The following is an 88,734-nucleotide window of genomic DNA, read 5'->3' on the forward strand; positions in this document are numbered from 1 at the left end:
CCCCCCCCCCCCCCCCCCCCCCCCCCCCCCGCGCCTGCACTTCATGTTGCCGGGCGACCCTCGCCCGCGACCATGCCTTCGTTGCGCCGAAAATGGCATTGTAGTATAATGCCGTGTAGATTGTATACAAGATTCACCTTTGGCCGGATGCCCGATTGGGGGTGATGTGGCATTGAGCATCGACGCGATCAGTCAGGTCCGAGCAGCGGAGCGCGAGGCTGAGGAGATCGTTCGGGAAGCATCGGAACAGGCGCGAGCCAAGGTCGCTCTGGCGGAGAACTCTGGGCGCAGGGCTCTTTCGGAGGCTGAGCAAACTGCCGCGGTTGAGGCCGCCAAGGTGGCGGAGGCATCCCGGAAGGAGATCGCGCGGAAGGCGGAAGAGACGCGCAAGGCTGTAGCGGCGCGAGAGAAGCAAGTCAAAGACACTGCGAAGGTCAAGTGGGGCATGGCGCTGACGCTCGCGGTTGAGAAGGCAGTGAAATCCGTTGGCAATCTCTGAGATGAGAAGGGTGTCAGTTATTGGGCACGAATCCCGCATCGACGAGGTCGTCCGCGTGCTTCAGCACCTTGGCGCTGTGGAAGTGAGCGAGTACGGCGAGGGCCTCGCGAGCGAGGAGAAGCCCACCATCACGTGTCCATATGATCCAACCGAACGCCTTTCGGAGCTGGACAGCATTCTCGCTGACCTCAAGTACACCATCGATATGATGGGGAAGCACCGACGCATCACAAAGTCGATTCTCGAGAACTTCACGGGTTATCGACTGTATATGACCGAGAGCGAGTGGAAGGCACAGATCAGCGACGGGGCAGACAACGTGCGCCGGCTCTGCGGCAGGGCCCGTGAGATCGAAGAGTCAATGGCGGATCTTTCTGCTCGCCGCACTCGAATTGCCTCCTCGATTGAGTTCCTAGAGCCATGGGAGGGCTTCAAGGGCGACTCCACGCAGCTCGGTCCCGGTCCTTTCGTCACTATCTCCTTGGGAACCGCTGACTCGAAGGGCATCGATTCTCGGATGGAAGCAGCGGCATCATCAGTCCCTGGCATTGCATGGGGCGCCGTCGCTGCAGAGCCCGCCCGGGCATACATGCTGGTCGCCTACCCTACCTCTGTGTCTGAGGAGGCGGCACGAGCTCTATCGGAGGCTGGATTCGCCAGAGTGAGCCTTGACCAGTGCTCCGGGAGCCCGGGTGACGAGATCAGGCGGCTTAGAGAGGAACTCGACGGTATCTCGAAGGCAAGCGATAACCTGGAGCGGGAGATCGACTCGTTAGTGGAGGAGAGGCCGCGCGCCTTCGCCCTCTACGACCACTTCTCCCTGGATCGGGCTCGTTACTACATCACGACCAAATTCGGCGGGACTGCCCGCACCTTCCTTGTGGAGGGATGGGTGCAGCAGAAGGACATGGGCCGCTTCCGTGCAGCTATTCTGCAGATCGCCGATGATATCGTGGTTCAGGACAGGCCGCCTCTAGAGGACGAGATCCCTCCAGTGGAGCTCATTAATGGGAAACTCGCACAGCCATTCGAGGTGATCACGAAGACAATGGGCTACCCAGCGCCAGGGTCCATCGACCCGACCCCGTTCCTTGCCCCTTTCTTCCTCGTGTTCTTCGGGCTGTGCATGACTGATGCCGTGTACGGACTCATCATCGCGGGAGTCGCGCTTCTGCTCATGCGCAAGATGAAAGGAAGAGGAACGCAATTCCTCAACCTGATACTAGCGTGCGGGCTCGCTACCGTCGTAGTGGGCGCGCTGCTCGGAGGCTGGCTCGGCGACCTGCCCACCAGGCTGTTTGGATGGCGTACAGCCATTCTGTTCGACCCGATGCAGTCTCCCACCACATTCCTGATCCTGTCGTTCGGGTTGGGCATAGTGCACATCTTCACCGGGCTTGGCATCAAGGCCTACGACAACGTCCGCAAGGGGCGCTGGCTGTCGGCCATATACGACCAGGGGTTCTGGGTGCTGTTCCTCGTTGGAATAGGGCTCACTCTGGGCGGCGGTTCTCTGGGCCCCGGGTTCTCCAGTGTGGCTGAAAACGCCAAGTATGCTGCCTTGGGCGGTGCGGCGGGGCTCGTGGCCACTCAAGGGAGGCATCACAAGAATCCACTTCAGCGGCTCGGAGGCGGAGTTCTATCGCTGTACGCGACAACTGGCTATATGAGCGACATTATATCCTACGCCAGGCTATTCGGCCTTGGGTTCACCAGCACAGTGCTGGCGTCGGTAATGAATGACCTGATGCTGAGGCCTGCGGGCATTCCCATAATTGGGCCGGTGATCGCAGTCATAGGGCTCGCATTCGGCCATGTGTTCAACATCCTGATCAACATCATCGGGGCGTATGTCCACTCAAGTCGTCTCCAATACGTTGAGTTCTTCGGCAAGTTCTTCGAGGCGGGCGGCCGGCGTTTCATGCCATTCGGCGCCGCTACCAAGTACGTGGATGTGGAAACCACGAAGGGGGTATAGCACATGGAGTACACACTTGGGCTAATTCTGGCGTTCATCGGGGTAGGTCTCGCGGTTATCCCTGCTGGCATCGGTTCGTCCTCGGGAGTCGGCCTTGTGGGCCGCATGGGCGCGGGCGTTATCACCGAAGACCCCGACAAGTTCGGACCGATTCTGCTGCTCCAGGCGATTCCAGGCACGCAGGGCGTATACGGGTTCCTCACGGGCCTGATGATCATGGTTCGCATAGGCGCGCTTGGCGGTGGGCTGAAGGCTCTCACTGTGAACCAGGGATTGCTGTTCCTACTTGCCGCTATCCCAGTTGGCGTCGTCTGCTGGGTGTCCGCGACATTCCAGGGCCAGGTGGCCGCGGCTGGCGTGTCTGTCGTGGCGAAGAGGCCTGAGGAAATGGGCAAGTCAGTTATTCTAGCCGCAATGGTGGAGACCTACGCGGTTCTCTCGCTCCTTGCAAGCCTCTTGCTCGTCTTCTCCATCCAGGTTTGATCGGCTGGGAGTGTGTGATGATATGGAGAACCTTGAGAGGCTGAAGGAACGGATTACCGGGGAAGCACGGGAGCAGGCCGAGAAGATCCAGGCTGATGGGGCGTCACAGGCTGCCAGAATCGCTGCTGAAGCGAAGAGCAGGGCAGACCAGTTGTACGCCCGAGCCCTGGAGAACGCCAGGAAGGCCGCAGCCGAGGAAGAGAGGCGGGCTGAGATTGCCCGCTCGCTCGATGAGCGGAATGCGATATTGCGTGCCAAAGGCGAGATGGTCGACGCGCTGCTGGCGGAGGTCCCCGGCAGGATCCATGCCCTCCCAGATCCGGATTACCTGGCCCTTATAAAGACCATGATGGTGAGGCTCGCGCCTGAAGGCGACGTTGAAGTGGTGGTTGCGACAGCCGACCGCTCCAGGATAACACCTGAACTCCTGAAGCAGGTGGGAGCTGAACTCGCAGCCAGGGGACGCAAGACCTCGCTCAGGCTATCCTCCAAAACGGAGGACATTTCCGGCGGATTCCTGCTCAAAGGCGCCGCCGTCGAGGTGGATTGCTCCCTTGACTCACTGCTGGCCTCATGCCAGGATGACCTCGCTCCGCTGGTCGCGGGGACTCTGTTCGGGAGGTAAGGACTTTGGGCTTCGACGGAAGGTTCGCGTACGCCGTCGGCAGAATCCGGGCCCTGGAGAACCGGATGATCGACCAGGCCCGGTTCAATCGGCTGATCGACTCCGAAAGCCCCGAAGAGCTTGCCCGCATACTCGGAGAGACCGAGTACGGCCAGGCGAGCGATGTGGGTCCGGGGCGCTTCGAGGAGATAATAGATGCCGAGCTGGTGCGCGTTCATGACTTGGTAGCAGGCATGTCGCCTGACCCCTTGCTCACGGGTGTTTTTCGAGCAAGGCACGATTTCCACAATGTGAAGGTGTACCTAAAGGCGCGCCTCGCGGCGCGTGATAGGGGCATAGCTGCGGAGGTAAGCTCGGCTGCTGCATCCCTTGGCTGGTTCTCTCCGGACCAGGTCGGCATCATTGTCGATCAGGTGATAGGCCGGGCAGATGAACTGCAGGAAGGCCATGGCGCGCTATTGGGCGGGGACGCTCCCGCTCGCGGAGTAGGACCTCAGCTTGGGTCTGAGCGTGGTGCTGCCCTCATAGGAAACGAGCGCGCAACGGCGGGAACGGCGCAGCTTTGGGCTGCCCTTGAAGGCTCAGCCGCCATTGCTCTATCTGCCTATAATGAGCACGGCGGCGATCCTCAGCAGATCGACATGGCTTCCGACCGTGAATCGTTCAACTACTTCTACACCGTGGCAAAGTCTCGCAATGCCGCATTCCTTGAGAGTCTGATCGCCGAGATGGCGGACCTCACGAACATACTCATATCAGTGCGGCTCAGGGCAATTGGCAAGACGGCGGAGTTCGCAGCCAACGCGTTTGTGCCCCACGGCTCATTGAGTGTGGAGTGGCTGGCGTCAGCGTATGCCGAGCCGGATGAGAAGTTCGCCATTGCCTTCAGGGCAACTCCGTACGAGAGGCTAGTTGATGAGGGCCTCGGCCAGTGGCGCGCAGGCGGATCCCTCGCGCCGTTTGAGAACCTCGTCGATTCCCACTTAGCGGCAGTGGCAGCGCGCTCGGGAGGAGTGCCAATCGGCTATGAGGTCGTGCTTGGCTATCTGCTGGCTCGTGAGGCGGAAGCCGACACACTGCGGCGCATATTCGTTGGGAAGATGAACAGGATTCCCGCAAGTGTGATCCGTGAGAGGCTGTGTGGTGCTCATGCATAAGATCGCCGTGATAGGGGACGAAGATTCCGTCCTGGGATTCCGCGCCCTTGGGGTCTCGGTGTTCCCAGTGAAAGACAGCACAGAAGCGGAGGCCGCGCTCCGCTCCGCGGCGCGTGAGGGCTTTGCCGTGATATACATTACCGAAGGCCATGCGAGCAGCATCATTGACGTGATAACTGAGTACAGCCGCAAACCGCTTCCGGTCGTTCTCACAATCCCCGATCAGGGCGGGAACAAAGGGGCGGCTCTTGAGAAACTCAGGCGGACGGTGGAGAAAGCGCTCGGCGCCGACATCCTGTTCGGGAAAGAAGGGAATGCCTGACATGGACTCCAGTAGGAACGCAGGAAAGATCATCAAGGTTTCGGGGCCTCTGGTCGTCGCCGATGGGATGGCTGGGGCCAAGATGTACGATGTCGTGCGAGTCTCCGAGAAGCGCTTGATCGGTGAGATCATCGAGATGCGAGGGGACCGCGCATCCATACAGGTCTATGAGGAGACTGCTGGCCTCGGGCCGGGAGAGCCGGTGTTCACCACTGGCGAACCTCTCTCTGTGGAGCTGGGCCCCGGGCTGATCACCTCCATCTACGATGGAATTCAGCGACCGCTTGATAGGATCAGAGAGGCCTCGGGCGACCGCATCACTCGCGGAGTCGAGGCTCCCGGGCTGGATCGCCAGCGAAAGTGGGAGTTTGTGCCAAGAGTGAAGGTCGGCGATGAGGTGGTTCCCGGCGATATCCTCGGCGTTGTGCAGGAGACTCCAGTTGTTGAGCACAGGGTCATGGCGCCTCTGGGAGTGTCGGGAAGAATTGAGTCAATCCACAAGGGGAGTGCGACCGTCACCGATGTGGTTGCCAGGGTCAAGACTGGCGACGCGCTTCACGATATCACGATGATGCAGAAGTGGCCGGTGAGGCGTGGCCGTCCTGTGGTGGAGAAGCTAACACCTGAAGAGCCCCTTATCACGGGACAGAGGGTCATCGACACATTCTTCCCGGTCGCAAAGGGCGGCACTGCATGCATACCTGGGCCTTTCGGCTCAGGCAAGACGGTCATACAGCACCAGCTTGCCAAGTGGGCGGATGCCGACATCATCGTGTACGTTGGATGCGGCGAACGCGGCAACGAGATGACCGACGTTCTCATGGAGTTTCCCGAACTGATCGACCCGAAGAGCGGCGAACCGCTTATGAAGAGGACGGTGCTGATCGCTAATACGTCAGACATGCCTGTGGCGGCCCGCGAGTCCTCGGTTTACACGGGAATCACGATCGCCGAGTACTTCCGGGACATGGGCTACAGCGTTGCCCTGATGGCCGACTCTACATCTCGATGGGCGGAGGCGCTTCGCGAGATGTCCGGACGCCTTGAGGAGATGCCCGGTGAAGAGGGATACCCAGCGTACCTAGGGTCCAGGGCCGCCGAGTTCTATGAGAGGTCAGGCCGGGTTGTGTGTATGGGTTCCGACAAGCGGCAGGGCTCGCTCACCGTCGTAGGCGCAGTTTCGCCGCCAGGCGGCGACCTGTCCGAACCTGTCACTCAGAACACGCTCAGGGTTGTGAAGGTGTTCTGGTCCCTCGATGCCAACCTGGCATATAGCCGGCACTTCCCCGCGATTGATTGGCTCACAAGCTACTCTCTGTATCTCGACAGAATCGATCAGAACTTGCGCGCGAGGCTCGGAGGCGAGTTCATGGAGATGCGGACTGAGGCCATGAAGATCCTGCAGGAGGAGTCGGAGCTGGGAGAGATCGTTAGGCTCGTGGGTGTCGATGCACTCTCAGTCCGCGACAGAATCACAATGGAGACTGCCCGGAGCATCCGCGAGGATTTCCTGCACCAGAATGCATTCGACGAGGTCGACACATACACGTCCCTGGAGAAGCAGGGGGCGATGATTCGTGTGATCCTCGCTTTTGATCACGCGTCCCGCAGGGCCGTGGAGGCCGGCGCTTCCCTTGATGACCTCCTGAAGCTTCCGATACGCAGCAGGGTGGGCCGCATGAAGTATGTCGAGGAGAGCAAGCTCGGCGAGATCCAGGCAATGGTCGAAGAGATCAGGAGTCAGGTAGGCGCCGTGTCCGATCACGGAGGTGAGGGCGTTGCTTAAGGAGTACCTAACCATCAGGGAAGTCGCGGGTCCGCTCATGCTCGTTGATCAGGTGCAGGACGTAAAATACGGCGAGCTGGTTGAGATCCTCATGCCCGCAGGCGAGATCAGGCGCGGCCGCGTTCTGGAGGCGTCGGGCTCTAACGCCTTGGTGCAGCTGTTCGAGGGTTCCGCCGGGCTTGACATTCAGTCAGCCAGAGTGCGATTCCTCGGCCACGGCATCGAGCTTGGTGTCTCCATGGAGATGCTGGGGCGCGTCTTCGACGGCCTGGGTCGCCCGCGCGACAACGGCCCGAAGATAATACCAGAGGCCAGGCTCGATACTAACGGGAGCCCGATCAACCCGTACGCCCGCGACTACCCATCGGAGTTCATACAGACAGGCATATCCGCTATCGACGGCCTGAATACTCTGGTCCGTGGGCAGAAACTCCCGATATTCTCTGCATCAGGCCTTCCACACTCGCGGATCGCGGCGCAGATAGCGAGGCAAGCGAAGGTGCTAGGCACTCAGGAGCAGTTCGCCGTGGTGTTCGGCGCAATGGGCATCACCTTTGAAGAGGCGGACTACTTCATTTCCGACTTCAAGAGGACAGGCGCCATCGAGCGCGCTGTGCTCTTCATGAACCTTGCCAACGACCCCGCCATCGAGCGAATCGCCACTCCGAGGATGGCGCTCACGGCGGCGGAGTATCTGGCATACGAGAAGGGAATGCACGTCCTGGTCATCCTCACCGACATGACCAACTACTGCGAGGCTCTTCGCGAGGTGTCGGCTGCGCGCAAGGAGGTCCCTGGGCGCCGTGGTTACCCGGGCTACCTCTACACCGACCTCGCCACCATATACGAGCGTGCCGGAAGGATCAAGGGCAAGAAGGGGTCAATCACGCAGATCCCAATTCTCACAATGCCAGAGGATGACAAGACTCACCCGATCCCGGACCTTACCGGCTACATCACTGAGGGACAGATCATGGTAAGCCGCGAGCTGCACCGCAAGGGCATATATCCTCCAATAGATGTGTTGCCGTCTCTCTCGCGTCTGAAAGACAAGGGAATCGGCGTCGGGAAGACTCGCGAGGATCATGCACCTACCATGAACCAGCTGTATGCTGCGTATGCTCGGGGTAAGGAAGCGCAGGAACTGGCGGTCATCCTTGGCGAGGCGGCGCTGTCGACGGTGGATAAGATCTTCTCGAAGTTCGCGGCCGAGTTCGAGCGACGCTACGTCGGGCAGGGAGAGAACGAGGATCGGACTATTCTGCAGACGTTGAACATCGGCTGGGATCTGCTGTCAATGCTCCCAGTCGACGAGCTGACGCGCGTGAGGGAGTCCCTCATAGAGAAGTATATGCCGAAGAAAAGCACAGACGACGCTGATTCGGTAGGGGAGTGATCTGGCGCAATGGAGGTCAGAGTCAGCCCGAACCGGATGCAGCTCCTCCGGCTGAAAAAGAGGCTAGTCGTGGCCGCTCGCGGCCACAAGCTCCTCAAGGACAAACTGGATGAGCTGATGAAGCACTTCCTTGAGCTGGTGCGAAGGGATAGGAAACTGAGGGAAGCGGTTGACCAGAAACTTGGAGACGCTTTCCGCGGTTTCCTTATTGCCCGCGGCGCGATGTCATCGAGCGCGGTGAACGCCGCCCTCATGTATCCTAAGGAGATGGTAACCCTTCGGGCTTCGCAGAGGCATGTCCTGAACGTCGAGGTCCCTTGCTTTGAGTGGAGCTTTGCAGGGCAGGAGGATAGGACGAACATCTACCCGTATGGCTTCGCCTACACGTCGCCGGAGCTGGACGCGGCCATCAGGCTGCTATCAGAGGCCATGCCGAGCCTCGTGGAACTGGCGGAAGTAGAGAAGTCGGTGGAACTGCTTGCCGACGAAATCGAGAAGACCAGGCGGCGCGTGAATGCCCTTGAGTATGTGCTCATTCCCCAGCTGGAGCAGTCGATTACGTACATCACGATGAAACTGGACGAGGCCGAGCGAGGGAACCTCACGCGGCTCATGAAGATCAAGGACATGGTCCGGGAGAGAAGCGTCTGAACCGACAGCATGGTCCGGGCGCAACCCGACTGCACGACCGTAGGCAAGCTCATAGAGATACCGACCGTGGATCCTCAGCGGGATGCCCCCGCAAGATCCGCGGTCGGCCTTTTTCGGCCCCTGCGTCGATCGTGCGCGGCTGACGGCCAACGGAGTTTCGCGTATCCTCTTAGCGTCATCGCCAGGTGGGCAGGCCCGGCGCTGGGCTGGGAGGAGCAAGCCTCTCGGTCCGGGCTGAGAGGGGGCAGCCTAGGGTTCCCGCGAATACCTGAGCGTGTTTCCCACAATACGGCATCCCATTCGAAGGGCATCCCTCAAGTGCACCATGCCATCTTTCCCAGTTGGCGGCGCCCATCGGACGAAGCTTCGACGTCACTGCCTAACACATAGCCCATCTTCGGCGCCCTTGACGGGATAGGGGCGGAAGTTCTTCCACTCGAACACGGAGTGACCAGGTTCCTCCCGGATTCGCGCGAGTCGCATACCCAACACGGTATCCAGGTGCAAGCTGGACGCGGAGCGGTCCGAAACCTTAACTCTGGAGAAGACCTCACGGAAACGCGCGCGGGCCGCCTCGGGCTTCCGGGGAGTGCTCAGGTTTGCGGCCGCCGTGTGGCTCGTCGTGATCGCCGCGGGCGTTGCTGCCAGGCCAGAGGCGTGTGCAGTGTTGCGCGCGGGCTGCAGCCGGGAGCTGCATATGGGGGGCTTCATGGCTGCGCGCCCGCGCTGCCTGACGAGGCGCGACCGGCGTGACCGAGCCCTGAGGCGATAATGTCGGCGAATCCAGCAGTGAGACGAGCTCAATGTCGATGGAATCGACGTTGAAACGCGTGTAGTGTCGATAGATCCAGCATTGAGGCCCTCCGAACGTGCGTCCGGACGGGATCGGCGACAGGGAGCGTGAGGAGATGAGATCATGGCATAATGTGGCGCGGCTGACTTGCAGCCAGACGCGTTTTCAGGGATGGGCCGGGTGCGCGATGCAGTTCACGTGTACCTCGACAGCGGGAGCCGGACTGTCAATGTCGACGAAATGGACACTGACCCCATGGTCAATGTCGAATTGAGTGGCATTTAGCTCGCGACGATGCCGGTTTGGTCGGCATTGACCGCCTGCGAGAAGACGTTGAGTTCGATGTGGTGAACGATGAGCCGGTGCATGTGGCTGATGGCGCTCGGACTCTTTCGGAATCAGAGCTGTTCCGGGATAAGATGTTCCGCGCCCTGGGAGTGTCGCCGTCCGTCTATGTTGCGGCCCCACGGAACGTTCGTTTTCCTTGAAAACCGAGCGGTTGAACGCCCAAGGGTGCTGAATATGGGGCATAGGCAAGCGCTGACGCTGGAGGCAAGCGCCGATCGTAGCAAATGTGCGAGTGTGATTTCCGCGGGGCATTGCAGCCCAGTCTACACCACTTGACGAGACGTGACCCTTTGCCGTGGGCTAGTCACCTCCGCGAAGAGCGTTCGGGCCGCGGATTTCGGGTCCAAGTGGCTCAGGGTGTGGACCCTCCAGAACCATGCTACGTACTGAAGAAGATACTTCGTGGCGACGCCGTGGAAATGACGTATCCAGTGCGCAAAGTTGAGGAGAAGCTTCAGGGCGGCTTTGGGAGCGGATTCTGGGTCGTCGGCGTATCGGTCCATCCGGCACTGGCGATTCCTCTGCTGGCTGACCCAGGTAAGCCTGACACTTGAGTCGTTGTTGGCGGGCCATATCCCGAAGCCCCGTGTGACGATGAGGTCAGCGTCGGCTTCTGTGAGACGTCTCATGGCATCTGAGAATCCTCCGTCGTGGTTTGGGGAGAGGACTGCCGCCCTCAGCCTGCCTGTGTCGCTTACTGCAAAGAGAAGTGATGCTCGGCGTGATCGAGGCAGCCGGGAAGTGATGGCCGGCATGTACATCTTCGCGTACTGTGCCTGCTCGACGGTCCACTGTGCATCGGGAGGGACTACTGAACCTTTGAAGGACCTCACGATGTTGCGCTGCCCGAGGCCGACCTGTCCGCGAAGCTCGATCTCGGAGTCTGTCTCGGATAAGACGCGGGTGACCCGATGCCGCCAGGCAAACGCAGTGTTCTTAGAGATTCCAAGCCTTTGGGTGATCTGAACAAGCGTGAGCCCTCTGATCATGAGTATGCAGAAACCCGGCCATAGCTCTCTTCTGTGAAGGCCCTCAAGTATGGTCCCAGTCAACTCGGTGAAGTATCTCCCGCATTCCCTACACCTTAGCCTCTGGGCGCCTGCCCGTCGGCCGCACCGCTTTGCTCGCATGCTTGCGCATTGCGGGCACGGAGGGGTCGTGATGTCCGCAGTCTGCGCTACAGGAGAGCAGGACCCCTCGAGTCGAGAGCCTGCACCGGCCGCTGACGCCATGTGTGCAGAGGTGTCGACTGTCAACGCCCCGGGAGTCTCCGCAGTGGGGTCCACCGTGTCGAGAGAGGAAGTGGGCGACCTCATTCGACGTTCACCTCCGAAGCTGACCTCGCCATGGCCGACACCCATATACTACCAGACAATGGAATGGAATGTCAATTCGACTCGAGACGCCGCATCATGGGAAAGACAGCAGAGGCATTTGAGAACACTCCGATACTCCGGCTGACCGATTCCTCCGCCAGGCAGCGCTGCTGGTTCTCCCGGCTCCAGTTGACGCGGCCTCCGCCCAAGCGCCATGGGGAGGCGCGGGCGAGGCCGCTATGCTCGTGATGGGGTGTGACATGTTGGTGACCTGAGGGACCCGGGGGCTGTGGCTAGGGACCCGGGGCTGTGGCTAATGAGGCCGCCAGCACGTCCGGTGAACCGTGGACTCCCGGAGCACGGATGCGGATGCCGCCTGGTGGTCCTGAGAGCGGCTCTGTGAGCGGCCTTGTGATTGGGGGATGGCTTACTTGCCTGTGGAGGCACTCTCCATCGTTCGTCGGATGACGGCGACTGCCGTCCCGGCGAGGAGCAGTATCGAACCGATCCATAGCAGCGATGCGAATGGCTTGCGACTGACCTCGACACTGATGGCGCCGGACGAATTGCCGTTGCTGTCGCTGGCAGGATTGCTTTGCACATCAGGCTCGGCTGCCTTGTCGCCCATGAGTATGATCTGGATGGTCGCTGCCCCAGCGCTTGCATCTATGCCTGAGAGGCGAAATGCGACTGGCCCGATGGGTGTGGCGATGACCGCATCATGGAAGTCCTTTCCGCTCTCTGTGAAGCCTAGAACGGGAGTCGCTGTGGCGATGGCATCGCCGCCAGGTGATGATATCTCTAGCACGGCGCCGACTGCCATCTTGGCCTCTCCGTGCGCCGTCATGTCGAACTGCATGAACCGGACTGCCAGTCCTGAGTAGGTGACGGACTGGCCTTTGGTGATGGTGAACTCCTGGGCTCTCCCTGTTGGCCGGAGTGCGCTTGGCTCTTCTTCCCCAGTAGGCGAGATGTAAATGTCCTGAACGAGGGTGGAGTGAATCGAAGGGCGCCGGATGACTCCGCTGTCGCTCTGCTGGATGGACGGCCTGGCTTCGAACTCCATGCCTGCCTTGGTCGCAGTGATCGAGTACTCCCGGCGAGGGTGGGCAGGATCTGCGCCAGGCGATGTCTCTGCTCCGGAGTAGTTGAACTCCCATCCAAACGCTGAAGCGGACGCCCCGGGTTTGAGGGTGAGGTGTACGGCCTCGCCATATGCTGACGTGGCGATTATGCCCACGAGGATGAGGGCCGCTCCCACATGGGTGGCGTACCCTCCTAGCTTGGCTATGCCCCCCTTTGCGGCCCGCACCAGTGCCATGAGGTTAGCGGCGAGCGCTAGGAAGGATGCGAACAGGAACAGGAGGAACCATGGCTGCCGAACACCGAGGAACACTGCCGCGAGCGTGAGCATGAGAGCCGCGATGCCCGGCCAGGTCATTGCCTTCTTCAGCTCTGATGTACTCGATCCGCGCCAGGCCAGAAGCGGGCAGATTCCCATAACCAATGCAATCAAGGCGCCCAGCGGCGCGTTCGTGATGTTGTAGAACGACGTGCTCACCGCGGACGGATTTCCGGTTACTCCGGTGATGAGCGGGGCCGACGTGCCAAGCAGTGTAACCCCTGCTGATGCAAGCAACAGGGTTGCCGTGAGGACGAATGCGAAGTCGCGCGAGGCGACATGGTCGAAAGGTTCGGAGTACCCTCGCTTTCTGGTCATGCTCGGCAGGCGGTATACGAACAGCGAGAAAGCCACGGCGGTGTAAAACGCCATCGCCCACACAAGCGCACTGGACAGACCTAAGTCGGAGAAGGAGTGTACCGAGAAGTCCGACAGGACGCCGCTTCTGGTGAGAAATGTGCCGTATACGATGAGAAGAAAGGTGATGAGCGAGAGCGCCACGTTCGTCCGTATCATCTTGCCGCGGGTTCGCTGCATGAGCATGGTATGGAGAAGCGCCATCCCAGTAAGCCATGGAACAAGCGAGGCGTTCTCCACAGGATCCCAGCCCCAGTACCCACCCCAACCCAATACCGCATACGCCCACTTAGCGCCTATCAGGATTCCGGCGCCCAGGAACAGCCATGCTGCAAGAGCCCACGGGAGGGCGTGTTTCACCCAGGAGGAGTAATCGTCCTCTGTGAGGGCAGCCAGCGCCCAAGCGAACGGCGCCGCCCACAGCGCATATCCCACAAATACTATCGGAGGGTGTATCACCATCCATGGGTCCTGCAGAAGTGGATTCAGGCCGACTCCATCGGGAGGCGCTGAGGCCAGCAGCGTGAATGGAGAGGCCTTCACAAGCAGAGCGAGGAGGCCTAGCTGCACCAGTGAGAAGTGCCTCATCACGTATGCCTCATGCTCGCCTGAGGTATAGGCCAGCACGAGGCTGACGATTGCCGATAGCATAGCCCATAGCAGGAATGTGCCTTCCTGCCCAGCCCAGAATCCGGATATCAGGTAGAACGCGGGAAGCTGGCGCGATGAATAGGATGCTACGTATGCCAGGCGGAAGTCGTGGTTCAGAAACGCAGCCATGAGCGCTGCCGATGATGCAAGAAGCAATGCAAGGCCGCCCCAGGCAGCGCCGCGCGCCATCAGTATCCTCGAACGGCGTACTCCGGCTTCAGGGCCACTCGCGCCTCTCCCAGATGCTGTCCAGTACAATACCAGCGTCATGAGGCTCATTATGAGCGAACCCCAGACGGCGATGCCCCATCCACTCACTTCGTCGCACCTCCCTGATACTTCGAAGGGCACTTCACGAGGATCTTCCGAGCCTCGAATACATCGCCTCGGATGAGCCCCACCACGACCACGCTCTCGGCCTGGTCGAAGTTGCTGGGAGGCGCCTCGCGGAACTCAACGCGCATCATTCGGCCATCCCGGTCGGTTAGGCGAAACCGAAAGACCCCGGTCGACACATCCGTTTCCGCACTTCCAGGGTCCACTGTTCCGGATACCTGCACCGCGCCTCCACGTGTTTCTGCCTCTGTGAATGTGACATATGGAGTGAGTGAGGTGCGGAACGCCCCGAAGGCGAAGACGGCGAAAGCGGCAACGATGATCAGTACGAGTATGAGTCGCCTCTTCACCTCTTGCTGGACCTCCCGGTGTCCCGAGTCCCACGGGCTTCTGCGGATCTATCGGGCGATGTGGAGCCTTCACACGATCCACGCTGGGAGTTCAAACGTGATTCAAGCCGCTTCACGGTCGTGTCCACGTGGACCAGGTATCCGAACACCGCGATCCATGTTACTACCGCTACTGCGGCGACAGTGTACAGAGCAGATGTCTCACTCATATGTGGGCCTCCTTGGGTACGGCAAGCCGTGCTGATATGCGCGCTACGCGAAGCCGTAGGCTGAACACCCAGGCTGCGAATCCGGTGAATCCCGCCAACGACGAAAGGAACACAAGGAGCATTCGTGCATCCATGTTGAGTTTCCCACCAGCTGAGATCACGGAGTCAGCAGGGTGGAGGGATTGGACTGCCGGTATGCGAGGCACTACGAATACTAGCACCGGGACGGTGACGAAGGCGAGTATCGAATAGGCTGCTGACAGTGATCCTCGACGCGCCGGGTCATCGACGGATGATCTGAGAGCGAAGTATGCTCCATATATCAGGAGCAGAACGAATATCGACGTCTCTCTTGGGTCCCAGTTCCAGTAAGAGCCCCACGTGGCCTTGGCGAATAGCGATCCGCTTGCAGTGGCTGCCACGCAGAAGAGCAGACCGAGCTCTGCTGCGAAAGAAGCCGCGAGATCGTCGAGGGCTGCGCGCCCCTTCAGATAGCGGACGCTGTAGATGGCGCACACGAGAAAGGCGAGCACCGTTACCCATGCCGTTGGGATATGGAAGAAGATAATGCGCGATATCTGGCCCATATCGACTGAGGCCGGCGCCCACAGGAATGCCGCCAGGATCACGACTATCATCCATACACCCAGAAACAGCCTTGCCGCCATTTTCACACCCCTGTTCTTGATACTGACTAGTCGTTCCAAACGAAATCGAAGAGGAGAAGTGAGGCTGCTATCATCAGCACACTGTAGGCCAGGAGAATTCGAATGTCGCCGGATGCCGCTCCAGCTTGTCCTCCACGCAGCGAGATGGAGGTGGAACGAATGGCAGAGGCCAAGCCTGGCAGTGAAATCGGGAACGCGAGAACCGCAAACAATGCCCCTTTGCTGTTGGCGCGGGAGATCATCGCCGCAATTATGGTGGACGATGAGGCCATGGCGATAGTGCCAAGCGCCACAGACGCGGCGAACAGGCCGGGCTGGGCAGGCCGTATATCCATAAGCAGCAGAAACAGGGGCGCCGCGATTACTCCCGCCGCCGCTTGAATGACTATGTTGAATAGGAGCTTCCCGATGTAAACCGAATCGGAGGAGGCAGCGAGCCTCAGGGCCATTACAGTATGGGACTCTTCCTCCTTTACGAAAGACCTTGACAGGCCCGACATGGCGGAGAAGAACAGCACGATCCAGAGAAACGCCCCCTGAGCATCTGCGTCGAGGGAGTAGGGGCTAACGGAGAAACTCACTACTGCAAGTGAGGTAATGGCGAAGAGCAGCAGCGACGAAATGGCATGTCTGGTCCTGAACTCCGATCGTAGATCCTTCGAGAGGACTGCTAGGGCCTCACGAACCGAGTGAGATGACGAGGTCACCTAGCTGCACCTCCTCAGGCTCGTTGGTCGCGATGGCAATGCATTTCGATGGCCTCAGGGATTCGATGACGCTATGGATCAGCGCAACTCCACGGGCATCCAGATTCGCCGTGGGCTCGTCGAGGAGTAGAAGTGGAGGGTCGTGCAGGAGCGCATAGGCGTACTTGAGCCGCTGCTTCATCCCTGATGAGTATGATCCAACGAGGTCGGCGCCCCTGCCATCGAGCTGAAAGCGGGTGAGTATGCCCGAGATGGCCTCGCGGGAGGCGCCGTGTCCACGGACCTGCGAAAAGAACATGAGATTCTCCTCTGCGGAGAGCTCATCATATAGAGTCAGGTCGGGGGAGACTAGGCCTATGCAGCGCCTCCACGCGCCGGCGTCGATGTTGACCCCGCCAAGCCGGCATGCTGCTTTTCCGCTGGACGGCCTCATTAGCCTGGCGGCGATCTTCACCAGTGTGGACTTGCCCGATCCATTCGGGCCGGAGATCACCATGACCTGACCTGTTCGGGCTGTCGCTGTCACGGCTTCGAGGACGCGGCGCTCCCCGAAAGACCTTGACACAGATGAGAATTCGAGCTCAAACAGGCTCGAGTCGTGCTTGTTCAATACCCCAACCCCCGACAGTTGCAGCCCCGCCTGCTCAGTGCTTGGCATCCGACGAATTCAATTATACCGTTCAGCGGTATACGTGTAAACCTGAGCAAGCTGCTGGAGTGCGGGAAGGATTTTGGGAGGGAACCGAGGAATACTGCGCGCAAAGGCTAGGTGAGGTCGTAGTGATACAGAACATTATGGACAGTGTGAGGAGCAGTATCAGAGGATCAGTTGAGGCGGCAATTGGGCGACTTCGGGAATTGGGCGAACTGCCGCCGGAGGCGGCGCCTAGTGTGCTGCTTGAGGTGCCGAAGGACACGAAATTCGGGGAGTTTGCCACTCCCGTCGCTATGCTTCTGGCCAAACCCGCAAGGAAGGCGCCTCGGGATATTGCAGCCCTAATAGTGCGGGAACTCATGGGTGCGGAGAATCGCGGCTACATCGAGTCGGCCGAGATCGCCGGACCTGGTTTCATAAACTTCACGCTGTCGCGAAGGTGGCTTTCTGAGGCTGTGGAACTCATCAGAACTATGGGCGCCAAGTATGGGGAAAGTGACTATGGTCAGGGTGAGAAGGTGCTTGTGGAGTTCGTGTCAGCCAACCCGGTCGGCCCCCTCAACGTGGTGAACGCGCGTGCTGCTGCTGTTGGCGACAGTTTGGTAAGGCTTCTTCGTGCTGCCGGCTATTCGGCATCAAGCGAGTTCTACGTGAACGACGCAGGCAATCAGGTGGGGGTGCTCACTGAGTCGGTATACGCCAGGTACATGGAACTGACTGGAGTTGACTGCCCATTCCCAGAGGATGGGTACAGAGGCGAGTACGTCCGCGATGTTGCCAGGGCCGCCGCTCGGGAGGCGGGCGCGAGGCTCTCGGCGATGAGCCCGGAGCAGGCCCGTGAATTCCTGAGAGAGTTCGCCCTCTCCTACATGCTTCGCTCGCAGAGCGAAGCCCTTGCCAGATACGGAGTGAGGTTCGATAGATGGTTCTCAGAACGTGAGCTCAGGGCGACTGGAGCAGTGGAGACGATGCTTCAGGAGATGGAGGCGGCGGGCAATACTTACCAGGCAGAGGGGGCCACGTGGTTCCGCTCAAGTGCGTTCGGAGATGACAAAGACCGTGTGCTGGTCAAGAGCGATGGGTTCTACACATATGTTGCGCCGGATCTTGCTTACCATAGAGACAAGATCGCGCGTGGATTCGTCAAGCTTATCGACATACTCGGCCCTGACCATCACGGATACGAAGGGCGGATGCAGGCTGGACTGAAATCATTCGGCTGTCCTGACGGAACCCTCGAAGTCATTATCCTGCAGTTGGTCACGTTGATGCGGGAAGGCCAGCCGGTGAAGATGTCGAAGCGCGCCGGGGAGTTCATCACTATCGATGATTTGCTAGAGGAAGTCCCGTCCGATGCAGCGCGCTACTTCTTCATCATGCGCAACACCTCGTCCCATCTGGAATTCGACCTCGACCTCGCCCGGGCGCAGACGATGGACAACCCGGTGTGGTACATCCAGTACGCGCATGCCAGGGCGTGCAGCATCTTCCGGCAGGCGGAATCCACCGGCATCGAGGACCGCTCGTGGAACGAGGCTGACCTATCCCTGCTCGCATCGCCCCGTGAGGAGGAACTCATTCGCAAGATGGCGGCCTTCCCAGATGAAGTGCTTGGCGCGGCGATTGAGCGTGCCCCCAGCAGAATCGCAAGGTATGCGCTCGAGCTCGCTGGATTGTTTCAGTCGTTCTACACTGATTGCCGGGTGATCGGTGAAGACGACGGGCTCACCAGGTCCCGACTCGCGCTGGTGGATGCGGCCAGGACCGTACTGGCCTCAGTGTTGCATGTAATGGGCGTAGGCGCCCCCGAAAGGATGTAGGCAGGTGCAGAGGTATTCGCCGGCTGGAGCGGTTGCGGTTGTGGGCAGGAGCTTGGCGCTCGCCTACGAGAAGATGGGTGTGGTGATGCTCGCGAGCATCGCTTTGTACTTCGCTGCGCTTGCGACATTCTTTGCAGTCCAATTCAGCGTGTGGGGGTTCGGCCTGGTTGTGGTGCTGGTCGGTCCTCTGTGGGGAGGGCTCATGTACGTTGGCAACCTCCTTGCCCACAAGGAAGACGCAGGGCTCGCGGATTTCGTCCGAGGGTATGCCAGATTCTGGCTCAGATCTGCGGCCATCGCAGGGCTGCAAGTTGCCGTGGGAATCGTCCTGTATGTGGACATCCAGGCAATCATGGCCTCCAAGGTGGAATGGCTGAGGTATCTCGCCGGGGTGTGGGCGTACCTCGCCATCTTCGCTGGGCTTGTGTTCATGTATGCGTGTGGAGTGATGGCGGAGCAAGACGTGGGCCTGCGAAAGGCGATCCGCAGGTCGGTGATTCTCATACTGGACAACCTCGCCTTCACTCTAACGATAGGCGTGTTCGAGGTCGTCATTATTGCTCTGGGCGCACTTCCTACGATCGGGATGATTGCCGGGTTCAAAGCGGCAGGCTACTTCATGATCCTTGGGCTTACTGTTGTGGGGGGCATGAACGCGATATACCTCAACCTCGCGGCCGCCCGTGTGCTCGCACGGTACGATGCCGGGAGAGTGAGTGACCGCGAGAAGCTCGAGCGAGAGCTTCAGGAAGAGCAAAGGAGATGACTGGGTATGGATGAACACATAGACATCACCTGGTTCGGCCACTCCTGCTTCCTCCTTGCTGCCAGTGGAGGCGTGAGGATCCTCATGGATCCGTTCGACGAGGAGGTGGGCTATGCTGTCCCGAGGGTTTCGGCTGACCTGGTTACGGTGAGCCACGACCATTTCGACCACAACAACACGAAGGCAGCTGTGGGCACGCCGAAGGTCCTCCGCGGGGCTGGGGAGTGGAACGTGGGCGGAGTGCGAATCAGGGGAGTGAGCACGCACCATGATGACGTTGGGGGCGCTAAGCGGGGGCCGAATACGGTGTTCGTCATCGAGTCGGACGGACTCGTCGTATGCCACATGGGCGACATAGGGCACGTCCCCTGCGACGACGTGGCTTCGGACATAGGAGAGGTGGATGTGCTGATGGTTCCGGTGGGCGGCACATACACACTGGATGCGGATGGCGCCGCCGCGGCTGCGAAGAAGCTTTCAGCTCGGATCGTGATCCCGATGCATTACTGGACTGCCGGCAGCAGTGTTAAAGTGGCAGGCGTCGAGCCTTTTCTTGCGAAGATGGCCAGCGTTTCCGTGGCCTCCAACCGCGTGCTTCGCGTTACGCCATCGGAACTTCCAGACAAGCAGACTGCAGTTGTTCTCAGCTTCTAACAAAGAGTGTCGACGACTGGCTTGGCGACCCGATTGGCGGTCCAAGGCGGCCGGCAGCCCGGCGGCCCGAGGCGGGTTGTGTTGCGATTATGGTAGTGGTATAATACCAACTCGGTTAGGGGGGTGTCCTCAACCGGGGAGGAAGCTAAGTGGCTAAATACGTGTTTGTCACGGGTGGAGTAGTATCAGGCCTGGGGAAAGGCATCACGGCGGCGTCCATAGGGAGGCTGCTCAAGGCCAGGGGGGTGCGGGTCAAGGTTCTGAAATTCGACCCATACATCAATGTCGACCCAGGCACGATGAGCCCATACCAGCATGGAGAGGTCTTCGTCACTGAAGACGGCGCAGAGACCGACCTAGACCTTGGCCATTACGAGCGGTTCATGGACATCAACGTCACCCGCGATAACAATGTCACCACCGGCACCATCTACTCAGCCGTCCTCGCCAAGGAGAGACATGGCGACTACCTTGGAGGCACCGTCCAAGTCATCCCCCATATCACCAACGAGATCAAGGAACGTGTCATAAAGATTGGACAACACGACGCTGATGTTGTCATTGTTGAAGTGGGAGGCACCGTTGGCGACATCGAGGGCCTCCCATTTCTTGAGGCCGCCCGACAGCTCAGAACAGAGGCTGGCCGCGACAATGTAATGTACGTTCACGTGACGCTGGTTCCATACCTCCCCTCATCAGGTGAATTCAAGACCAAACCGACACAGCACTCTGTGAAGGAACTCCGCAGCATCGGCCTGCAGCCCGACGTGATCGTCGCCAGATCTGACCGTCCTCTCCCGCCAGACATCAAGAGCAAGATTGCGCTATTCTGTGACGTCGCGCCTGAAGCCGTGGTGTTCAATCCAGACGCAAACTCCATCTATGAGGTTCCTCTCATTCTCGAGCAGGAGGGCCTAGATAGGATAGTGATCAATCGGCTCGGGCTGTCTTGCCCGGTGGATGGGCCTGACATGCAGGATTGGCGCGCCATGGTCGCGAAGCTCAAGGGCTCGCGCCGGACGGTGCGAATTGCGATCGTGGGCAAGTACGTGGCACTGCCTGATGCATATCTGAGCGTTGCTGAGGCGCTGCGTCACGCGGGGATCGAGAATGGCGCTCAGATCGCAGTTCAATGGGTTGATTCCGAAACGCTTTGCGATGCGCAGTCTACTGCTTCCGCGCTTTCTTCCGCCGATGGCGTGCTCATTCCGGGCGGATTCGGCCCTCGCGGGGTGAATGGCAAGATCTTTGCCGCGGAGTATGCCAGAGTGAATAGAGTCCCGTTCCTTGGACTTTGCCTGGGAATGCAGTGTGCGGTGATCGAGTTTGCAAGGAATGTTTGTGGGCTAGGTGGGGCGAATAGCACTGAGTTCGATGAAGACACGCCGCATCCGGTCATCCATCTCATGCCGGATCAGCGCGATCTGAAGCGCAAGGGTGGGACTATGAGGCTTGGCCTGTATCCGTGCGCAGTCACGCCTGATTCAGTCGCTTTCGCAGCCTACGGTGAACTCCTGATTCACGAGCGGCACAGACACAGATACGAGATTAACAACGATTACGTCAAGATCATGACTGACCACGGGCTCAGGTTCTCGGGGGCTAATCCTGGCCGTAACCTCGTAGAGATGTGCGAACTACCTAGTCACCCCTGGTTTGTGGGGACGCAGTTCCATCCAGAGTTCAAATCGAGGCCTGGTCGACCCCATCCGCTATTTCGAGAATTCGTCGCCAAGTCTCTGGAATTCGCGAAATCGAGATAACTCCAGCCCAGCGACTGGATGCACTGAGGAATGAAACCGTCGGTCGTGGAAATAATTGTACGGGCGGCCTTTGGGCCAGAGGATTTCCCACGCCGACGGCGAATACCGGTTATGCAGCGTTTCATTATCCCTCGGCTGCGATAGCACTTCAGGCAGCCCTCATCTGATCATGAATGCGCCCAGTCATATGCCTTCACAGTGCGCTTTCGTCGCGACCAGCCTGATACGCGGGTCATTTCTGCGTACATCTGCGCCCATTTGCCCCGAAAGGAAGATGCCTTAGTAATGAACATCGCGGAGCTAGAGAAGAAAACCGTGCCCGAACTGCACGACATCGCCAAGGAATTGGCGATCCCTAACCACTCCCAGTTGCGCAAACAGGAGCTTACCTTCGAGATTGTGAAGATCGCCTCTCAGAAGGAGGGAGCGTTGTGGGCCGACGGGATACTCGAGGTGCTCCCAGAGGGCTTCGGCTTTCTTCGCGTGGGCGGTATGACCCCGAGCTCGGATGACATCTACATATCCCCATCGCAGATACGCAGGTTCGTGCTGCGAAAGGGCGACATGGTCTCCGGGCAGGTGAGGCCGCCCAAGGAGGGCGAGAAGTACTTCGCGCTTCTTCGTGTAGAGGCTGTTAATGGCATGGATCCGGAACTGGCGGCGAGGCGCTCGCACTTCGAGGATCTCGTCCCCGTCTATCCGGATGAGCGGCTGAAGCTGGAGAGCGACCCGAAGGACATCACGACTCGACTCATCGACCTGATTGCCCCCATAGGCAAAGGGCAGAGGGGGCTCATCGTTTCGGCGCCTAAGGCGGGCAAGACCACGATATTGAAGAAGCTCGCCAACGCCATGACTGGGAACCACCCGGAGATCAACCTGTTGGTCCTGCTTGTTGACGAGAGGCCTGAGGAAGTGACCGACATGGAGAGATCGGTGAATGGAATGGTGGTGGCATCCACCTTCGATCAGCCATCGTCGAACCATGTGCGTGTGGCCGATATGGTCCTTGAGCGCGCGAAGCGCCTCACGGAACACGGCAAGGACGTGGTGATCCTGTTGGACTCTATCACCAGACTCGCCCGTGCCTATAACCTTGAGGAACCACCCTCTGGGCGGACGCTTTCCGGCGGAGTGGATCCAGCGGCGCTTCACAACCCCAAGAGATTCTTCGGGGCAGCAAGGAATATTGAAGAGGGCGGAAGCCTTACGATAATAGCGACGGCGCTCATCGACACAGGCAGCCGAATGGACGATGTTATCTTTGAGGAGTTCAAGGGCACTGGCAACATGGAGCTCCACCTCGATAGGAAGCTGTCGGAGCGGCGCATATTCCCGTCGATTGATGTGAACAAGTCGGGAACACGCAAAGACGAGTTGCTCCTTTCCGAGGAGGAGGCGAACTGCATGTGGGTATTGCGGAAGGCAATGGGGAACATGGGATCTGCGGAGATGACCCAGCTGCTCATCGACAGAATTCAGCACACGAAGACCAACGCCGATCTGATCAGTATCATCCTCAAGTCGGAGTTCGCGGAGAACGTAAGGAATTGGCGGACCTCAAACTAGAGACTGCAGGTTGGAGATGGGCTCCGCGAAGAGCATCGAGTGCGGTTGCTCACCAGGGTGGGCGCGTTTTGCAGATTCTGGCGCAAAGATCCGTGGTCGTATTGGATGATCAGTGGTATAATGTACAATCAATGGACCACAGGCTTCGATCTTGAGCATATGGGGGGAGATTGTTGCGACGAAGAGGATTCGTTTCCGCGGTGTGCGCTGTGGCCGTATCGATTTCATCGGCGATGTGCTCGGGGGCGGCAACTGGCGCCCAGGGCAGGTTGTCCTTTACTGAGGCGCATATCCGGCGCACGCCGGCTTTTGGGATCCTGAAGAGCATTGCCGAGAGGAGCTGGACCATATTCCTTGCCACTTTCGGCGCCAGTGTCGAGACAATATCGGCGTGGGAGGGCGGGATCCTGGAACGTCCCGCACCGGCGGCTCGCCCAAGTGATCCTGTGGTTGCTCTGAGAACGCAGAGCGCGAAAGCGATTCCTACCGCCAAGGCCGCATCAATAGCGAGGGCGAGCAGCCCAAGCAGCGGCAAGGCAGAATCGCCTGCACAAGCAGGCATCAGAATAATCACCCACACTGTCGCGAAGGGCGACACACTTTCGTCGATAGCCGAGAGGCACTCTGTCAGCGTTGACACAATCACCTGGGGAAGTGGGCTTTCCAATCCGAACAAGCTCAAGATCGGCCAGGTGCTCAAGTTCCCCTCAATCACAGGGGTCATTCATAGTGTGGCCAAGGGCGAGACGATATGGTCGATCGCCAAGAAATACGGGGTCAGCCGTGATGAGATCGCCCGGGCCAATGCGCTCTCCAACCCAGACCACCTGCAGCTCAAACAATCTTTGGTAATTCCAGATGGAAAGCCGCAGGCATCATCGAAGCAGCCAGTGATGCTCGCATCGAGAGGATCTTCAGGCTCGCGTTCCATCCCCGCAAGTTCGGGGAGCGGAGTCCTATTATGGCCTGTATCGGGGAGAATATCGTCGCCCTTCGGGTGGCGTTGGGGGCGCCTCCATACCGGCATCGACATTGCGGTTCCGATAGGAACATCTGTGGCAGCTGCGGCTGATGGACGCGTCAGCTTCGTAGGCACATGTGCCGGGTATGGGAAGCTCGTCATATTGGATCACGGCAATGGGATGCAGACTTACTACGCACACAACTCCTCCATGGCGGTGAAGGAGGGGGAGCGCGTAGAGGCAGGCGAGCGAATAGCGAAGTCCGGCAACTCCGGGAACTCCCGTGGACCTCATGTGCACTTCGAAGTGAGAGTCGGCGGAAAGCCAGTGAACCCTTCAAAGCATCTCAGGTAGGAGACGAGACTCTGCATGTTGTCTGTTGCCGCATGCGACCATGCTGGGCGCGTATTTCCACACAACAAACGGCTCGCGGTCGGACGTGCGGGAAACGTGTTCTTCGAGCTTTCCGAGGCTGACATGCTCCCTCTTCCAGAGGGAGCAACTCTAATGCGCCTTCCGGGGCGAACGCCAGTCGGGATCAACAGCTCAACCGGCGCGTTCGTCGAGTCCGGCCCAGGTGAACCGCTAGCAGCCATTCTTCCTCAGGGATATACTCGAACTTACCTGCCAGCCTACACACGGCAAGACGGCGCGCCTATCCTGCCGCTTTTCGGCTACTGCGCAGTGGCTCTATCAGGCGATGAACTGATGGTCGCCGCGATGCGCACCGATGAACGCAGCACATGGGATCCAATCAACTACAACCTTCCGGAACTCCCGGCGATGATCCACGCTGCTCTGGCATCTCTGCCGGAGAACAGAATCCTCCGCCATCTGGCCAGGTGCGCCAGGGAGTACGGGTGCTTTACGGCGCAGAATGTGTTCTATAGGCGTTGGGAGGGGGGAATACCAGTATCTCCGACCTGCAATGCCGACTGCGTTGGCTGCATCTCTAAGCAGTCGTCGGAGTGCTGCCCGTCTCCGCAGGAGAGGATTGACTTCGTCCCCACTGTAGACGAGGTGGTGGAGGTTGCCCTTCCGCACCTTCAGGAGGCGCCAGACGCTATCATCAGTTTTGGGCAGGGTTGTGAGGGAGAGCCAACCTGCCAGTATGGCGTGATCGCCGAATCATGCCGACGAATCAGGCAACACACCGGTGAAGGAACAATCAACGTGAACACCAATGCCGGAAACGTGAGGGCGATAGCAGAGATATGCGATGCTGGAGTGGATTCCCTTCGAGTGAGCATGGCGAGCGCCCGACCTCAGTTCTATGTCAGATACCACAGGCCTACCGGATATGGCCTTTCCGATGTTGAGAGATCGATTGTCCATGCGCGCTCGCGCGGGGTGTTCGTTTCCCTCAACTACCTGGCGTTCCCTGGGTTCTCTGATCTCGAACCTGAGGTCAATGCCCTCTCAGCACTGGTGGAACGGTGCGGGGTCCAGATGATCCAGATCCGAAACCTCAACATCGATCCAGATGTCTTCATGCAGACTATGTCAGGCCAGCTCGGCGAAGCCGGAGGAGGCGGACATGAAGCGAGTTCATGGGGCGAGCCTGCTGGGATGGCTCAGGTGATTTCCTACCTTCACAATTCCTTTCCAGACCTTTTCATAGGCAACTTCAGCATGCCTGTACACGGCTAAGCTCTTCTTGACCTTATCTGATCAATGCTCGTGAAACGCCGTGTGATATTGGGATTAGAGGCGAGAAGCCCCTTGCGTTTTCCCCGCGTCTGTGTATCATAATAGTTGTAAGGTCAGAAATGGTCAGATAGGCTGGAGAGCGCAATGAGCAGTCTTTCGGACTACATCGAGAGCTATCTCAAGCTTCTTTTCGATACTGCGCAGGATGAATGGGTGGAGGTTTGTCGCCGCGAACTCGCCGAGAGGTTCAGGTGTGCTCCATCTCAGATCAACTACGTCCTTTCCACCAGGTTTACTTTGGAGCGAGGATACCTTGTGGAAACCAGGCGTGGTGGTGGCGGATATGTGCGGATCTTTCGGCTCGCGAGGCGCCCCAGGTCTGGGGCTGCGGAAATGGTCAGGGATTCGGTGGGAGAAGCTATTGACCGCGAGGCAGCTGAAGGCCTCATCGCGAAGCTTCTGGAGATGGGCGCCTTGGATGTCCAGGATGCGGCGTGCATTCGTGCTGCAGTGTTCGGCCAGGAGCGGGAAAACGAGCTGGAACTTGAGAGGGTAGTGAGAGCGCGTGTACTCCGTGCTACACTGCTCTTTATGTTGACTCAGCCTCCATCGGCGTAACCGATTCACGTATTAGCGGCTGATGGGCCTTGCTCAGAACAGGGAGGTCTGGAAATGCTCTGTCAGATATGCCATCAACGGCAGGCCAACGTGCATGTAACGAAGGTGACGAACAATGTCCGCACTGAGCTGCACATGTGCCAACAGTGCGCGAGAGAGCGTGGGGAGCTGCAGATCTTCGAGGGGCCGAAATTCGCCCTATCGGATATCCTCGCCGGCCTAGTTCAGACCGAGACGAGCTGTGGGGCGCCCATGGGCATCAACGTGGGAGGCAGGCGGACCTGCAATACCTGCGGGCTGGACTACTCTGAGTTCATGAACACTGGTTTCTTGGGGTGCTCTAACTGCTACTCTCAGTTTCAGCCCATACTAAGCCCGCTCATCGGGAGAATCCACGGTCACACCCGCCACACCGGGAAGGCGCCTCGCAGGGCCGGGAAGGCCGTAAGAGCACGGCAGGAACTGGAAGGGCTTCGCAGTACGCTAAGGCAGCTGATCCAGGCTGAGGAATACGAGAAGGCAGCCCTGGTGCGGGATAGGATCCGCGAAATGGAGCGCGTTGCTCATCAGGATCAATTGCAGGCGGAATCCGCAGGCGGCAGCGGGGCGGAAGTAGCGGGCAGCGACACTACGCTATGTACTGACGACAGTGAGAAGCGGCAGGAACAGCCGGGAACGCAGCCGGGAACGCAGCCGGGCACTGGATCTGACGCTTCGGAGGGGAGGTAGGCGCATGGCCTCCAGAAAGTGCGGCGGACACGATTCCGCCCTTTGGATGAACGCGGACGGCCCGGAGTCAGGGGTTGTCGTGTCAAGTCGTGTGAGGCTCGCCCGGAACCTTCAGGCTGTCCCGTTCCCGCATCGTGCATCGGCGGACCAGCTTGCCTCCGTTCTCGGACGCGTGAAGGGAGCGATTGCGGCCACGCCGTCCATCGGTCCAACTGAGCTGTTCGACCTGCCCGACCTATCCGCCACAGATAGGCAGCTCATGGTTGAGGAGCACCTAACATCACCTCAGCATGTGCAGGAACCTGCGAACAGGGCAGTGGTCCTGAACCGGGACAGATCAGTCAGCATCATGGTGAACGAGGAAGATCACATAAGGATACAGGCGATCCTTCCAGGGTTACAGCTGGATGAGGCGTTGAGGCTTGCTTCCGCCACTGACGATGCGATAGAAGAGACCATCGACTACGCGTTCGACGAGGAACTGGGATACCTGTGCGCATGCCCAACCAACGTAGGGACTGGCCTGCGCGCGTCGACCATGCTCCATCTTCCCGCGCTTGGGATGGTGAACATGCTCGGCCAGGTGCTCGGGGCTGTATCCAAAGTCGGTGTGACAGTGCGTGGAATATACGGCGAAGGCACCGATGCTGTGGGCAACCTATTCCAGGTGAGCAACCAGGTGACCATGGGTCGCGCCGATGAGGAGATCGTTGCACATCTCAAGGCAGTGACCAAGCAGATCACTGACAGTGAGAAGAACGCACGGAGCGCGATCGTGAGTGATGCCAAGGAACAGCTGGAGGATAGAGTGTACCGGTCCTATGGAGTGCTCTCGAATGCCAGGATGACCGCTTCTGATGAGGCCCTTAGGCTGCTTTCCGACGTGAAACTTGGCGCCGACCTCGGCATTATCCCAGGTCTGCTTCCGTCGGCGATCACCAGGCTAACAGTGGAGATGATGCCGGCGCACGTCCAGAGCTACGTTGGAAAGGAACTCACGGCGTGGGAGCGGGATTCCAACCGCGCCGCACTCATTCGGAGCAGGCTTGCCGCAGACAGAGAGGAGTCATAGAGGATGTTCGGGTCTTTCACTGAGAGGGCGCAGCGAGTCCTCTATTTATCGCAGGACGAGGCCAAGAAACTCGGGCACAACTTCGTGGGAACTGAGCACATACTGCTCGGCCTGGCCAGGGAGGGTCAGGGTGTTGCAGCCCGTGCCTTGCAGAATCTGGGGATAGAGCCTGATGCCATCCGCGAGGAGGTGGAGGGCATCATTGGAAAGGGCGATGCAGGGGAAATCGAGATGGTAGGGCTGAGCCCGCGGGCAAAGCGGGTTCTCGAACTCGCCATCGATGAGGCGAGGTCAATGGGGCACGGCTACGTTGGCACTGAGCATCTCCTGCTAGGCCTCATACGCGAGGGCGAGGGAGTAGCGGCGCAGGTGCTGCAGAACCTCGGGGCCGATCTGGAGCATGTGAAGACCGAGGTTCTGAACCTGCTAAGCGGAGGCGCATCAGGCCAGGCTCAGCGGCAGGAGAACTCCAGCCAGCCAGGAGGCAGGACGCCCAAGAGGAAGGGCACTCCCACTCTCGAACAATACGGGCGAAACCTCACGGTCATGGCGCGCGACGGGAAACTCGACCCCGTAATAGGAAGAGAACAGGAGATATCCAGAGTCATCCAGGTGCTTTCCCGCAGGACTAAGAACAACCCCGTGCTCATCGGGGACCCTGGTGTCGGAAAGACGGCTATTGTTGAGGGGCTCGCCCAGAAACTCGTGAACGGTGATGTCCCAGAGCTTCTCAAGGACAAGCGTGTGCTCACTCTGGACATGGGATCTCTCGTTGCGGGCACTAAGTATCGGGGCGAATTCGAGGAGAGGCTCAAGAAGGTGATCGACGAGATCATCAGCTCCGGAGATGTGATTCTGTTCATCGATGAGCTTCACACCGTGGTGGGGGCAGGGGCCGCTGAGGGAGCTATCGACGCGGCGAACATACTAAAACCTGCGCTTGCCCGGGGCGAGCTTCAGTGCGTTGGGGCCACTACCCTTAACGAGTACCGCAAGCACATTGAGAAAGATGCGGCGCTGGAGCGGCGGTTCCAGCCGATACAGGTCGGAGAGCCAACGGTGGAACAGACCATCGCGATTCTGGAAGGCCTCCGTGATCGATATGAGGCACATCATAGGGTGAAGATAACTGATGGCGCGCTCCGCGCGGCGGCACTGCTGTCCGACAGGTACATCAGCGACAGGTTCCTCCCAGACAAAGCCATCGACCTGGTTGACGAGGCAGGCTCCAAAGTGCGCCTGGCCGTCCATGTGGCGCCGTCAGACCTGAAGAAACTGGAGGAGGAGCTTGAGCGGGTCCGTTCAGAGAAGGAAGCCGCCATCCAGAATGAGGAGTTCGAGAAGGCTGCTCAGCTGCGCGATACTGAACAGAAGATGAGGGACCGTATAGACGAGGAGCGCAGGGAATGGCACAATCAGCGGTATCTCGAGGGCGCAGTGGTCACCGATGAGGAGATCGCACAGGTGGTGGCGGACTGGACTGGAGTGCCGGTAACGAAGCTTGCGGAGACCGAGGCAGAGCGCCTGCTCAAGCTGGAGGAGATTCTGCACAGGCGGGTCATCGGCCAGGATGAGGCGGTCGCCGCAGTGTCCAAGGCGGTCCGACGCGCCCACGCAGGGCTCAAGGATCCAAAGCGCCCAGTGGGATCGTTCATATTCCTGGGTCCAACTGGAGTGGGCAAGACCGAGCTGGCCCGGGCCCTGGCGGAGTCGTTGTTCGGCGACGAGGACGCGATGATTCGCATCGACATGTCGGAGTACATGGAGAGGCACACCGTCTCTAGGTTGATCGGAGCGCCTCCTGGATACGTGGGCTACGAGGAAGCCGGGCAACTGACTGAGAAGGTTCGCAGACGGCCTTACTCGGTGGTGCTCTTCGATGAGATCGAGAAGGCTCACCCTGAGGTGTTCAACATCCTACTGCAGGTCCTCGAGGATGGCAGGCTCACTGATGGGCAGGGCAGGACGGTGGATTTCCGGAACACGGTGCTGATTATGACGTCCAATGTAGGAGCCACTGAGATTCGCCGGGATACCGTGCTCGGGTTCACAACGACGCAGGATGAGCGTGGCGCGTATGACCGCATGCGCGATAAGGTCCTCGCTGAGCTGAAGCGCACCTTCAGGCCTGAGTTCCTGAACCGCGTAGATGACGTGATAGTCTTCCACGCCCTTGGGCGAGATGAGATGTCGCTCATTGTCGACATGCTCCTCAATAGGGTTCACCAGCATCTGGCGCCCCGCGGTATATCGCTGGTGTTCACCGAGTCGGCCCGCGCCTTGCTCCTGAGAGAGGGGTATGATCCGGAATACGGCGCCAGGCCCCTCAGGAGAGTGATCCAGCGGATGGTGGACGATAGGCTCTCTGATGAGATCCTGGCAGGCAATGTGAAGGATGGCCAGACCCTAGAGGTCGGCGAGGCGGATGGCAGGCTCACGTTCAAAGCGACTGCGGATCCGGTTTCCGGGGCCGCTTCTACGGAGGGTGACGTGTGAGACCGGAAAAGGCGATATTCATATGCCAGGCGTGTGGCTATGAGTCAGCCAAATGGATGGGAAAGTGCCCTGCCTGCGAGGGTTGGAACAGCTTCGTGGAGGAGATTCGGCGCGAACCCGGACCTTCTGGGGCGGGGCGTTCCTCTGGCCGCGGAGGTGCGCGCGCTGTAGGCGCTTGTGAGGGGGGCGGCGTGGCGCGGGCAGGAAGGCATGCCAGCCCCGGCCCTGTTCCTGTTGGAGGGATCGAGATTACCCCTGAGGACCGGGTTCCTACTGGAATAGCGGAATTCGACCGGGTGCTCGGGGGAGGTGTGGTCGCAGGCTCCGTCGTACTCATAGGCGGGGATCCGGGGATTGGCAAATCCACACTGCTCCTGCAGATCTCGGAGAACGTGGCTCGTAGGCGCGGTCCTGTGCTATATGTTACCGGTGAGGAATCGGTGAGGCAGGTCGGGCTGAGGGCCACGCGGCTAGGGGCAGGAGCTGACTCGCTGATGGTCCTTGCCGAGACCGACGTATGGGCCATTGAGGATCGAATTGCGTCGATGCGCCCATCTCTCGTGGTGATCGACTCCATTCAAACTATGGCTGATCCTGGCCTGGAGTCATCCCCCGGCAGTGTCGGGCAGGTGCGCGAGTGTGCCGGAAGGCTTGCGCGGCAAGCGAAGGACCTAGGAGCGCCGGTATTCCTTGTGGGCCATGTCACCAAGTCGGGCTCGATCGCAGGGCCCAAGGTGCTGGAGCACATGGTGGACACTGTGTTGTACTTCGAGGGGGAGTCTCATCATACCCATCGCCTGATCCGGGCTGTGAAGAACAGGTATGGCTCCACCGACGAGGTCGGGATCTTCACCATGACTGATCGTGGTCTCGAAGAGGTGCAGAATCCATCGGAGATGCTGCTTTCGGAGAGGCCCGGCGGAGCGGCAGGTTCTGTTGTGGCGGCAAGTATCGAGGGCAGTAGGCCGCTCCTTGTAGAAATCCAGGCCCTGGTGGCCAGGTCGGTCACGGGAACTCCGCGGAGGACCACTACTGGGGTCGACTACAACCGCACCGCCATAATCGTTGCGGTGCTCGACCGCCGTGTGGGCCTGGGGATCGGCGCTGAGGACATCTACGTGAACGTTGCTGGAGGTCTCTCCATCGCTGAACCAGCGGCTGACCTTGCCATCGCGGCGGCGATAGCATCGAGTTTCCGGGGCGTGCCCGCTGCGCCGAGCACTGTGGTGTTCGGAGAGGTGGGGCTGGCGGGCGAATTGCGGGCCGTGAACCACGCGGAACTCAGGGTGGCTGAGGCGGAGAGGCTCGGGTTCCATCAGTGCGTGCTTCCCAAGCACAATCTGAAGAGTATGACTAGGCGGGCACGGCCCGGAGTGCGGGCCGATGCCGCGGTTCGAATCATTGGCGCCGCTACAGTGGGCGAAGCTCTTGATGCTGCACTTCTGGGGGTGGATCGGTAATGTCGGAGAGGCTGCGTAGGATATTCCATGTGGTCGCGCCAGGCACTGCTCTCAACGAGGGGCTTGAGAATATCCTTCGGGCTCGTACCGGCGGGCTGATAGTGGTTGGCGACACGCCAGAGATGATGCAGGCGGTGAGGGGAGGCTTTCGCCTCGATGCCGAGTTCACGCCTGCGGCCCTCTATGAGCTAGCGAAGATGGACGGCGCTATCATTCTTTCGCCCAATGCGGACAGGATCATGTACGCAAACGTCACACTGGCTACAGATCCAGACATACCGTCCCGCGAGACTGGGCTCCGACACAGCACCGCTGAGAGAATCGCCAAGATGACAGGGCAGCTCGTGATCGCCATATCCCAGAGGCGTTCTGTCATCACTGTGTACGCCGGTCATACTAGGTATGTGCTTCGAGACATCGGCGTGGTGCTTGCCAAGGCAAACCAGGCTCTGCAGACAATGGCCAATTATCGCGACTCTCTGTCGAAGGCGCTCGCCGGCCTCACCGCTCTCGAGTTCGTCGAGGAAGTGACGATAATCGACGTGGTGAGGGTGCTCCAAAGGTACGAACTGATGAGACGAGTGGCGGACGAAGTGTCGGACTACATAGCTGAGCTGGGGCTAGAGGGTCGTTTGGTCAGGATCCAGGCGGATGAGATAGTTGCGGGAACGCTCGAGGAAGTGCTATTTGTCGCCATGGACTACATCCCCGAAGGGGGGCAGGCGGAGGCGGAGAGACTGCTGCACACAGTCGCCGACTGGAGTTTCGACGAGGTGCTCGATCTATCGCTGCTTTCCCGCGCCTTGACGCGGAACCCGTCGATTTCGCTGGAGTCGGGCGCATCACCAAGGGGATACAGAGCGCTTTCGAAGATAGCCCGTCTTCCGGTGTCAGTAGTGCAAAATGTGGTGCAGGGCTTTGGGTCGCTCAAGGTGATAAGGGCGGCGAGTGTGGAGGAGCTCGACGAGGTCGACGGGATCGGCGAGGTGAGAGCCAGGGCGGTCCGGGAGGGCTTGGCCCGTCTGCGAGACCAGGCAGCGCGCAACCTGGTGGTGTGACGCGGCGAGCGCAGCCCTCCGCGTCTACGTAAGGTTGAAAAGGCCCAGCATTCGCAGACGGTCATATTCCTTGACCATGATCTCGCTCATATCCAGACCCATGACAGCACAGAGAGCGGCAGTGTAGAACATGGTCTGACCGATCTCTGCTTCCAGCGCCTCTGCGCAGTCAGGGCAGAGTTCGCCGTACACATGGGAGTCCACCAGCCGGCGCAGGTCAGCCAGGTCCGCATCCTCAGGGAACTTCTGGCGTTTTGCACTGACCTCAAGGCATCCGCATGTTGTGACGGACTTGGCTACTGCCCGGTTCACTCTGGCGCCGGCCTCCTGGAATTTCGACATGACATCGAGGATGCTTCGGTGGCGCACTAGGTACTCCGATACAGCCCCTTGGAACTCGGTGCAGGACAAATCGGCCAACTGGCCTCACCTCCAAATGCCGAATACGCAGGTGATATGGCCGAGCTGAAGTTCACCTTGATTATACGTTTGGGCAGTTGCGTTGTCAATGAGCGCAGGCTGAAGCATTTGACTGCATCCCGGACCGATGGTACAATTTAGGCAAGTGCTCCGAGGAGAGTGATGAAAGACCGTGTTTGCTATCGGCGACCGAGTCGTGTACCCGATGCACGGCGCTGGTATGATCGAGGCGATCGAAGAACGCGAGATCCTCGGGCAGCGGGACCATTACTACATCATGCGTCTACAGGTGGGGGATATGAAGGTCATGATTCCTCGCGGAAGCGCCGCTGATGTAGGTTTGAGGCCAATCATCGGCGCTGCCGAGGTTCCCAAGGTGTACGAGATTCTCAGAGGCGAGAGAACCGCCATGAGTCAGAACTGGAATCGCAGATACCGGGCGAATATGGAGCAGATGAAAACTGGCGACATTTACTCTGTGGCTGAGGTCGTTAGGAACCTAGGCCTGAGGGAGTACGAAAAGGGGCTCTCCACAGGCGAACGCCGCATGCTGGAGAACGCGATACAGATACTCATCAGCGAGCTTGCCATGGTGGAGATGCGCCCCTCCGAGGAGATCATATCCGAGATTAACTCCATTCTCCGGGCCTGAGCCGGGTTGGCGTTCTGCCTGAGAGTGTGGAGTTGCGCCGACATATACCAGCGCCCGTTGGAGACAATATGCTGGAAGGCATGGCGGCCTAGTCGGCCTTCAGCTCGATGGAGGTGAACGCCATAGTGCGTAGTAGAGTGGCGAGAATCCTGATGCTGGGAGCCGGCATGGCGGTTGGATACTTCGTGTATGTCGCGCTTCCAGCTCCAGCGATCGCTACAGGAGCGCCCAAGGCTGGCGTCGGTGTATTGCTAGGCGCCATGACAGGCGGCGGCCTGGCTGGACTTGCAGCGACTCCGCTGCTTTTGCGCCTGTCGGACAGAATCAGGAGCAGCATGGAATCGGGGGTTCGCGGCGCCTCCGGGCACGGCATAGTGGCCGGTGCAATCGGAATTATAGTTGGCTTGATCATCGCCAACCTCTTTGCGGTCCCCGTCGCGTTCATCCCTGGGTATGGAACGTACATCGCGATAGCCCTAAACGCTGCCTTTGGGCTCGCCGGCCTGTTCTTTGGCATTCATAAGCGGGAGGAGATCGTATCGATACTCGCTCCTGCCCAGCGAAGGGGCAGGGAGTTCCGGGGATCCGGGGCGAGAGGGCGCGGGAAGCCCGCCAATGACAAGGCCTTGCCCAAGATACTCGACACCAGCGTGATCATTGATGGGCGAATCGCCGACATCGCCAGGAGCGGCTTCATAGAGGGCACGCTGGTGGTTCCGGGGTTCGTCCTCGAAGAGCTGCAGCACATCGCGGATTCATCTGATGTGCTGAAACGGAACAGGGGGCGCAGGGGCCTCGATATCCTGAACCGCATCCAGAAAGACCGAGACGTAGCCGTACAGGTAGTGAACAAAACCTTCGACGATCAGGAGGTAGATGCCAAACTCATCAAGCTCGCCCGGGTCATGAGCGGTACGATACTCACTAATGACTTCAACCTGAACAAGGTGGCGGAGCTTCAGGGTGTGGCTGTCCTGAACATCAACGAACTGGCCAATGCACTCAAACCCGTGGTCCTCCCTGGCGAGGAGATGACCGTCCATGTCATCAAGGACGGCAAGGAATCGGGGCAGGGTGTAGCATACCTGGACGATGGGACCATGGTCGTCGTGGATGGAGGCAGGCGGCATATCGGCGATTCCGTGGGCGTGTTGGTCACGAGCGTGCTCCAAACCTCAGCGGGGAGAATGATATTCGCGAAGCCCAAGGGGGCGTCTGAGCGCGCCGTGTGAAGGCCGGAGGTGTAGCCTATGGCCGGAAGGCTGGCCACTGCGATCGTAGCAGCGGCGGGATCCGGATCGCGGATGGGAACGGCGCTGCCGAAGCAGTACATATTGGTCAATGGAATTCCCGTAGTGGCCAGGACCATACAGGCCCTGGCCACATCTGCTCTCATCGACGAGGTCGTGGTCGCAGTTCCGCCCGGGCATGAAGAGACGTTCCAGAGGGGCATCATCGAGCGATACGCGCTCTCTTCGCTCTTTCGATCTATCACCGTGGTTCAGGGAGGGCTGAACAGGCAGGCCTCAGTAGGCCTGGCGCTCGATCGAGTGTCCGGTCGGAATGAGATCGTGCTGGTCCATGATGCGGCCCGCCCAATGGTCGAGGCGAGCCAGATAGAGGCGGTTATTGCAGCTGCGAGTGAGTATGGGGCTGCTGCATGCGGGGTCCCGCCGGTGGACACGGTGAAATCCGTGGCGTGCGATGGATTCGTAGAGAACACCCTAGACAGGGATCATCTCGTGATGATACAGACCCCTCAGGCGTTCAAGTTGCCAATATTGCGACAGGCGTACGAAAGTGCGAGGCGGGATGGATTCACGGGCACGGACGATTGCTCGCTAGTTGAGCGCCTTGGCTTGCGTGTGGCGGTCACGCCGGGTTCACGCGGGAATATCAAGATCACGGAAAGGGCTGACCTGCGGATAGCGGAGGCGCTTACCCCAGAGGGCAAGGGAGCGGCATGTACGATGGAGATGATAGAGATGAGGATCGGACAGGGATATGACGTACACAGGCTGGCCGCAGGGAGAGACCTTGTGCTAGGAGGGGTTAGGGTCCCATTCGAAGCGGGGCTGCTCGGCCACTCAGACGGAGACGTGCTTGTCCACGCTGTGTGCGACGCGATACTCGGAGCTATGGCCTTAGGCGACATCGGAACCCACTTCCCGGATACCGATCCTGAGTACCTGGGGTGTTACAGCATTGCTCTTCTTGAGAAGGTTTCGTCGATGGCTGCTGAACGCGGCCTTCGGATCGTCAACGTGGACTCCACAGTGGTAGCTGAACGTCCTAGGATCGCGCCCTACGTTCGGACGATGTGCGAAACCATGGCGAAGGCCATGAACATGCCTGAGTCGTGTGTTAATATAAAGGGAAAGACGACTGAGGGTCTGGGATTCGAGGGAACTGGAGAGGGAATGGCGGCCATGGCCGTTGCACTCCTCAGCGCGATTGGCTAGTGCGCGAGGCCGGAGCATGAGGCTAGGAAACGCGACTGCCAGTGCGCGACTGCCAGTGCGCGACCGCCAGTGCGCGACCGCCAGTGCGCGACTGCATGTGCGTTCTCAAAGGGGGTTCGTTCTTTGGGGATCAGGATATACAACACGCTTTCCAGGCGAAAAGAGGAGTTCATCACCGAGAAGCCCGGCGTTGTCGGGATGTACAGCTGCGGCCCGACTGTGTACGACTACTTTCACATCGGGAACGCCCGCGCATTCGTCGTTCCGGATGTGATTCGAAGGTACCTCGCCTACAGGGGATACAAGGTCACTCTGGTGCAGAATATCACCGACATAGATGACAAGATCATCAAGCGTGCGGCGGAACGCGGGGTCGCGACCCACGATATCGTCGAGGAGTTCACCGAGGCGTACTTCCATGACAGGGAGGCCCTGGGGGTGGGCGCGCCAGATGTTCAGCCCCGAGCCACAGAGCACGTGCCCGACATCATCAGCATGATAGGCCGCCTAATCGAACGGGGATTCGCCTATGAACGCGATGGAGATGTGTACTTCGACGTATCTGCGTTCCCCGGGTATGGCTCTCTCTCAGGGCAGAGTGTGGACGGCCTTAAGGCGGGGGCAAGGGTTGAGGTGGGCGGCGCTAAAGATGACCCCCTGGATTTCACTCTTTGGAAGGCCGCGAAGCCGGGGGAGCCTTTCTGGGAAAGCCCCTGGGGGCCTGGCAGGCCAGGCTGGCACATCGAGTGCAGCGTGATGTCGAGCAAGTATCTTGGAACCACGTTCGACATCCACACAGGCGGCGTGGATCTGGTTTTCCCTCACCATGAGAACGAGGTGGCGCAGAGCACGGGCGCGAATGGAGTAAAGCCCGTGAGATACTGGGTTCACAACGGATACGTGAACATCGATGGGCAGCGGATGGGGAAGTCGCTCGGCAACTTCAAGACCGTCCGGGACATCCTGAAGCTGTATCCCGGCAAGGTAGTACGCTACTTCCTGATCTCCAATCACTACCGGAAGCCCATCAATTTCAGCGACGAGGAGCTTCGCATGTGCGCGAAGGCACTGGGAAGGCTTGAGGGCGCCATCGCGAACTCGCTGGCCTGGGCGGGGCTGCGCCCCGATGATCTCGACTCTATCAGGCCTTGGGGCAAGGCGCCCATGGCCGAGGCGGGTTCGCCTGAGGCTGCGCTGGATAATGCCTGCACCGATGCGCGGGCGAAGTTCGAGGAATCGATGGACGACGACTTCAACTCCGCAGGGGCCATCGGAAGCCTGCACGACCTGGCCACGGCGATCAACAGCTACGCCAATGCGGGAACGGCGTGCAGGGCTGATGACGATGTGACCCGGGGCACTGTGGCGCGCGCGGCGCTCACAATGATCGAGCTTGGGCAGGTGCTCGGCATCGTGGAGCCGGGGGAGATCGGACCTTCCGGGATGGGCTGGGATGCTTCAGGGCAGGATGGGCAGGCGACTGGCGCGACTGGCGCGACTGGCGCGACGAGCGGCTCAGCCTCGGAGCGGGGTGCATCAGTTGACCAGCTCATGGAGCTCATCATGCAGGTGCGCGCCAAGGCGAGGGCTGCGAAGCAGTATGAGCTGTCCGACATGATCAGGGATGGGCTCGGGGATCTGGGAATAGTCATCGAGGACACGCGCGACGGGGCGAGGTGGAAGCTTGGAGCTAAGTGAGAGCGAAGCCAGTGAGATGTCGCCATTGGTCCTTGCCTATGTGGGCGATGCAGTGTGGGAATTGCACATCCGTGCAGGGCTGGTGTCGAGCGGGGGCGTGGCTTCGAGGGTTAGTGATCTCCACCGACGCGCGTCGATGGTAGTGAACGCGGATGCCCAGTCGAGAATGGTGCATGCTCTTTTCGAGAAGCTGTCGCCAGAGGAGCAGGATCTCATAAGACGTGGGAGAAACACCAGGCCAGGCCATGTTCCGAAGGGCGCTGGTCCGTGCGAGTACCGATACGCCACCGGCTTTGAGGCCTTGATTGGGTTCATGTACCTCACCGGTCGCACATCTAGGTTGCAGGAGCTTCTGAGCCTCGCAACCTCAATCGGAGGGGCCTCGAATGGCTGATGAATACGTAATCTGGGGACGCCGGCCTGTGCTCGAGGCGCTCGAGGCTGGAAGCGAGTTCAACAAAATAGTGGTGGCGCGCGGATCGGCGGATCCGCGGATCATCGCTGCCGCCAGGGAACGGCGCATTCCCGTTATCGAAGCCGACAGGGAAGCGCTTGATAGAATCGTGGGGCAGGTGGGTGGGGGTGCGCACCAGGGAGTGGCGGCGTACGTTTCCCCAATCCTATACGTGGAGCTCGACGCAGTTGTGGCGAAGGCTGCGGATCGCGGAGAGAGCCTTTTCGTGGTTCTTCTTGATGGCATTGAGGACCCTCAGAACCTTGGATCTATCATCCGCACTGCTGATGCGGCCGGCGCTCACGGCGTAGTCATCCCTGCCCGGAGGAGCGCGCTGGTCAGCCCTGCCGTGGTGAGAGCGTCTTCAGGCGCTGCGGAGCATACCCTCGTCGCGCGCGTGGCCAACCTATCGCGCGCCATCGATGATCTCAAGAAAGCGGGGGCGTGGGTGGTTGGGACTTCGCCCGACGCTAAGAAGAAGTATTTCGAGGCGGACCTCTCCGGACCCATCGCAGTGGTTGTGGGCAATGAGGGCAGGGGAATGTCTCACCTAGTCAGCACGAGGTGCGATTTCACGGTGTCGATGCCGATGGCCGGGCCAATTGCGTCGTTGAATGCGGGCGCTGCCTGGGCAGTGATCGCGTATGAGGTGGTACGACAGCGGACCGCTGGCTCCGCGAACGCTGACTGATTGCTCCTTCCCGGTCGCCTGAGGCATATCTGGAAGGCGATGACCAGATATAGCTAATATCGATGGCGCCGGGCGCCAGGCGCCGTGCTTGACTGCCTTCTGATGACTGGTGTATAATGGCGTTGTTCTTCGGAACAACCACAACACGTTAGCCTGCCTACACTGGTCTTCCTTCCTTTCTTGAGAAGCGCTCCTGCTTCAGTGTCATACCGGAGGTGATTCTTCAAAGCCAGTCTCGCCGGGAGGCTGATGTCTCTTCAAGCTTGTGGTGTTGGGAGGAGACGCATTTGACCGTAAACCTGCAACGGGAAGCCTATCAGAATTTCGAGGAGCTGGCTGATGAACAGATAGTCGACTTCGCGCGCCACGGCGACCGAGTAGCAGAAGAATACTTGATAAACAAGTACAAGAATTTCGTGCGGGCCAAGGCTCGTTCCTATTTCCTGATCGGTGCTGACCGGGAAGACATCATCCAGGAGGGCATGATCGGGCTCTATAAGGCCATCAGAGATTTCCGCCCCGACAAGCTGGCCTCATTCCGCGCGTTTGCAGAGCTCTGCATAACGCGCCAAATCATAACTGCGATCAAGACTGCAACACGACAGAAACACATTCCACTCAATTCCTACGTGTCACTCAACAAACCAATCTACGACGAGGAATCGGATCGCACTCTTTTGGATGTGCTCTCTGGAAACAAGGTCACCGACCCTGAAGAACTGGTGATCAGCAGTGAGGAGCTCGGCGATATCGAGAGCAAGATGGGTGAGTTTCTCTCAGATCTAGAACGGCAGGTTCTCAATTCATATCTCGACGGGAAGTCGTACCAGGAGATTGCAGTTGAGCTCAAGAGGCACGTGAAATCAATCGACAATGCACTTCAGAGGGTGAAGAGGAAGCTGGAACGCTACATAGAGAAGCGCAACGAATAGCAGTATTGCTTCACTTCTCTGTGAACCGCGAATAGTGTGTGATGTGTTGTTCAACGCCGCGGAACCTGTAGGCATGGCCTGGGTTTCGCGGCGTTTCCGTCTGGTCACGTCTTCAGCGGTGGCAGCATTCCGAATCAGCTGCCTTTGCTGGCAATTGGAAGTCCATTGAAGGAATTTTCGCGGACTTTGGTGAATCATACCCTAATTGCGGATCATCTCATGTCTCAATCGACGATGAGCGAGTGCGCTGAGAGGGGAGCATCGAGCATGCCCGGCCTGTTTCAGTCTACTGTGACCGCACGAGGGCAGGTAACGATTCCGGTTGAGGTTCGTCGGCGCCTGGGGTTGAAGGCTGGCGACACTGTAGTCATTCAGGAGTCAGACACTGGTTACGTCATCAGCTGGAGCCCGAGGGCAACGGGCCAGGCCGGCGCTGGGGCAGTGAGTTCCGCAAGCGGAGGCCTTAGGGGATCAGTTGGAGTACGATTTGACGGAGAACGATCACTCGGCGAGTAGCCAGCGGAATAGGTGGAATGTGAACGACCGTGGGCGCTCAATGTCGATTCCATCGACATTAAGCTCGTCTCACTGCTGGATTCGTCGACATTATCGCCTCAGGGCTCATTCGCGCCTCGGCTGGCGTAGTCCGCACGAAACCCGACTCATTCGGGGCCCTACCCTGGATGGTCTCAATCCCAGTGCGATGAAATTGATGCTTGGCAAACAGGGTTGACTCTGATATGATACCAACCAAAGTCCATATGGCATAAAGGCGATGACTGAAAAGAAGTACGAAATGACGTATCCCAACAGAGAGTTCCCGGTCGGTGCGAGGGGCAGGGATGTCATTTCCGAATACATTTCGGTAGCTGCTCACCGAAAGGCGCGTTAGCGCCCGGTAGATTGAGACGGGTTCACCCGTTACAGCGATAGAGTATAAGCGCAGCGCTGCATTGCAGGCTTTTCGCTGTAAGTGTTGCACCGTACTTGAAAAGGCTGGCATCGTGAGTTGCCGGTGAATTGAGGTGGTACCACGAGATTTGGCGCTCGTCCTCTTGCAGGGGCAGGGGATGAGCGCTTTTTGCTTTCCCAGCGATATGGGCGTACCGGCGCCAAACGGCACGCACCGATGTAAGGAGCGTGTTTTGCATGGCAAACGTACGGTTCTTCACAGGCGAGCATGTACCCCTTGAGATGCACAAGGTGCGCATCGTGCAAAAACTCAGCCTTCCCTGCATCGAGCGCAGGCTCGAAGCGATTACCGAGGCGGGCAACAACACATTTCTGCTTCAGAACTGCGATATCTTCCTGGACATGCTGACCGACAGCGGCGTCAATGCAATGAGCGATCAGCAGATGGCGGCGATGATGGTGGCCGACGACAGTTATGCAGGCTCGGCGACTTTCACAAGACTCGAGAACAAGCTGATTGAGCTGTTTGGTATGCCGCACTTTCTGCCCGCCCATCAAGGGCGCGCCTGTGAGCATATTCTTGCGTCAGCGCTAGTCAAGCCGGGAAATGTCGTGCCGATGAACATCCATTTCACCACGACCAAGGCGCACATCACCAGAAAGGGCGGCAGCGTTGTCGAGCTGGTTATCGACGAGGGCTTGAAGACGACCAGCGAATTCCCGTTCAAGGGCAACTTTGACCTCAATAAGTTGGGGCAGGTCATCGACGCGCAGGGAGCAGACAACGTCCCATTCGTGCGGCTGGAGGCGGGCGCCAATCTGATTGGCGGGCAGCCTTTCTCGCTGCAGAATGCGTGCGAGGTTGCGGCGCTGTGTCGCGCCCATGGTGTCCTGACCGTGCTGGACGCCAGTCTTCTGCAGGATAACCTGTATTTCATCAAGCAACGCGAGGCGGCGTGCAAAGGCATGAGCATCCGAGAGATCACCCGCGCACTGGCCGACGAGATGGATATCATCTACTTCTCCGCCCGCAAGCTGGGCTTTGCCAAGGGCGGCGGAATCTGTGTGCGCGATGATGCCTTGTTCGCAAAGATGCGCGAGCTGGTGCCCCTTTTCGAGGGCTTCTTGACATACGGCGGTATGTCGGTGCGCGAGATGGAGGCGATCGTTGTTGGACTGGACGAGACGATGGACGAGGACGTCATCTCCCAGGGGCCGCAGTTCATCCAGTTCATGACGGACGAGCTTGTCAAGGCGGGCGTGCCGGTTGTCACCCCTGCGGGTGGGCTGGGCTGCCACTTGAACGCAATGGAATTCTTGCCTCACGTGCCGCAGCATCAATACCCCGCCGGCGCGCTGGCGGCGGCTCTTTACATCGCAAGCGGGGTGCGCGGCATGGAGCGCGGCACAATGAGCGAAGCACGTGAGCCCGATGGCAGCGAGGTGTTCTCAAAGATGGAACTGCTGCGCCTGGCTTTGCCCCGACGGGTGTTCACCCTCTCGCAGGTCAAGTACGCCATCGACCGCATCGTCTGGCTATATGGTCGCCGCGACCTTGTCGGCGGGCTGACATTCACCGAAGAACCCGCAGTCCTGCGCTTCTTCTTCGGGAAGCTGAAGCCCACATCAGGCTGGCAGGCTGAGCTGGCGAGGGCCTTTCGCGCGGACTTCGGGGACAGTCTGTAATGCGTGATATCCACACGGCATTCGAGTCGTGTGCAGCATGTGAAGCAGCGGGACGCCCCGCTTGGCTCGCAGGGTGGAGGACATTGGATCAGGCACGTGGAATGGATGTGTCCGGAAGCCATGAGTGTGCGCAACTATCTCTTCTACTGCAAGGTGAAGGCTGTAGCCATTGGAAGCATTGCAGGCAGTATCGGATATCTGTTCTATGCTGTTGCGCCCTCGTGGGGTTGGCTGCTCGTGGGCCATACTGTAGCATCACCGGCTAGGTGCTTTGTGGCCCCTAGTTTCCAGGCGTTCATCGCGGAGCAGTCCGCAGAGGAAACACGGGCCCGCGTGTTCGCGATCAGTGAGTCGGCATTCGCTGTGGTTGGCATTGTGGGTCCGCCCATAGGCGGATTCCTGTCGCAGCGGTACGGGTTCCGCTGGATGTTTGTCGCGGCGTTGCTGTCGCCCGACTACAACTCACTAGTATCAAAGGAGGTTCCCATAAGCATTAGGGGGACTGCCTTCGGATTAGTGTCGACCACCATGGGCATAAGCATCGCTTCCGGCGCCGTATATCGGCGGGTTGATGTGGGCCAGGTTCGGGCCCAAGGCTCCGTTCGCGTTGCCGCTATTGGCCAGCCTGGGCATGGCTGTAATGTTCTGGTTTAAGCTGCCGGGCAAAACGGACAAGGAGGAACAGACCGCAGAGGCGCAGGCATCACCGTCGCGAGCATAGCGACACGGCTGTACCGGTTCGCCGTTGGCGGACGGACCTGGGCAATTGGGCCCCCGGTCCGTCCGCGTTGCTGTTAATGACCGTTCAATGGTGAGGAACAGGAGCGGTATTGGGGGCGTAGGACGCAAACGCTGGATGGCGCGTATCCTGTGTCTTTCCGCCCAGTACATCCCATATTCAGCACCCTTGGGCGTTCAATATCTTGTCCGATTCATTGCCGTCCATAGCCTCGCCGACGAGGGGTATGCCTTCTGCGTTCACCACATCGAACTCAACGTCTTTGTGAAGGGAAACATCCCGCCCGCCGCCCACAGCCGCGGAAACGAATCTACGGTTCCTGAGATTCCGGTCTCGCAGGCGGTCAATGCCGACCAAACCGGCATTGTCGCGAGCTGAATGCCACTCAATTCGACATTGACAATGGGGTCAGTGTCCATTTCGTGGACATTGACGGTCCGGCTCCCGCCATCGAGGTGCACGTGAACTGCATCGCGCGACCGACACATCACTGAAAACGCATCTACCTGCGAGTCAGCCGCGCCACATTATGCCATGCAGTTCGCCGCGAAAGCTCCCCGTCGCGGATTCTGCCGGAGCTGACGTTTGGAGTGCCTCAATGCTGGATTCATCGACATTGCGGGCGTTTCAATGTCGATTCCATCGACGCTGAACCCATTTCACTGCTGGATTCGTCGACATTATCGCCCCGGGCTCGGTCGCGCCTGTCGCCCCGGGCTCGGTCGCGCCTGTCGCGCCGGTCGCGCAGTCGCGCCTCGTCAGGCAGGGCGTGCGTGCAGCCCGCGCGAAACACTGCACACTCCTCTGGCCTGGCAGTCTGGCAACCTGGAGCAACGCCCGCGGCTATCAGGACGAAGCGAGCCACACGAGGGCCGCAAACCTGGGCGCTCCCCGGAGGCCCGAAAGCGCGAAAGCGCGAGGCGGCCTGAGCGCGTTTCCTTGAGGTCTCCCGCGAAGGTGTGCGGATCTGACCCAGGCTATTCCGCAAGGTGGTCGAAATCGGATCGGCTCCGCGTCCAGCTTGCACCTGGATACCGTGTTGGGTATGCGGCGTACGCGAATCCGGGAGGAAACTGGGACTCTGTGTTCGAGTGGAAGAACTTCCGTCCCGATTCCGTCAAGGGCGCCGAAGATGGGCAGGGTGAGTAAGAACCCTGGGTAGAAAGGCCCAACTCCGCAACAGCCATCGGCGGCCGCGGTGCAGAGCAGAACACCCGCCTACGATAACCCCTGGAAGGCGTGGGCCGCGGCGCTCATCATTGCGCGCGCGTCTGCCATTATTTATGATCTCTGCAGGAGTCATGACCCACAGAAGCCAATACTACGCGGCAACAGGATATGCAGGTACATGGGGAGTGTGATCCGCATGAAACGACGTCTGATGCTACTCCGTATGGTTGCTGTAATGCTCCTTGCCGTGATGGCAGGCCTGGGCCCTGCACCGGCGGTTCGGGCTGCAATTCCGCGGGCTGACCTTCCAGCTGACGTCGCTGCGTGGCTGGCGCTCATGCCAGAACTGGCCGCGGCGCCTGCTCCTCCCTGGCTGAAGGCAGGCGCACGGCTCACGTACCACATTATGTCGGCTGCAAGAGAGGGCGATACGACGCCCGCAGGCGAGAGCCTGGTGCAGTATGACGTGGTTTCGTCAGACGGAACGAGCGTGCTCGCCGTAGCCGGAATTCACGTCATCTCCGACGGCATGCTGGCGCCTGTGCGTGACACGGGGTTCATCGTAGGCGCCCCAGGCGTGGGCGAAGTGTGGATGAACCCGGCGGCGTTGTCTGCTGCGGAAAGGCACGCCAATCAGCATATCTCCATCGCACACGTGCCCATGAACGTGGGCGGGGCCACAATAAAGGCAGTGAGGTTCGAATCCGCCGAAGGTGTTTCACGGAACGTGAGCGTGTTCGAAGAGGCAACGGGTGTATTGCTGTACCGAATCCAGGCCCTGGGCAACCTTGACACAGCCAAACAGAACACCGTGATATCGGAGTTCGTGTCGATGAGGCAGATTAACCCGGCATGGGCCGGCGGCTCAACGCCTGCATGGGCGGCAGTAGACGCCATGTTCAAGTATGAAGGCACAACTGCGGTCAACGTGGGCCAAGGGTCGCCCGCCATCCCACTTCCCTTGGCAATGCTGGGGCAAATAGTGTATGCTGCACCGACGTATGCATGTGTAAGGTGGGAAACCTACATGAGCGGCCGCAAGACCGAAGAACGCTACTCTCTGTCGCCGGCGGCTATCCCGTCAGGAGGCATATTCCTGCCGCCGCAGGCCTTGGCGGTGTTGAGGGCAGGACAGGCGCTTGATGCTGATCCCACAACAGGCGTGACCATATCCGTAGCGCAAAGCCCCCTGGTCATGGACGGTAAGCAACTGCTTACACTGGTGCATCAGGGCCGATCATTTCAGCGGTTGTACGGCTACGATTGTCAGTCGGGCATGCTGATCTACTTCGGCGAGTCGGCACAGCAAGGACTTGCCATGGTCCAAACAGAACTGAAGTTGACCGGCGTGTACGGTAGATGATAATGGGAGGAAGGCATGATGAAAAGCCGTCTTGGTCTATTTCGTCCCAACCTATTCTGTGTGACCCTCGCGCTATGTGTAGGGGCTGCGGGATTGGGGTTGCTGGGCCCGGGGGCGGCGGCACGGGGGGCAGTTCAGCCCGCAGATATCCCAAGCGATGTTCCAGCTTGGCTGACGCGCATTCCCGAACTGGCCTCAGCGCCCGCGCCTGCCTGGTTGCGAACGGGCGCGCGGCTCACGTACCACGTCATGTCGACTGCCAAGAAAGAGGATAAGACATCAGGAGGCGAAGCACTGGTTCAGTATGACGTGGCATCATCTGACGGGAAAACCGTTCTCGTCATTCTGGGTATTCACAGCATATCTGGAGGTCCTCTCATGCCGCTGCGCGACGGCGGCTTTATCGTGGGCATTCCGGGTGTAGGCGAGGTGTGGATGAACCCGGCGGTGCTGCCCACTGCAGAAAAACACGGCAATCGAGATTTGGCCATAGGGCACACGTCCATGAACGTGGGCGGTGCTGCGAGGCAGGCAGTGAGGTTTGAGGCCGACGAGGGCATCGGGCGGAATGTGAGCGTATTCGACGAGCAATCCGGAGTGCTGCTCTACCGAATCAACACCCTCGACAAGGCCACGCAAAACACGGTGACATCCCAGTTCATGTCGATGAGGCAGATGAACCTGGCGTGGGTTGGCGGCTCGACGCCTGCATGGGCAGGAGCAGGCACTCAACTAAGGTATGAAGGCACAAGTGAGGTCGGTTTCGGGTATGGGCCGCCTGTAGCGACGCCCACCGTGATGCTGGCGCACATAACGCAAGCAGGCCCAACGTGGGCTATGGTAAAGTGGCAAAGCTACCTGAACGGACAGCTCAACGGAGAACGGTATTCCCTGGCGTCGGCGACTATCGCCTCAGGCGGCGTATTCCTGCCTCAGGCGGCATTGGCGACGCTGAAGGCAGGCCAGGTGCTTGATGCGGATCCCACGACGGGCGTGACAGTGTCGGTTGCGCAGACCCCCTTGAGCATGGACGGCAGGCAACTGCTCACACTGATGTATCAGGGCCAGTCGTTTCAGCGGCTGTGCGGTTACGATTGTCAGTCGGGAATGCTAGTCTACTACTCGTCTTTCTCACAGGAGGGAGTGAGCCAATTCCATACGGAACTCAGGTTGACTGGGGTTTCCGGCAAGTGAGCCGTAGTCGAAGACGTGTGAGGATCTAGCATGTATCGTCTTAAGGGACGGCCGCCGACCTGAGCGCCTCCCGGACGTCTTCAGCGAGGGCGTCGAGCAATCTCTCCTGATAGCCCGCCTTCCGCTCTGCTGCCATCGCGTCTTTGGCGGGGACGAGTTCAGGCGCGGTGACCCCCTGAAGCTTCGCGAGGCGGTTTTCGGGAAGAGGCGTCTCTGACACACAGCCTAGGTAGTCTTGGAGTCCGTAGCGCCACGGCCGGACTGATCCAGGGAACCGGTTCATCAGCCTCTGGGCCATCTGGAGCCCTTCGGGGTCAAAGTCTCCTGAGTAGAAGATGGCAGCTCCGCCGGCCGCAAGCTTGTCCATGAGCATCAAGGCAGCCAGCCTGAATTGCCCATGGGTGCACACCATAGGCGGTCGGCGGGCGTCTCGCGAAGGATCGTCCGATAATCGATCCAGGATAGCTGAGAAGACCCCTGAGTTCTCAACCACAAACACCGCCGGGCCGGCGCCGTGGCCCGCCCCAGGCCCTGCGCAAGCCTCAAGCGGCATGCACGACCGCGCCTTGACAAGCTCCCGGAGGGGGATGTTGAGCACAGCGCCTTCCCGGCAGGCAGCGGCCCACGTTGCCAGAGGCTGGGGAACGCCGGGGCCGTCCGATCCGCCTGATCCGCTGCTTGGTAGGGCAATGGGGATCTCGTCGAACGCCAGGATCCCGATGCAGGTCACGAAGTTTAGGAGATCGTCCCGTATTATCCCGAAGTGCGCCAGGAGTTCAGCGACGTCCTCGGCCCCATGAGGCGGCGCCGTTGCGCCATCTGCCGGGCCATCCACCGGGTTGTTCCTAAGGTTGTCCGCCTGGCCGCCAGCACAGTCGCGGCCTGCCACGGCCGCGCGCACCCAACTGAGCGCGGCGATGAGGTGCTTGCCTTGTTCAGTGTCTATGTCGAAACCATGTGGGTCTCCGGCGAGGCGGCTCGCGAACACTGGGAGCCGTTCATATTGCCCAGTGTCCCGGCGAGCGGGGTCGGTCGGCAGATTCGCGAGGGCCCGGAGGACCTTCTCGAGCTGTGTGCGCAATGTCGCGGGATCGCGGTCGTAGGAGCGATGGATGCCCCGGCTTCCTGGGCCTTTCGCCGCGACATTCTCAATCCATGCCCTGCTGTAGCGCGCCCCGCACACCTCATGTAGGCTCTGGAAGAACGCGCTTTTCGCCGCCTGATACTCCTGCCGCTCTTCCGAGCGGGTAGCGATAGGGTTCCCCTGGTATCCTTCGAGGATCTTGACCAGCTCAACTCCTGCAAACCTGGTGCGCTCAAGCGCCTTCGCTAAGTGAGCGATGGAGACAACTGCCGATTCGCGCGAGGTGTAGTCTTTGCGGAAGAGCTCGGATAGGGCCTTCCTCTCTGCCGCGTCGAGCCCGACGAGCCTTACCGTGCCGCGGATGTCGCCGAGGCGCCTGTACTTCTGGATCACCTGGCCGATTAGGCGATGCAGCCCCTTTTCCTTTTTGAAAAACTCTACCGCCTCCGCTAGCCTCTTGTCCATCCTGCTCCCTCCGAACACCAATTCACTTTCCCGCCGCGGTCACAGCCACCATGTCTCTTGCTGCCCTGGCGTCCCGAAGCGCATCCTCGGCCGCCTCCTCAAGCACTTCTGATTCCCGGACCGATCCGAGCAACTGGCGCGCGTGACCATCCCAGCGGTAGTGCACGCAAGTCACGAAGGATGCATTTCTTGGGCGGACAAGCTCGCAAATGGAGAGAGACGAGACGGTATCGTAGTCTCCCCACAGGCTCGCTGAGTTCATGATGTAATCGAAGCCCAGCTTCTCCAGGAGATCAAACATGTCGCGGATGTTGTTCTCGTCCACTCCGGCAAACGCCTCATCCAGGGAGATGATGTAGGGCGCATCTTCGCGAGCCTCGGAGTACCTGGAGAACGCGGCAGATAGAAGCGGGATGTACATGGCCATGGCTTTCTCGCCCCCGCTGAACTTGTAGAACGCGTTATTGGTAAGCTCCCGCTCCCGCTCGCCCTGGCGGGTGTAGTACAGAGTGAAAGAGAACCACTGCCGGTAATCGAGGACTTCCTTGATGACTCCGTGCAGAGTCTCGCCCTGCCTTCCCTCGGCGAGCAATTCCTTCGCCCGGTCGATCCTGTATCTGAAATGCCTGACCACCATGGTCACATCTTCTTCCTTCAACAGGCTCGGGTTAGCCCGAAGCAGATCGACGAGGTCTTTCGTGTCCATCTCATCCTCGGACTGGGCGGTCCGGGGCCGCAATCGCAGGTCGAACGTAAGGCCGCTTGAGGTATCCCTCTCGGCCATGAGCTCTCGCATCCTCTTCACCCACTGCTCGGCCCGGGTTATCCGCTCCCGGATGATCCTGCCGACACTGTGCATGATGATCTCCTCATAGAGCTCACGGTCCTTTTCGCTGAGCAATCGCTGCTGAAGCTCGATGTCCTGATCTAGCTGGTTGAGGACGAAGTAGGGGCTTACCCGCTTCCCTCCATACTCCATCAACACCTGGAGCCGCCGAGACTTCTGCTTCAGTTGCTCCCACTCGGCATCCTCAGCGTCGCCGTCTTCAGCGGGGGCAGGCAATTCCACTTCGAGCACAGGCTCGATCGCAGGACGGTACTCGACCAGGTTCCCGATCTCCTCATAGAAGGCTTTGTTCAGCCGGCCCGTGACCACCTCCCGATCCAGGTTGGACTTGGCGATCAGGCGCCCGAGTCTCCTGCGGATCACCTTGGCTCTGTCCAGGGCGGGAGCCTCGCCGTCCGCGAAAGCCGCGTCATCGGTCTCGGCCGCCTGTCCCTCGTGCCCCTGTCTCTGCGACGAGTCGTCGAGCCTGACAAGGTCCAGTCGTTCGTCGTCGAGGAACACCCTTCTCCATGCGTCCGCCGCCAACCGAGCGGAGCTGAGATTCCTTGCTTGGTTCGCGATATCGCGCTCGACGGATTCGATTGCCGTGGCCGCGCTCCCGCTCCTGCTTGCAAGCTCTTGGCTTTGATCGGGAATGGCCCTGAGACGGTCCACTACCTGCTCTACCCGGGCCCGGATTTCGTCTACCCCAAGTTCTGCAAGGCGAGCCCGAACCTGCTCCAGCTGGAGCGAGATCCGGTCGAGGTCGGCCCCGAAAGAGCTGATCTCCCTCACAAGCTCGGCTGAGTCTGCTGTGACGCTCTTGAACCTCTCCTTGTATTCACTGTAGAGGGAGAGGTTGTGGACGAGCCCCTTATGCCCGAGCTCGACTTCGTGCAGGTGAAGCATGTAGTCCTTCATGGACTCAATGGCCCAATCGTACGCGTCTTCAGTCCGCTCGAGCCTCAACCCTTCCGCAGCCGCGCGCAGCCGCCCGCGGACCTCCTCGAGGCTGGAGTAGGTCTGTTTCACCTTTCCGTTGCATCGTTCCACCTCGCGTTCGTGCGCCTGAACCTGCAGTTTCGCACCGCCAAGGCGCTCGAACGCTGCAAGCGTATCTGCATCCGCCGGGAAAGCCGCGTGGTCGGCCGCGAGCTGACGCTGCCGCGCTTGAAGGATCTGAAGCCCCGACTCGAGCTTCAGGCGCTCCTCCCGAATCGATGCGAGCTCAGCCTCCAGGCGGACGATTGTTTGCTCACGGAACCTCCGCCGCGCTTCCCTGCCGATGAAAGTCGCCCGCCCGGTTTTGGGAGCGGAACCCGCGATTATGCCGATGCGGTAAGCTCCGCCTTCGGCCAAGGCTGCGGGAGCTGATTCAAGGGCGGCATCGGACGCTGAGTTGGTTACAAGAATGCTTGCCAGGGCGTCTGCGATGTCCCTTTCCGAGATGCCGGAGCCCGGGATCGCTGCTGGGCGAAGGAAGTCCGCGAGCGTGGAGGCGAGGATCTGTGGTTTCGGCCTGATGATCCTGTCGGAATCCAATCCTGTGATGTCGAAGCTCTGGGGAACGATGATCGCGTCGAGCAGGCCCATCTCGGTGATGGCCGACTCTACCCGATCTCGCATATCATCGGGCAGTTCATCGCGAAACTCCACTGCGGCGAAGAATGGCAAGTGCGGTATCCCGGATTCGGCAAGTCTACGCCTTGCAGCGACGGTTTCCGGGCGGCGCAGGGGCTCAGGCTCCTTTCGCGCACGCCATTCGGAGAGTTCGCCTTCCTTCGCGTCGATCTCCTGTTTCTTGACGCCCATGGCGTGTTGGACCTCCAGGATTTCGGCCTGAAGCGCGCGCAGCCGACGGGAATAGGCCTCCTCTTCCGGCGCGCGTGCTTTCGCGTATCTGTACAGCTCATATAGCTGAGAGAGCCGCCTTGAGATCTCCTGGATTTCCTCATTGGCGAGCTCAAGCTCTCCGCATCCCTTTCGCCAATCGTGGACTGCCTCTATGAGCGCATCCTTTGCCTCTTCGAAGCCTCTTCCAAGCTTGTGCTCCTCATTTCGCGCGAGGTCAAGTTCCTTTTGGGCCTCGCCGAGCGTGAATTGTGCTTCCTGGTGCTTCTCTTGTTTTCGGGCGTGTTCTTGAATCACGTTCTTCACGGCCTCAAGCTTGCGCAGATGGTCCCCGGCTTCCTTTCTCCACAGGACGAAGTCGCGCGGGGGCCGGGGATCCTGTTCGAATTCAGAGATGGACACGGCGGATGGCACATAGTGCGCGTCCGCGGCGTCTGTCCTCATGGTCTCAAGAGCCTTCTTGATGCTGCCCTCTGCCTCCGCCGCTTCAGCCTCGCAATGACGTGTCTTTTCCTCGAGATCCGATTCCGTCCGCCGTTTGCTCGACAGCTGACTCTCCTTGTGAGACCTGGCCCGCCAAACGTCGGCGTGCTGCGCCTCCAGGCCTTGCTTCTCCTGTTCGGCCTTGAAGACGTCGTGTTCCTTGAGTCGGGCCTCTTCCTCTTGAAGAACCTCTCTCTCTCGGTTCAGCGCTTCGAGTTCTCGCTCGCATGCGGCTTTTTCGGCTCGGCGCTCCACGAGTGTGGCCTCGAGCTCCCTGCCCAGGTCTTCGAGGCGGTCCCGGCGATTGACGGAGCTTCGGAACCCTTCGGCCTTCTCCGCAAGCACGAACTGGTTATACAGGTCATATTGCTTGCATAGCCGCGATAGAGAGGTCTGGTCGCGCGTTATCTGGTCGAGCTGCTGTTTGATCTGGTCCATGTTCTCGATGGTGTCTGAAAGCGGCCTGAGCTCATCGTCGGAAAGGGCGGGAAGCGACGCGGTCAGGATCTCGTATATCACTGTGGGCTTGAAGTCCTTCGACAGCTTGGGCGTGCGAAGCTGGATGAGAAGTTGGATGAGCTCATCATATACTGCAAGGGACTCGAACCCGAAGATGTACCTGTTGACAAGCTCCATGTAGTCTCTCTGGGTGCGCACCACCCGGCCGCCCGCTCCGAGCTCATCCTCGAGCTGACGCCGGGTCAACGGGATCTTCTGCTCCTCGCCTTCTTCGGCGCTGAACTCGGTCTTGTAGAGCAGAAGGTCGTGGCCGATGCGCCGATTGTCGTGGATCACGAAACCCCAGAAATCCATCTCGGCTCCGCGCCTTGCCCTGAGCCCGATGCCTGTCGTCATGAACTGAGGCTTGTCTGCGCGTTTGTACTCCAGGTAGAGGTATCCGGTGCGCTCCTCTCGATCCACTACGTCCTTTTCACCCAGAAGGTAGTCCTCCATCCTCCGCGCCCGGGAACCGAACGGGTCCAGCCGGTCTGCGCCCTTCCTCCCATCGAGCAGCACCGGGATGAGGCTCTGCATCGTTACGGACTTCCCGGAGCCGTTTGCCCCCCGTAGCAGCAGTTTTCCATTGGAGAACGCGAACTCCTCGTCATCGTAGTACCAGAAGTTCAGGATCCCCGCTCGATGGATCTGCCATCTATCATCGGATCTGCGTCCGTGCAATCCTCACCACTCCTTCGCGGCCCGATCGGCGGCTGTGAGCTTTTCTTCGAATTCGGCTGGATACTCCCCAGTCACCCGCCCGAGCGCGGGCATGAGCAGGATCATCCCGGATTCTGGATCCTTGCGCGCGAACCTCCACTCGATCAGGAACGCTTCAAGCTCCCGGGCTACTTCCGAGAGTTTCGCCTCCCGATGCTGAACGCCCCAGCCAGGTCCGTATCTAGACTTGCAGACCATTACGAGCCGCTCGAAATCTACCGGGGTGAGCCTGATAGTCTCCTCTGGCTGCCTCTGGAGTTCGCCTGCGGAGAGCGCCTCGCGCACAACCGTCGCCAGCTGCAGAGAAATGTCGGAAATGCCCTTGGTGTCGGGATACGCGGTGTATCTAATCTTTCGCTCTGAAAGGACCAGCATCGCGCAGGTTCGGTATAGCTCGAGCCTGAAATCGGTGTGAGCCTCGATATCTTCCCGGATGCGGTTCCGGTAGTTGCGGAGATACAGGATGTCCGGGTCCTGGCTCCCGTGTCCGTACATCACAGGGCATAGAAAAAGCTCCCGGTAGATCCGGCGCCGCCGAGAAGCGGTGCTCTCCCGGTCGCCTTCCGTCTCGCCCCAGGCTGCCGCGAGGAGTTCGCGCATGGTCCTGAACTCCGATAGGTCCTTCGGGTAGGGTCGCATGAAGTATCTGGACACGACAGTCACATCGTAGAGGACCTCAGTATCGGCAGAGAAGCTGAACCGCTCCACGTCTCCCTCGACCGGCTGGATGATGCCTGTTTCCTGGGCGAACGTGAGCACCCTAACCAGGGACTTCCTGTGCTCGTAGTTGACCCAGTCAAGACCTATCTCAGTAGGGCACGTCGCCCTGAGATCCTCGCATACCTCGCTCAGAAGGAACTGCTCCTCGACCGCTCTCCGGTCCAGATAGGCGAGAAGGCAGGCGAAAATGGCATAGTCCCTGGGATGCTTGAAGTCCAGGATGCCCATGGAGGCCTCGGGCTCGGCCGGGATCTTCTCGAGCCTGGCGAAGTATCGGTGCACGACGAGCCTAAAGCCGAGCTTGTCGAGGGCGTAGGCCGCGAGGGCCGTTTCACGATCTCGGACCATCCGGTACTTCTCAGGCTCTCTGTCTCTCAAGATCCACCATTGCTCCATGAGGTCTGTCATAGCTTCTTTGGCAATATCATCGAAAGAGTCGTCAGGCGCCATTCTTACCTCCAGGTCCAGAGGACGCCACCAGGAATTCGTAATTGGGCATCTCCAAGATCCCATCGTCGGATTCAAGGCATATCCTCGTGTTATCCACCAGCCTCAGCTCTACCCTGCGGCCGGTCTCTGTCTTCGCACACAGATCCGAGCTGAGCATGCACCTATCGATCCAGGCCAGGAGGACCCTTCGTATATTCGGGTCCACTCGGCCTAACTCTGCCAGAGCGATCCTGCCGCCAGCGATCATCTCTTCAATCAGACGCCGCTCTGTGGCCCTATCGCGAAGATGCGCTTCAAGCATCTCCTGCTTTTCGCGTTCCTGGCTCACGATCGCGCTCGGCTTTGTCCGTTCGTGATAATGCCTGGTCCTGGGCTTTATCGCAACAACAGACGGGGGCAGGTCCCATATCTCTGCATACATGTCCTCCGAGGCCGGGAAGTCCGAGACGAAGCGCCGGGTATTTGGAACCCCGAAGACGCAGGCTGAAAGCTTGTGCGCCTCTTCTATACTGTCGAGCCCTGCAAACCAGCGAGCCAGATACAGATAATCGTTGTACCGACTGCGGATGCTCTGGCTCCTTTCGCCCAGCCTCTGAGCGAACCTGGTTATCCTGCGGATTGTCTCATTGGTCTCGTTCTGAAGGTAAGACAGGTCGCTTTCACGGCCCCCGGCGCCCAGAAACCAATCCTTCAGCCCTTGCCACTTCCCGAGCAGAGTGGCCTCCAGATCGGATTTGGATGGGCGCGCGTCCAGCCTCGGGATGCTGAGCTGATGGTCGGCGACCTGGCTCGCAAGACGCTTGACGACGTCATCCGGCGTGCTGCGGAGCACTGCATCTATCTTGGCGGAGGTCCGCTGCAAGGAGGACATGAAGTCGCGGAGATACTCAGTGAGCGCATCCTTGTAGACGAGGAACGCCTCGGTCTTCATGAGCCCCTCTACCTTCTCGCTCTTCAGATGCGCGAGATAGTCGGTGGCGTTCTGGGTCAGCCTTTGGAAATGCCCGAAGGTCTCGTCCCAGATCTGGCTGACCTCCTCGCTAGATCGCGTGTTGCTCGGATCCCGCTCGGGCCCAACGAGCATTTCGAGAGATTCCAGCATCCGCTGGACGAGGGTTCTTTCGAGTGATCCCCCGAAGGATTCACCCATCTGTTCGAGACTGCGCACCATCCTCTCGATCTCGACGGTGTAGGGCGCGCATTGATACCTGAACCTTTTCTTCCTGAACTGCTCGATGCTGGCGACCCTGCCCGTCTCCTGACGGGGTATCAGGTTCTTCCACTCCACGAGCTGATCGAGGTCTCGCACGAGCAGGTCTTCAGTATAGCCCTGGAAATGCGGGCTCTCTCTCAGATTGTCCAGCACCTCATCAGGAAGGAGGTAGTACCTGAGCCGTTCATGTTGGATGTAGAAGTAACGGAGAATGGCGCGGTAGCGCCAGGCATTCTCGGTAGTCAGGTAAGTGACCTCAGTGATCGGTTTCAGTAATCTATCGTCCATGAGCATCCGTCCATCCATACATTCAGTGCCCGGGCGCGGCAGTGGCAGGGGGGCGCGGCTGGGGTCGTGACGACCGGCCCTGCGGCGCGGCGAGTTTCGCGCCGATTCTGCACCAGTCAGGCACTCATTAATTCTTCGTCAGCGGATTGTGACTTCCTTCAGGTAATGTGCGAGGATACGGCCAACATGGCGCGATACTGGGAGCGGAGCCCGGGGTTGCAGCGACTCTTTGTATTGTGTCCGAGTGGGGAGGGAGCATGTGGACAGCTCTCAGGGCGGGAATGATGCTCTCGAAGTCCTGCTTGAGGATGTATCCTTTCGCCCCTAGGCGGAGCGCCTTGCTGCACGTGCACTTAGCTCAGAGCCATCTCTAACCTGGTGAAGGTCTTCCGCGAGGAACTCTTGGACAGTCTGTAATGCGTGGTGTCTGCACAAGGTGCTGCGAGGAAGGTAGGCTAGACGGCGCGCCGCGTGCAGGATAAGATGCAGATGGTGACTGAACGACGTGAGCTGCGCCATCCATCGTTTGGAGGCGCCAGAGCGTGGGCTTTCGGATGCCGCGTGCACGAGAGAGAGGAAAGATGCTAGACATTGCTCTTCAGCAGTTTCTAGCTACTCTCCCCGCGACTGATGTGGAGCGAGTGATCCAGTTTGGATCCCATGCCCGCGGCTCGCTACGATCCAGCAGTGATGATGATGCCCTTCGTTGGTTACGACAAGCCGAGCATGATCTCGACGATGCGCATTTCGTCATAACAGGGAATCGACATGGACTCGCTTGTTTCCTAAGCCAGCAATCGGCGGAGAAGGGGGTCAAGGCGTTCCTATTCGCTTGTGGAGCGGAAGCAGTGTGGGGCCATTCTGTAGCTGAACTCTGTAGAGACGCTGCGGAGCTCGACGGGACGTTTGAACCCATAATCCCCCTCGGCGCCAGTCTCGACAAATACTACATTCCTACTCGTTGCCCCGATAGTCTACCAGGAGGCATTCCAGCAGAGGCCTTCGATATCTGGGATGCAGAGAAGGCAGTCAAGACAACTCAGACCATCCTCTCACACGTTCGAAAGCGGATGCGGGATTTGCAGCCGAACGAGCGCGAATAGGATTACCGCCTCCCAATAGGCATCTGTACCGGCGGCGCCCCCACCACGAGTCCACCGTTGGTGCTCGCTTGAGCTTTCGCCGGACCGATGCCAGCAGAACCCGATGCCGAGCCACTGATGTCTGACACCGAGCCATCGGCATCGAATGTGACCTGCGCCCCGAACTTGGCTCCCAGCTTTACGGGGCCTACTCCTACCTTCGGCACGTTCGCATCTTATAGCAGCGCCGGCGCGATGCCTGTACCGCCGCAGTTGCCGCACTCGTGATGGGAAATGGGGAGCGAGGCCAACATGTCGGTAGTGTCGGCCGCGATCTTCCTACCCTGCGTCTCTGAGGTCGCAGCCTGCGCTCGCTGTATGTGCCGCTGCATCATGGAGGCATATCTATCATGTCGGTATCCAGATCGAGATGTTCCGCAGCACGATCCATGGCCTGAATCGCTGTCTTCCAGAAGTGATCCCCTATCAGCTTCAAATGCAACTGCTGTTTGTCAAACACGTGACAGCTCCGATACCGAACCAGCGATCGTCTCGATGCTGCCCCAAGTGCCGAACTGCGGCACATATAGACGGGCTTGGCCCCATGGGGGCGCCAGAGGAACGACCGGAATAAGCGAAGCCAGCGAGTCGCTGTCGTCCCACTCCGGCGGAAGCGGCGGCGCCTTGTCGGACTCGCCGAGATCAGTTCGTCAGTCGACGGCGAAGCGCCGAGGTCGAGCTGGGCCACGGAAGCAGGCAAGAAGGGCGCACTTGTTGAAGTGGCCAGCGTCAAGCTGAGCCGAATTGCGGCCGCACGATATCATGCTAATCAACCCTGCATAGGCAAGTTGGGGGTCACTGGCAATGCGGGGCTCGATTCAGATGATGATAGCCGACAGGAGATGATCCGCCTGTGGCGGTCGTTAGCGCGATTTCCCGTGCCACCAGGATGTCGACGAAAGCATGATCTGATCCGTTTGGCTGACGGGACCGGCATCCTGAACGAGCGGGAGGGAATCAGTGGTTATGCCTCTGAGAACCCGTGAATATCCGGCTGCCTATACCGACGAAGAGAGAGCATTCCTCGACCCTTACATGTCGTCGGCTGTTCACCGCGCATACCTGGATATCAACGAGAGAAGACCGAAGGGAAGGCTTTGCAGTGCGGGCCGCCTGAGGAGCATTTTGAGCTGCTGCGGGGAAGCGATTACGTGGTGTTGGCGCTGGCCGACGACGGTCTGAATGCCGACGTCGACCGGGTGGTAGGTTTCATCACCGCCGTCAGCGATGGGGTTCTGGCTGCCTACATCCCATTGCTTGAGGTGCTTCCCGACTACCGTGGGCAGGGCATAGGGACTGAGCTGGTTAGGCGCCTTCTCCACAAGGTGAGGAACCTCTACATGGTGGACGTAATGTGCGATCCGGATGTGCAGCCGTTCTACGCGCGTTTGGGAATGCAGCCATCGGCGGGGATGATAATAAGGAGAATGGGCTAGCCCATTCGACCTTGCAGTCATCAATCACCTTGCACTGCCTCACGCACCGTTTCGGCGTACATCGCGACCCAGCTTCCAACGAACGAGCTGGCACAACGCCCCCACGTCTTTGTCTTCGTAGAACTTTTCGACATGGTATAGCGCCTTCCGACCCGAGAGGATGCAGATTGCCAGGGCTTCAATCGCCTTTCCAGGCGAGACTCGGCATCTCGTCCGATCCTATTCGCAGCATCTATCAATGATGTCTGCTAGGCCAATCTCCTCCGCCATGGCGGCGATCAGAGAAGTTGCGCCTGCGGCAACCGGCCTCACCGCGCCAAGAGCCTCCAAGATAGTCTCCATATGCAACAGCGTGCACCTCCGGGATCCACATTACCCGGAGCGAACAAACAAGTCTTTAGCTGGTCACCCCCAAAATGCCTGCTTGCCATATGTTACATGCGGAACGTGAGATGCAGACCGACGGCGATAGTGCGATACTCCGAGGGTCCGGAGCATCTTGTCCGGGAACGACTTTGATTCGGAAAGCAGCCGATTGCCATCGGGAAGCTGAACAAAGATGACAGCATCAAACGAATCCAGGATCATCCGTGCTGTAGGCCGTTTTGTTGTCCTTTTGCCCGGGAGCGGCAACTCCTCATCAGTGGCTTCAGCATAACGCCTTGCTCGTCGCTGGAACGATACTGTCGATGAAACCAGCATTGAGACGCCCGCAATGTCGATGAAACCAGCATTGAGATCCTCCAAACGCGCGTTCCGGCGAAATTGGCGACACTGCGCGCGAAAGGGCGGGATCATGGCATAATGTGGCGCGGCTGGCTTGCAGCTAGACGTGTTTTCGGAAATCGCCCGCGCGCGTCATGGAATCTGCGCGAACCTCGACCGCGGGAGTCGGACCATCAATGTCGACCAATTGGACACTGACCCCGTGGTCAATGTCCAATTGAGTGGCATTGAGCGCGCGACAATGCCGGTTTGGCCGACATTAACAGCCTGCGGGACCGGAATCTTGAGAACCACGGAGCCGCATCAGCGGCTGTAGACGGCGCGCGAGACGTTGCCTTCCGCGATGCCAAGGCAATGCCCCAGGTACAGACTATCTAGCGAGCTCAGGGCTGCAGCGAAAACCGAGCGATTGAACGCCCAAGGGTGCTGAACATGGGACGTGATGGCCGAAGCTGTACTTATGCTGCATTACGACGGCCGACGGAGTGAGATCCGATATCATGCGACTTGTCATCAGCCGCTGATTTGCGTTTAGCTTGCGCTCAACTTGCGTTCAGTTTGCACCAATCGCTAAGCAGGCCGAAGAGCACGGAGGGTCGGCTTTCGCTATTGGACTGGGCTCATCAGGCGCACTTGCCTAGGGCTTCTCGGTAGTGTCTGGACTTGCGGGCTCTGTCGCCTCAGGTATCTGTGGAGCCTCAGGTATCTTGTAACCCCAGCGCGTGATGATGTCGGCGTCCAGCCTCGGAAGATCGGGGTTGCTTACGCCCTTGCTGAACATCTCCTCCACGTCTACCAGTACCGTATCGTTCAGCTGAATCAGACTCGCGGTTGGTGCACCGGCACAAACAAGTCCCCGGGTTCGCCGATGAAGCCCACATAGCTTCCTTCCTCTAGTAGGAGTGCCTTCTGGCCGTCCATTAGGCTATCGTAAGTGAGCTCGCCCGCGGGTGAGAACACCAACACTCTGCCTCGGGTCGGAATGTCGGTGTTGAACACGCCTTGCGTCTGGACCTTGCGCCATTCGTTGTAGCTGTCGCTTCCGATGGAGATCTTCTCGCCGGGGTCTAGCGGCGCGGCTTGCGAGGCATCAGAGAACAGACATGCCTGCGTCTCGAGCCACAGCTCTTCGCCGCGCTCGGTTATCTTCGGCTCCATCTGGTCTCTTGCATGTGAGAGAGCCATGGACGCAGTGTGCTCGTCAGTCAGTGCGTAGGGGGCGCCGATGAAGTGGACATAGCCAGGCAGTTCCTTGACTACCCCCGAAACCGCCACTAGCGGCCCAAATTCGTAGCATGTCAGATTGCGTGGAAGCCACGTCTTGTTCTCGAACAGACGACCACTGAAAACCGCATTTCTCTGTGGGATCTCCTGCGCGGCCACCGTGCTTCCGACGAGGTCATCGCGATGGGTCATAATGAACTTCGTCCCGAACGCCTCCGCAAGGCTCAGCTTCTCTGTTTCGTCTATGTGGAAGCACCCGTCTTCAGCATACATGAACTGGGAAACCGGAACGAATTGGCCATTGCAGTATGCCGAGGCCTTCATGACGTTTGCCTCAGTGTCGAATTCCACCTTCATAATCCCACCGGAGGTCCCGTAATAGCCTTCATACTTCAGTAACTCGCTGGGGATTGCTGCGCTTCGAGGTGGGAACCTGACCGATTGCTCATCTGGGTTGAGAATGCCTTTGCCTTCCATCAGCGCCTGCATAATCTGCGTGCATATGCTGGCAGGAGCGGTAGGGTCGGCGAAGATGACGGCCACTGATAGCTTCTCGTCCGGCGCAGCGCAGAGCTGCGAGATGAACTGCTGGGTTCTGCCGTTTTTTACTATGACCTTTTTGCCCTGGCGCGCGAATGCCTCCAGCTCGACACTGTCCCAGCCCAAACCGAACGCGAACTGTGGCGTGCCCTGGGGGACTGTTTTGGGCCCATACTGCGGTTTCGTGAACTCCTCGAGGACTGACGGTTCGAGAAGAGTGTCTGCCCACAGCACCCGCGAGAAACGGCACAGGTCCTCGGCGGTGGAGGCGATTCCGCCCGACCCAAGTAGGTTGACGTATTCCGCTGGCAGCGCTCTGCCGGTCGTGATGTCGTACCGACGCGCTATGTTTGCGTTGCCGTTCTCGAAGTAGCAGCTTGAATGGTTCATGCTGGCCTGAGAGAATATCCTCGTCTCCAGGAAGTCAGCGTAGCTCATCCCTGATACTCTCTCAACGATGGCTTCAGAGACGGTGAAGCCGTCATTGCAGTAGACGCTCACATCACCCGGGTCATGCTTCAGATTGCTGTGCGCGAGTTCGGCCAACGCCTCGGCAACATAGTTGCGGTTCTTCTTGGCGCCAAACCCGGTCTTGATGTATGTACCCGGCATCCCGGAAGAATGATTGAGGAGCATACGAACGGTTATGCCGGCGTATCGCGGATCTTCCATGGTGAACTCGGGTAAGTAGGTGGTGACCGGTTTATCGAGCTCCACCCGACCGTCATCGCACAGAAGCAGAATCGAGGCGGTCGCGAACACCTTGCTGATGGAGCCGATGTTGAACTGGGTGTCAGTATCAACGGGGATCGATTCCTCTCTGCTTCGCATTCCGAAACCTTCGGAGTAGACGATTGTGCTATCGTCCATGATGGCGACGGTGGCGGCCGAAGCGCCATTGGACAGAGCCTTCCAGATCTCCAAGCGTGCCGTGGCGATGGCATTGTCGTACGGAGTTGCTGCACGCGCAGACGCCTGGGGGATTCCTGCGAGCAGTTGAGCGACGATCACCAGCACGGTCAAGACAGCGAGACGTCTCTTCGTGGCAATCCACTCCTCTCTCCTTGATCGGTTGGGCTGGCAATTTGCAGCCAAATCTACAGTACCCTGCAACAACCGAATAATGCAGGGGATATTCCGCATTTCATCCATCAATCCTCCTGTAACGCCGAGTTTCCTCGTTGCGATTCGGCGGTGCGAGCCCCGGAACGCAGGAGCCAGCCAGCGTGGCGAGTTTTCGTGCAGGACACCAGCATCGGGCAGAGAATACCGCTCATGATTATGACGGAGGAAGTAGGGCCTCTTTGCCGACAATCCGTTTGTGATAGATCTGTTTGTCTTTCTATGGCATGGCTTCTACAAGGAACTGAAGGAAATTCACATTTTCAAAGGAGGATACACGATGGGTTATTTCGATGAGAGCCTTCAAGTAATGAACGAACTATACGGGCATGATACGGCAATGACACTCGCTACGGTCAACGGCGAAAAAGCCAATCTAAGAGTCGTAAATGCGTACTATAAAAGCACGGCCTTTTACATCACAACATATGGTCTGAGCAACAAAATGAGGGAGATTGCAGTGAATCCTCATGTAGCAATCAATCACAATTTGTTTGTCGCACATGGTTTGGGCGAGAATCTTGGCAATCCGCTCGACGAAAACAACAAGGATTTACGTGAAGAATTGAGGCGTGTGTTCTCTGCATTTTACGACAAACATGTTGATGAGGAAGACAAAAACACCTGTATTCTGAAAATCAAGTTGCAGGATGCACTGGTATTTGCTCACGATTTCAAATACTTCATTGACTTTGAGAAAAGAACTGCCACAAAGGAAAAATGCGTTGTTGATATAGTGTTTTAGTGTGGATTATGAACAACTAGCAGGGGATATCCTTCAGTGAGTGCGTATTCCGACGCCGTGCGGAACCACCGCATCACCTCCCCGCAGACGAATACGGGACAGCAAGGCAGCCGCCCAACAGACACATGTATCATCAGTGACCGGCGACGCCGCTCAGGGTCAACTATAGTGGCAAGGCGATGGGCAGAAGACGTTCCTCTTAATGCTGACTGAGTTCTACATCGAGGCTCGCTGCCCTGGCGATCGGCTGCAACTGAGCGTGGTCTGCAACCGGAAGTTTGCCGAAACGCTTTTGACCAGCACTGAGGAGATGGTCGAATGGCTCGAGAGCCAGATGAAAGAACCTGCTTGTTAGCGGGGTTCACGTTCTCGCCTGTCTCGAGATCGGAGTATCCGAATCCGCGCGATGTCACGACCTCGCCGTCATTGAGATCGAGGAGATTGTATTCGATGGCGTAGATATCCACGGACGTGAGCGCTGTGACTATGCCCACGAGGTCCCGGAACTTGACAAGGCCTTTTCCTTCGACCTGGCAATCACTGCGTCGGTTCGGGCTATCCCGGCAGTCGAGATCATTGGCGGGTATCGGTATGAAAGTACTAGCGTCGAGCTCGATCCGACGGTCAGCTTTTATGGGGCCTCCGCGTATGCAACAAACGCAAGCGTGTTCCACGTTGGCGCTAGGTGCAGGTTCTAGTGCGTTCTGTGTCACAGGAGCCGGCCGGGGGCTTAACCCGACCGGCTCCTGTGTTCTCCAAGGGAATCCACTCGTTGATGAACCGTTTGAGCATGAGCGGCCCGTTCCTTCGCTCAATCCGCCGGAGTTGCTCGGCTTTGTCTACGGACAGAAAGACTTCCAACTGATAGCAGTCGACCAAGGCGGGATGCTGGCTATATACGCCTTCGATCACGTTCAGCCGCTTGGGGGAGACAGTCACCGGCTGTCCATAGGTTTGACGCCGACAATCATACGGCCGATAGCTGAACTCGCGCCCCGTTTGTAGACCGCCGACCACTTCTTGACGAAAACGCAGATAGTCCACGTTACCGCCCGCCTCCGCCAACCGTTCCTCGGTCTTCAGCTCGGGGGGCAGGGAGAAATCGTCCATATGAAAAATGTTGCAGTTATAGACTTGGCCGAGCAAAGCGGCCAACGTGCTTTTGCCGGCGCCGCTCGGGCCGTCGATGGCAACGCACACAGTGGCTTGCGATTCGAGCAGCCCGTCGATCCGGCAGAAGAGCGCGAAGAAGTCCCGGTGGACTGAGTCGACCACCTGGTATGCCGGTTTGTAGTGGTCGCGGTAGACAACGCTATGGCTGACTGCCGGATAGCCTTGCGCCCGATAGGCAAGCAAAAAAGCCTCCAGGTCAGCTGCTACGTGCGGCAGTTGACCTGTTTGGCAACAATCGCGCAGCAACTCCAGTTTCCGTTCGAAACTGGTGAGATCTCCGCGCCTTGACCGGGCAGTATTGACGAAGAACTGATTGACAGTAGTCAACTGAACGCCGGCGCCGCTTATGGCCGCAAGATCCAGCCGACAGAGGCCGTTGCCGATACTGAGGAAAACGTCGCCCGGCCGTTCACTGCTGCAACTGCCCACGAGTGCCTGGCATTCCGCGCGCAGACGCTGCAAACTGCTTTCGGCGTCGGCGATCATATGCCCACCGGCAAACTCGTTTTGAAATACCAGCTTCACCAGATCCTGAATCTGTAGCTTGGGGTAGCGCCGCTGGTGCAGCAACAGCACATCCCGCAGTTCAGCGCAATCAGCCATTATTATCAATCAACCTCGCGTTGTCAAGGGCGATGATCACAACCGGGATGACAACGAGCTGCAAGATTATGCCGGGCAGCGCGTTGACGAATGCGCCCGCCACAAAGGCCTTCCAGCCAAACGCGCGGTCGGCGAAGCCCAAAATCACGTAACTGGCCGTGCCCCAAACAACCCTACCCAGCAGCATGGACAGGATCAACGTGGGATAAACAAAGACGCTCTTCTTCGGAAACAGGCGCCGGAACCAGCCGGTGGCGAAACCGTACGCCGCTAGCTCAAAGGACATGACCACCGCCGTCGGAAACAGCGGCGGCATGCCGAAGATGAGGCTACGAAACACCGGCGTGATCAAGCCGACAACCAGCCCGAGCGGCCACCCACAAACAAAGCCGCAGATCAAAACGGGCAGGTGCATCGGCAACAGCTTCGACCCCAGGTTAGGAATCTGTCCAGTTAGAAAAGGCATGAGTAGGCCCAGGGCCAGGAACAACGCCGCAAGCACCAGGTTCTTAGTCGCAGATCTGTTCAATTCTCTTACCTCCAAATGGAAAAAATACCATGTCGATACCGTCCTCGTGCGGAGGACAAGTACCTTCATGGCACCGGTGTTGCAGCAATAAACTGGGCGCAATAGAACGAGCTGACTACAGTCAGCGGCTGATAAGAGCTTAACATAGAAAACCTGGCTACTCAAGCCATAAGCCGAGACCTGAGCCGAGCCGGTTAGGCTGAAATCATGCAGTGTCGCGTTCCAACAGCGCGCCGGCATAGGGGTTATCTCGGCGCAGCGAATGGCTGCCGCGCTATCCGCTTCTCGGTATAGCTTATAGACATAGCGTTTGCCCTGCCGCCGCAGAAAGTAAACGGCGCCGATCATGTTGCGATAAAGGTAAAGATCGACCAGCCCTAGATCGTAGCTGTCGTTAAGATACTGCAGTAGACTAAGTTGATCGGGAACCGAGTGTATCACTTTCGAGCAGAACGGCGACAGCCTTGAGAATTGCGTGAGAGAAGCGATCATCTGCGCCATACGCCCCAGAATGGAGAGTACTCAGGCGCTCATCAGCATTGCCCGAAGGCACGGAGCAGTGAGTGTCTCGACTATTGGTTCGTATGCACGCGGTGGTGCGAATCCCGAAAGCGGCCTTGATGTCCCCGGTGCACTCTCCACTTGCCAAACAGAAGACAAATGGGCAGAATGCAGCATAATTGAGATATCGGGAGGGGCGAAGATTGAAGGTCATCTTGCCTAGAAGGAGGGTTGCGGTAGTCAAGTCGGCTCTATTCAGTGCTCGTATGGAAGGGTTTCGGGTACCTAATAGAGTAGTACGGGAAGCTCGGCAGATGCGCAGAGGGAAGAAGACTGCTGACGAGTTAGTTCAGCATTACAAGCGCATATACAGCAGGAACTAGAGCTCGACCCTGCTACACGTGCTGATTTGGCTGCCAAACTACTGCGTAGCCTGGAGGAGTTATCGTATGCAGAAAATGAACGTCTTTGGGCCAAGGAGGCCCAGCGTCGGCCCGATGAGTTTCTCGCAGGGAGGGGAAGTGAGCGGCCAGCCGAGGATGTGTTTCGCGATGCCCGAGCGCACTTGCTCCTCCGTCGCTTTCCTTACAGCATCATGTACTCACTCCTTCCGAACACAATTCGGATACTTGCCATCGCAAATCAGAAACGACGACCTCTTTACTGGTGCGGACGTCAGTGAAAATGCGGAGAAAGCCCAACAGGCGCATCCACCAGGACGGATTGGAAGGCTGGCACATCGGCTGGCACGCGGTCGCTCCGCTGGTGATGCGCAAGATCGTTGGGCCGACTCAATGCTGAAGGGAGGCCCAGTGGAACCCATGGAACCCAAGCAGCGCGCTCGCCAGCGGGCCATCGAGCATGCCCTTGACTGGTGGCCCGCGTATCTGGCGGTCGCTTCGGCGATCGCACTCCGCCTGGCAATCCTGTTCTCGACAGGCCTCGTTCCACAGACGGATGGCGCGTACTACCTTGCGCAGGTAAGGTCGCTTCTGGCCGGCAAGGGCCTGCGCTTCTCGGACACGCCGCTGCTGTTCTGGGTTCAAGCCGCCGTTGCGCGAGCGTTCACTGCGGTCACACCGCTCACCATCGAAGCCGCCACGATTGCAGGCGTGAAGATCGTCGACGCCGTCGTCCCTCCGCTGGCCGTTCTGCCCATCTTCGCTCTGTGGCTACGGTGGACGCCCCGGGAGCGCCGCTCCGCACTCGCGGCCATCACGGTTGCCGCACTGCCGGCGCTTTCCTTTAGCCTCGTGCACATGACCGGCGATCTTCAGAAGAACGCATTCGCCCTGGTGCTGCTGTCGTTCGCGTTCTGGGCGTTCGACACCGCCTCGCGGCGCAATCATGCGCTCGATTGGGCGCTCATGGGTCTGGCGCTGCTCGGCTGCGCGCTGTCGCATGTCGGCGTGTTCGCAGCCGCGATCACCTTCGCAGTGCCGGCCATGCTCTATCGGGTCATGGCCGGCGCCAAGAGCGGACCGGAGCGCGCTCGACGTGCGGCTACGCTCGCGGTGCTCGGCGCCGGCAGTGTGGCGCTCGCATACGTCTTGTCGCTGTTCATCCCGAAGCTTGGCTCGCTCGGGCCAGCAATGCTGTCGCCTCTGTCCCTGTTCTCAGGTGAAACCACGTTCTCACGCTTGGCCGCCGGACTGGGCCCCGGCAGCCTTGCCGATACCATCGAGGTCGTGCTCGCTTACGCGCCCCTTCTTGCTGTCGCTATGCTGTGGCGGAGATGTCGGCCTGATGGTGCGACTGCCGCCATGCTCGCGGGGGTATCGGCTGCGACGGGCGTCCTGGCGTGTCCGTTCCTCGGCGGGATCGACGGCCTGCGCCTGCACCTCATGGCGTACGTTCCGGTCTCTGCCCTGTTCGCCTGGGCTGTCGGGGTAGCGCGACCCAGGTCCGCGAAAGTGGCATGCGTGGCGATGCTGATCGCGAACGCCCTGGCTGTGGCGCCGGTCATTCCGCAGGCGACGATGCCCACGATTGCAGAAGAATCCTACCCGGAGCTGCTCTCCCTCAAGGAACGGATCGATCATTTTGGAAGCATGGTGGTGGTGGCGCGGCACGGGCTTGAGTGGTGGGCCGCCTGGGCGCTCGATGCCGCCGTAGTTCCGACGATCGGCGCCACACCTGATCTCTGGGAACGCTACGACACGGTTCTCCTTCTGCAGGAGACGAAGGTGCGAGACGACTCACCGCGGCCGAGGCGGTCGGGCGAAACCCCGGCGAAGTCGTACGTCGAGGGAACGCCCCCGGTAGACGGCGCTACCATCATGTTCGAAGGGCGCTGGTACCGGCTGTCCCGAGCGGATTCCGTCCTCGACCTCGGAAAGGAGTTCGAAGGCAAGCAGAAGGCGGGAGCAGTGCCGCGACCTGAGCCGGGTAAACTGTAGGCGCTCTCTGGGTACACTGGGAGCTGGCGCAACCACCACATCCAGCAGACGCGGCTCCGCCGCGCAGCTGATGCGCCTGCCGTTGGACCGACAACCTATCGCCGCTGAGGGAGGAAGTGCGACAATGGGATGAACTGGCGTGACGAGGTCTCTGTGTTCATCAGATCATGGCCTAAGGCGGAAGGCAACGAGTCGGATAAGGTTTGGAACAGGCGAGTGATCAAGGAACTGGTAGAGGGGTTTACCGACCATCTCACCGATTTGGTCTACGTGGCCGACTCCGCTGCAGTGACTAAAAGCAACCTCGACCTTATCGCGGATAAGGGCATAAGGTTCATCTCAAGGCTGCCGGCAACGTTCAGACAGGAGCAGGAGGTCAAAGACAAGGCCTTGTCAGAGGGAGGTTGGGTCGACGCCGGGATCTTGCCCCAGAACCCTAAGCGCGATTCGGCGTTTCACAAATGCAAAGAGTACGCCATGGAGATCACTACCAGGACCGCTGCCCGGCCCTACTAAGGTCATCTACAGGGTAGGGGCAGAGGCGGGCAGGCTCAAGGAGCAAACGTCCGTTGAACTGCAATTCAAGGCGATCAAAGAACCCGAGTTCGTGAACGCCATGTTCGTCAAGAAGCCTGAACGGCTGGAGGCCCTTGCCTAATCAAAGCTGTTCCCGGACAAGATGTTCCGCGCGCTGGGAGTGTCGCCGTCCGTCTACGTTACCATCCCGCGCGAAACGCGAGACCCCTAAAACTCAGAAGCTGAATGCGCAAGGGTGCTGAAGACGGGTTGGAACGACATTTCGGTTCAGATTCTCTGGCGGATCACGAAGAGCGGGGATTCGCTGCTTCAGGAAGACCGCGGCGCCGTGCTCTTCGTGCCGCTGACGGCGCCGCGTGGGTTTCGGCGCTGCCTGGATTCGTCCTCCTGATGGAATGTGCGCGTTTCCCACGATAATGGCCATGTCGAGCGTCATTCTGGGCGATTCATCCGATTTTCGGGCATCGAAGAAGGACAGGAATTCCCCGAGTTCCATTGAACTACTACAGCATTGAGCACGAGCTAGACTACAGCCCAGTTGAGGGCGGTTCCGAGACGCTTTAATGGGTCACAAGGAAAGACTTTGGCCATGAGTTGTAGCAAATCCGCCTCGCCTTGGCTGGAGAACTCAACGGCGGTAGGCGAGCCAGGGACACGGTGTGAACCTTGAGTTGCTGTACTGTTTGGAGGTGCACTTGTTGAAAAGGGCCTTCGGTCTAGTGCTGATCGCGCTATGCATCCTGACCACTGGATGCAACCTAACAGCGGGAACCCCATATACAATCTCTGGGCGGATAGTCTGCGCTGATAATAATAGCCAGGGAATCGGAAGTGTCCATATTAGCTTCAGCGGCAGTCGCGGCTCTGGAATCACCGAAACTAACGATGACGGAACGTGGACCAAGAGTGGCCTCAGAGGGTCTGTAACCATAGCCCCCGCAAGTGCAGATTGGGTTTTCGACCCCGGATACCGGCAAGTAAGCGGCGCAGAGCACAATGTGAACTTCACCGGAATCCGCAGAACTGCCAATAGCCTGGGGTTTCGGCAGGTAGCTGCTAGCAAGAACTACGCTCTGTTTCTTAGGACTGACGGCACAGTGTATTTCTGGGGGTCTCGCGGGTCCGTTTACACCTATGGAGCCGCGATGCGGGAGTCGGGCATTGAAGACATCGTAGCGGTCGCAGCCGGCGCGCATCATAGTCTGGCGCTGAAGGCTGATGGCACAGTGTGGGCATGGGGAGCCAATGACCGCGGCCAACTAGGAGATGGGACGTATTCGGATAGCTGCGACAGGCCTGCTCAGGTAGCCGGCTTGAGCGGGATTGTGGCCATAGCTGCCGGAGAATGTCATAGCTTGGCTGTAAAGAATGATGGCACTGTATGGGGATGGGGAGACAACAGCACATATCAGATAGGACGGGACGCGCCGACCACAACGCCGACGCCTGTCATGAAAGTCGGAATGGGCAGCGTTGCGTCTGTTGCCGCCAGTGGATATCGCAGCTTGGCGCTGAAGGCTGATGGCACTGTATGGCAATGGGGGTTTTGGCAGATAGCACTGCCCTGGGGTGACTCAATATACTGGCACAACCGCTACGTAGGAGACGCTGAGTCTGTCGGACTCTCCGGAGTTGTCTCCATGGCGGCCGGCTCTGAACATAGCATGGCTCTGAAGAACGACGGCACTGTGTGGGCATGGGGCGTGAACACCCGTGGCCAACTGGGTAGCGGCGCCAAATGGGACCGCGGCCCCTTAAGAGTGGAAGGCCTCGACGAGGCCGTTGCCATTGCTGCCGGCGGCTGCAACAGTCTGGCAGTGAAGGCCGATGGCTCTTTGTGGGCCTGGGGGGCTGGCGCTCAGAATTACCTGGGAACCGGGACATACTCTGCGATAATTCCACCGACGATGGTGATGGGAATCGCCGGAGCTGCCGGTGTTGCCTCCGGAGAACAAGTAATGGCGGCTGTTGACTGTTTCGGCGACCTGTGGCGTTGGGGCATGAGTTATCCTGGGTCTTCGCCTGCGGTACTCTATCCCATAGGTGGACCCAGGCGCATAACCGTGTTCTAGAGGTCCTCTGTTCCCATTGCAGCTCCTTCACTAGGCATCTGCCGACATGGAGCGGATGCCTATTGGGTGCTTACCCTGAAGGGCATGGCTGAGTCGTCAGGCCTAAGCGAAGATGAAGTGTTGGTTCTCAACGCCGGGATTTGTATGTTGTCAACAGTGGTCCTGGGCGGTGAGCCTCCCAGTGCATGTAGTGGTCTGGCGGTTTGGGATGAGTACACGCCAGATGGCGCCCTCGTGTTCGGGCGGAACTGGGACATCGAAGGAAAGAGCCTGCAACCATACATGAAGTGTCTTTTGGTGGTTGTGTTCAACCCTGATTCCGGTAATGCCTTTATCGTCCAGATTGCCGATGCGAAAGAGTGCGTATCCGTTGAAAGAGCGACCTTCACAGCCCGCGTGAGAAAAACTGAGCAACAGGGCGTTCTAGCTGCGTACAACAGTTTCGTCCCACCATACCCAGATGGATGGACAGGCAAAGTCGCCGATCCGCTCCCGGAAGAGATGGATCCGCGCTACAGCAATCTCATCAAGCTTGCCAACTATTACGGGTTCCGTGGCAAGCTTGATGTTCAGGGCATGAAGGAACTCTTGGATATTGAGGTGCGAGATGGCGGCGCCACACACCGAGAGGCACTGTGGACAGTCGCTGCATAGGTGGTCTGGCGGTTGCCTCATTGACTATTCTCTCGCATGCTGAGATGATCAAACTTGGGTGAGCGTGAGACTAGGAGGCGATGTCAGTGACTGAGGCAACGCAGCAGCTTATTCATGAAATGGCGTGTGTTGTTGCGCGTGAATCTGACCCAGAAGCCATCATCCTCTTTGGATCGCACGCCACTGGCAGTGCGGGGCCCGATTCGGATGTCGACATCCTGGTGGTCAAGTCACGACCTTTCGGCCCAGATGATGACCGCCGGCAGGAGATGATTCGCCTGTGGCGGGCATTAGCACGCTTTCCCGTGCCAAAGGATATCCTTGTCTTCAGTCGCCAGGAGGTGGAGCGCTGGAAGGACTCGCGTAACCATGTCATTGCTAGGGCGCTGAGGGAGGGGATAGTTGTCTATGGCAGACTATGAGGAGGCTCATCTCCTGCTCATGGCAGCCAATCGCGACTTTAGGGCCTTGCAGGGCATGACCGATTCGAGACGCGGTTCAGTATCGCTATGAGGCGTTCGATGACATGTGTAGCCCGGTTGATCGCGCTACGGTGATAAGCAGAGTTCGGGATCTCATCACATTGGTTGGTTCATTAGTTAAGTGTGATTGGTAGATTCTGCTTCTTGGGGCAGGGAGCGCCCGGAGATCGTGTGTGAGATGCTCGCGCGCATGCAGCAGAGCGCAGTGGACAAGATGGAAGGGACGCCTTTCAGCAAGGAGCGGGAATGGGCAGGCACACACGATTTTGGTTCGCACACATTTCGCATAAGCGGGAACGCGGCTGGGGGATAGTCCCAGCCGCGCTGATTGTTACTCCTAAATGGCTATTTGAATGGCGCGTCTGGCAGGAATCGGACCTGCGACTCACGCACTTGAAGCTCGGCTGGAACCGTACCAGCTCATGGCGCCCAGTCCGATTAGTCCTGTATTGTCAAGGCTTAAGGCAACTCACCGTCGCCAATGAGCCTGCTGTCGGCCCTTCGCCGCTCTTGCCGCCGCAAGCCATCTCCCATCACGCACGATTGAGATAGAACACTGCCAATTGTGTGCGGTCGCGCAGCTCGAGCTTCTCCAGAATTACGCTCAGGCAATTACGTACGGTGCCTTCGCTGAGATACAGGGCTTCGGCGATTTCGCGATTGCTCAGCCCTTTTGCCACGAGCTCGATGATGCTCTGTTCTCTCTCGTTGATTCCGAGCTCAGCAAGGTTCGCCCGCCCGCCGTCGTTCAGCAGCTTGGGCAATTTGGTGATGATAGCATTGCCGAATACGCTTTGGCCGGTGTGCACCGCATTCAAGGCGGGGATGATGCTCTCGAAGTCTTGCTTCAGGATATACCCCTTTGCGCCCAGTCGGAGTGCCTGCACGATGTACTCATCGTCTGAGAACGTGGTTAGGAACAGAACGCGCGCATCAGGGAATTGGCTGAGGATGCGCTTGCAGGCTTGGAGCCCCGTCATCTTGTCCATGCGGATATCCATGAGCAACACATCTGGCTGCAGTTGCGTGAACAGCTCCACTGCTTCATGTCCGTCATGACCCATCCCGACCACTTCAACACGGTCATCTGCCTGCAGAATGGTCTTCAGTGATTGGCACACTAGTTGGTCATCATCGACTACTAGCACTTTCATGCAGCTGACTCCTTTTCGGAACTGAAATGAAGAGCCTGAACCCGCCGCTGCGCTCGACTACTAGTTGCCCGCCCAGTGCGCTCACTCGGTCGGCCATACTGCGCATGCCGAGGCCTTCTCCTGCCTCGCCAGTCGCCCCCGACCCGTTATCCTGCAACACTAGTTGGTAAAGCGCCGGGTGCTCAAGCAGCGCCAGCGTAACCTGGGTTGCGTCTGAATGGCGGATGATGTTGTTCAGCCCTTCCTTGGCGATGGCGATGAAACAGTAGGCGATATCCTTCTCGGGCTCGCGTTCTACTCTGTAGTCCAGCCGAATGGGGCAGAACGTGAACTCTTGCACCAGAGACTCAATCTGCATCCTCAGGTCGAGCGACTCATCATGCAGGTCGTGAACGCCGGCGCGTATACTGTCCATGGCTTGCGATAGCGTATCACGAACAACTGACAGGCGCTGCCGCTCGTGTTCATTGCTCCTTGTGACCATGAGTGCACCTACCTGCAGGATCGATCGGGAGAGCAGGTGCCCCACGTGGTCGTGGATCTCCCGTGCGATGCGCCCGCGCTCGTTCAGTGTCGCCAGCCGGATCTCGTAATCTTGCTTCTCAATGAGGTCCTGGTTCTTCTGCCTGAGAAGTGTGGCGAGTTCGTAGCTGTTGTCGCGTAATCGCGTTAATTCGGCTTGACTGTGCTCTACATCGGCGGTGCGCTGCGCCAGCACATAGGTGACGGCCATCAGCGCCGTGATCATGGATGATGTGTCGATGGGAAGGTTCGCGAAACACACCACCAGTGAACCTGCCGCCGCAAATACCCACCAACTTCGCCCGGGCGCAAGGGGGTCTACCAGGGCATCGTAGAATACTAGCGGCAAGAAGAGGCAGAAGCTTGGCCAGACCATAGCCGCCACGGTGTAAAAGGCTATGCCTGCCCTGAGAAGCACGCGTGATTTGAGGTATCCGTCGAGCGCGCTAACTGTCAGTGCGGCTAGCATGGCTACGACGGCAGTAGCGCCGTCCGACTTCCCTAGCAGCAACGTAGAACAACAAACTAACACCAGCAACCTGTCGACAATCCCGTGCATGGCCACGTCTCCTTCGGCAATAAGTCTACCATGCTTGCACTTCACCATCAATTTCCCACTCTGAACAGTGATGACGATTGTCATCGGCGGAACTGATTGCTGGCACTTATGATGTGACGTCCGCTGCCTGTAGAATGAGGGCAGCAAGGAACGAGGAGGAACGGTCATGCTCATTCAAGTGCAGAACCTAGTGAAACGGTATGGAAACCTGCTTGCGCTGGACCATTTTGACCTTCAGGTAAGCGAAGGAGAGATTCTCGGCTTGCTCGGGCCTAATGGGTCGGGCAAGACCACCGCGATCAACTGCATCCTATCGCTCCTGAAATACGACAAGGGCACAATTGAGGTGTTCGGCAAGCCGATGGCGCCTGATGCCTACGATATCAAGCGCAATATCGGTATTGTGATGCAGAACGTGGCCGTCTTCAACGAGCTGCGGGTGGATGAGAACATCGACTATTTCTGCGGCATGTATGTTCAGGATCCAGGCGCCCGCCGCCGGCTGGTTGAAGAGGCCATCGATTTCGTTGGGCTTGGGGAGTTCCGCAAGTTCCACCCCAAGAAGCTCTCGGGAGGGCTATTGCGCCGGTTGAACATCGCCTGCGGTATCGCTCACAAACCGAAGCTTCTCATACTAGACGAACCCACGGTTGCAGTGGATCCGCAGAGTCGGAACAGCATTCTGGAAGGGATTCGGGAGCTCAACCGTGAAGGCGCCACCGTAGTATACACCTCTCATTACATGGAAGAGGTCGAACAGCTGTGCAGCCGCATCGTGATCATGGACAAAGGCAAAACACTGGCTACGGGTACCAAGGAAGAGCTCAAGGCGATGATCAACGACGGAGAGACCATCAGTGTAGAGATGTATGTGCTGCAACCTGACTATTTGGCTCAGATCCGCCAGTTGCCCCACGTGACCCGGGCGCATTACGCCGACAACCGTCTTTCAGTTCATTACGGCGGCGGCCAGCATAACCTGCTGTGTTTGCTTGACTGCCTGAAATCGCGGGATCTGGCTTTCAACAGGGTTTTTTCAGAGCAGCCGACGTTGAACGATGTGTTCCTCGAGATTACAGGCAGGCAACTGCGCGACTGAGGGGAGTGTGCGAAGGTATGTTCATGCATATATTCAACTACCGGGTGAAATGCCTGGTGCGCGATAAGGAAACAGTGTTCTGGACGCTGCTCTTCCCCCTGCTGCTGGGAACGATGTTCTACTTCGCCTTCGGCCATGTCATGGGGGCGCAGGAAACATTCAACCCCGTGAGGACAGTGGTAGTAGATAGCCCGGCCTATCGAGAAAACGCCAGATTTCGGCAGGTGCTGGAGTCGCTATCGAAGGCAGGAGCCGATCAGATACTTGAGCTGACTGTGGTCGATGAGAAGCAGGCTTATGACCTGCTAGAAGATGGTTCTGTTGTTGGGGTCATCACGGTCGGCGGGTCAGACGAGTCAGGCGAGTCAATAGGGCTCACAGTGAAACAGTCAGGCATCAACCAGAGTATACTGAAAGCGGTTCTAGACGAGTACTCACACACAAGCAAAACGGTTACGAGTATCGTTGCGAAGAACCCGGGTGCTGTTCAGCAGGTGCTCGCAGGGCTAGGAAGCCGAAGGAGCTATACCGAGCAGGTGTCGTATTCGGATACTGTGTCGGATCCCCTGACAAGTTACTTTTACGCGCTAGTCGCCATGGCCTGCATGTACAGCGGCTTTTGGGGCCTGCGCAACACAATCGACGTGCAGGCTGACTTGTCCGCCCAGGGGGCCCGGAGAAGTGTAGCGCCCACGCACAAGCTCAACGTGGTGCTATGTGATGCGGCAGCAGCAGTAACCGTCAGCTTCGCAGAGGTACTGGTATTGCTCGCGTATCTAGTGTTCGCACTGCGGGTGAGCTTCGGAAATCAGCTGGGCTTCATACTGCTGACGTGCTTCGCAGGATGCGTCGCAGGGGTGTCATTTGGTCATTTCGTCGGCACGGTTGTTCGGAAGAGTGAGGGTGTGAAAACAGGGATTCTCATTGGCGCCAACATGGCTATGAGCTTCCTGGCGGGGTTGATGACAGTAGAGATGAAAGACACCATTGCCCGTAAGGCGCCTGTGCTGTCGTACATCAACCCGGCGACTCTGATTAATGACGCATTCTACAGCCTATATGTGTTCGACAACCATCGTCGGTTCTTCGTCAATATCGGCATGTTGTGCCTGATTTCGGCCCTAATGTGCGCTGTAAGCTTCATTCAGCTGAGGAGGGATAGGTATGCAAGTATTTAAGGCCTATTTCAAGGTGCTGCGTGCTTCGACGGCGTCGATAGCAACTAACCTTACTGTGTTCTTAGGGCTTGCAGTGCTGTTCTCCTTCACTATGCCTCAAGCCGCAATCGTAGGCTTTCAGCCGACGAGAACCCCGATAGCTATACTCAACCGCGATGGCGACGCGCCGCTTGCGCAAGGCCTCATTGATTACCTGGCTCAGACCAGCAAGTTGGCGCCGTACCCCGACGATGCAGAGAAACTCCAGGATGCACTATACTTTCGCAATGTGGAGTACATCGCAATAATCCCGGCTGGTTTTTCGGATGCGTTCATGTCGGGCGGCGACTGCGCTATCCAGAAGGTCATCGTGCCTGATTCCACAAGCAGTTGCTACGTTGACATGAGCATCGACAAGTTCCTCAACACAGTGCGGCTTCACCGACAGTATGGCGGAGAAGAGTCGCAGGCGCAGCTGGCCGCAGCTGCCAGGGCTGACCTGGCGCTGGAAACCCCGGTTACCGTCAAATCGTCTGGCGCTGTCGACATAGGCCATCGTCCAGGGTATTGCTTCTACTACTCGGCCTGCGCCTATGCGTTGCTTGCAATGATCATGACGGGCGTAAGCTCTATTATGATTACATTCAACAAGTCTGACCTATATCTGCGCAACTCGTGCACCCCGCTGCCGCGCACCAAAATGAACCTGCAGCTGGCAGCTGGGCACGGCGTGTTCGCCCTGGGCTGCTGGGCGATACTCGTGCTGTGCAGTTTCGTGTTGCATGGAAAGAGCCTGTTCTCTTCTGGGCTGTTAGGGTTATACTGCCTGAACACCCTAGCATTTGCCGCTGTGTGCGCCTGCATTGGCTTTCTAGTGGGCAACTCCGTGAAGAGCAGTGGTGCACAGGCCGGAGCAATCAACGTGATTACACTGGGCATGAGTTTTCTGGGCGGAGTGTTTGTGCACCAGTCAATCATGAGCAAGTCGGTGCTCGCCGTTGCCAAGTTCCTGCCGTCGTATTGGTTCGTGCGGGCGAACGATGCCATCAGCGAGCTTACCAGGTTCACTGCGGATAGCCTGCGCCCCATCTACGGCAACATCCTGATTCAGCTGGGGTTTGCCGTTGCCATATTCTCGGTGACGCTGTTGCTGAGCAAAGAACGAAGGCTATCCCATCTATAGTGCTGCACCGCCCATAGCAGGCAGATTCAGCAGGCTGCCCGAGCAGGATGCGCCCAGGCCATGGGGCGCCCCTGTGGACCCGTCGAACCTGACCAAGGTGTTCCGCCGGCTTCTCAAGAGCGCCCGCCTGCCAAGGATACGATTTCACGACGTTCGTCACACTCATACACGCCTGGTGCCGAAAGTACGGGCACATCCCAAGATAGTGAGCGTCAAGGACATGACTAACCGGAAGAAGTCAGCCGATCAAATGCGACGCCTGGGCAGATACCCGGGCGTTGTTCATTGCTGCTCTATTGCGACCCCAGAATATGGTGGTTTGCGGATCCGTTTGCATAACACGAAAATCGGCCGAGTGGGAGAATCTCACTGTGGCCTAGACCCCTGATCCCCAAGGTTTGATATGGAATAGCCATATCGGGGCGTACGCACAACATCACCGTTTCCGCGTAGTTCGTGACCATTCTGTGATCATCTCGGGCACCCGGGAGATGAAGTTTAGCCGGCAAAAGAACCTGCAGATCGAGACCTTGCTGAATCATGAGTCGTTGAATGGAGCACTTTGCTGAGATCCCGGGTTGCTGTGCAGTAGTGCTATCATATACTACCTCATGAGTGACAGCGGATGACTGCCACATGATTCTAAATGAGGAGCCATGTTTTGCCAAGTGGTGGTCGATTGGCTCGAATGAAAGTAACAGCGGGCAACACGGAGCGCTGTGATGTGGACGTGGCTTCCTGTGTTCGTACTGAGTTGCAGGGGTTCGATGATGGATGCGTCCATACAAGCGTGCATCCCATGCCGACCATATTGGTAGGCTTATCGATATCCCTAACCACGTATATACTGGCAGAATTGTTGACTCCATCAAGGTTCATAGCTCTGCAACTTATGAAAAGTGCCTTAGCGCGATTCCGGCCAAGGATATTCAAGGGGACTATCTGCAGCCATGCTCTGCGTAACCATGGGATCAGTGTTGAACAGATCGTGGAGTGACTGAACCGATCCTTTTGTGGATGAATCAACTGCGACAGAATTGCAAACTGCATGTCGGTTGTGGCCAAACTCACAGGGACGGGGTACATCGAGTAGGGCGACGCCAAACCGGAGAGTATTAAGGACGGTGTCAAGGCCGGACTACTCGGGCGTGCCCTGCAATCCGTTCCTTCGGTACGTAGTCGCACCGGGTTTTCGCCTCTACCCTGCGGGACCGGAAGGAACGGCAAAATGCCTCCGCGGTACTGCGTTAGCTGGGCGTGTCTACCAGAAATTCGCAACAGGGACTGCCTATGAAGATTAGGCCAACCCCATGACGTCACTGCGTTGGATCCCACAAAAAAGTTTAGCAGGCATACTTATGGTAATCTCATGGCAGCTAATAGAACTTACTGAAACTTCACGTAACGTAACAAGAGGAAATCTGTAGCAAACGCTGAATCGTCAAATCATGAGTTGTTTGCTGCTATCCGACAGAGTCCGACATGGTATATGTTGGTCATAATGCCAGTGGATACGTTGGTCACAGCGGAGGCGAGATGACCTTGGCAATTGGGCACATCCAGGAGGGCAAAGGAGACGGGCGGATCCTTGAGCGCAGGACCCTCCGGAGCGCGCTTTCGTCATGCATGGTCTTAGTGTGGGGCTTGGCCGTATGCATCGTTTGCAGCATGACGATCGTCGCCCATTCGAGCAGCACACGCGCTTGCGCCACCGGGTATCTTTTCTTCAGTCCTGCTTGCTCAGCCTGCGATAGAGCTCTGCGTGTCTGTGCGAAAGCAGAGAAAGAGCACCGCGGCGCTGCCGGGGATGACCCACTATCGGCTTGTCGAGCACTCTGGGCGCTTGCCGCCCTCTCCCACGGTGTGGATTGCAGAGTGCGATGGTAAGGTGGTGTTTGACCAGAGGAGTTATGACTCTGGGCTGGTCGAGGCCATTGTGGCAGTGGTAGACCGGCAAAAGAATTGACCAGAACGATGAATTCCTAATCCCTGCTGAAGAATCTCCACCCATCGCAGCCCTTCCAGTTGGTGCAAAACTGCACGTTGTCCACCTCGATGGGAGTGTTAAGGTGTACAAGGCATCGCTTTCAGGGGGGCCACAGCCAGTGGAATAGACTCTTTCTTCGGAGGTGTCGACGCTTGATCAGGTTGCATGAGGTAACGAGGGAGTATCGGACTCATGGAGAGTTGGTGCGGGTTCTGGGCCCCGTCAATCTGGAGATTCCAGAGGGTCAGGCAGTGGCGGTGGTCGGTCCATCAGGAGCTGGCAAGAGCACCCTGCTCTCAGTGCTTGGGCTGTTGGATCGCCCCACAAGAGGAACGTACCGACTTGGGGCCATGGATGTGACGGAGCTATCCGAGACCCAACGAGCTGAGATGCGCCGAGATACAATAGGTTTCGTGTTTCAGCGCTACAACCTCCTTGACGAGCTTTCCGTGGTCCAAAACGTGGCATTGCCCCTATTATACCGAGGTTGGTCCGCTGTCAAACGCCGCGACGCCGCGCAGCGGGCCATCAACCGAGTGGGCCTTGCCGGCAAGGAGCGCCTCAGGCCCTCTCAGCTCTCAGGTGGCGAACAGCAGCGCGCTGCAATAGCGCGTGCTGTGGTGGGTAGACCCCAGGTGATACTGTGCGATGAACCCACAGGCAACCTGGATTCGAACACCGGGCGATTGGTGATGGACCTACTCCTTGAGATTCATCGTGATGCTGCTGACAGCGTGCTAGTTGTCGTAACTCACAACAGAGACGTGGCCATGGCACTTGATCGGATTCTGGTGATTCAGGATGGCAGGGTAACTCGGGCAGGCGCGCCCCAGGAGGTGTTGACGCGGTGAACTCCGGGATCACGGAGGACATTCTGGCAGGATTTCGCGGGCAACTGCGACGCAACTTCTGGGGCATTCTGCTTCTGTGGTTTGGGCTAACCATCTCCACAGCGACGCTCTCGTTGGGCCTGGGAATGGCTCAGTCCACCTATGGCAGCATGATTGGCCGCCTGCCAGGTGATCTGGATCGGTTGTACTACATCAAAGCCACAGAGGCCTCCGACATGTCGGGATCCGACGCACCGTCAGCGCCTATCCAGCGACGAACAGTCCGGGACGCCTTCACTCCAGCGGCGCTGTCCCACATGGTTAGCGAAGGTGAACTGGAAGGATTCTTCTTCACAGTCACCGGCAGGCCGTTTCTGGTGAAGACGGGCGCTGGCGGTGAGCTGCGGGAAGTTATGGCGGAGCTGATTCTGTATGACGGCTATGCGCCCTTGTATCCTGGCAATGCCGCGGGGGCGTTGGCTCGCGCCAGCGCCGAAGGTGGAATCGCTGTCAACTGCGCCTTCTCTAATCTGAGCGGAGGCCTGCGCGTGGGCGACATGCTTGAGCTCAATCCAGGCCACGCGCTTCCAATCGTGGCGCTAGTCGGTCGCAAGGTGGGCGGCGATCCGAGGTCACGGGTATTCGTTCCTATGCAGGCGTTTCCTCCAGGCGGCGGTTCGCCTGAGGTGGCCGTGTACGCCCCTCACGGTACCCCGTCTGACGAGGTGATAGCCAGATTCCTGCCCATTGTGAAGGGAGTGAGCGCAGATGCAATGGTCCAGGTTATCAGCGGGACCGAACGGTACATTGGCTCGATTCGTGAGGCGCGCATTGTTGCGGCAGTCACTTCGGGAATCGCCGTTCTCGTAGCTGTCGTGGCTTTCGTGAACGCAGGTAGTTTCGCTTCGCTCTGGGTGAGCGAGAGGACTCGCGGACTCGCTCTTAGACGAGCCGTCGGAGCAACGCCCAGGTTGATCGCTGCCTACATAATGTCCGATCTCGTCCTCATTACCGTAGTATCGCTGGTCGCGGGATATGTGCTGGTGTGGGTTGTCTGGAGGTTCTGGCTCAGCGCACACAGAATTGCCGCGGTCACTTGGGCGGGTCTGGCTGGGACCTGCCTTATTATGATGGCCGGAACGATGGTCCTCGGAGCATATCTATGCCGTTCGGTCAGCCGGCACGAGCCGGGAACTCTGCTGAGAGGTGCGATGTGATGAGTAAGCAGGGCAACATACGTTCGGCGATCGTCTCTTTTGCCGCAGCGCTGGAGATGCTCAGGGGCCGACGCGCACGGGTGCTGCTGATGATGCTTCAGTTCACCATCGGCTTTTGCGCTCTCGCAGTCCTCGCAGTCCTCATCGTTAAGTCGAGTGCTGTGGTCCGGGCCATGGAGCTTACGTTCAACCCGACAAATGTGTTGGGGCTCGGGAATTACATCACCGACTCTGCGCGTCGCACGTCTACGGAGGCCATAGTGCCCGACGAGATCCCGGCTCTTGAGGCCGTGCCAGGCGTAAGGCGGGCGGCTGTGTTCTGGGACGGTTTGGCTTTCATGTCGACGGGAGCGGACGGGCCGGAGCGCCCCATCAAGATCTACCTTGTGAACGATGCCTTCGAGAGCCTTGTCCGTCTCCGAGTGACCAAGCGCTTTTCGCCGGACGTGCCGGAGCGTGTGACCGGAAGCAGCGAAGCCGGGGACGCGTGGGCGTTCCTTACGAACGTGGCTTTGGCAGAGCTGGCCGGCCCGGGCGGCGTGATTCCCGATACGGTCGTCTTTCGACTCGCCCCTGACGAGTACGTACGCTCGGTGCGCCTTGCAGGGACGGTTGCTGACCCGACAGCTGGATGGCCAGAGTGTTCAGCCAGGCTTGATGAGTTCGCACAGGGTGTTCCTGCCCTGGTGATGGACTTCGGGCAAGTGGCGATGTGGGCCGGGCCAGCGGCGTTCCCCGATTTTTCGAACTCGGTTTGGCTGGTCCTGGAGGACCGAGCCGATGCCGATACTGTGGGCGAAGCCGTCAACCAGTGGTATTCTGATACTCACCCTGACACAGGGCACTACATTGGCATCCTTTCTATCAAAGACGCGATTGCAGAGTGCGCCTTGATCAAGCAGCCGCCCGTGATTGCGGCAGCGGGGCTGTCAGCGCTGCTCTTGATCTTGACTGGGCTCGGCTTCGCCGGGCACACCATGTACACGGCAAGCGCTCGGCGTTCGGAATGGGCGCTTCGCATGGCGGTGGGCGCAACCCGAGGGCACTTGGTCGCCCAGGTCATCATCGAGACGTTCCTGGTCATCCTGGTGTCTGCGGCCATAGGTACTGCTCTTGTAGCAGGGTTCGTGCCGATGATCACACGAGGAGGGGGGTGGTGGCAGAGCACAAGATGGGTGGGCTCGACCGCCGTCGCCGTAGTCGCTGCATTGGCGGTACTATGCGCACTCGCCGCGGCATATCCCGTGCACCGAGTTTCGCGGGAGGAGCCTTCATCGATTCTCAAGGAAGACCTGTGAGCGTGTCACGTTGGTGTCGGTCATCACCGATTCTCAGGCGTTTCGAGAAATCGACGCCATCGTGCCTGGCTCCATCGACCTCACATCGTTCTCAATTCTCTTCTCTCGTCACAAAGGCGGCCTCGAACTGCTCGCCAGGGGTGCGCGCCATTGAGTCTTTGGAGCGCGGCGACAGCGTGCTCATAGTCGAAGCGTGCACACACCACCCCATTGACGATGACATGGGCACTGTGAAGGTTCCAATCGGAAAGTCGGCGGCGAGCTGGCTTTCGAGTGGCGCCGCGGAGCTGATTGCCCTGCTGACCTAGCCCGATTCAAATTGGCGATGCACTGTGGCGGATGTGCGCTGAACCGGCGGGAAATGGTATCGCGCGTTGGCGCAGTGGAAGCGGTTTTCTTGCGGGATTGTGATGTAGACCGCCGGCGATACTCCCAGAGCCCGGAACATCTTATCCGGGAACAGTTTTGATTCAGAAAGCAGCCGACTGCCATCAGGAACAGGAATTCTGAATGCGTGCTCCGATGGGCAAAAGACGTTCCTGTCAACGCTGACTGAGTTCTACATTGAGGCTCGATACCCTGGTGATCGGCTGCAGCTGGGCGCCGTCTGCAACCGGGAGTTTGCCGAAACGCTTTTGGCCAGCACTGAGGAGATGGTCGAATGGATCGAGAGCCAGTTGAGAGAGTGATACAGGGATATATAGAAGTCCTCAGGCAGCGCAATGTGAGGGTCGTGCAAGCGATTCTGTTTGGTTCGCATGCGCTCGGAACCGCCGACGAGGACAGCGATATCGATCTGGCGATTATCTCGCCTGACCTGGGGCGTGATCGGTTCTCCGAGAGATGAAACGTTATCGAAGCATACCGGCACTGCTGCCAGTCCTATGCCTTCTGGTCGGTCTTTTTCCGGTCCAGGCCTACGCTGATGCGGCGCATCTTCAAACGCCCTCCGGCATAGCTTATGAGGATCTGGAAGCTGAACTACATCGAGGAAAATCAGGCGACCACCGACGGCGTGTACACTGCGGTTTTTCAAAACCAGCAAACGCTGAGTGAAATCAGCTATGGCCAGATGAAGCGGATATCAGAACCTATCTGTCGGAAGGCTTTCTTTCGAAGCTCTCCTTTGATGCGCCCATCACCATGCTCCACCTGATGAACCACACCGCGGGCTTTGAAGAGACCACCTTGCTGCTATTCGTTGGCGTACGCCTTGATCTGTTCCAACAGCAGCTTCATCCTTGGTCGTGCCTTCTCGTCAACATAGCTGAGTAGCTGTGCAGCTATCTTGGTCAGAGAGCCCGAGAAGCCAACTTCCATTGGCGCCTTCGTCCAATCCCAGGGAGAAGTCTCTTGAACCACGGGAGGGTTGTGCTGAAGTCGCTGTGGGTTATTCAGTCGTGACGAGCAGCGGACTCAATTATCCGCTATCCGCCGCGCAGTCCGATAACCATTTGATAGCACAGCACCATTCTGCTTGAGGATGAAATCCCGATATGCCTTCTCTTGGCCGCTGGCAGCTACACTGGGCAGAGATCTAGAGTCCCGCCCGATCTTCCGGGTTCCAATACTCTCAGGGCGCATGCATCAGGGGCGCCATGCCTATTGACAGCGAAGCAAGTGCGAGCTATCATGCATATAGATAAACGTCAATAGCATTGAAGAACATCGATATGGGGTGCGCAAACATGAAGCTGGGCTATGCTGAGTCGTCACTGATTTTCAGGGCATTGTCGGACGAAACGCGCCTGCGGACGCTGAACATGCTCTCCTCGGGGGAGCTATGTGCCTGCGAGATTCTTGAGAGTTTCCGCATCACTCAGCCGACGCTCTCCTATCACATGAACATCCTGTGCGACGCTGGGCTGGTGAGCGCTCGTAGAGACGGGGCCTGGGTGAGATATTCTCTGAACAGGGAGAAACTGCAGGCTCTGAAGGGCTTTATTGACGATGCTGTCGGCGCCGATTCCGGCGAAGAACACCAGTGAACGAAGGGAAGATGATCTGATATGGCCTTGCTTGGCTGGCTTAATGATCAATTGCTCAAGATGGAGTGGCTTTCGAATCTAGTAGCGCAGTTGGTTGAACATGTATTCAGGCTGGATATTGGGAGCCGGCTTGGGGGCAGCATCCACTTTTTCATCTATGACGCCATAAAGATTATCGTGCTTCTTTCGGCGCTGGTGTTCGGCATCTCCTACATTCAGAGCTTCTTCCCGCCCGAGCGCACGAAGAAGATATTGGGCAGGTTCAACGGTATCACCGCCAACATTCTTGGAGCGCTGCTTGGCACAGTGACCCCGTTCTGCTCATGCTCATCTATCCCTCTGTTCATTGGTTTCACCAATGCCGGATTACCATTGGGCGTCACGTTCTCGTTCCTGATTTCCTCGCCGCTGGTGGATTTGGCCTCGTTGATTCTACTGGCGAGCATCTTTGGCTGGCCAACGGCAATTGCGTACGTAATCGTTGGCATCGTTCTCGCCGTTGCAGCAGGGACCATCATCGGCAATTCGAAGCTGGAGAAGTACGTAGAGCCGTTCGTGTTCAGCACGATATCGAGCTCAGCCGGTTCCGACGAACAAACGCTCTCGACCCGCGAGAGGCTGATCTATTCAAGGGATCAAGCGGTAGGAATCCTGAGCAACGTGTGGATATATGTACTGGTAGGCGTCGGCATCGGCGCTGCGATCCACAACTGGATACCCGAGGCCATGATATCTGCCGTGCTTGGCCAGGACAAGTGGTATTCAGTTCTGCTGGCAACCGTAGTGGGAGTGCCAATGTATGCCGACATATTTGGAACATTGCCCATAGCTGAGGCTCTGGTGGCGAAGGGTGTTGGGCTGGGCACTGCGCTGTCGTTCATGATGGGCGTGACGGCGCTGTCGCTCCCGTCCATCATAATGCTGAAGAGGGTGGTCAAGTCCAGGCTTTTGGTCATATTCGTAGGAATGGTCACCGTGGGAATTATGATCATCGGCTACGCGTTCAATGCGTTTGGACATCTCTTCGTCTAGGTCCCAATGGTAGGCCGTAATGGACTCGCGAGTGGGAGGAGGAAGCACTCGATGAATTGGGCGAAGGCATCGAAGATACTAGTATCCGTCCTGATCATGCTTGCAGTAGCAGGCATTTGGTGGTTGAAGAACCCCCAAGACGGATCAAACGGCGCCGGCGGCTCGGGAGTAGAGGACAGCAACCCCGACTTCGCTCTGCATGTCACGGAGAAGATCAATCTTGAGGAACTGAAGTCTTATGGCATCCCCATAGTGATCGACTTCGGCGCCGATTCCTGCATTCCGTGCAAGGAGATGGCTCCAGTACTCAGGCAGCTTAACGAGGAGCTTCGTGGAAAAGCCATAGTCAAGTTCGTTGACGTATGGAAGTACCCGAGCCTGGTCGAGGGCTACCCTGTGTCGGTTATTCCTACTCAGGTGTTTGTAGATTCCGACGGCAAACCCTATGTGCCGGAAGATCCCGACTCTCTGGGCCTGAAGATGTACTCTACGAAGGATACCAATGAGCATGTGTTCACCACTCATGAAGGAGGACTGACCAAGGATCAGCTTCTATCAGTGTTAAAGGGGATGGGCCTGGAGCGATGAACGCTCTTGTGAACCGGTGGCTCGAGTGGTTCTCGTCTTCCATTTCCACGAACGCATGGCTAGCGCCGGTGTTCGCACTTCTGGCGGGGGTGCTTACATCGTTCACTCCGTGCGCGCTCGCAAGTGTTCCTCTGGTGATAGGGTACGTGGGGGGCACGGCACAGCGGGATGTGAGGAAGGCCTTCTGGCTATCTGCCGCCTTCTCGGCGGGGATGGCGGTCACGTTTACCGTGCTCGGAACTGCTGCCTCACTGTTGGGCAGGCTCATGCAGGGCACTGGGGGCTGGTGGTATCTGGCTCTCGGGGCTCTGATGGTCCTGATGGCGCTCCAAACCTGGGAGATCTTTAGCTTCATCCCGTCCACGTATGCGATGAGCAGAATCACCAGGCGCGGATTCCTGGGGGCGTTTCTCGCCGGAGTGTTGGGCGGTTTCTTCTCTTCTCCCTGCGCAACCCCGGTTCTGGTTGTTCTGCTCGGGATTGTGGCAAGGGAAGGCAGTATGGCGTGGGGTATGATGCTTCTGCTGTTGTATTCAATCGGGCATAGCGTGTTGGTGATGGTAGCCGGTACGTCTGTCGGATTCGTTCAGCGGCTGTCATCCAGCAAACGATACGGCGCGCTCAGCAATGTGCTGAGGATTGGTATGGGAGCAGTGATGCTGCTGATAGCGTTCTACATGTTCTACTTAGGATTCTAGGAGGTAGAGTGTCATGGTTATCAAGGTATTGGGTTCATGCTGTGGGAACTGCACCGCTCTGATGGAGAACACCAAGATTGCCCTTGCGGAACTGGGGATGGATTGCGCAGTGGAGAAGGTAACTGACTTCGCCGAAATAGCCAAATACGGGGTAATGTCCATCCCGGCTCTCGTTATTGACGAAAAGGTCGTATCCCTTGGCAAGGTGCTGAAACCCAAGGAGATCGTGAAGATTCTGGAAGGTGCGGCAAGGTGAGCGGCGGTTGCTGTTCAGAGGGCGCATCCCGCTGTTGCCCAAGGCAGGAACGCCCTAGAGTTGCGATCGATTTCTTGTACCTGGACCTGAACGTGTGCACCAGGTGCATGGGCACTGATGCCAACCTTGACGCAGCCATTGCCGATGTGTCGGGCGTGCTGAAGGCGGCCGGGTTTGACGTAGTGGTGAACAAGGTCAACATCACCTCAAGGGAACTGGCCGCCAGGTACGAGTTCGTGAGTTCGCCTACGATCAGAGTGAACGGCAGGGACATTCAGCCTGACGTGAGGGAATCGGCCTGTGAAAGCTGTGGCGACCTATGTGGAGATAGTGTGGACTGCAGGGTCTGGACGCATGACGGAACAGAACACACAGTACCTCCCAGGGAATTCATAGTCAACGCGATCCTGCGGGAGGTCTATTCGGATACGCGGACTTCAGCTCAGGATGCGCACGAGTACCGAATGCCTCATAACCTTGAGGTATTCTTCCGGGGACGCTAGGTTCTGCTCGGGGCAGCGGAGAGCCATCTGAACCTGGTCTGTGTGCGGGTTGCCATTGCGGCCTATATGGCCGGATGGCAAGATAGCCATGTAAAGGCAGTTCTGAGATTGTGAAGGTGAATAGGGTGACCACATCTGATGCCAAAGCCGTTGATCGGAGAGACAGCGGTGGATTTGGCTTTTTCGAGAGGTGACTCACGGCGGCGATGCGGGGCAGAAGCCTGCTGGTAGCTGCGACTGCTCGTGCGGTCAGTATTGACGGTATCGAGATCAGGGGCGTGCTCAACGCGGAGTGCGCCCCTGATGTTTTCGGCCCATATAAAGGAAGCAGTCTCCATTTGCAGGCCTGCAAATCGGCTGAAAAAACCTTCAACCCTGTGCCGTCAGGGTGCCTATGTGCCGCGACCGGCGGTTGTGCCGCCGGCAGAGGCCATTCGGCGCCCCCGGGACCAGGCGTGAATCGGGGTGGAGTGGATTCGAGGGGACAGCGGATGCCGTCCC

General features: G+C 58.6%; 85 protein-coding genes, 1 pseudogene and 1 other annotated feature. Of the genes and pseudogenes, 63 read left to right on the plus strand and 23 right to left on the minus strand.

Annotation, left to right across the window (positions count from 1 at the left end):
* Positions 1 to 172: 172 nt before the first annotated feature.
* From VB144_07725 to VB144_07770, 10 genes are all read left to right on the plus strand, one after another.
* Positions 173 to 499: a hypothetical protein gene (locus VB144_07725; protein ID MEA4883527.1), complete on the plus strand. Its 327-nt coding sequence runs from the start codon at positions 173 to 175 to the stop codon at positions 497 to 499.
* Complete coding sequence (locus VB144_07730; protein ID MEA4883528.1) at positions 486 to 2,477, plus strand: V-type ATP synthase subunit I; 1,992 nt, start codon at positions 486 to 488, stop codon at positions 2,475 to 2,477. Before VB144_07725 ends, VB144_07730 begins: the two co-directional genes overlap by 14 nt.
* A gap of 3 nt (positions 2,478 to 2,480) precedes the next feature.
* Positions 2,481 to 2,960 carry a V-type ATP synthase subunit K gene (locus VB144_07735; GenBank protein ID MEA4883529.1) on the plus strand — a complete coding sequence of 160 codons (480 nt, stop codon included), beginning with the start codon at positions 2,481 to 2,483 and terminating at the stop codon, positions 2,958 to 2,960.
* Positions 2,961 to 2,982: 22 nt separating this feature from the next.
* Positions 2,983 to 3,585 carry a V-type ATP synthase subunit E gene (locus VB144_07740; GenBank protein MEA4883530.1) on the plus strand — a complete coding sequence of 201 codons (603 nt, stop codon included), beginning with the start codon at positions 2,983 to 2,985 and terminating at the stop codon, positions 3,583 to 3,585.
* Positions 3,586 to 3,590: 5 nt separating this feature from the next.
* Positions 3,591 to 4,742: a V-type ATPase subunit gene (locus tag VB144_07745; protein ID MEA4883531.1), complete on the plus strand. Its 1,152-nt coding sequence runs from the start codon at positions 3,591 to 3,593 to the stop codon at positions 4,740 to 4,742.
* A complete protein-coding gene (locus VB144_07750; GenBank protein ID MEA4883532.1) occupies positions 4,735 to 5,064 on the plus strand; it encodes a V-type ATP synthase subunit F in 330 nt (109 codons plus the stop codon). Before VB144_07745 ends, VB144_07750 begins: the two co-directional genes overlap by 8 nt.
* A gap of 1 nt (position 5,065) precedes the next feature.
* Complete coding sequence (locus tag VB144_07755; GenBank protein ID MEA4883533.1) at positions 5,066 to 6,850, plus strand: V-type ATP synthase subunit A; 1,785 nt, start codon at positions 5,066 to 5,068, stop codon at positions 6,848 to 6,850.
* The gene (locus tag VB144_07760) at positions 6,843 to 8,246 is read left to right on the plus strand and encodes a V-type ATP synthase subunit B (protein ID MEA4883534.1); all 1,404 of its coding nucleotides are present in this window, start codon (positions 6,843 to 6,845) and stop codon (positions 8,244 to 8,246) included. The genes VB144_07755 and VB144_07760 overlap by 8 nt, the downstream gene beginning before the upstream one ends.
* A gap of 9 nt (positions 8,247 to 8,255) precedes the next feature.
* A complete protein-coding gene (locus VB144_07765; GenBank protein ID MEA4883535.1) occupies positions 8,256 to 8,897 on the plus strand; it encodes a V-type ATP synthase subunit D in 642 nt (213 codons plus the stop codon).
* A gap of 1,095 nt (positions 8,898 to 9,992) precedes the next feature.
* Positions 9,993 to 10,178, plus strand: a complete 186-nt coding sequence (locus VB144_07770; GenBank protein ID MEA4883536.1) for a hypothetical protein — start codon at positions 9,993 to 9,995, stop codon at positions 10,176 to 10,178.
* Between the two features lie 123 nt (positions 10,179 to 10,301).
* On the opposite strand, the gene VB144_07775 is transcribed toward VB144_07770, so the two are convergent.
* The 7 genes from VB144_07775 to VB144_07805 all read right to left on the minus strand — a co-directional run bounded on the left by VB144_07775 (position 10,302) and on the right by VB144_07805 (position 16,644).
* Positions 10,302 to 11,354 carry a hypothetical protein gene (locus VB144_07775; GenBank protein ID MEA4883537.1) on the minus strand — a complete coding sequence of 351 codons (1,053 nt, stop codon included), beginning with the start codon at positions 11,352 to 11,354 and terminating at the stop codon, positions 10,302 to 10,304.
* Between the two features lie 427 nt (positions 11,355 to 11,781).
* Positions 11,782 to 14,082 carry a cytochrome c biogenesis protein CcsA gene (gene ccsA / locus VB144_07780; GenBank protein MEA4883538.1) on the minus strand — a complete coding sequence of 767 codons (2,301 nt, stop codon included), beginning with the start codon at positions 14,080 to 14,082 and terminating at the stop codon, positions 11,782 to 11,784.
* Complete coding sequence (locus tag VB144_07785; GenBank protein ID MEA4883539.1) at positions 14,079 to 14,450, minus strand: cytochrome c maturation protein CcmE; 372 nt, start codon at positions 14,448 to 14,450, stop codon at positions 14,079 to 14,081. The genes ccsA and VB144_07785 overlap by 4 nt, the downstream gene beginning before the upstream one ends.
* Positions 14,447 to 14,659 carry a CcmD family protein gene (locus tag VB144_07790; GenBank protein MEA4883540.1) on the minus strand — a complete coding sequence of 71 codons (213 nt, stop codon included), beginning with the start codon at positions 14,657 to 14,659 and terminating at the stop codon, positions 14,447 to 14,449. The genes VB144_07785 and VB144_07790 overlap by 4 nt, the downstream gene beginning before the upstream one ends.
* Positions 14,656 to 15,366, minus strand: coding sequence for a cytochrome c biogenesis protein (locus tag VB144_07795; protein ID MEA4883541.1), 711 nt, complete (start codon positions 15,364 to 15,366; stop codon positions 14,656 to 14,658). Before VB144_07795 ends, VB144_07790 begins: the two co-directional genes overlap by 4 nt.
* On the minus strand, positions 15,354 to 16,034 hold the full coding sequence (locus VB144_07800) for a heme exporter protein CcmB (protein ID MEA4883542.1): 681 nt from the start codon (positions 16,032 to 16,034) through the stop codon (positions 15,354 to 15,356). The genes VB144_07795 and VB144_07800 overlap by 13 nt, the downstream gene beginning before the upstream one ends.
* The gene (locus tag VB144_07805) at positions 16,006 to 16,644 is read right to left on the minus strand and encodes an ATP-binding cassette domain-containing protein (protein MEA4883543.1); all 639 of its coding nucleotides are present in this window, start codon (positions 16,642 to 16,644) and stop codon (positions 16,006 to 16,008) included. The genes VB144_07800 and VB144_07805 overlap by 29 nt, the downstream gene beginning before the upstream one ends.
* Positions 16,645 to 16,814: 170 nt before the next feature.
* Between VB144_07805 and argS the strand changes: the two genes are divergently transcribed.
* From argS to disA, 13 genes are all read left to right on the plus strand, one after another.
* Complete coding sequence (gene argS / locus VB144_07810; GenBank protein ID MEA4883544.1) at positions 16,815 to 18,509, plus strand: arginine--tRNA ligase; 1,695 nt, start codon at positions 16,815 to 16,817, stop codon at positions 18,507 to 18,509.
* A 4-nt stretch (positions 18,510 to 18,513) separates the two neighbouring features.
* Positions 18,514 to 19,275 carry a hypothetical protein gene (locus VB144_07815; GenBank protein ID MEA4883545.1) on the plus strand — a complete coding sequence of 254 codons (762 nt, stop codon included), beginning with the start codon at positions 18,514 to 18,516 and terminating at the stop codon, positions 19,273 to 19,275.
* A gap of 6 nt (positions 19,276 to 19,281) precedes the next feature.
* The gene (locus VB144_07820; protein MEA4883546.1) at positions 19,282 to 19,929 is read left to right on the plus strand and encodes an MBL fold metallo-hydrolase; all 648 of its coding nucleotides are present in this window, start codon (positions 19,282 to 19,284) and stop codon (positions 19,927 to 19,929) included.
* A gap of 149 nt (positions 19,930 to 20,078) precedes the next feature.
* The gene (locus VB144_07825; GenBank protein MEA4883547.1) at positions 20,079 to 21,692 is read left to right on the plus strand and encodes a CTP synthase; all 1,614 of its coding nucleotides are present in this window, start codon (positions 20,079 to 20,081) and stop codon (positions 21,690 to 21,692) included.
* Positions 21,693 to 21,977: 285 nt separating this feature from the next.
* A complete protein-coding gene (gene rho, locus VB144_07830) occupies positions 21,978 to 23,261 on the plus strand; it encodes a transcription termination factor Rho (protein ID MEA4883548.1) in 1,284 nt (427 codons plus the stop codon).
* A gap of 173 nt (positions 23,262 to 23,434) precedes the next feature.
* Complete coding sequence (locus VB144_07835; GenBank protein ID MEA4883549.1) at positions 23,435 to 24,577, plus strand: peptidoglycan DD-metalloendopeptidase family protein; 1,143 nt, start codon at positions 23,435 to 23,437, stop codon at positions 24,575 to 24,577.
* A 15-nt stretch (positions 24,578 to 24,592) separates the two neighbouring features.
* Positions 24,593 to 25,873, plus strand: coding sequence for a radical SAM protein (locus VB144_07840; GenBank protein ID MEA4883550.1), 1,281 nt, complete (start codon positions 24,593 to 24,595; stop codon positions 25,871 to 25,873).
* Positions 25,874 to 26,017: 144 nt separating this feature from the next.
* Complete coding sequence (locus VB144_07845) at positions 26,018 to 26,491, plus strand: CtsR family transcriptional regulator (protein ID MEA4883551.1); 474 nt, start codon at positions 26,018 to 26,020, stop codon at positions 26,489 to 26,491.
* Positions 26,492 to 26,545: 54 nt separating this feature from the next.
* Positions 26,546 to 27,220 (plus strand): UvrB/UvrC motif-containing protein, encoded by a 675-nt coding sequence (locus VB144_07850; GenBank protein ID MEA4883552.1) that lies wholly within the window; start codon positions 26,546 to 26,548, stop codon positions 27,218 to 27,220.
* A gap of 4 nt (positions 27,221 to 27,224) precedes the next feature.
* Positions 27,225 to 28,292 (plus strand): protein arginine kinase, encoded by a 1,068-nt coding sequence (locus VB144_07855; protein ID MEA4883553.1) that lies wholly within the window; start codon positions 27,225 to 27,227, stop codon positions 28,290 to 28,292.
* A gap of 3 nt (positions 28,293 to 28,295) precedes the next feature.
* Complete coding sequence (locus VB144_07860) at positions 28,296 to 30,788, plus strand: ATP-dependent Clp protease ATP-binding subunit (GenBank protein MEA4883554.1); 2,493 nt, start codon at positions 28,296 to 28,298, stop codon at positions 30,786 to 30,788.
* Entirely contained in the window at positions 30,785 to 32,248 is a 1,464-nt protein-coding gene (radA, locus tag VB144_07865) for a DNA repair protein RadA (GenBank protein ID MEA4883555.1), read from the plus strand. Before VB144_07860 ends, radA begins: the two co-directional genes overlap by 4 nt.
* The gene (gene disA / locus VB144_07870) at positions 32,248 to 33,306 is read left to right on the plus strand and encodes a DNA integrity scanning diadenylate cyclase DisA (GenBank protein ID MEA4883556.1); all 1,059 of its coding nucleotides are present in this window, start codon (positions 32,248 to 32,250) and stop codon (positions 33,304 to 33,306) included. The genes radA and disA overlap by 1 nt, the downstream gene beginning before the upstream one ends.
* A gap of 24 nt (positions 33,307 to 33,330) precedes the next feature.
* Here disA and VB144_07875 read toward each other — a convergent pair whose 3' ends face one another.
* Positions 33,331 to 33,726, minus strand: coding sequence for a DUF1573 domain-containing protein (locus tag VB144_07875; protein MEA4883557.1), 396 nt, complete (start codon positions 33,724 to 33,726; stop codon positions 33,331 to 33,333).
* Between the two features lie 172 nt (positions 33,727 to 33,898).
* Here VB144_07875 and VB144_07880 point away from each other — a divergent pair, with 172 nt between their 5' ends.
* The 14 genes from VB144_07880 (at position 33,899) to VB144_07945 (ending at position 47,679) form a co-directional block, all read left to right on the plus strand.
* Positions 33,899 to 34,378, plus strand: a complete 480-nt coding sequence (locus VB144_07880) for a CarD family transcriptional regulator (GenBank protein MEA4883558.1) — start codon at positions 33,899 to 33,901, stop codon at positions 34,376 to 34,378.
* 125 nt (positions 34,379 to 34,503) lie between these two features.
* Positions 34,504 to 35,610: a PIN/TRAM domain-containing protein gene (locus VB144_07885; protein MEA4883559.1), complete on the plus strand. Its 1,107-nt coding sequence runs from the start codon at positions 34,504 to 34,506 to the stop codon at positions 35,608 to 35,610.
* 18 nt (positions 35,611 to 35,628) lie between these two features.
* Positions 35,629 to 36,840 carry a 2-C-methyl-D-erythritol 4-phosphate cytidylyltransferase gene (gene ispD / locus VB144_07890; protein ID MEA4883560.1) on the plus strand — a complete coding sequence of 404 codons (1,212 nt, stop codon included), beginning with the start codon at positions 35,629 to 35,631 and terminating at the stop codon, positions 36,838 to 36,840.
* 123 nt (positions 36,841 to 36,963) lie between these two features.
* Positions 36,964 to 38,538 (plus strand): cysteine--tRNA ligase, encoded by a 1,575-nt coding sequence (cysS, locus tag VB144_07895; protein MEA4883561.1) that lies wholly within the window; start codon positions 36,964 to 36,966, stop codon positions 38,536 to 38,538.
* Positions 38,525 to 38,932 (plus strand): ribonuclease III domain-containing protein, encoded by a 408-nt coding sequence (locus VB144_07900; protein MEA4883562.1) that lies wholly within the window; start codon positions 38,525 to 38,527, stop codon positions 38,930 to 38,932. Before cysS ends, VB144_07900 begins: the two co-directional genes overlap by 14 nt.
* Positions 38,925 to 39,683, plus strand: a complete 759-nt coding sequence (rlmB, locus tag VB144_07905) for a 23S rRNA (guanosine(2251)-2'-O)-methyltransferase RlmB (protein ID MEA4883563.1) — start codon at positions 38,925 to 38,927, stop codon at positions 39,681 to 39,683. The genes VB144_07900 and rlmB overlap by 8 nt, the downstream gene beginning before the upstream one ends.
* Positions 39,684 to 39,970: 287 nt before the next feature.
* Positions 39,971 to 40,615 (plus strand): RNA polymerase sporulation sigma factor SigH, encoded by a 645-nt coding sequence (gene sigH / locus VB144_07910; protein ID MEA4883564.1) that lies wholly within the window; start codon positions 39,971 to 39,973, stop codon positions 40,613 to 40,615.
* Between the two features lie 267 nt (positions 40,616 to 40,882).
* On the plus strand, positions 40,883 to 41,131 hold the full coding sequence (locus tag VB144_07915) for an AbrB/MazE/SpoVT family DNA-binding domain-containing protein (protein MEA4883565.1): 249 nt from the start codon (positions 40,883 to 40,885) through the stop codon (positions 41,129 to 41,131).
* Positions 41,132 to 41,381: 250 nt separating this feature from the next.
* Positions 41,382 to 41,673: a binding site (T-box leader), on the plus strand.
* Between the two features lie 91 nt (positions 41,674 to 41,764).
* Complete coding sequence (locus VB144_07920; GenBank protein ID MEA4883566.1) at positions 41,765 to 43,213, plus strand: tryptophanase; 1,449 nt, start codon at positions 41,765 to 41,767, stop codon at positions 43,211 to 43,213.
* Between the two features lie 120 nt (positions 43,214 to 43,333).
* Positions 43,334 to 43,867, plus strand: coding sequence for an MFS transporter (locus tag VB144_07925; protein MEA4883567.1), 534 nt, complete (start codon positions 43,334 to 43,336; stop codon positions 43,865 to 43,867).
* A gap of 202 nt (positions 43,868 to 44,069) precedes the next feature.
* The gene (locus tag VB144_07930; protein MEA4883568.1) at positions 44,070 to 44,330 is read left to right on the plus strand and encodes a hypothetical protein; all 261 of its coding nucleotides are present in this window, start codon (positions 44,070 to 44,072) and stop codon (positions 44,328 to 44,330) included.
* A gap of 561 nt (positions 44,331 to 44,891) precedes the next feature.
* A complete protein-coding gene (locus VB144_07935; protein MEA4883569.1) occupies positions 44,892 to 45,101 on the plus strand; it encodes a hypothetical protein in 210 nt (69 codons plus the stop codon).
* A 217-nt stretch (positions 45,102 to 45,318) separates the two neighbouring features.
* Positions 45,319 to 46,485, plus strand: a complete 1,167-nt coding sequence (locus VB144_07940) for a hypothetical protein (protein ID MEA4883570.1) — start codon at positions 45,319 to 45,321, stop codon at positions 46,483 to 46,485.
* Positions 46,486 to 46,503: 18 nt separating this feature from the next.
* The gene (locus VB144_07945) at positions 46,504 to 47,679 is read left to right on the plus strand and encodes a hypothetical protein (GenBank protein MEA4883571.1); all 1,176 of its coding nucleotides are present in this window, start codon (positions 46,504 to 46,506) and stop codon (positions 47,677 to 47,679) included.
* A gap of 40 nt (positions 47,680 to 47,719) precedes the next feature.
* Here VB144_07945 and VB144_07950 read toward each other — a convergent pair whose 3' ends face one another.
* From VB144_07950 to VB144_07970, 5 genes and pseudogenes are all read right to left on the minus strand, one after another.
* The gene (locus VB144_07950; protein ID MEA4883572.1) at positions 47,720 to 49,228 is read right to left on the minus strand and encodes a TIGR02679 family protein; all 1,509 of its coding nucleotides are present in this window, start codon (positions 49,226 to 49,228) and stop codon (positions 47,720 to 47,722) included.
* A 22-nt stretch (positions 49,229 to 49,250) separates the two neighbouring features.
* Positions 49,251 to 53,567: a TIGR02680 family protein gene (locus VB144_07955; protein ID MEA4883573.1), complete on the minus strand. Its 4,317-nt coding sequence runs from the start codon at positions 53,565 to 53,567 to the stop codon at positions 49,251 to 49,253.
* Between the two features lie 3 nt (positions 53,568 to 53,570).
* Positions 53,571 to 54,776, minus strand: coding sequence for a TIGR02678 family protein (locus VB144_07960; GenBank protein MEA4883574.1), 1,206 nt, complete (start codon positions 54,774 to 54,776; stop codon positions 53,571 to 53,573).
* Positions 54,766 to 56,277, minus strand: a complete 1,512-nt coding sequence (locus tag VB144_07965) for a TIGR02677 family protein (GenBank protein MEA4883575.1) — start codon at positions 56,275 to 56,277, stop codon at positions 54,766 to 54,768. The genes VB144_07960 and VB144_07965 overlap by 11 nt, the downstream gene beginning before the upstream one ends.
* A gap of 256 nt (positions 56,278 to 56,533) precedes the next feature.
* Positions 56,534 to 56,614 (minus strand): annotated as a pseudogene (locus tag VB144_07970) (DNA-binding response regulator).
* Positions 56,615 to 56,819: 205 nt separating this feature from the next.
* Here VB144_07970 and VB144_07975 point away from each other — a divergent pair.
* Complete coding sequence (locus tag VB144_07975; protein MEA4883576.1) at positions 56,820 to 57,380, plus strand: HEPN domain-containing protein; 561 nt, start codon at positions 56,820 to 56,822, stop codon at positions 57,378 to 57,380.
* A gap of 1,136 nt (positions 57,381 to 58,516) precedes the next feature.
* Entirely contained in the window at positions 58,517 to 58,855 is a 339-nt protein-coding gene (locus VB144_07980; GenBank protein ID MEA4883577.1) for a GNAT family N-acetyltransferase, read from the plus strand.
* A gap of 219 nt (positions 58,856 to 59,074) precedes the next feature.
* On the opposite strand, the gene VB144_07985 is transcribed toward VB144_07980, so the two are convergent.
* The 4 genes from VB144_07985 to VB144_08000 all read right to left on the minus strand — a co-directional run bounded on the left by VB144_07985 (position 59,075) and on the right by VB144_08000 (position 62,440).
* Positions 59,075 to 59,203 (minus strand): hypothetical protein, encoded by a 129-nt coding sequence (locus VB144_07985; protein ID MEA4883578.1) that lies wholly within the window; start codon positions 59,201 to 59,203, stop codon positions 59,075 to 59,077.
* A gap of 57 nt (positions 59,204 to 59,260) precedes the next feature.
* Positions 59,261 to 59,557: a hypothetical protein gene (locus VB144_07990; protein MEA4883579.1), complete on the minus strand. Its 297-nt coding sequence runs from the start codon at positions 59,555 to 59,557 to the stop codon at positions 59,261 to 59,263.
* A 661-nt stretch (positions 59,558 to 60,218) separates the two neighbouring features.
* A complete protein-coding gene (locus VB144_07995; protein MEA4883580.1) occupies positions 60,219 to 60,362 on the minus strand; it encodes a hypothetical protein in 144 nt (47 codons plus the stop codon).
* 38 nt (positions 60,363 to 60,400) lie between these two features.
* On the minus strand, positions 60,401 to 62,440 hold the full coding sequence (locus VB144_08000) for a serine hydrolase domain-containing protein (GenBank protein MEA4883581.1): 2,040 nt from the start codon (positions 62,438 to 62,440) through the stop codon (positions 60,401 to 60,403).
* 307 nt (positions 62,441 to 62,747) lie between these two features.
* On the opposite strand from VB144_08000, the gene VB144_08005 reads away from it, so the two are divergent.
* A complete protein-coding gene (locus VB144_08005) occupies positions 62,748 to 63,212 on the plus strand; it encodes a pyridoxamine 5'-phosphate oxidase family protein (protein ID MEA4883582.1) in 465 nt (154 codons plus the stop codon).
* Between the two features lie 681 nt (positions 63,213 to 63,893).
* Here VB144_08005 and VB144_08010 read toward each other — a convergent pair.
* A complete protein-coding gene (locus tag VB144_08010) occupies positions 63,894 to 64,988 on the minus strand; it encodes a hypothetical protein (protein ID MEA4883583.1) in 1,095 nt (364 codons plus the stop codon).
* Entirely contained in the window at positions 64,981 to 66,018 is a 1,038-nt protein-coding gene (locus VB144_08015) for an ECF transporter S component (protein MEA4883584.1), read from the minus strand. Before VB144_08015 ends, VB144_08010 begins: the two co-directional genes overlap by 8 nt.
* A gap of 367 nt (positions 66,019 to 66,385) precedes the next feature.
* On the opposite strand from VB144_08015, the gene VB144_08020 reads away from it, so the two are divergent.
* The 3 genes from VB144_08020 to VB144_08030 all read left to right on the plus strand — a co-directional run bounded on the left by VB144_08020 (position 66,386) and on the right by VB144_08030 (position 68,933).
* Positions 66,386 to 66,700, plus strand: a complete 315-nt coding sequence (locus tag VB144_08020; GenBank protein ID MEA4883585.1) for an addiction module protein — start codon at positions 66,386 to 66,388, stop codon at positions 66,698 to 66,700.
* Between the two features lie 139 nt (positions 66,701 to 66,839).
* Positions 66,840 to 68,417 carry a hypothetical protein gene (locus VB144_08025; protein MEA4883586.1) on the plus strand — a complete coding sequence of 526 codons (1,578 nt, stop codon included), beginning with the start codon at positions 66,840 to 66,842 and terminating at the stop codon, positions 68,415 to 68,417.
* Positions 68,418 to 68,546: 129 nt separating this feature from the next.
* Positions 68,547 to 68,933, plus strand: a complete 387-nt coding sequence (locus VB144_08030; GenBank protein ID MEA4883587.1) for a hypothetical protein — start codon at positions 68,547 to 68,549, stop codon at positions 68,931 to 68,933.
* Positions 68,934 to 69,168: 235 nt separating this feature from the next.
* Here VB144_08030 and VB144_08035 read toward each other — a convergent pair whose 3' ends face one another.
* Positions 69,169 to 69,450 (minus strand): hypothetical protein, encoded by a 282-nt coding sequence (locus VB144_08035; protein ID MEA4883588.1) that lies wholly within the window; start codon positions 69,448 to 69,450, stop codon positions 69,169 to 69,171.
* 202 nt (positions 69,451 to 69,652) lie between these two features.
* Here VB144_08035 and VB144_08040 point away from each other — a divergent pair, with 202 nt between their 5' ends.
* From VB144_08040 to VB144_08050, 3 genes are all read left to right on the plus strand, one after another.
* Positions 69,653 to 71,026: a hypothetical protein gene (locus tag VB144_08040; GenBank protein ID MEA4883589.1), complete on the plus strand. Its 1,374-nt coding sequence runs from the start codon at positions 69,653 to 69,655 to the stop codon at positions 71,024 to 71,026.
* Between the two features lie 66 nt (positions 71,027 to 71,092).
* Entirely contained in the window at positions 71,093 to 71,680 is a 588-nt protein-coding gene (locus VB144_08045) for a hypothetical protein (protein MEA4883590.1), read from the plus strand.
* A gap of 86 nt (positions 71,681 to 71,766) precedes the next feature.
* Entirely contained in the window at positions 71,767 to 72,102 is a 336-nt protein-coding gene (locus VB144_08050) for a nucleotidyltransferase domain-containing protein (GenBank protein MEA4883591.1), read from the plus strand.
* 593 nt (positions 72,103 to 72,695) lie between these two features.
* On the opposite strand, the gene VB144_08055 is transcribed toward VB144_08050, so the two are convergent.
* Positions 72,696 to 73,316, minus strand: coding sequence for a response regulator transcription factor (locus VB144_08055; protein MEA4883592.1), 621 nt, complete (start codon positions 73,314 to 73,316; stop codon positions 72,696 to 72,698).
* On the minus strand, positions 73,294 to 74,445 hold the full coding sequence (locus VB144_08060; protein ID MEA4883593.1) for a histidine kinase: 1,152 nt from the start codon (positions 74,443 to 74,445) through the stop codon (positions 73,294 to 73,296). The genes VB144_08055 and VB144_08060 overlap by 23 nt, the downstream gene beginning before the upstream one ends.
* A 118-nt stretch (positions 74,446 to 74,563) precedes the next feature.
* Between VB144_08060 and VB144_08065 the strand changes: the two genes are divergently transcribed.
* From VB144_08065 to VB144_08115, 11 genes are all read left to right on the plus strand, one after another.
* On the plus strand, positions 74,564 to 75,496 hold the full coding sequence (locus VB144_08065; protein MEA4883594.1) for an ABC transporter ATP-binding protein: 933 nt from the start codon (positions 74,564 to 74,566) through the stop codon (positions 75,494 to 75,496).
* Positions 75,497 to 75,513: 17 nt separating this feature from the next.
* On the plus strand, positions 75,514 to 76,674 hold the full coding sequence (locus VB144_08070; GenBank protein MEA4883595.1) for an ABC transporter permease: 1,161 nt from the start codon (positions 75,514 to 75,516) through the stop codon (positions 76,672 to 76,674).
* Positions 76,661 to 77,836, plus strand: coding sequence for an ABC transporter permease (locus tag VB144_08075; protein ID MEA4883596.1), 1,176 nt, complete (start codon positions 76,661 to 76,663; stop codon positions 77,834 to 77,836). The genes VB144_08070 and VB144_08075 overlap by 14 nt, the downstream gene beginning before the upstream one ends.
* A gap of 1,768 nt (positions 77,837 to 79,604) precedes the next feature.
* Positions 79,605 to 79,802 carry a hypothetical protein gene (locus tag VB144_08080; GenBank protein ID MEA4883597.1) on the plus strand — a complete coding sequence of 66 codons (198 nt, stop codon included), beginning with the start codon at positions 79,605 to 79,607 and terminating at the stop codon, positions 79,800 to 79,802.
* 173 nt (positions 79,803 to 79,975) lie between these two features.
* Positions 79,976 to 80,674, plus strand: a complete 699-nt coding sequence (locus VB144_08085; protein ID MEA4883598.1) for an ABC transporter ATP-binding protein — start codon at positions 79,976 to 79,978, stop codon at positions 80,672 to 80,674.
* Positions 80,671 to 81,870, plus strand: a complete 1,200-nt coding sequence (locus tag VB144_08090; GenBank protein MEA4883599.1) for an ABC transporter permease — start codon at positions 80,671 to 80,673, stop codon at positions 81,868 to 81,870. The genes VB144_08085 and VB144_08090 overlap by 4 nt, the downstream gene beginning before the upstream one ends.
* Positions 81,870 to 83,168 (plus strand): FtsX-like permease family protein, encoded by a 1,299-nt coding sequence (locus VB144_08095; GenBank protein MEA4883600.1) that lies wholly within the window; start codon positions 81,870 to 81,872, stop codon positions 83,166 to 83,168. Before VB144_08090 ends, VB144_08095 begins: the two co-directional genes overlap by 1 nt.
* 13 nt (positions 83,169 to 83,181) lie before the next feature.
* Positions 83,182 to 83,322, plus strand: a complete 141-nt coding sequence (locus VB144_08100; GenBank protein MEA4883601.1) for a hypothetical protein — start codon at positions 83,182 to 83,184, stop codon at positions 83,320 to 83,322.
* Between the two features lie 22 nt (positions 83,323 to 83,344).
* Complete coding sequence (locus tag VB144_08105; protein MEA4883602.1) at positions 83,345 to 83,476, plus strand: hypothetical protein; 132 nt, start codon at positions 83,345 to 83,347, stop codon at positions 83,474 to 83,476.
* A complete protein-coding gene (locus tag VB144_08110) occupies positions 83,431 to 83,637 on the plus strand; it encodes a hypothetical protein (GenBank protein MEA4883603.1) in 207 nt (68 codons plus the stop codon). Before VB144_08105 ends, VB144_08110 begins: the two co-directional genes overlap by 46 nt.
* 192 nt (positions 83,638 to 83,829) lie before the next feature.
* Complete coding sequence (locus tag VB144_08115; protein MEA4883604.1) at positions 83,830 to 84,015, plus strand: nucleotidyltransferase domain-containing protein; 186 nt, start codon at positions 83,830 to 83,832, stop codon at positions 84,013 to 84,015.
* Positions 84,016 to 84,362: 347 nt separating this feature from the next.
* Here the strand turns inward: VB144_08115 and VB144_08120 are convergent, their stop codons facing one another.
* Positions 84,363 to 84,488: a hypothetical protein gene (locus VB144_08120; protein MEA4883605.1), complete on the minus strand. Its 126-nt coding sequence runs from the start codon at positions 84,486 to 84,488 to the stop codon at positions 84,363 to 84,365.
* A 368-nt stretch (positions 84,489 to 84,856) separates the two neighbouring features.
* Between VB144_08120 and VB144_08125 the strand changes: the two genes are divergently transcribed.
* From VB144_08125 to VB144_08150, 6 genes are all read left to right on the plus strand, one after another.
* On the plus strand, positions 84,857 to 85,156 hold the full coding sequence (locus VB144_08125; GenBank protein MEA4883606.1) for a metalloregulator ArsR/SmtB family transcription factor: 300 nt from the start codon (positions 84,857 to 84,859) through the stop codon (positions 85,154 to 85,156).
* A 21-nt stretch (positions 85,157 to 85,177) separates the two neighbouring features.
* Positions 85,178 to 86,188 carry a permease gene (locus VB144_08130; GenBank protein MEA4883607.1) on the plus strand — a complete coding sequence of 337 codons (1,011 nt, stop codon included), beginning with the start codon at positions 85,178 to 85,180 and terminating at the stop codon, positions 86,186 to 86,188.
* Between the two features lie 51 nt (positions 86,189 to 86,239).
* Positions 86,240 to 86,776: a thioredoxin family protein gene (locus VB144_08135; GenBank protein ID MEA4883608.1), complete on the plus strand. Its 537-nt coding sequence runs from the start codon at positions 86,240 to 86,242 to the stop codon at positions 86,774 to 86,776.
* Positions 86,773 to 87,474 (plus strand): cytochrome c biogenesis protein CcdA, encoded by a 702-nt coding sequence (locus VB144_08140; GenBank protein MEA4883609.1) that lies wholly within the window; start codon positions 86,773 to 86,775, stop codon positions 87,472 to 87,474. The genes VB144_08135 and VB144_08140 overlap by 4 nt, the downstream gene beginning before the upstream one ends.
* A gap of 13 nt (positions 87,475 to 87,487) precedes the next feature.
* Positions 87,488 to 87,730, plus strand: a complete 243-nt coding sequence (locus VB144_08145) for a thioredoxin family protein (GenBank protein MEA4883610.1) — start codon at positions 87,488 to 87,490, stop codon at positions 87,728 to 87,730.
* Positions 87,731 to 87,804: 74 nt separating this feature from the next.
* A complete protein-coding gene (locus VB144_08150; protein ID MEA4883611.1) occupies positions 87,805 to 88,233 on the plus strand; it encodes a DUF2703 domain-containing protein in 429 nt (142 codons plus the stop codon).
* Positions 88,234 to 88,734 lie beyond the last annotated feature (501 nt).

The sequence above is a fragment of the Clostridia bacterium genome (genome assembly GCA_034926675.1).
GTDB lineage: Bacteria > Bacillota > DTU025 > DTU025 > DTU025 > JAYFQW01.

What these genes read in the sequence shown, in the direction of transcription:
- VB144_07735 (MEA4883529.1), top strand. Translation starts at nt 2,481, where the DNA reads ATGGAGTACACACTTGGGCTAATTCTGGCGTTCATCGGGGTAGGTCTC.
- VB144_07740 (MEA4883530.1), top strand. Translation starts at nt 2,983, where the DNA reads ATGGAGAACCTTGAGAGGCTGAAGGAACGGATTACCGGGGAAGCACGG.
- VB144_07750 (MEA4883532.1), top strand. Translation starts at nt 4,735, where the DNA reads ATGCATAAGATCGCCGTGATAGGGGACGAAGATTCCGTCCTGGGATTC.
- VB144_07755 (MEA4883533.1), top strand. Translation starts at nt 5,066, where the DNA reads ATGGACTCCAGTAGGAACGCAGGAAAGATCATCAAGGTTTCGGGGCCT.
- VB144_07765 (MEA4883535.1), top strand. Translation starts at nt 8,256, where the DNA reads ATGGAGGTCAGAGTCAGCCCGAACCGGATGCAGCTCCTCCGGCTGAAA.
- VB144_07775 (MEA4883537.1), bottom strand. Translation starts at nt 11,354, where the DNA reads ATGAGGTCGCCCACTTCCTCTCTCGACACGGTGGACCCCACTGCGGAG.
- VB144_07790 (MEA4883540.1), bottom strand. Translation starts at nt 14,659, where the DNA reads ATGAGTGAGACATCTGCTCTGTACACTGTCGCCGCAGTAGCGGTAGTA.
- VB144_07820 (MEA4883546.1), top strand. Translation starts at nt 19,282, where the DNA reads ATGGATGAACACATAGACATCACCTGGTTCGGCCACTCCTGCTTCCTC.
- rho (MEA4883548.1), top strand. Translation starts at nt 21,978, where the DNA reads ATGAACATCGCGGAGCTAGAGAAGAAAACCGTGCCCGAACTGCACGAC.
- VB144_07840 (MEA4883550.1), top strand. Translation starts at nt 24,593, where the DNA reads ATGTTGTCTGTTGCCGCATGCGACCATGCTGGGCGCGTATTTCCACAC.
- VB144_07845 (MEA4883551.1), top strand. Translation starts at nt 26,018, where the DNA reads ATGAGCAGTCTTTCGGACTACATCGAGAGCTATCTCAAGCTTCTTTTC.
- VB144_07850 (MEA4883552.1), top strand. Translation starts at nt 26,546, where the DNA reads ATGCTCTGTCAGATATGCCATCAACGGCAGGCCAACGTGCATGTAACG.
- VB144_07855 (MEA4883553.1), top strand. Translation starts at nt 27,225, where the DNA reads ATGGCCTCCAGAAAGTGCGGCGGACACGATTCCGCCCTTTGGATGAAC.
- VB144_07860 (MEA4883554.1), top strand. Translation starts at nt 28,296, where the DNA reads ATGTTCGGGTCTTTCACTGAGAGGGCGCAGCGAGTCCTCTATTTATCG.
- disA (MEA4883556.1), top strand. Translation starts at nt 32,248, where the DNA reads ATGTCGGAGAGGCTGCGTAGGATATTCCATGTGGTCGCGCCAGGCACT.
- ispD (MEA4883560.1), top strand. Translation starts at nt 35,629, where the DNA reads ATGGCCGGAAGGCTGGCCACTGCGATCGTAGCAGCGGCGGGATCCGGA.
- rlmB (MEA4883563.1), top strand. Translation starts at nt 38,925, where the DNA reads ATGGCTGATGAATACGTAATCTGGGGACGCCGGCCTGTGCTCGAGGCG.
- VB144_07915 (MEA4883565.1), top strand. Translation starts at nt 40,883, where the DNA reads ATGCCCGGCCTGTTTCAGTCTACTGTGACCGCACGAGGGCAGGTAACG.
- VB144_07920 (MEA4883566.1), top strand. Translation starts at nt 41,765, where the DNA reads ATGGCAAACGTACGGTTCTTCACAGGCGAGCATGTACCCCTTGAGATG.
- VB144_07925 (MEA4883567.1), top strand. Translation starts at nt 43,334, where the DNA reads ATGAGTGTGCGCAACTATCTCTTCTACTGCAAGGTGAAGGCTGTAGCC.
- VB144_07930 (MEA4883568.1), top strand. Translation starts at nt 44,070, where the DNA reads ATGGCGCGTATCCTGTGTCTTTCCGCCCAGTACATCCCATATTCAGCA.
- VB144_07940 (MEA4883570.1), top strand. Translation starts at nt 45,319, where the DNA reads ATGAAACGACGTCTGATGCTACTCCGTATGGTTGCTGTAATGCTCCTT.
- VB144_07945 (MEA4883571.1), top strand. Translation starts at nt 46,504, where the DNA reads ATGAAAAGCCGTCTTGGTCTATTTCGTCCCAACCTATTCTGTGTGACC.
- VB144_07950 (MEA4883572.1), bottom strand. Translation starts at nt 49,228, where the DNA reads ATGGACAAGAGGCTAGCGGAGGCGGTAGAGTTTTTCAAAAAGGAAAAG.
- VB144_07960 (MEA4883574.1), bottom strand. Translation starts at nt 54,776, where the DNA reads ATGGCGCCTGACGACTCTTTCGATGATATTGCCAAAGAAGCTATGACA.
- VB144_07965 (MEA4883575.1), bottom strand. Translation starts at nt 56,277, where the DNA reads ATGGACGATAGATTACTGAAACCGATCACTGAGGTCACTTACCTGACT.
- VB144_07990 (MEA4883579.1), bottom strand. Translation starts at nt 59,557, where the DNA reads ATGCTGGTTTCATCGACAGTATCGTTCCAGCGACGAGCAAGGCGTTAT.
- VB144_07995 (MEA4883580.1), bottom strand. Translation starts at nt 60,362, where the DNA reads ATGTTCAGCAAGGGCGTAAGCAACCCCGATCTTCCGAGGCTGGACGCC.
- VB144_08005 (MEA4883582.1), top strand. Translation starts at nt 62,748, where the DNA reads ATGGGTTATTTCGATGAGAGCCTTCAAGTAATGAACGAACTATACGGG.
- VB144_08010 (MEA4883583.1), bottom strand. Translation starts at nt 64,988, where the DNA reads ATGGCTGATTGCGCTGAACTGCGGGATGTGCTGTTGCTGCACCAGCGG.
- VB144_08015 (MEA4883584.1), bottom strand. Translation starts at nt 66,018, where the DNA reads ATGGCGCAGATGATCGCTTCTCTCACGCAATTCTCAAGGCTGTCGCCG.
- VB144_08025 (MEA4883586.1), top strand. Translation starts at nt 66,840, where the DNA reads ATGGAACCCAAGCAGCGCGCTCGCCAGCGGGCCATCGAGCATGCCCTT.
- VB144_08030 (MEA4883587.1), top strand. Translation starts at nt 68,547, where the DNA reads ATGAACTGGCGTGACGAGGTCTCTGTGTTCATCAGATCATGGCCTAAG.
- VB144_08035 (MEA4883588.1), bottom strand. Translation starts at nt 69,450, where the DNA reads ATGGAACTCGGGGAATTCCTGTCCTTCTTCGATGCCCGAAAATCGGAT.
- VB144_08055 (MEA4883592.1), bottom strand. Translation starts at nt 73,316, where the DNA reads ATGAAAGTGCTAGTAGTCGATGATGACCAACTAGTGTGCCAATCACTG.
- VB144_08060 (MEA4883593.1), bottom strand. Translation starts at nt 74,445, where the DNA reads ATGGTGAAGTGCAAGCATGGTAGACTTATTGCCGAAGGAGACGTGGCC.
- VB144_08065 (MEA4883594.1), top strand. Translation starts at nt 74,564, where the DNA reads ATGCTCATTCAAGTGCAGAACCTAGTGAAACGGTATGGAAACCTGCTT.
- VB144_08070 (MEA4883595.1), top strand. Translation starts at nt 75,514, where the DNA reads ATGTTCATGCATATATTCAACTACCGGGTGAAATGCCTGGTGCGCGAT.
- VB144_08075 (MEA4883596.1), top strand. Translation starts at nt 76,661, where the DNA reads ATGCAAGTATTTAAGGCCTATTTCAAGGTGCTGCGTGCTTCGACGGCG.
- VB144_08095 (MEA4883600.1), top strand. Translation starts at nt 81,870, where the DNA reads ATGAGTAAGCAGGGCAACATACGTTCGGCGATCGTCTCTTTTGCCGCA.
- VB144_08115 (MEA4883604.1), top strand. Translation starts at nt 83,830, where the DNA reads ATGGATCGAGAGCCAGTTGAGAGAGTGATACAGGGATATATAGAAGTC.
- VB144_08120 (MEA4883605.1), bottom strand. Translation starts at nt 84,488, where the DNA reads ATGGAAGTTGGCTTCTCGGGCTCTCTGACCAAGATAGCTGCACAGCTA.
- VB144_08125 (MEA4883606.1), top strand. Translation starts at nt 84,857, where the DNA reads ATGAAGCTGGGCTATGCTGAGTCGTCACTGATTTTCAGGGCATTGTCG.
- VB144_08130 (MEA4883607.1), top strand. Translation starts at nt 85,178, where the DNA reads ATGGCCTTGCTTGGCTGGCTTAATGATCAATTGCTCAAGATGGAGTGG.
- VB144_08135 (MEA4883608.1), top strand. Translation starts at nt 86,240, where the DNA reads ATGAATTGGGCGAAGGCATCGAAGATACTAGTATCCGTCCTGATCATG.
- VB144_08140 (MEA4883609.1), top strand. Translation starts at nt 86,773, where the DNA reads ATGAACGCTCTTGTGAACCGGTGGCTCGAGTGGTTCTCGTCTTCCATT.
- VB144_08145 (MEA4883610.1), top strand. Translation starts at nt 87,488, where the DNA reads ATGGTTATCAAGGTATTGGGTTCATGCTGTGGGAACTGCACCGCTCTG.